At 59.4% G+C, this 101271-nt stretch carries 100 protein-coding genes, 3 tRNA genes and 1 pseudogene; 55 read left to right on the forward strand and 49 right to left on the reverse strand.

The window, feature by feature from the left end; translation table 11 throughout:
• Positions 1-343: 343 nt before the first annotated feature.
• Positions 344-577 (forward strand): annotated as a pseudogene (locus HMPREF3155_RS10940) (succinate--CoA ligase subunit alpha); the annotation flags it as partial.
• A gap of 81 nt (positions 578-658) precedes the next feature.
• Complete coding sequence (locus tag HMPREF3155_RS10945; protein ID WP_061925562.1) at positions 659-1144, forward strand: MarR family winged helix-turn-helix transcriptional regulator; 486 nt, start codon at positions 659-661, stop codon at positions 1142-1144.
• A gap of 6 nt (positions 1145-1150) precedes the next feature.
• Here the strand turns inward: HMPREF3155_RS10945 and HMPREF3155_RS10950 are convergent, their stop codons facing one another.
• Positions 1151-1699 (reverse strand): DNA-3-methyladenine glycosylase, encoded by a 549-nt coding sequence (locus HMPREF3155_RS10950; protein WP_070433319.1) that lies wholly within the window; start codon positions 1697-1699, stop codon positions 1151-1153.
• The gene (locus tag HMPREF3155_RS10955) at positions 1699-2547 is read right to left on the reverse strand and encodes a polysaccharide deacetylase family protein (protein WP_070433320.1); all 849 of its coding nucleotides are present in this window, start codon (positions 2545-2547) and stop codon (positions 1699-1701) included. Before HMPREF3155_RS10955 ends, HMPREF3155_RS10950 begins: the two co-directional genes overlap by 1 nt.
• A 176-nt stretch (positions 2548-2723) precedes the next feature.
• Between HMPREF3155_RS10955 and HMPREF3155_RS10960 the strand changes: the two genes are divergently transcribed.
• Positions 2724-2796 (forward strand) — tRNA-Ala (locus HMPREF3155_RS10960).
• A gap of 183 nt (positions 2797-2979) precedes the next feature.
• On the opposite strand, the gene HMPREF3155_RS10965 is transcribed toward HMPREF3155_RS10960, so the two are convergent.
• From HMPREF3155_RS10965 to HMPREF3155_RS10985, 5 genes are all read right to left on the reverse strand, one after another.
• The gene (locus tag HMPREF3155_RS10965) at positions 2980-4761 is read right to left on the reverse strand and encodes an ABC transporter ATP-binding protein (RefSeq protein ID WP_070433321.1); all 1782 of its coding nucleotides are present in this window, start codon (positions 4759-4761) and stop codon (positions 2980-2982) included.
• On the reverse strand, positions 4758-6332 hold the full coding sequence (locus tag HMPREF3155_RS10970) for an ABC transporter transmembrane domain-containing protein (RefSeq protein ID WP_070433322.1): 1575 nt from the start codon (positions 6330-6332) through the stop codon (positions 4758-4760). The genes HMPREF3155_RS10965 and HMPREF3155_RS10970 overlap by 4 nt, the downstream gene beginning before the upstream one ends.
• A gap of 91 nt (positions 6333-6423) precedes the next feature.
• Positions 6424-6627, reverse strand: a complete 204-nt coding sequence (locus HMPREF3155_RS10975) for a hypothetical protein (RefSeq protein ID WP_062036471.1) — start codon at positions 6625-6627, stop codon at positions 6424-6426.
• Between the two features lie 116 nt (positions 6628-6743).
• Complete coding sequence (locus HMPREF3155_RS10980; protein WP_070433323.1) at positions 6744-7553, reverse strand: hypothetical protein; 810 nt, start codon at positions 7551-7553, stop codon at positions 6744-6746.
• A gap of 99 nt (positions 7554-7652) precedes the next feature.
• Entirely contained in the window at positions 7653-8528 is an 876-nt protein-coding gene (locus HMPREF3155_RS10985) for a GDSL-type esterase/lipase family protein (RefSeq protein ID WP_168162318.1), read from the reverse strand.
• Between the two features lie 310 nt (positions 8529-8838).
• On the opposite strand from HMPREF3155_RS10985, the gene HMPREF3155_RS10990 reads away from it, so the two are divergent.
• Positions 8839-9762: a methylenetetrahydrofolate reductase gene (locus HMPREF3155_RS10990; RefSeq protein ID WP_070433324.1), complete on the forward strand. Its 924-nt coding sequence runs from the start codon at positions 8839-8841 to the stop codon at positions 9760-9762.
• Entirely contained in the window at positions 9759-12032 is a 2274-nt protein-coding gene (gene metE / locus HMPREF3155_RS10995) for a 5-methyltetrahydropteroyltriglutamate--homocysteine S-methyltransferase (protein ID WP_070433325.1), read from the forward strand. The genes HMPREF3155_RS10990 and metE overlap by 4 nt, the downstream gene beginning before the upstream one ends.
• Here metE and HMPREF3155_RS11000 read toward each other — a convergent pair.
• Positions 12012-12650, reverse strand: coding sequence for an HAD family hydrolase (locus tag HMPREF3155_RS11000; protein WP_061925731.1), 639 nt, complete (start codon positions 12648-12650; stop codon positions 12012-12014). The two genes, metE and HMPREF3155_RS11000, sit on opposite strands and share 21 nt — an antisense overlap.
• 77 nt (positions 12651-12727) lie before the next feature.
• Here HMPREF3155_RS11000 and HMPREF3155_RS11005 point away from each other — a divergent pair, with 77 nt between their 5' ends.
• The 5 genes from HMPREF3155_RS11005 (at position 12728) to HMPREF3155_RS11025 (ending at position 17002) form a co-directional block, all read left to right on the forward strand.
• Entirely contained in the window at positions 12728-13249 is a 522-nt protein-coding gene (locus HMPREF3155_RS11005; RefSeq protein WP_061925588.1) for a peptidylprolyl isomerase, read from the forward strand.
• A gap of 13 nt (positions 13250-13262) precedes the next feature.
• A complete protein-coding gene (locus HMPREF3155_RS11010; protein WP_246817731.1) occupies positions 13263-13979 on the forward strand; it encodes a rhomboid family intramembrane serine protease in 717 nt (238 codons plus the stop codon).
• A gap of 519 nt (positions 13980-14498) precedes the next feature.
• Positions 14499-15785, forward strand: a complete 1287-nt coding sequence (locus HMPREF3155_RS11015; protein WP_070433326.1) for a hypothetical protein — start codon at positions 14499-14501, stop codon at positions 15783-15785.
• A gap of 57 nt (positions 15786-15842) precedes the next feature.
• Entirely contained in the window at positions 15843-16412 is a 570-nt protein-coding gene (locus HMPREF3155_RS11020) for a hypothetical protein (protein ID WP_070433327.1), read from the forward strand.
• Positions 16413-16423: 11 nt separating this feature from the next.
• Complete coding sequence (locus HMPREF3155_RS11025; RefSeq protein ID WP_061925596.1) at positions 16424-17002, forward strand: hypothetical protein; 579 nt, start codon at positions 16424-16426, stop codon at positions 17000-17002.
• A 21-nt stretch (positions 17003-17023) separates the two neighbouring features.
• On the opposite strand, the gene HMPREF3155_RS11030 is transcribed toward HMPREF3155_RS11025, so the two are convergent.
• The 11 genes from HMPREF3155_RS11030 to HMPREF3155_RS11080 all read right to left on the reverse strand — a co-directional run bounded on the left by HMPREF3155_RS11030 (position 17024) and on the right by HMPREF3155_RS11080 (position 28239).
• Positions 17024-17674 (reverse strand): response regulator, encoded by a 651-nt coding sequence (locus HMPREF3155_RS11030; RefSeq protein ID WP_061925599.1) that lies wholly within the window; start codon positions 17672-17674, stop codon positions 17024-17026.
• Positions 17675-17680: 6 nt separating this feature from the next.
• Positions 17681-17917 (reverse strand): hypothetical protein, encoded by a 237-nt coding sequence (locus HMPREF3155_RS11035; protein ID WP_061925602.1) that lies wholly within the window; start codon positions 17915-17917, stop codon positions 17681-17683.
• Positions 17918-17979: 62 nt separating this feature from the next.
• Positions 17980-19068 carry a sensor histidine kinase gene (locus HMPREF3155_RS11040; protein ID WP_061925605.1) on the reverse strand — a complete coding sequence of 363 codons (1089 nt, stop codon included), beginning with the start codon at positions 19066-19068 and terminating at the stop codon, positions 17980-17982.
• A 16-nt stretch (positions 19069-19084) separates the two neighbouring features.
• Entirely contained in the window at positions 19085-19357 is a 273-nt protein-coding gene (gene crgA / locus HMPREF3155_RS11045) for a cell division protein CrgA (protein WP_061925608.1), read from the reverse strand.
• 70 nt (positions 19358-19427) lie between these two features.
• On the reverse strand, positions 19428-21368 hold the full coding sequence (gene pknB, locus HMPREF3155_RS11050) for a Stk1 family PASTA domain-containing Ser/Thr kinase (RefSeq protein ID WP_070433328.1): 1941 nt from the start codon (positions 21366-21368) through the stop codon (positions 19428-19430).
• Positions 21369-21371: 3 nt separating this feature from the next.
• On the reverse strand, positions 21372-22805 hold the full coding sequence (locus HMPREF3155_RS11055; RefSeq protein WP_070433329.1) for a serine/threonine-protein kinase: 1434 nt from the start codon (positions 22803-22805) through the stop codon (positions 21372-21374).
• A gap of 2 nt (positions 22806-22807) precedes the next feature.
• The gene (locus HMPREF3155_RS11060; protein ID WP_070433330.1) at positions 22808-24235 is read right to left on the reverse strand and encodes a penicillin-binding transpeptidase domain-containing protein; all 1428 of its coding nucleotides are present in this window, start codon (positions 24233-24235) and stop codon (positions 22808-22810) included.
• A complete protein-coding gene (locus HMPREF3155_RS11065; RefSeq protein ID WP_070433331.1) occupies positions 24232-25584 on the reverse strand; it encodes an FtsW/RodA/SpoVE family cell cycle protein in 1353 nt (450 codons plus the stop codon). The genes HMPREF3155_RS11060 and HMPREF3155_RS11065 overlap by 4 nt, the downstream gene beginning before the upstream one ends.
• Entirely contained in the window at positions 25585-26928 is a 1344-nt protein-coding gene (locus tag HMPREF3155_RS11070; RefSeq protein ID WP_070433332.1) for a PP2C family protein-serine/threonine phosphatase, read from the reverse strand. It abuts the gene before it with no gap.
• Positions 26925-27377, reverse strand: a complete 453-nt coding sequence (locus tag HMPREF3155_RS11075) for an FHA domain-containing protein FhaB/FipA (RefSeq protein WP_062036441.1) — start codon at positions 27375-27377, stop codon at positions 26925-26927. The genes HMPREF3155_RS11070 and HMPREF3155_RS11075 overlap by 4 nt, the downstream gene beginning before the upstream one ends.
• A 28-nt stretch (positions 27378-27405) precedes the next feature.
• Positions 27406-28239, reverse strand: a complete 834-nt coding sequence (locus tag HMPREF3155_RS11080; RefSeq protein ID WP_062036439.1) for a DUF3662 and FHA domain-containing protein — start codon at positions 28237-28239, stop codon at positions 27406-27408.
• 189 nt (positions 28240-28428) lie between these two features.
• Here HMPREF3155_RS11080 and HMPREF3155_RS11085 point away from each other — a divergent pair.
• Positions 28429-28513, forward strand: a tRNA-Leu gene (locus HMPREF3155_RS11085).
• A gap of 432 nt (positions 28514-28945) precedes the next feature.
• Here the strand turns inward: HMPREF3155_RS11085 and bioD are convergent.
• On the reverse strand, positions 28946-29593 hold the full coding sequence (bioD, locus tag HMPREF3155_RS11095) for a dethiobiotin synthase (protein ID WP_070433334.1): 648 nt from the start codon (positions 29591-29593) through the stop codon (positions 28946-28948).
• Positions 29590-30831: an adenosylmethionine--8-amino-7-oxononanoate transaminase gene (locus HMPREF3155_RS11100; protein WP_070433335.1), complete on the reverse strand. Its 1242-nt coding sequence runs from the start codon at positions 30829-30831 to the stop codon at positions 29590-29592. The genes bioD and HMPREF3155_RS11100 overlap by 4 nt, the downstream gene beginning before the upstream one ends.
• Before the next feature lie 139 nt (positions 30832-30970).
• Between HMPREF3155_RS11100 and HMPREF3155_RS11105 the strand changes: the two genes are divergently transcribed.
• Complete coding sequence (locus tag HMPREF3155_RS11105) at positions 30971-31666, forward strand: hypothetical protein (RefSeq protein ID WP_141748301.1); 696 nt, start codon at positions 30971-30973, stop codon at positions 31664-31666.
• Here the strand turns inward: HMPREF3155_RS11105 and HMPREF3155_RS11110 are convergent.
• Positions 31635-32846 carry an FtsX-like permease family protein gene (locus HMPREF3155_RS11110; protein WP_070433337.1) on the reverse strand — a complete coding sequence of 404 codons (1212 nt, stop codon included), beginning with the start codon at positions 32844-32846 and terminating at the stop codon, positions 31635-31637. The genes HMPREF3155_RS11105 and HMPREF3155_RS11110 overlap by 32 nt on opposite strands.
• On the reverse strand, positions 32830-33426 hold the full coding sequence (locus HMPREF3155_RS11115) for an ATP-binding cassette domain-containing protein (protein WP_062036358.1): 597 nt from the start codon (positions 33424-33426) through the stop codon (positions 32830-32832). Before HMPREF3155_RS11115 ends, HMPREF3155_RS11110 begins: the two co-directional genes overlap by 17 nt.
• Before the next feature lie 111 nt (positions 33427-33537).
• Here HMPREF3155_RS11115 and HMPREF3155_RS11120 point away from each other — a divergent pair, with 111 nt between their 5' ends.
• From HMPREF3155_RS11120 to HMPREF3155_RS11135, 4 genes are all read left to right on the forward strand, one after another.
• Positions 33538-34572, forward strand: a complete 1035-nt coding sequence (locus tag HMPREF3155_RS11120) for a sensor histidine kinase (protein ID WP_070420213.1) — start codon at positions 33538-33540, stop codon at positions 34570-34572.
• Complete coding sequence (locus HMPREF3155_RS11125; protein WP_005530578.1) at positions 34569-35210, forward strand: response regulator transcription factor; 642 nt, start codon at positions 34569-34571, stop codon at positions 35208-35210. Before HMPREF3155_RS11120 ends, HMPREF3155_RS11125 begins: the two co-directional genes overlap by 4 nt.
• Positions 35207-36613: a DUF5129 domain-containing protein gene (locus HMPREF3155_RS11130; RefSeq protein ID WP_168162319.1), complete on the forward strand. Its 1407-nt coding sequence runs from the start codon at positions 35207-35209 to the stop codon at positions 36611-36613. Before HMPREF3155_RS11125 ends, HMPREF3155_RS11130 begins: the two co-directional genes overlap by 4 nt.
• Before the next feature lie 81 nt (positions 36614-36694).
• Positions 36695-37525 (forward strand): alpha/beta hydrolase, encoded by an 831-nt coding sequence (locus HMPREF3155_RS11135; protein ID WP_061925679.1) that lies wholly within the window; start codon positions 36695-36697, stop codon positions 37523-37525.
• A 97-nt stretch (positions 37526-37622) separates the two neighbouring features.
• Here the strand turns inward: HMPREF3155_RS11135 and HMPREF3155_RS11140 are convergent, their stop codons facing one another.
• Both HMPREF3155_RS11140 and HMPREF3155_RS11145 read right to left on the reverse strand, forming a co-directional pair.
• Complete coding sequence (locus HMPREF3155_RS11140; protein WP_148138242.1) at positions 37623-38117, reverse strand: hypothetical protein; 495 nt, start codon at positions 38115-38117, stop codon at positions 37623-37625.
• A gap of 97 nt (positions 38118-38214) precedes the next feature.
• Positions 38215-38610 (reverse strand): NUDIX hydrolase, encoded by a 396-nt coding sequence (locus HMPREF3155_RS11145; protein WP_049151471.1) that lies wholly within the window; start codon positions 38608-38610, stop codon positions 38215-38217.
• 93 nt (positions 38611-38703) lie between these two features.
• Here HMPREF3155_RS11145 and HMPREF3155_RS11150 point away from each other — a divergent pair, with 93 nt between their 5' ends.
• The 3 genes from HMPREF3155_RS11150 to HMPREF3155_RS11160 are packed head-to-tail and all read left to right on the forward strand — an operon-like array spanning position 38704 to position 40603.
• On the forward strand, positions 38704-39555 hold the full coding sequence (locus tag HMPREF3155_RS11150; RefSeq protein WP_049062478.1) for an ABC transporter ATP-binding protein: 852 nt from the start codon (positions 38704-38706) through the stop codon (positions 39553-39555).
• Complete coding sequence (locus tag HMPREF3155_RS11155) at positions 39555-40376, forward strand: ABC transporter permease (RefSeq protein WP_062036348.1); 822 nt, start codon at positions 39555-39557, stop codon at positions 40374-40376. The genes HMPREF3155_RS11150 and HMPREF3155_RS11155 overlap by 1 nt, the downstream gene beginning before the upstream one ends.
• A 2-nt stretch (positions 40377-40378) precedes the next feature.
• Entirely contained in the window at positions 40379-40603 is a 225-nt protein-coding gene (locus tag HMPREF3155_RS11160; protein ID WP_049062476.1) for a helix-turn-helix transcriptional regulator, read from the forward strand.
• Here the strand turns inward: HMPREF3155_RS11160 and HMPREF3155_RS11165 are convergent.
• From HMPREF3155_RS11165 to HMPREF3155_RS11175, 4 genes are all read right to left on the reverse strand, one after another.
• The gene (locus tag HMPREF3155_RS11165; RefSeq protein ID WP_049062475.1) at positions 40600-41256 is read right to left on the reverse strand and encodes a YdgH/BhsA/McbA family protein; all 657 of its coding nucleotides are present in this window, start codon (positions 41254-41256) and stop codon (positions 40600-40602) included. The two genes, HMPREF3155_RS11160 and HMPREF3155_RS11165, sit on opposite strands and share 4 nt — an antisense overlap.
• A gap of 56 nt (positions 41257-41312) precedes the next feature.
• Positions 41313-41738, reverse strand: coding sequence for a hypothetical protein (locus tag HMPREF3155_RS12925; RefSeq protein ID WP_148138243.1), 426 nt, complete (start codon positions 41736-41738; stop codon positions 41313-41315).
• Positions 41739-41877: 139 nt separating this feature from the next.
• Positions 41878-43020, reverse strand: coding sequence for an HNH endonuclease signature motif containing protein (locus HMPREF3155_RS11170; RefSeq protein ID WP_070433340.1), 1143 nt, complete (start codon positions 43018-43020; stop codon positions 41878-41880).
• Between the two features lie 107 nt (positions 43021-43127).
• Positions 43128-44435 carry a M20/M25/M40 family metallo-hydrolase gene (locus HMPREF3155_RS11175; RefSeq protein WP_062036344.1) on the reverse strand — a complete coding sequence of 436 codons (1308 nt, stop codon included), beginning with the start codon at positions 44433-44435 and terminating at the stop codon, positions 43128-43130.
• A 77-nt stretch (positions 44436-44512) separates the two neighbouring features.
• Here HMPREF3155_RS11175 and bioB point away from each other — a divergent pair, with 77 nt between their 5' ends.
• The 3 genes from bioB to HMPREF3155_RS11190 are packed head-to-tail and all read left to right on the forward strand — an operon-like array spanning position 44513 to position 46688.
• A complete protein-coding gene (gene bioB, locus HMPREF3155_RS11180; protein ID WP_070433341.1) occupies positions 44513-45493 on the forward strand; it encodes a biotin synthase BioB in 981 nt (326 codons plus the stop codon).
• A complete protein-coding gene (locus HMPREF3155_RS11185; protein ID WP_061919918.1) occupies positions 45493-45735 on the forward strand; it encodes a biotin synthase auxiliary protein BsaP in 243 nt (80 codons plus the stop codon). The genes bioB and HMPREF3155_RS11185 overlap by 1 nt, the downstream gene beginning before the upstream one ends.
• A 29-nt stretch (positions 45736-45764) precedes the next feature.
• Positions 45765-46688 carry a Sir2 family NAD-dependent protein deacetylase gene (locus tag HMPREF3155_RS11190; protein WP_070433342.1) on the forward strand — a complete coding sequence of 308 codons (924 nt, stop codon included), beginning with the start codon at positions 45765-45767 and terminating at the stop codon, positions 46686-46688.
• Here HMPREF3155_RS11190 and HMPREF3155_RS12930 read toward each other — a convergent pair.
• Positions 46588-47139 carry a hypothetical protein gene (locus HMPREF3155_RS12930; protein WP_141740995.1) on the reverse strand — a complete coding sequence of 184 codons (552 nt, stop codon included), beginning with the start codon at positions 47137-47139 and terminating at the stop codon, positions 46588-46590. The genes HMPREF3155_RS11190 and HMPREF3155_RS12930 overlap by 101 nt on opposite strands.
• 91 nt (positions 47140-47230) lie before the next feature.
• Between HMPREF3155_RS12930 and HMPREF3155_RS11195 the strand changes: the two genes are divergently transcribed.
• The 5 genes from HMPREF3155_RS11195 to HMPREF3155_RS11215 are packed head-to-tail and all read left to right on the forward strand — an operon-like array spanning position 47231 to position 52247.
• Entirely contained in the window at positions 47231-49018 is a 1788-nt protein-coding gene (locus HMPREF3155_RS11195; protein ID WP_070433343.1) for an HtaA domain-containing protein, read from the forward strand.
• Positions 49019-49047: 29 nt separating this feature from the next.
• Positions 49048-50100 carry a heme/hemin ABC transporter substrate-binding protein gene (locus HMPREF3155_RS11200; RefSeq protein WP_070433344.1) on the forward strand — a complete coding sequence of 351 codons (1053 nt, stop codon included), beginning with the start codon at positions 49048-49050 and terminating at the stop codon, positions 50098-50100.
• Positions 50084-51148, forward strand: a complete 1065-nt coding sequence (locus tag HMPREF3155_RS11205) for a FecCD family ABC transporter permease (RefSeq protein WP_070433345.1) — start codon at positions 50084-50086, stop codon at positions 51146-51148. The genes HMPREF3155_RS11200 and HMPREF3155_RS11205 overlap by 17 nt, the downstream gene beginning before the upstream one ends.
• Positions 51145-51954 (forward strand): heme ABC transporter ATP-binding protein, encoded by an 810-nt coding sequence (locus HMPREF3155_RS11210; RefSeq protein WP_070433346.1) that lies wholly within the window; start codon positions 51145-51147, stop codon positions 51952-51954. Before HMPREF3155_RS11205 ends, HMPREF3155_RS11210 begins: the two co-directional genes overlap by 4 nt.
• A gap of 44 nt (positions 51955-51998) precedes the next feature.
• Entirely contained in the window at positions 51999-52247 is a 249-nt protein-coding gene (locus HMPREF3155_RS11215) for a hypothetical protein (RefSeq protein WP_070433347.1), read from the forward strand.
• Here the strand turns inward: HMPREF3155_RS11215 and HMPREF3155_RS11220 are convergent.
• Entirely contained in the window at positions 52244-53221 is a 978-nt protein-coding gene (locus HMPREF3155_RS11220; protein ID WP_083281313.1) for an esterase/lipase family protein, read from the reverse strand. The two genes, HMPREF3155_RS11215 and HMPREF3155_RS11220, sit on opposite strands and share 4 nt — an antisense overlap.
• A gap of 319 nt (positions 53222-53540) precedes the next feature.
• Between HMPREF3155_RS11220 and amn the strand changes: the two genes are divergently transcribed.
• From amn to HMPREF3155_RS11250, 6 genes are all read left to right on the forward strand, one after another.
• Complete coding sequence (gene amn, locus HMPREF3155_RS11225; RefSeq protein WP_070433348.1) at positions 53541-54944, forward strand: AMP nucleosidase; 1404 nt, start codon at positions 53541-53543, stop codon at positions 54942-54944.
• A 43-nt stretch (positions 54945-54987) separates the two neighbouring features.
• Positions 54988-55503: a phosphoribosyltransferase gene (locus tag HMPREF3155_RS11230; protein ID WP_061919934.1), complete on the forward strand. Its 516-nt coding sequence runs from the start codon at positions 54988-54990 to the stop codon at positions 55501-55503.
• Between the two features lie 95 nt (positions 55504-55598).
• A complete protein-coding gene (locus HMPREF3155_RS11235; RefSeq protein WP_061919935.1) occupies positions 55599-56999 on the forward strand; it encodes a SulP family inorganic anion transporter in 1401 nt (466 codons plus the stop codon).
• A 102-nt stretch (positions 57000-57101) separates the two neighbouring features.
• Positions 57102-57749 carry a biliverdin-producing heme oxygenase gene (locus HMPREF3155_RS11240; RefSeq protein WP_061919937.1) on the forward strand — a complete coding sequence of 216 codons (648 nt, stop codon included), beginning with the start codon at positions 57102-57104 and terminating at the stop codon, positions 57747-57749.
• A 103-nt stretch (positions 57750-57852) separates the two neighbouring features.
• The gene (locus tag HMPREF3155_RS11245) at positions 57853-58671 is read left to right on the forward strand and encodes an HtaA domain-containing protein (RefSeq protein ID WP_070433349.1); all 819 of its coding nucleotides are present in this window, start codon (positions 57853-57855) and stop codon (positions 58669-58671) included.
• 248 nt (positions 58672-58919) lie between these two features.
• On the forward strand, positions 58920-59405 hold the full coding sequence (locus HMPREF3155_RS11250) for a ferritin (RefSeq protein WP_070433350.1): 486 nt from the start codon (positions 58920-58922) through the stop codon (positions 59403-59405).
• Here HMPREF3155_RS11250 and HMPREF3155_RS11255 read toward each other — a convergent pair.
• Complete coding sequence (locus HMPREF3155_RS11255; RefSeq protein ID WP_061919943.1) at positions 59402-60463, reverse strand: ROK family protein; 1062 nt, start codon at positions 60461-60463, stop codon at positions 59402-59404. The two genes, HMPREF3155_RS11250 and HMPREF3155_RS11255, sit on opposite strands and share 4 nt — an antisense overlap.
• 96 nt (positions 60464-60559) lie before the next feature.
• Between HMPREF3155_RS11255 and HMPREF3155_RS11260 the strand changes: the two genes are divergently transcribed.
• Positions 60560-61129 (forward strand): LOG family protein, encoded by a 570-nt coding sequence (locus tag HMPREF3155_RS11260; RefSeq protein WP_062039239.1) that lies wholly within the window; start codon positions 60560-60562, stop codon positions 61127-61129.
• A 69-nt stretch (positions 61130-61198) separates the two neighbouring features.
• Positions 61199-62866: a DUF885 domain-containing protein gene (locus tag HMPREF3155_RS11265; RefSeq protein WP_070433351.1), complete on the forward strand. Its 1668-nt coding sequence runs from the start codon at positions 61199-61201 to the stop codon at positions 62864-62866.
• Here the strand turns inward: HMPREF3155_RS11265 and HMPREF3155_RS11270 are convergent.
• Positions 62863-63951 (reverse strand): AbrB family transcriptional regulator, encoded by a 1089-nt coding sequence (locus HMPREF3155_RS11270; RefSeq protein WP_070433352.1) that lies wholly within the window; start codon positions 63949-63951, stop codon positions 62863-62865. The genes HMPREF3155_RS11265 and HMPREF3155_RS11270 overlap by 4 nt on opposite strands.
• Before the next feature lie 99 nt (positions 63952-64050).
• On the opposite strand from HMPREF3155_RS11270, the gene HMPREF3155_RS11275 reads away from it, so the two are divergent.
• Positions 64051-64833 carry a TSUP family transporter gene (locus tag HMPREF3155_RS11275; RefSeq protein ID WP_083281314.1) on the forward strand — a complete coding sequence of 261 codons (783 nt, stop codon included), beginning with the start codon at positions 64051-64053 and terminating at the stop codon, positions 64831-64833.
• Here HMPREF3155_RS11275 and HMPREF3155_RS11280 read toward each other — a convergent pair whose 3' ends face one another.
• Positions 64834-67101: an ATP-dependent RNA helicase gene (locus HMPREF3155_RS11280; protein ID WP_070433353.1), complete on the reverse strand. Its 2268-nt coding sequence runs from the start codon at positions 67099-67101 to the stop codon at positions 64834-64836.
• Positions 67102-67767, reverse strand: a complete 666-nt coding sequence (locus HMPREF3155_RS11285) for a sugar O-acetyltransferase (RefSeq protein WP_070433354.1) — start codon at positions 67765-67767, stop codon at positions 67102-67104.
• 52 nt (positions 67768-67819) lie between these two features.
• Here HMPREF3155_RS11285 and HMPREF3155_RS11290 point away from each other — a divergent pair, with 52 nt between their 5' ends.
• Positions 67820-68509: an alpha-ketoglutarate-dependent dioxygenase AlkB family protein gene (locus HMPREF3155_RS11290; RefSeq protein WP_070433355.1), complete on the forward strand. Its 690-nt coding sequence runs from the start codon at positions 67820-67822 to the stop codon at positions 68507-68509.
• A gap of 38 nt (positions 68510-68547) precedes the next feature.
• Complete coding sequence (locus HMPREF3155_RS11295; RefSeq protein ID WP_070433356.1) at positions 68548-69093, forward strand: NADPH-dependent FMN reductase; 546 nt, start codon at positions 68548-68550, stop codon at positions 69091-69093.
• Between the two features lie 84 nt (positions 69094-69177).
• Here HMPREF3155_RS11295 and HMPREF3155_RS11300 read toward each other — a convergent pair whose 3' ends face one another.
• Positions 69178-70755, reverse strand: coding sequence for an aldehyde dehydrogenase family protein (locus tag HMPREF3155_RS11300; RefSeq protein WP_070433357.1), 1578 nt, complete (start codon positions 70753-70755; stop codon positions 69178-69180).
• A gap of 45 nt (positions 70756-70800) precedes the next feature.
• Positions 70801-73050 (reverse strand): choline BCCT transporter BetT, encoded by a 2250-nt coding sequence (gene betT / locus HMPREF3155_RS11305; RefSeq protein WP_061919957.1) that lies wholly within the window; start codon positions 73048-73050, stop codon positions 70801-70803.
• Positions 73051-73383: 333 nt separating this feature from the next.
• Here betT and betA point away from each other — a divergent pair, with 333 nt between their 5' ends.
• The 8 genes from betA to HMPREF3155_RS11345 all read left to right on the forward strand — a co-directional run bounded on the left by betA (position 73384) and on the right by HMPREF3155_RS11345 (position 78924).
• Positions 73384-75159, forward strand: a complete 1776-nt coding sequence (betA, locus tag HMPREF3155_RS11310; RefSeq protein WP_061919960.1) for a choline dehydrogenase — start codon at positions 73384-73386, stop codon at positions 75157-75159.
• A 21-nt stretch (positions 75160-75180) separates the two neighbouring features.
• Positions 75181-75891, forward strand: a complete 711-nt coding sequence (locus HMPREF3155_RS11315) for a LysE family translocator (protein WP_070433358.1) — start codon at positions 75181-75183, stop codon at positions 75889-75891.
• A 25-nt stretch (positions 75892-75916) separates the two neighbouring features.
• Positions 75917-76270, forward strand: a complete 354-nt coding sequence (locus HMPREF3155_RS11320) for a DUF2218 domain-containing protein (protein ID WP_070433359.1) — start codon at positions 75917-75919, stop codon at positions 76268-76270.
• 10 nt (positions 76271-76280) lie between these two features.
• Entirely contained in the window at positions 76281-76607 is a 327-nt protein-coding gene (locus HMPREF3155_RS11325; RefSeq protein WP_062036309.1) for a YbjQ family protein, read from the forward strand.
• A gap of 100 nt (positions 76608-76707) precedes the next feature.
• Positions 76708-77535, forward strand: a complete 828-nt coding sequence (locus HMPREF3155_RS11330; protein ID WP_083281316.1) for a CE1 family esterase — start codon at positions 76708-76710, stop codon at positions 77533-77535.
• Positions 77536-77545: 10 nt separating this feature from the next.
• The gene (locus HMPREF3155_RS11335) at positions 77546-77833 is read left to right on the forward strand and encodes an RNA-binding S4 domain-containing protein (RefSeq protein ID WP_061919972.1); all 288 of its coding nucleotides are present in this window, start codon (positions 77546-77548) and stop codon (positions 77831-77833) included.
• On the forward strand, positions 77833-78627 hold the full coding sequence (locus HMPREF3155_RS11340; protein WP_070433361.1) for a VOC family protein: 795 nt from the start codon (positions 77833-77835) through the stop codon (positions 78625-78627). Before HMPREF3155_RS11335 ends, HMPREF3155_RS11340 begins: the two co-directional genes overlap by 1 nt.
• Positions 78628-78924 carry an MGMT family protein gene (locus HMPREF3155_RS11345; protein WP_070433362.1) on the forward strand — a complete coding sequence of 99 codons (297 nt, stop codon included), beginning with the start codon at positions 78628-78630 and terminating at the stop codon, positions 78922-78924.
• On the opposite strand, the gene HMPREF3155_RS11350 is transcribed toward HMPREF3155_RS11345, so the two are convergent.
• Positions 78848-79777, reverse strand: a complete 930-nt coding sequence (locus HMPREF3155_RS11350; RefSeq protein ID WP_061919976.1) for a PrsW family intramembrane metalloprotease — start codon at positions 79775-79777, stop codon at positions 78848-78850. The genes HMPREF3155_RS11345 and HMPREF3155_RS11350 overlap by 77 nt on opposite strands.
• Positions 79774-80349, reverse strand: a complete 576-nt coding sequence (locus tag HMPREF3155_RS11355; RefSeq protein WP_070433363.1) for a hypothetical protein — start codon at positions 80347-80349, stop codon at positions 79774-79776. The genes HMPREF3155_RS11350 and HMPREF3155_RS11355 overlap by 4 nt, the downstream gene beginning before the upstream one ends.
• 42 nt (positions 80350-80391) lie before the next feature.
• Here HMPREF3155_RS11355 and HMPREF3155_RS11360 point away from each other — a divergent pair, with 42 nt between their 5' ends.
• A complete protein-coding gene (locus HMPREF3155_RS11360; protein WP_070433364.1) occupies positions 80392-82329 on the forward strand; it encodes a M13 family metallopeptidase in 1938 nt (645 codons plus the stop codon).
• Here the strand turns inward: HMPREF3155_RS11360 and HMPREF3155_RS11365 are convergent.
• Positions 82316-82822 (reverse strand): CG0192 family protein, encoded by a 507-nt coding sequence (locus HMPREF3155_RS11365; RefSeq protein ID WP_141744821.1) that lies wholly within the window; start codon positions 82820-82822, stop codon positions 82316-82318. The two genes, HMPREF3155_RS11360 and HMPREF3155_RS11365, sit on opposite strands and share 14 nt — an antisense overlap.
• A gap of 30 nt (positions 82823-82852) precedes the next feature.
• On the opposite strand from HMPREF3155_RS11365, the gene HMPREF3155_RS11370 reads away from it, so the two are divergent.
• Positions 82853-83686: an alpha/beta hydrolase gene (locus HMPREF3155_RS11370; RefSeq protein ID WP_070433366.1), complete on the forward strand. Its 834-nt coding sequence runs from the start codon at positions 82853-82855 to the stop codon at positions 83684-83686.
• A 248-nt stretch (positions 83687-83934) separates the two neighbouring features.
• Positions 83935-85224, forward strand: coding sequence for a PepSY-associated TM helix domain-containing protein (locus HMPREF3155_RS11375; RefSeq protein WP_246817732.1), 1290 nt, complete (start codon positions 83935-83937; stop codon positions 85222-85224).
• 115 nt (positions 85225-85339) lie between these two features.
• On the opposite strand, the gene HMPREF3155_RS11380 is transcribed toward HMPREF3155_RS11375, so the two are convergent.
• The 5 genes from HMPREF3155_RS11380 to HMPREF3155_RS11400 form a co-directional block, all read right to left on the reverse strand.
• Positions 85340-88705, reverse strand: a complete 3366-nt coding sequence (locus HMPREF3155_RS11380; protein ID WP_210385667.1) for an arabinosyltransferase domain-containing protein — start codon at positions 88703-88705, stop codon at positions 85340-85342.
• Positions 88706-88735: 30 nt separating this feature from the next.
• Complete coding sequence (locus tag HMPREF3155_RS11385) at positions 88736-90706, reverse strand: galactan 5-O-arabinofuranosyltransferase (RefSeq protein WP_070433368.1); 1971 nt, start codon at positions 90704-90706, stop codon at positions 88736-88738.
• Positions 90707-90743: 37 nt separating this feature from the next.
• Positions 90744-91502 carry a decaprenylphospho-beta-D-erythro-pentofuranosid-2-ulose 2-reductase gene (locus HMPREF3155_RS11390; RefSeq protein WP_061919989.1) on the reverse strand — a complete coding sequence of 253 codons (759 nt, stop codon included), beginning with the start codon at positions 91500-91502 and terminating at the stop codon, positions 90744-90746.
• Between the two features lie 48 nt (positions 91503-91550).
• Positions 91551-92966, reverse strand: a complete 1416-nt coding sequence (locus HMPREF3155_RS11395; protein WP_061919991.1) for a decaprenylphosphoryl-beta-D-ribose oxidase — start codon at positions 92964-92966, stop codon at positions 91551-91553.
• Positions 92967-93110: 144 nt separating this feature from the next.
• Entirely contained in the window at positions 93111-93389 is a 279-nt protein-coding gene (locus HMPREF3155_RS11400) for a hypothetical protein (protein ID WP_061919993.1), read from the reverse strand.
• A gap of 34 nt (positions 93390-93423) precedes the next feature.
• Here HMPREF3155_RS11400 and HMPREF3155_RS11405 point away from each other — a divergent pair, with 34 nt between their 5' ends.
• The 4 genes from HMPREF3155_RS11405 to HMPREF3155_RS11420 all read left to right on the forward strand — a co-directional run bounded on the left by HMPREF3155_RS11405 (position 93424) and on the right by HMPREF3155_RS11420 (position 95759).
• Positions 93424-93888: a hypothetical protein gene (locus tag HMPREF3155_RS11405; protein ID WP_061919995.1), complete on the forward strand. Its 465-nt coding sequence runs from the start codon at positions 93424-93426 to the stop codon at positions 93886-93888.
• 55 nt (positions 93889-93943) lie between these two features.
• Positions 93944-94837 carry a plasmid pRiA4b ORF-3 family protein gene (locus tag HMPREF3155_RS11410; protein ID WP_070433369.1) on the forward strand — a complete coding sequence of 298 codons (894 nt, stop codon included), beginning with the start codon at positions 93944-93946 and terminating at the stop codon, positions 94835-94837.
• A gap of 71 nt (positions 94838-94908) precedes the next feature.
• Complete coding sequence (locus HMPREF3155_RS11415) at positions 94909-95298, forward strand: GtrA family protein (RefSeq protein ID WP_061920154.1); 390 nt, start codon at positions 94909-94911, stop codon at positions 95296-95298.
• Positions 95298-95759: a GtrA family protein gene (locus HMPREF3155_RS11420; protein ID WP_061920000.1), complete on the forward strand. Its 462-nt coding sequence runs from the start codon at positions 95298-95300 to the stop codon at positions 95757-95759. The genes HMPREF3155_RS11415 and HMPREF3155_RS11420 overlap by 1 nt, the downstream gene beginning before the upstream one ends.
• Here the strand turns inward: HMPREF3155_RS11420 and HMPREF3155_RS11425 are convergent, their stop codons facing one another.
• The 3 genes from HMPREF3155_RS11425 to HMPREF3155_RS11435 all read right to left on the reverse strand — a co-directional run bounded on the left by HMPREF3155_RS11425 (position 95760) and on the right by HMPREF3155_RS11435 (position 98508).
• Positions 95760-96665, reverse strand: coding sequence for a galactofuranosyltransferase GlfT1 (locus HMPREF3155_RS11425; protein ID WP_061920002.1), 906 nt, complete (start codon positions 96663-96665; stop codon positions 95760-95762).
• 168 nt (positions 96666-96833) lie between these two features.
• On the reverse strand, positions 96834-97628 hold the full coding sequence (locus HMPREF3155_RS11430; protein ID WP_061920004.1) for a galactan export ABC transporter ATP-binding subunit Wzt/RfbE: 795 nt from the start codon (positions 97626-97628) through the stop codon (positions 96834-96836).
• Between the two features lie 28 nt (positions 97629-97656).
• Positions 97657-98508, reverse strand: coding sequence for a galactan export ABC transporter permease subunit Wzm/RfbD (locus HMPREF3155_RS11435; RefSeq protein WP_062039227.1), 852 nt, complete (start codon positions 98506-98508; stop codon positions 97657-97659).
• Between the two features lie 240 nt (positions 98509-98748).
• On the opposite strand from HMPREF3155_RS11435, the gene HMPREF3155_RS11440 reads away from it, so the two are divergent.
• A complete protein-coding gene (locus tag HMPREF3155_RS11440) occupies positions 98749-100005 on the forward strand; it encodes an aminotransferase class V-fold PLP-dependent enzyme (protein ID WP_062042737.1) in 1257 nt (418 codons plus the stop codon).
• A gap of 24 nt (positions 100006-100029) precedes the next feature.
• Here the strand turns inward: HMPREF3155_RS11440 and HMPREF3155_RS11445 are convergent, their stop codons facing one another.
• On the reverse strand, positions 100030-100989 hold the full coding sequence (locus HMPREF3155_RS11445; RefSeq protein ID WP_070433370.1) for an NAD(P)H-quinone oxidoreductase: 960 nt from the start codon (positions 100987-100989) through the stop codon (positions 100030-100032).
• Between the two features lie 82 nt (positions 100990-101071).
• On the opposite strand from HMPREF3155_RS11445, the gene HMPREF3155_RS11450 reads away from it, so the two are divergent.
• Positions 101072-101156 (forward strand) — tRNA-Ser (locus tag HMPREF3155_RS11450).
• Positions 101157-101271 lie beyond the last annotated feature (115 nt).

Consider the following 101271-nt stretch of genomic DNA (forward strand, 5'->3'; position numbering starts at 1 on the left):
TACCAGCGCGCCCAAAAGCTCGCAGCATCCTAAAAGGAGGACATCGCACTGAAAGCGAAAGTTGCCCAGCACGCGCATGATACACACGCGTACTGGGCGTTTTTATCGGCCGGTGGACTCGTGTGCGTTAGCCGCGCGTGACGGTGGGCTTTCAAGGTAGTCCCCAGTTGGTGGTGTGGGCAGCGTTAAACGGCTCGGCCTGGTCGAGGATCTGGCGTCTAATCTTGGCCGCTTCGTGTCCGAAAAGTCCAGTCCGGGCGTATTTTTGCAGCGTGGTCTCGCGCAAGATACGTGTGCTGGCGGTAAAAACTGCGCGGGTGGCAGTACTTAAGTTTCTTTCTACGAGGCCATCATCATGATCGGCGAGATCGGCGGCGACGCCGAAGAACATGCCGCACGCTACATCAAGGAGTACGTGACCAAACCGGTGGTGGCCAACATTGCTGGTTTTACCGCGCCGGAGGGCAAAACCATGGGGCACGCAGGAGCGATTGTCTCTGGAGGATCCGGAACCGCAGAGGGCAAGAAGGCTGCGTTAGAGGAGGCCGGCGTGAAGGTCGGCAAGACTCCGAGCTAGGCGGCGCAGCTTCTCCGGGAAGCGCTGAAATCTGCCTAGCAGATGCTTAACAAATAAAGCTTCATTGCTAGAATTAATTTCATGACCGAGAAGGATAAGAAGTGGCTCGATGAGGAGGAACTCGCTTCCTTTGTATCCCTCATGGGAGTCACCATCCGCTTAACCAACATTCTGGATGCCCAGCTGCGTGACGACGCCGGCTTGAGCTTCTTCGAGTACACCGTTCTGTCTCGTCTTTCTGAGTCGGAGAATCGTGAGATGCGCATGCGCGACCTTGCGTACACGGCGAACGGCTCGCTCTCACGGCTTAGCCAGGTGGTCACGCGCTTGGAGAAGCAAGGTTGGGTTACGCGCCGTCCAGATCCGAATGATGGCCGCACCACGCTGGCGCAGCTTACCGACGCCGGCTGGGACAAGGTTGTCGCCACCGCGCCAGGGCACGCCGCCCAGGCGCGTCGTTCCGTGATGGACAACCTCACTCGCACGCAGGTGCGCCAGCTCAACCAGATCAACGATCGCATCCTCGCGGCCATCGAGAGCGATGAACGCTACGGCGGGCGTTACTAGGTCTCATTAGCTTGGCGGCAGGCCTCTGCGCGCCGAGACGGTCTTGTCGAAAGGAATCCAAAAGCGCAGTGGTGCGTCTTTGTTCTTACTGATACCAATGCGAGGGCCTCGAACCCATTCCGGTTCGGAGGCCCTTTCCTTGATCGTGGGGATAGTGTCGTTGTCTGTGAGGTCGAGTCCTAACGCCTTACCGAGGTTCCCCGGCCCACGGGCGAGGTTATGGAAGTCGGTGGTGCCGCGGCGTCGGAAAGCGAGCTCGGTACCTTCGATGACCTCGCCGCCGCGTAGCAGGCAACCCTGGCCCGTGCCCTCCGGGGCGCACACGATGTTGCCGTTGCGGTGGATGCCATAGGAGGCATAGACGTAAAGGCGCCCGGGCGGGCCGAACATCGTGGCGTTGCGCGGGGTCGGGCCGTTGTACGTGTGCGCGGCGGGGTCCTCGGCGCCAAGGTAGGCCTCGACTTCCGTCAGGCGGATGCTGACGCCATTGAAGGTGAGCGTGGCACCCAAAAGCTGAGGCGCCACCACGTCTGCGGGAGCCGAGAAATCAATCATTAGCCCCGAGAGTAGTACTGCTTCCCCGGCTGTGGGGTGGGGATAAGAGTATCGAGGCTAACCGGCTCGAGCCCCTTGGCGCGCAGGCCGTCGATGACGCAGTTGGCAGCATTAACCGTGGTGGCGTGGATGTCATGCATGAGGATGATGCCGCCCGGCTGCGCGCCGCTGACTGCAGCGCTGCATACGTGCTCGGAGTTGCGGTCCTTCCAGTCCAGCGTGTCCACGGACCACATGGCCTCGGCTTGGCCGTTGGTTTTGGCCGCGGCGTCGACAGTGCCGTTGGTGGCGCCGTACGGTGGGCGCAGCCAACGAGGGCTCTGGCCGGTTGCCGCCTTGATGGCGCCGGCACCTGCCTTGATTTCCCCGTCGACGTCGCCGGCGGCGAGCTTGTTTAGCTCGCGGTGCGTGTTGGTGTGGTTGCCGATGGTATGCCCCTCTGCCTGCATGCGGCGCAGCAGCTCTGGGTGGGCTGTGGCGTTAGGGGCAAGCACCATGAAGCTGGCGTGTGCGTGTTTTTCGCGCAAGGTGTCGAGCAGTTGGTTGGTGAGGGTGCTGGGGCCGTCGTCGTAGGTGATGGCGACGCAGTTGGAGCAGTCAGACTTTTGCGTCGGTGCAGGTGCTGGACTCGGGGTGCGCTTTTGTGGTGCCGGCCTCGATGAACCGAGCTCTGGTGGCAAGGAGTTTAGGAAGTCATTGTTGAGCTTCTCGGCTTCTTGCTGGAGGTTCGGCAGTTGCATCTGCGGCAAGTTGGGGACCGGGAAGCGCGCTGCTGGCGCTGCGTGGGCTGAAACTGGAAGTGCGGCGGTTAGTAAGAGTGCAGCGGTAGCGGCAGCGAGGCGGCGCATGCAAAAGCCTTTCTAACGAGGGTATTTCTGTTCCTTGATTATGGTCGCTGCCGTTTCTAAAAGCCCTAGTGACACGCAACCAGAGTGAAAATAGTTAACTGTTGTGACCGGTGGGGCTAGCGGCTGAGCCGGCGATTTTCTTTCTGCGATACCCCTGGGGTAGCATTAAACGCACTGGGGCATTAGCTCAATTGGTAGAGCATCTGCTTTGCAAGCAGAAGGTCAGGAGTTCGATTCTCCTATGCTCCACAGCCCAGAAACCCGGCACCATTCGGTGCCGGGTTTCGTCGTTCCTGCGTTGTCCTCGGCCCGCCGTTTTCGAGACTCGCTTCTGCATCCCCCACAAAGGGAGCCAAGCAAAGGGGACCACCTCTCGAAGAGAGGAGAAGTGAAGGAGAGAAGGGGAGGGAGTTTAGTCGGGCCAAGTTTGGCTTAGTGGCCGTGCTCCCATTGCGCATAGGCCTTGGCGTAGCGCCCACCGCGCGCCATGAGTGAGGCGTGATCGCCGTCTTCGACGATTTCTCCTTGCTCCATCACGATGATGCGGTCCGCCTCACGAGCCTGGTCCAAGCGGTGCGCCACCACTAGGCAGGTACGCCCGCGGGTGACGGCCCGGGCGGCTTCCTCAAGCACGGCGGCGTGTTCAGAGCCGGCCTCTGAGGTGGCCTCATCCATGATGAGCACCGGCGGCTGCCGCAGCACCATGCGCGCCAGCGAGATCTGCTGGGCGGCTTCGGCGCCCATCTCCTCGTTGCCGGCGCCGATGCGGGTATCGAGGCCGTCGGGAAGCCAGCGCGAGTCTTCCGTCAATCCCACCTCGTGTAGGGCTGCCCATAGTTCCGCATCGCTAGCATGTGGCCGGGCGAGCAGAAGATCCTCGCGCAGGGTGCCGGAAAAGAGGTGGACCTCCTGGGTAATCAGCGCGACATGCTCGGTCACCCAGGTATTGGGCACCGTTGCTGTGTCGACGTCGTCAAGGCGGATGCTGCCCGCAGTGGGGTACTGCAGCCCGGCCACCAGTGCGGCCAAGGTGGACTTGCCTGCGCCTGAGGTGCCCACCAGCGCGGTCGTGGTGCCGGCCGCCAGCGTGAGGCTAATGCCGTCTAAGACCTTGGCGCCACCGGGGTAGGAGTAGCTCACGCCGTCGATATGCACCGCGGGGGCTTGCTCAAGCGGCGCTACTTCCTTGGTCGGCACGTCAGCGCCCAGCAGAGCCAGCGCCACAGCGCGGCCCAAGGAAGTTGCCGAATGCTGAATTTCCCCAGCGAAGAACAAGATGTTGAAAACGTGCATCTCTAGGCGCATGATCAGCAAGACCGCGGCCGTGGCCTGGCCTTGTGTGAGCCATCCCCACGCCACCATCGGAACCGACATCGAAAGTGAACCCAGCAGGAGCACTCCGAAAGCGATGCTGCCTTGGCCAATGATGCGGTTGATAAGCGGCACTTTGTCGCCCCAAGCCTGCACGGTGTGCCAAGAGTAGTCCTCCATGCGGCGCGTGGCCCAGCCGTCGAGGCGGAAAATCCGGAGGGTCTCCAAGGCGCGAATGGTATCGAGCAATACGTTGTTGCGGCGGGCCTCCACGGTGGAGACGGCGTTGGCCACGGCGGGGATATCGCGAATCGTTCCCTTGATAAACGGATACATCACAGCGACTGCGAGCATGCACAGCAAAAGGTAAGCCGGGTGGATGAAAGCCATGGTCAGGAAAGTAAGCGGCAGGATGAAGATGGTGACGGCGAGGCGTTCGCCCATCATGGCCACCGCCGTGACCACGGTGTCGATGTCCTTAGACAAGCGCGTGATCACGTTGCCGGTTCCCAGCTCCATCACGCGCGGCACGGGCGCGCGCAGCACCGAGTCGAGAGCTGCGGTACGCAGATCCACAGCCAGTCGGCGCGTGCGGGCGTTGATGAGATAGCCGCCGAGCGCCCGGCCGCTGACCTCAACGAGGAGGCAGGCTGCGATGATCCATAGTGCAGCAATCATCGCATTGCGCCCAGAGCCAATCACAGGGACTTCGCCGCCCTGGATGATATCAACGAGGCGGCCGAGTACCTGCGAGCCCAGGTTCATCATCAGGATGGTCAGAGTGAAGATGCCGAATACCAGCGCCAGCTTCGCCTTCGACGGCGCGGAAGGCAGCGTGCGAAGGAACTGCCAGGACTCACGGGCGGAGGCAGGAGCTAGGGCATCTGCTGCGGGTTTACTCATAGTTCTAGCACCTCCTTCGCGTTAGCCGCCCACGTCGACGCGCCGCTGATTACGACGGTGATCTGGTCCTTGCGCAAGCGCGCCACGCGCTCAGCTACCGTCGCGAGTGTTAGCGAATCCAAGCCCGTGGTGGGGTTGTCAAGCACCAAGATTTCTGGGTCCGCGGCAAGCGCGCGGGCAAGCGCAACGCGTTGGCGTTGACCGCCCGACAGGTTCAGTCCAGCCTCCCCAATGGGGGCATCCGGCAAGGTGCCAGAGTCATCAAAACCGCCGAGACGAGCGACGATGTCCTCGCAGGCCGCGGCCTCAAGCGCCGTGCGAACCTGCGATGCCGGGATGTTGCCGAGCGGATTGATGTTATCGGCCAGCGTCCCCTCCAGCACAGAAATCCGGTGCGGCGGGCACAGGGCGCCGTGAGCAGAAAGGCGGGATATGGTGGCGTCGACAAGCGCGCGCCCTTTGGTGGTCTCCGGTACCCAGACCTGCAGGCCAGGGCTTAAGGAAAGTGCATTGCCGTGCTTTGCGACGTCGCCTTTATCCAGATCCTCCAGCAACTCACCGATGCGCTCCACCGAGGCCTGAGCTCGCGCCCACGCCTCGGTGAGATGGCCCAGTGCGATCCCAAGGACGTTGAGCGCCGGTGGGGCGAGCATCGTGATACTCATCATCCCACCTGGGGAAATATTGCCCAGGTACATCTGCCATGAGGTCCATGCGAGCAGACCGATGGTAAATGCGGTGGGTACCATCTGACGCAACCAGTTCAGGCAAGCGCTAAGACGCAGCTCGCGCAGCATGTCGTCGAGGGCGGTGTGTGCAGCGGTGCCAAAGCGTTGCTTGGCCACCTCGTTAGCGCCTAGACCTTTAATAACGCGGGAGCCCTGTGCATAGTCCGTTGCGAGCGAAAGCGCCGTGTTTTCCTTTTGGCGGCGGGCTGCCGCCACGCTCGTCAACGGTTTTGCGGTGGCCCAAGATACCGCCGCGGTGACGACGGCACCTATCAAAAGCACGATGGAAACCACGGACGAGATCGGCGCTAGGCTGAAAATCGCACCCAGCAGATAGCCCACCATGGTCAGCGGAAAGTTGAGCACCTGCTTGAGCTGGCCGACGTAATGGGAATCCTCGTCCATCGTGTTGAGCAGGCGGCCCGGGTTAAGTCCGGAGGTAGAAGCGCTGAGCAGCTTCTCCAGCAGCCCGAGCCGCAGCGTATGCGTGGTGCGGGCCTGGCTGAGATCGGTGAAGGCATCCGCGGTGGCCTCGGCGAGATAGACGATGAAAAGCAGCAGTGCGGTCAACGCCACTGGAATGGCGAGCGTGCGCCAGGAAGGGTCGCTGAATGCGTATTGCGTGGCTTGGCCAATGACCACGGAGACAAGCGCGCCCAATGGCGCGTTGATGGTGGCGGAGATGAGAATGCCGGCCACGCCCACCGGCTGCGCAAAGAGCAGGCGCCGGGTTGCGCTGCGGGGTTTAGACCAATTGGTGGTTTCGGTGAGAGAGGTCTCCCCGGCGGGTGGCTGGCTTGGCAGGTACCAAGACCAGGTTTTCATGCGAGGATAGACAGTCATAGCTGCTTATCCTATAAGAAAAGGCTGCCTTCCTTTGCTCGGATTATCCGGAAAGAAAGGCAGCCTTAGCAGGTTTTATGCTCTGCAGGTTTTATGCAAGGTGGTAATTCGATACGTCGTATCCAGAGAACTCGCGGTCGATACCGTTGTCATCAACAGAACGGAAGATAGTGCCGTTCTCAATTGCAAAGCGGAGATTGTCAACACGATGTGAAGGATCCCCGCTGACGGAGCCGGCTGGGAAGTAGTAGGTCGCTCCGCTCTTGAGCTTGACAATGAGAGACTCGAAGCTCATTTACTCTCCTTGAGATAGGTTCGAAATACTCAAGAATTCAATCAGCTCTAGGTCTCTTAATCAAAGAATTGAGATCAAGACAACTTGAGTGCTACCCCCTTGCTCGGGGGATATTACTACTCCTGCTCGTCAGTCTGCAGGCGGTGCTTGCCCTCATCCTCGCGGTCATCAGTGATGCGGGAGGTATCGGCCTCAGCGGCCGCAGCTTCTTCCTTGTGCTTTGCCAGCTGCTCATCGATGGAGCCCAGCAGCTCCTCATCGCGCTCGACGACACCCTCTTCAGCGAGGTCGGAATCCTTCTTGAGGTCCTGCTCGGAGGTGGAGGTGTAGACCAAGGTGGAGCCCTCAGCCGCTGCGTCTGCGCCGCCACCGAAGTCCTCAACGCGAGGTGGAACCTCGGAAGGAGCTTCCTTGCGGATCTTGAAGAAGTAGTAAGCGCCGCCGGCAACTGCGGAGACAAGAGTCAGGATAAGGGCGAATGGCCAGAACTTGGAGCCCTTGTCTTCCTTGCGGAAGTTGACCTTCTTTGCCTTTTTCAGCTTCTTTGCGCTCTGCTTCTGCGCCTTGTTTGCGGCCTTACGTGCAGCCTTGGATTGCTTCTTTGCCTGCTTCTTGGTCTTCTTCTGCGCCTTCTTGGCATCCTTGCGAGCCTCTTCGAAGCGTTCAGATGCCTGCTTGCCAGCTTCCTGGCCGCGCTCCTTGAGCTCGGCGATGGTGCGCTCGAGACGCTCGTGGGCAGCCTGGGTTACAGCACCGGCGTTGCGGCGTGCCTCTGGGAAGAGATCCTTGCTGCGGCTTTCCGCACGTGCGGCGGCGCCTTCAAGGGCGGCATAAGCTTCGAGTTCTTTTTCCTCGCGGTAATCCTTGAAACGGCTCCACAGATTGTTCGCTAGACCGATGGAGGCGGAAATTGCGGTGGGGTTCATCCCAGATGCTCCTTAAATTAGTTTATGGTGCGCTTCACCCCAGCGTAGTGACGGCGCGAGGGCCCCGCCACTATAGCGTTTAATCCTTATGTGGATTTCCTAGCGTGCGAGGACGCGATCCGAAAGGATGCGCGCCACGCCAACGTTGCCGGAGTGGGTCAGGTGGTTGAAGAAGTTATGCGGCTCCGCAAACTCGTAGACGCCTCCCATCCAGCGCATGCCGGTCGGCGCACACATATTGTGGTCGATGGTGGCCGAACGTAGGTCAAAGTAGTTCACATGGTTTTCCTGGGCGGCCTGGAACATCGCGTGGTTAACGTTGTCTTCGATGGTGCGTACGCTGCCCAGCGCGGAGAGGTTAGCGCCTAGGCCTGGGTTCTCCTTGATGCGGATTGGGCAAATGGAGCCGTTTGCCGCAGAAAAGGCTGGATAGCCCACCAGGGTGATCTTGGCGTTCGGGGCGGCAGCGCGGATGCGGTTTATCTGATTGCGCATCGCGTTCTTATAAGCCGTGCGGTTCGGGTCAACGATGAAGTTCGTGTTGACGACGTCATTGAAACCGAACTGGATCAGCACGTTGCGCGTGCCCGGGTTGAGGGTGTGGGTATCAACCGCGTGGCCTACCTGCTGGACAAAGTCCGAGCGCGGCGTGGAGCCAGCAGCGGTAGCGCCGGAGCAAGCGTAGTTGATGACGCGCTGGCCCGAGGCGCGGCCGAGCTCGCGGCCAACGTTGGATGCGCCCTGCGGGCAGCCCTGTGGGCTCGGAGCGCCTGGGTCGCTGCCGATCTTCATGGCGCTAGACAGCTCGGCAATGGGGGAGCCGATTTGATCGAAGGTGGGGTTGGCAAAAATGGAGTCGCCGAAGAGGATCGTCTCAGATTGCTGAGCTGATGCGGCTGCCGTTCCAAGAGCTGCGGTGGTTACTACTGCAGCGCAGACAGCAGAGAGCTTGGTCAAAATCTTATGTTTTTTCAAGAGAGAGCCTCGATGTCGTTTGCGTTTGGAGCTGGTCGCAACTTGTTTAAGAGAGGTGGTACAGACAAGTCTGCCATTGGGAATTGGCCTTGATTCTACTGCTTTTTTCAGGCCGGTTACCCCCGCCGCCACGCCTTTTGGATAGACAGCTTGGTTCATTTTGGGCGATTTTTATTCGCGCAAATAAGCGTTAACCCCGCAGGCAGAACCGTTTTAAAGATAGTATCTAAAATTTAGCCCTCCTTTCTTAATAGACCGCTTGGTACATTTCATCTCAACGAAGTCGAAGTGACCAGCGAAGGAGGTGGGCATGACTCCGCGACTCTCGGCCTCTGCGCCTTTAGACCAAATCAATGAATGGACGGCTCGGGTGCGTCAGCGCACCGCGCTTTCCTTCGAAGTGATTCCGCCGCGCAACGACGCCGATGCGAGCAAGACATCTGAACTGCTTGCAGTGTTGCAGAGCTATCACCCTGATTACATCGCAGTAACCAGCTCGCAGCGCTCCGGATGGTTGCGTGGCACGGCCGCATTCATTGAGCAGATTGCGCGCACTACCTCGATGCGTCCCCTGGCGCATCTTGCTTGCACCGCCGGTGGCCCAGGGGAACTTAGCGAGTGGGTCGACGTACTCGTCGATTCCGGTGTCCGCGGATTCCTCGCACTGCGCGGGGATCTTCCGGAAGACGGCATGCCCGCGGGCTACCTGCAGCATGCTGATGAGCTAATCCGGCTCATTCGGCGTCGGGAAGCAGCGCAAGCGGCACGTTTCGCCGCAGGCAACCTGGCCGTCGGCGTGGCGTGCTATCCCAATGGTCATGCGGAATCAGCCAATGCTGATGAGGACATCGATGTCCTGCTGGCCAAACAGCGCCTGGGCGCGAATTTCGCCATAACGCAGCTCTTCTTCGACCCGGAAGACTACGCGCGCTTTTATCAACGCGCCCGGCTCGCCGGCGTGCGTATCCCGCTTATCCCCGGAATCATGCCGATGACCAGCGTGGCCCGCCTTGAGCGAATGGCGGGGCTGTCCGGGCTCGACGTCCCGCCAAAAGTGCGGGCAGCGCTCGCGGCAGCGAAAACCCCAGAAGAAGAACAAGAAATCGGTATGGAGCTCACGGCCGAACTCGCGCGCGGCGTTCTGCGCGCAGGCGCGGAGGGCCTCCATATATATACGCATAACAACCCAGCCATCACCCAAGACCTACTGAGCAGAATCGGAGTAAATCGATGAACGCACCATTTCCTCACACAACCATCGAAGGCTATCCGCGCGTCGGCGCGAACCGCGAGCTAAAGCGCGCACTCGAGGCCTTCTGGGCCGACAAGATCAATGAGGAGACCTTTGAATCGGCCACGCACTCGCTGCGCCTTGATACCTATGCCCGCTTACATGACCTCGGCCTGCGCGAGGATTATGCAATCCCGGCGGACGTGGCCTATTACGACCACGTCCTCGAAACCGCGCTGACGGTGGGCGCAGTCGAGGGCGAAACCCTTGCCGATGAGTTTCGTCTTGCGCGCGGAAATGCACAGGCAGCACCACTGGAGATGACCAAGTGGTTCGACACCAACTATCATTACATCGTCCCAGAAATTGCTGACGAGCAGGAGTTTCAGGCGCGTCCGCAGCGCGTGCTGAAGCTGGTAGAGGAAGCCCGGCAAGCAGGCCACAAGGTGCGCCCAGTGCTGGTGGGTCCTGTGACGCTGCTTGCGCTGTCCAAGCCGGCGGAAGGTTCCCACACCCAGCCTCTCGAGCACCTGGGCAAGCTGGTGGATTCCTATATCGAGGTGCTTGGGTACCTGCATGCGGCGGGCGTGGAGTGGATTCAGCTCAACGAGCCTGCGCTGGTGGCTGATCTGCAGGCAGCAGATGACGCTACGCTTGCCGACGCCCTTATTCAGGCCTACGAACGCATCCTCGGCACTGCGAAGCGCCCACAGATCTACCTGACCACGCCTTATGGCGCAGCTCGCAGGGGATTGGACGCGATTGCGAAGCTACGCCCAGAAGCAGTCCAGGTGGACTTGAGCGTGGGAACCCTGGCGCTGGAACCAGATTATTTGGAGCGCGTAGCGCAGTTGCCGGTGCACGTGAGCGCGGGCCTTGTTGATGGCCGCAATGTGTGGGCGGCGAACCTGCGCGATCTGCGTGCCAAGCTGGAGCAGCTTCCGGGCGCCTCGGTTACTACCTCGGTATCTTTGCAGCACGTTCCGCATACCGTCGTTGCCGAAACCACATTGCCAGTTGACGTCGCGACGTGGTTCTCCTTCGCTGATGAAAAGGTACGCGAGGTCGTGGCCCTTTTCGCCGGCCCGCTTGATGCCCCAGAGGCTTATGCCCAGGCTGATCGCGCGGTGCGTACCCGGGCGGAATCGGCGCGCACGCATAACCGGGACGTCGCCAAGCGCACGGCAGGGCTGCCGGAAGGGCAGGTCCAGCGTCAGCCGCTGTTTGCCGAGCGCATCGAGGAGCAGAAGTCCCTGGGCCTGCCGCAGCTTCCGACCACCACGATCGGTTCCTTCCCACAGACCCAGGAGATTCGTGCCGCGCGCGCCGCGCACCGCAAGGGCGAGCTTTCCGACGCCGATTATGAAAAGGCGTTGCGCAAGGAGGTCGCGCAGGTCATCGACCTGCAAGAACGTCTAGGGCTGGACGTACTCGTGCACGGCGAGCCGGAGCGCAATGACATGGTGCAGTACTTCGCGGAGCTGCTCGATGGCTTCGTGGTCACTGAAAATGGCTGGGTGCAGTCTTATGGCTCGCGCTGTACTCGTCCGCCAATCGTTGTCGGTGACATCTCCCGCCCGCAGCCGATGACGGTGGAGTGGGCCAAGTACGCGCAGTCGCTATCTGCAAAGCACGTCAAGGGAATGCTCACCGGTCCAGTAACCATCCTCGCGTGGTCCTTTACCCGCGATGACGTGCATCAATCAGTCTCCGCGGATCAGCTGGGTGTGGCGCTGGCTGACGAGGTGCATGACCTCGAAGACGCCGGCATCAGCATCATCCAGATCGACGAGCCCGCACTGCGGGAGCTGCTGCCGCTGCGTCAAGAAGAACGCCAGGCTTACCTTGATTGGGCAGTGCGTGCTTTCCGTTTGGTTGCCCTCGAGGCGCAACCGACCACTCAGATTCATACGCACCTGTGCTACTCCGAGTTCGGGCAGATCATCGATGCGGTGGCAGGCCTCGATGCCGATGTCACCTCCATCGAGGCGGCGCGCTCACGCATGGAGCTGCTGCAAGACATCGATGAGAAGTTCCACTCGGAGATTGGCCCAGGCATCTATGACATCCACTCGCCGCGCATCCCATCCGTGGCGGAGATGGCCGAGCTCATCCGTGCAGCATTACGCCATGTGCCGGCTGAGCGGCTGTGGATTAACCCAGACTGTGGTCTTAAGACCCGCGGCTACGCCGAGACGGAAGCGGCTTTGCGCAATCTCGTCTTGGCACGCGAGGAAGTGCTGGCCTCCGCGCTAGAACCCCAATTGGTCTAGGCCAGAAATATCGCCCGAGCCGTCGCGACGCAGGTGCACCGCTTGCAGCCCGGCGGCGCGGGCGCCCTCGACGTCGTTAGCCAGCGAGTCACCCACCATCAGCGTTTCTGCGGGAGTAGAACCCACCACCTGGCAGCCAGCCAGGTAGGCGGTGGCCTGCGGTTTAGGGATTCCCAGATCCACCGTGGCGATGAGACGCACCTCTGGCAGATCTAACTTGCCGGCCCGCAGCTTTGCCTCCTGCATCTCGCGGGCGCCGTTGGTGAGGACGCCAACGCGAAGACCTGCTTGCAGGGCTCGCTGCAGGGCGGGCAGGGCGTCGGCAAAAGCGCGCCAATTGCGCTGGTATGCGGCAAGATAACCCGAATAGGCCTGCAATGCGTCGTGCTCCGAAAGGTCTTTTTCTAGAAACTCGCGGCAACGGGCGATGCGCTGGCCATGATGGGTGACCTCGCCGCGCTCATAGGCGGCGAACCACTTGCGCTCGATGGCGGCAAAGCGTTCATGTTGGCCAGTGGGAAGCCCTAGCTCGCGGCACCATTCGTCGAGACCCTCGCGCATAGCCGAGGTATGGTCCATCAAAGTGTCATCGAGGTCGAAGAGCACAGCGCGAATCATAGGCTCAAGCATAGTGATCGCTTAGGGCGTTATGTCATTTGCGGCGCGCGAGCAAGAAATTCCATACAATAGTCGGCATGACTCAGAAGACCGCAACTGCAACGATGCACACCAATCACGGTGATATCGTTATCGACCTGTTCGGTAACCATGCACCGGTAACCGTGGAGAACTTCATCGGCCTGGCAAAGGGCGAGAAGGACTACTCCACCCAGAACGCAAAGGGCGAGCAGTCCGGACCGTTCTACGATGGCGCAATTTTCCACCGCATCATTGATAACTTCATGATCCAGGGTGGCGACCCAACCGGCACCGGCCGTGGCGGCCCTGGCTACCAGTTCCAGGATGAGTTCCACCCAGAGCTGCAGTTCGACCGTCCATTCCTGCTGGCTATGGCAAATGCTGGCCCAGGCACCAACGGCTCCCAGTTCTTCATCACTGTGGCTGCGACCCCGCACCTGAACAACCACCACACCATCTTTGGTGAGGTCACCGACCCGGCATCCCAGGAAGTCGTGTCCAAGATCGCCAAGGTTGATACGGACCGCATGGACCGCCCACGTGAGGACGTCATCATCGAGTCCATCGAGATCGCCTAAGAGCTCTTAACAATTGAGCCCACCACCACTTATTAAAAGTGGCGGTGGGCTCATTGAAGTTTTTGGGGAAAATATGGAAAAGACATTGCGCAACTACCTAAAACAAGCGCCGGTCACCGCAACAGTCATCGCCTTTTGCGCCTTGACGTGGGCGGCTACCGCCATCCAGTCGCATTCGCTTACTGCGTCCTACTACGGCTCTTCGCTGGCCTATGACTGGACGTTGTGGGGCCCGGACTTTGAGGCTGCACCGTTGACGGCGATAAGTGCCGGGTTTATGCATATCGATCTCGGACACCTAGCGGTGAACATGTTTCTGCTTTTGCTCGTAGGACGCGAAATCGAGCAGGCCCTAGGTGGGGCGTTGTATGCCTGTGTATATCTGCTCTCTTTGCTGGGCGCCTCAGCGGCCGTGCTAGGGATGGATTACCAAACACCGACGGTGGGGGCCTCGGGAGCTATCTATGCACTGCTGGCATTGCTGGTAGGGCTCTACAACTCTCGCGGTATGGATCTGCGGGCACCCATTGTTCTTGTAGTGGCCAACGTGGCTTATACGTTTTTGATGTCCGGTGTATCCCTATGGGGTCATTTGGGTGGTTTGTTCACAGGCGTGATTCTCGCATTTTTTGTTTTTAACAGCCGTCGGGGAGTGCGATGGACCGGAGTTTTCACGGTTTTCTTGGCTTTAAGTTTCTTTTTAGGCCTTCAAGCTGGGTTTTGGGGATAACTCCGGCGAGTTATTCACCAAAACGCTTGTGCGAAAGAATTCCACAGTAGTTATCCACAATGTGGATAACTACATTTTTGTAATTTCTCGAACGCATGGCCGGAGTTTTGCCTGATCACGCAGGCAAGAAGACTTACATCCTTGCAATTTAACCCCTGTGGAAGTGCGTGAAAACTGTTATCCACAGGCTGTGGAAGAAACCTGGGGAATTTGATTTTCACAGAGTTATCCCCAGCCTGTGGATAACTTTCTTCCCATCTTGTTGGCAACTCGGGAACGGGGGGGCAGAAGCGGGTGTGTACGAAAGGACAATTTTGGCTGCGCGCGGAGTCAAAAATAGCTGGGAAAATTCTGGAAAATGCAAGCTCAAGTGGCGATTATCCGAAAGTATCTGAGGTATTGAAGGATGCGATGGTGGCCTACTAGCGTCATGTGAGTAGTTCACAGCGCGTGGAGGGAGAGACCGCGCCGCTGTGAACCTCAAACTTCAAAAAATAGTGAATAAAAGGAAACGTAGCGATGCGCATTCCCCGCCTCCGTCTCAGCTACTACGTAGCAGCCGCCGCACTGTCTGCGGCAAGCCTCGTTGCCCCTGCTGCGGCACACGCAGAGATCCCCGCCATGCCACAGGGCTATCCGATTGAGAATCTCTACAAGGAGTGCAGCCCAGCAGAAGCTACTGCAGCGGGTTATCCGGATTGGCACTTTGGTGAAACTGGCCGCCGTTACCTTTCGGATGGCACCATCCAGTTCACCAACACCACCAAGCAGACGGTTCCGTACACCGCCACCGTCGAATCCGGTACTAATCACGAGATCGAAGCAAACTCTGCCGCCAAGTGGCCTTCCAACTGGAACACCACCGCAAAGGCAGACATCGGTCTGACTCTGTCCAACGGCTGGATAGAGGGGGAAACCATCGGGCCGATCAAGCTTGCGCCTGGCGATTCCTTCCGCGTGGAATACGGCACCGTGGAAAAAGACTTCATTTCCATGTTTGTGGACTGCAAGGATGGCATCTACACCAATATCCAGGGTGCAAATGTCATCCGTGGTACCGCACCGGCCGAGCGTTATGCCTGGGCAACCGTAATCCACGCCGACGGCACCGTTGATGACCAAGCGCTTGAGATTCCTTCCCGCGCGCCGGGTGCGAACAGCAAGGTTGTTGACGGTGGCTACAATGCCGTCTCCGGCCCAAGCCTGGAGAAGATTGCCGATGAAAAGCAGGACCATGTGGTCAACCCTGCGACCGATCTGCAGCGCGAGAATTGGCCGAGCGAAGGTGAAGAGTGCACCGCTGGCGATATGCAGTGGTACCCGAACACCATTGAGGGCGTAGCTCCTACTTTCCGAAAGCCGGGCTTTTCCCAGGACTTCATGAACTGGACTGAGGCTGACTACACCTATCGTGGCATCACCGACCACCTGGTGGGCGCGCAGTACAACGGCCAGATGAACTGGCTGGGCAATAAAGGCCGCTTGCCGGAGGGCTGGCTCGGCTCCATCGGTGCCGCACAGCGTGCCTACATGCCGGTGGGTACCGCGCTGGCGCCGCTCGACCTTAAGCCAGGTGAGCGCGCACGCATCGAATACGGCACCACCATGATGCGCGTGAACTACAGCGAGCTGCACTGTGGCCGCGACGGAAAGTACAGCCTCGTTCACGACTTCAAGCAGGCCTCTGCGCCGGCAGGTTTCTGGGCAGAAGCCACCGTCACCGGCAAGGATGGCTCGACCCGCAAGGTTGACGTCACCCCAGATGAGTGGCGTGACCTACCAGTTGCGACCCAGACCGCCTATTAACACTATCGACACCGCCTACCAACCCCACTTTCTTTCTCACTAAATAGGAGTAACACCATGCGCTTTAACCGCACTCTCGCACTGGCAGCATCCGCAATTGCTGCAACTTCCATCGCCGCTGCACCAGCAATGGCACTGCCTGCCGTTAACCACGGCGCTGCTAACCCGACCACCATCGGTGAAAAGTGCGTCAACCCAGGCGATACCGGCCAGACCGTTGAGATTGTCCGCACCTACTTTGATGGTTCCGCAGGCACCTGGACCGTCTCCAACTACAACGCTGAGCCGCTGCCACTGACCCGTTCCATCAAGGAGACCAAGACCAAGACCTGGAACGTTTCCGTAGGCGTTGACTTCGACATCTTGAAGCTGGTCAACATCAAGTTCAACGCTGGTTACACCGATTCCCAGACCTACGAGGTGGGCGAGACCGTCGGTCCGTACAACGTTGCACCTGGTAAGACCGCCGTCATGCGCGCGGGCTGGGTTGTCTCCGACTTTGAAGGCGAGAAGACCGTGTGCGGCCAGGACGGAACCTGGCAGGGCACCGGCGAGACCTTCACCGCGTCGCTGCCAGCAGAGCGCCACGTTGAGGTTTCTACTCGCGACAACATGAAGTTCAACTAAGGGAGGCAACTGTGCGCAAGTTTGCACGCATCGCCGCAGCATTGCTGGTGGCAGTAAGTGCGGCCACTCCGGCTGCGCAGGCTGTCGACGGCGCGGCTTCCTACCGCCTGCCGCAGCGCTGGAATGATGACTACAAGCCGGGCACGCACTGTGCAACACCGGGCGCACAGGGCACCTATGTCACGGCGGAGCGCATGTGGTTTAAGCAGACTGATGCCGCCAGCGTGGCTAATCGCAACGACTACACTGTTCCAGTCAGCCACACCGTGACTGATAAGCGTACGCAGACCACTGAGGTCAGCGTTTCAGTGAAGCCAATCGGCGACATTGAAAAGTACATGTCGAACACGTTTGGCTTTAACTTCGTCCACCAGATCCATTGGAGCCTCGGTCAAAAGATTGGCCCCTACGATTTGGAAGCCAATCAGCAAGGCAAGCTCGTGTGGGGCTTTATGATGCTCGACGCGGATTCGCAGGATGTACGTTGTTCTGAGGATCAGCAGTGGGTAGAAAAGGGTGCGCCGTACTTTGTCAGCGTACCGTACTCGCGCTATTCGGAGCTACGCATTGACGACGCCCCGGTGTATTAAGCCGTGTTCTAGCCTCAGTGCCTAGCTACCTGCCCCGCCTAAAATCTTGGTTACAAGATTTAGGCGGGTGCTTGCGTTAAAGGTGATGATGAGGCTGGAGACGTGCTTTTTCACCGAAGATTCTGAGATCTCCAGCGCTGCTGCGATCTCGGAATTCGAATTGCCCTGTAGCAGCAGTTTGAGCACATTGATCTCGTTGGTGCTGAGGTGATGCGTCTCGATGGCGGTGGCGACCGGATCCTTACGGGGCGCATCCCCGATGTATCCCACCAGGCGGTGCATCGCTACGGGTGCAACGACGGTGCCGCCGTGGATGGCCTCCCGGACAGCATCGATGATGGATTGCGGTCGCTGATTTTTCAGAATGTAACCAGCGCCGCCCTCTTGCAGAATCTTGAGCATGGTGTCATCGGAGTCAAAGGATGTCACCGCCAAGAAAACTGGCGGGTAGGGCCTTTCCTTGATTTTGCGCAGCAAAGTGATGCCGTCCATCGTGGGCATATGAATATCTGCCAAGACGATGTCGGCATCAACGTTGTCCAGCATCGAGAGGCATTCTGCGCCATTAGCTGCCTCAGCTACCACCTCGATGTCATCGGTGGTTTCGAAATAAAGCCGCAGTGACGAGCGGACCAGCGGGTCATCATCAACGAGAAAGACTCTTATGGACATCGAGGCTTAGTGGCGGTATTTTGCGCACCACCAGCGCTGCGGGCTGGTGGAGCAACGCAAAGCGTTTGCAAAGTCTTCCGCCTGAGAGGTGTAGTAGGTAAATCCGCCGGTGTAGGCGGTCTCAGTCTGAGTAGCAGACTCAGCGGCACTGGAAGAACCGAAGGAAGAAGCAGCGCTAGCAAATGGGGTGCTGGTAAGGCACAGTACGGCGCCGGCAGCGGCTGCAGCAGAACGAAAACGCATGTGGATACTCCTATTGGGGAGAGAAATAAAGACGATAGGCCTTAGCCTACTACAAGGTAAGTTTATCTGCGCACCATGTTGGAAATTGGGATATAAAGCGCACTTACCCACTTACCATTGTGGGGGCCGCTGCTGAAAGTGCCGTTTGCTGCAGCAACTCTTTTTTCGATTTCTGAAAGACCCAGTCTAGTCGTCATATGTTGATCTGCCTGGGCTTCAGCGATGAGTGAATGGACTTCTATATCGAGACCGCGGTAATTGCGTCGTAGTCGGATGGTGATTTCGGAACCTGCTTCGGCATATTTGATCAAGTTGGCGCTAAGTTCTGAAAAGACCAAATGCAGATCGTTGGGCAAAGCCATGGAACGCGCCAATTTCCCGAGCTTTCCTTTCACAGTGCATTCGAAACCATGGCTTCTCAGGAAGCTCTGCATCTCTTCCAGTTCTTCTGCGATGGTCGAGCGTGCTTTCTTTAACGTTGGAAGGTCCTCGTTTTTCATAAGGCGCAGCAGATCGCGGACCTCACCCATTGCCTTGCGTGCGTCATCCGCGATGGCTGTGGAGTTCTCAGCCACCTTCGGGTTGGTTTCTAGAAGGCCGAGTGTTTCTGAGCGCATGACCACCGAGGTTAACGTCGTTGCCACGGAATCATGCAGCGTGGTCATCAGCGCGTGTCGGTATTCCTGGTTCCTCTGCTCAGCGGCGAGCCTGCGTTGGCGCGCCTTTTTTAGCCAAACGCCGAAAATGATACCCAGCAAATTGATCGCGGACACCAGAACAAAGCTAAAGAGGTCGAGCGAGGTGCAGATGCCCTGTGCAGGATCGATAATGGAAAGAAGTACCAGCACCAGTCCTGGGATAACGGCGTGAGTCCATGGACGTCGGTAGGAAATTAGCCCAACGATGACTGCGCTCCATGCGACCAATAAGAACGAGCGCCATTCAGTATGCCATGTGCAAATACCAAAAAGCGCGCTATAAGCCGCAGCCGCCCACAGCGGGTGGTTCATACCGAGCGGGGTAAGTGCCACACCAAGGACGGCGAGCAACAGCGCACCGGGGGAGAGGAATAGTGGATCGATGGCCACGGTCAGCATCACGGCGATGATGAAGCCGACGCCGGCGAAGCTATAGAACCTCGTAGAGCTCATGGCAGGGTGATGAAGTTTAGCGCCAGCCCATCGTCATGAGCAGGCCGATGATGGCTAGGCCGAAACCGATGCCGTAATTCCATGGGCCCAGTTCCTGCATGAATGGGATGGACTCGCCGGCCAAGTAGTTGACCACGAGCCACAGCAGGCCGATGATCATCAGGCCCAGCATGATGGCGATGTACCACTTTGGCGTGCCCTCGGAATTGATCTTGACCGGAGTGCGGTTGGCCGCAGAGCTAGAGGACTGCGGAACGCCCGAGCTCTGGGTGATCTTTGACTTTGGCATTGCTAAACCTTCAACTTTTCTTTAGGCATTCTTTTTAACGGTTACTTTAGCAGGCGAAATTCGCTTGCTACTAGCGCGGGAGCAGCTCCGTGGTGGTGAACTCCCAGACGCGGAGCTCCACGGTTGCGTTCTTGCGAATAGTATCGCCCGCATTCACAGAAGCCCAGCCCACGCGGCCGTTATCCACCAGCGCACCGGTAGGAACAACGGGGCCGGTGCGCACGCTACCCTGCCAGCCGGCAGAGCGCAGTGCGGACTCAGCCTCAGAAGGCGTCTTGTGCAACAGGTTCGGTGCCGTGATGAGCATGCCATTGGAGACCTCAATCGTGACGGTCTCACCCTTGGCCAGCTTGCCGCCCTGGCTGCTGACGGATAGAACGCGGTCTGCCGGTTCCTGGGAGTCCACGACGTTGACGTTGACCTCAAAGCCCACCGACTCCAGCATGCTGACAGCGCGGTCTTGTGGCATACCGGTTACGTCAGGGACCTTCGCCTCCTCCTTGCCCTTGGACACGGTGACCTTGACCTTTGAGCCCTTAGACAGCTGCGAGCCGCCGGCGGGATTCTGAGAAATGATCTGGCCGGCAGGAGCATCGTCGTTTTTCTCTTCGACCTGCTCGTTGAGGGAAAGCCCGGCGTCGCTAAGCGCCTTGCCCGCCTCTTCCAAGGTCATACCGGAGAGATCCGGCACATCGGTGATCTCGTCACCGGAGGAAACAGTCAACGTAATCGAGGAACCCTTCTGCAGCTCCGAACCCGGCGCAGGGTTCACGCGGATTGCCTGGCCACGCTTAATATCCGGGTTAGCTTCTTCGTTGACGGTAACCAGCAGGCCCATCTTCTCGAGTTCGGCGACGACCTCGTTGCGTGGGCGCTTTTCTACCTCGGGAACAACGACCATATTGGCGCGGGCGGTCGCCTCCTCTTGCTGCTGAGCAGCACGATCTTCCTCGCGCGAGGCATTCCAGAAGTCCCAAGCAAAGTAGCCCATGATGGCAACCAACAGGCCCGCCAAGAAAAGCGCGAGCCACTTCAAGCCATTGCCGCCCTCTTCTTCCTCTTCCGGGCGAGTGGATTGCACAGGAGCGCGATGTGCACCCACAACGGGAGAGACCATCGAAGTCGCTTGCTCTTCCTCGCTAACGTGGCCGCGCGCAGCTTCAGTGAGCTGGCCATTGGCCATGCGCTGCAGGTCTTCGCTCATCTCCCAGGCGGATTGGTACCGATCCGCCGGGTGCTTGGCCATGGCAGTCAGAATGACCGCATCGATGTTGAGGCGCTGGGTATTAGTCAGGTGCGTCGTGTCGATGTACTGCGAAGGCGGAATCGGCTCTTCTTGAACGTGCTGGTACGCCACCGCGAACGGAGTCTCGCCCTCGAAAGGGGTGCGGCCGGTGACGGCCTCGTACATCACGCAGCCCAATGCGTAGACATCGGAGCGTGCATCCGCTGGGTTTCCACGGGCCTGCTCCGGGGATAGGTACTGAGCAGTACCTATGACCGCAGAGGTCTGTGTCATGGCGGAGGTTGAATCATCGAGCGCACGCGCGATGCCGAAGTCCATCACCTTCACCTGGCCGGTGTTGGTGAGCATGATGTTGGCGGGCTTGATGTCGCGGTGAATGATGCCGGCCTCGTGGGAAGCCTGCAGTGCATTTGCCACGGGTGCCAGCAGCTGCGCTGCTTCCTGAGCTGGAAGTGGGCCGTCTTCACGAACGATATCGCGCAGGGTACGGCCGTTGACCAGCTCCATCACGATGTAGGGGATCGCCATGCCATCGACGGTCTTTTCACCGGTATCGAAAACAGAGACGATGTTGGGATGGTTCAGTTTGCCGGAGTTTTGAGCCTCGCGGCGGAAGCGCTCACGGAAATTAATGTCACGCGCCATTTCGGGGCGCAGCATCTTGACAGCAACCGCGCGCCCCAGAACCGTGTCTTCGGCGTCATAAACCTCAGACATGCCGCCGGATCCGATGACCTGGCGAAGGTGGTAGCGGTCATTGACCATGTTCTAGGCACCATCCTGGGGTAGTAGATTTTCTAGGGGGTTATCAGGCAGCGAGTCTACTGCGGTTGGAGACGTTGGTGTTTCATTGACTTCGGTCTCCTGCTGGACAGTAGTAGGGATTTCCTGCTGCGTGGGGGTATGAACCGGCCGGGTCGGGGTGTTTTTCTCCTGCGTAGGTGTCTCCTCCTCAACCGAGTGCGTGGTGGTGACAGTGACCTGCTCAGGGGTATCTTCCGTGGTTTCTTCGGGGGTAACGACCTCGGTTGTTACGGGATCGCGGTACTCCGTAACCACGATGGATTCCGGCGGAGTGGTGGGCTCCGTGGACTCACCTGCGCCTTTGAAGAAGTTTGCCGCGAAGAATCCCAATGCCGCCAAGGCGGCCAATGCGGCAGCAATAAGAAGGCCTACACCAAATCCAGAGCTCTTCTTTTTCTCCTTCGGCACGGGGCGTGGGGTGTCCTTGACCGGGGCGCGTTCCGGGGTGGCGGTTTTGGGGTTGGCCACGCTGGCGAGCATCTCCGTGGACGCGGAGGGGGAAGGCTCGGCCGCCATTGGTGCCAATGCCCCCGACTTAGGCTGTGGCGGGCGTTGGCCGTTGCGCACTGCGGCGACGGCGTTGGTGAACTCGTTGCCGTCCGCAAAACGGGTGGTGGGATCCTTGCGCAGAGAAATCCCGATGAGCTCACGAGCGGGGGCGCTAATCGACGTCGAGAGTGGCTCTGGCGCCTGGCTGATGTGCGCGAGCGCGACGGACACCGAGGAATCGCCGCTAAACGGGCGCTTGCCGGCGAGCATCTCGTAGCCCACGACGCCCAAGGAGTAGACATCGGAAGCCGGCGTGACATCGAGACCCTGTGCCTGCTCTGGGGAGACATACTGCGCAGTGCCGACCACCATGCCGGTGCGCGTGAGTGGAACCGCAGCTGCTGCCTTGGCAATGCCAAAGTCGGTGATCTTGACCTGCCCGTTCTGGGTGATCATGAGGTTGCCGGGCTTGATATCGCGGTGCACCAAACCCATGCGGTGGATCACGGCAAGGCCATGTGCTGCCTGCTCCATGACATCGAGCGCGAGGGTCTCCGGCAGGGCGCCCTCGCGGGCTAGAAGGTCAGCGAGCGACTCGCCGCGGACGTACTCGAGCGCCATGAAGCAGAAGGTGCGGCCGTTGTCCTCGAGCTCGCGGTAGTCATAAGTGGCCACCACGTTTTCAGAGTTGATGGATTCCGCTGACTGAGCCTCGTTGCGGAAGCGGCTGAGGAATTCGGTGTTATCAGAAAACTCAGGGCGCAGTACCTTGATTGCTACCTCGCGGTCACCGCGGACGTCGTCAGCCAGCCACACCGTGGACATGCCGCCGTGGCCGATGATCCACTGCAGCTGGTAGTCATCACCGATGAGGGCTTGGAGATGCTCTTTATTATCTGAGTTGCTCACTTTTACTGTCCTTCATATGCGCGCAGGATGGCGCGTCCAATAGGGGCAGAAACTTGGCCGCCGGTGGCGGACTCGCCAAGGTTGCCGCCATCCTTGACCACGACGGCGACGGCAATGTCGCGGTCTGGATCGAACGCGACGTACCACACGTGCGGGGCAAGGCCATCGCCGTGCTCTGCGGTGCCGGTCTTGGAAGCAAAGGAGTTGCCGTCATAGCCGAAGGTCGAGTGCTCCGAGCCGTACATCAATTCCTTGATCGTGTTCGCAACATCCTCCGTTACTGCTTGCTCGGCTTGGCGAGGTTTGGTTGCGCGGATCTCATTCATCTGTGCATCGGTGATGCGGTTGATGAGGTAAGGCTCCATGCGCTTGCCCTTGTTGGCAACGGTGCCAGCCATAATGGCCGCCTGCAGTGCAGACATGGTCACGTCTCGCTGACCGATAGCGGACTGGGCAACCTGGGCGCCGTCGGCAAGCTCGCCCAAATTGCCGGCAGCACTGTTGACCCCGAGATCATATTGTTCGCCCACGCCGAAAGCCTCCGCGTACTTGCGCAGCTCATCAGCACCGATGGATTCAGACATCTCCACGAAGGCGGTGTTGCAAGAAAGCGCGAAGGCAGTCTGCAAGGTAACGGACTGGGAGCCGCCACACATCTGGTTTCCATAGTTGGTCAGCTCCGTCACGGAGTCCGGCAGCACGATGGAATTAGCACCCGTCAGCGAGGACCCGGGATTAAAGCCATTGTTGAGGCCGGCGGCCGTGGTGATGATCTTGAAGATGGAACCAGGAGGCAGGGTTTCCTGCGTGGCGTGGTTGAGCAGCGGGGTGCCCTCCTGCTCCTGCAGCGCGCTCCAGGTCTCGTCGGCGTTTTCTCCTAGCAGGTCATTCGTGTTGTAGCTCGGGGAGGAGGCCATGGCCAGGATCTTGCCGGAGGAAGGCTGGATGGCCACCGCCGCACCGTTGTAACCCGGGCCAACCAGCTGATCATAGGCCGCCTGCTGCAGCGCAGGATCGATGGTGACCTCGACGTTGGCGCCTACCTTTTCCTTGTCGGAAATGGTGTCGAGCCAGTTCTGGGTGAGGAGGGAATCGTCGGTGCCGTTGAGGATCTCATTCTGGGAAGCCTCCAACTGGGAAGCACCGAACTGGGTGGAAAGGTAGCCGGTGATGTTGGAAAAGGCCGGCGAGTCGGTGGGGTAGGAACGCGAGTACTTGCCCTCGGAATCCTCGGTGGACTTAGCCAGCACCGTATCGCCGGTGAAGATCTGGCCACGCGGGGTGGTCTGCATGGCGTAGAAACCGCGCATGTTCTTCGGGTTATGTGCGTACTTGTCATCTGAAAATGCCTGCACCACGGTGAGGTTTACGAGCAACACTGCGGTCAAGAGGATGGCAAAGAGAGAGACGAGGCGGATCGACTTATTCATCGGGTTGCCTCCTGTACGGCGGGGAACATGGAAGTATCGGTAGGCGCATTGCTGCTGGTCTCACGCGCTGGGCGACGAGCCGCGTTAGAGATGCGCAGCAGGATCGCCAGCAGCATGTAGTTAGCCATCAGCGAGGAACCGCCAGCCGACATAAATGGGGTGGTCAGGCCGGTCATCGGCAGCATGGCGGAAATACCGCCAGTGACCACGAAGACCTGGACTGCCAGGGTCAGCGACAAACCGGATGCAACCAGCTTGCCGTAGGAATCACGGGACTTCAGCGCGGTATTGAAACCGCGAGAAGCCAGCATGCCAAACATGACCAGCACGGCGGCTAGGCCAATGAGGCCGAACTCCTCACCGATGCCGGCGAGGATGAAGTCGGAGTGCGCCACTGGGACGATCTCTGGGTGGCCTTGGCCCAAGCCCGTTCCGGAGATGCCGCCGGAGGACATGCCGAACAGTGCCTGGGAAAGCTGGTAACCGCCGCTGTCGTAGTTGCCCAGCGGGTCCAGGAAGTTGGAAAAGCGCGTTTGGATCTTCGAAGAGATCTGGTAGATGCCAAAACCACCAACGCCTACCAAGAGCAAGCCAATGAGCAGCCAGCTGACACGGCCAGTTGCCATAAACAGCATGCCGAGGACGGTGCTGAACAGCAGCAGCGCCGGGCCGAAGTCATTGGAGATGCCCATGATCACGATGGCGATTCCCCAAATCACCAGAATCGGCGCGAGGTCACGCAGACGCGGCAGGGAAAGACCCAAGAAGCGGTAACCGGCAACGGTGAACAGTGAGCGCTTTTGGGTAAGCAACATGGCGAAGAACAAGATGAGCATGATCTTCGAGAACTCGCCAGGCTGGATAGAAAATGGGCCCAGCCACAGCCAAATACGCGCCTCGACTCCCGGCGGCTGCGGCCACACCAGCGGCAGCGCCAGCAGGATGAGGCCGGCTGCGCCCAGGATGTAGGAGTAGCGGGTAAGGGAGCGGTGATCCCGCAATACAACCAGCACCAGCACGAAGAGGATAAGGCCGACGATCGTCCACATCACTTGCCGCCGGGCCAGGACACCATCATTGACGAGGTCGAGGCGCGCCAGCATGACCAGGCCGGTGCCATTGAGCAGGGACACAATCGGCAGCATGAGCTGATCCGAATGCGGCGCCAGGAAGCACAGCACCAGGTGGGCGACGGTAAAGACGCCGATGAATCCACCGATGAGGTAGAGGACGTCCATGGTCAAAATGTTGCCCTGGGAAAGTTCCAGGCTGACGGTGGTGATGGCAAAGACCACGGCCGCCAGAATCAGCAGCCCGAGCTCAGTGCCGCGGGAAAAGATCTTCTTCACTTAGCTCACCTCCCGGCACGTGATTCCTGGTTTAGCGGTTTTCTTCTCTAGCTTCTCGTCCGTCTTCTTGCTCGGCGTGCTGATGCACGGCTTGAGTGCCTTGGAGGACAGGCTCGAAAGCTGGGTTTGTACCTCGGCATAGGAACCCGAAGGCAGGTTATCTACGGCCGCGCGCTCGGAATCTGGCAGGTCAGTGACCTTGAACGGGGCGAAATCCCCCTCACACGGAGTGGACCCGAGACGCAGCGTATTTGCTTTATCGACGCAGGCATTTTGGTACTTGTGGTGCAAAGAACGCCCAAAGACTGAGAAATCTACGCCTTGCTCGATGCTGAGTGCCCCTTCTTCGTCGGTGGCGACGTAGAAGTTGTTAGAAATCTCGTTCTTGGTCCAGAATCCGCCGCCGATGACGAGCGCGAGCACCACTACGAGGGCGCCGATTACCTTCCAACCAACTTTCTTTTTTGGACTGTGAGGTTCCTCGGTGTCGTCTTCCTCTTCTTGGGGCGCAGGCGACGCCTCTCGTGGCCTTGTTAGCGCAGCCGCACGGCTGGCGGAGGAATCCGGGTGCGTCGGCTCAGGCACGACGCCTGCGATGGCGCCGACCTTGACCGGCGAGCTATCGCCCTTGCCCTCGACTACCTCGGCCAAGACGATGGTGACGTTGTCTGGGCCACCAGAACGCAGGGCGAGATCGCGGAGGGTAACCGCGGCGTCGTCAAGCGTGCCTTGCGAAAGTGCCAGTTCGATGGTGGCTGCCGTAACCGGATCCGAAAGACCATCGGAGCACAGCAGCAGGCGGTCTCCGACCTTGGCATCCAACATAAACAAGGTGGGATCCACCGGGCGACCAGTGTAGGCCTTGAGAATCAGCGACTTCTGCGGATGGGAGGAAACGTCCTCGGGGTCGAGGCGACCCTCATCCACCAGAGACTGCACATACGTGTCATCGCGCGTTACCTGGGTCAGCTTGCCGTCGCGCAGGCGATAGCCGCGGGAGTCACCTACGTGGCATACGCCGAACTCGGTGCCGTTGAACATCATCGCGGTAAGCGTGGTGCCCATGCCCTCGGTCTCTGGATGCTGCTCGACGTGTGCGGAAATGGACGCGTTTGCATCCTCTGCCGCGGCGCCCAGCAGCGCGAGCATGTCATTGTCTTCGGGGTCTTGGTCGAGGTGCTCCAAGTGCTCAACCATGAGCTGGGAGGCCACCTCGCCGGCGGCGTGGCCGCCCATTCCGTCTGCCAATAACAAAAGATGGGGACCAGCGTGGGCGCTGTCCTCGTTGTTTTGGCGTACTAGACCGCGATCTGTGATCGCGGTGAATTTAAGGCTTAAAGTCATGCCATCAACCTCACGGTCGTGCGGCCAAGTTTGATGTCGGTGCCAACGCCAACTCGCTCCGGCTGATCGATGCGAACGCCACCCACGAAGGTGCCGTTGCGGGATTCCAGGTCTTCCACAAACCACTCGCTGCCGCGGCGGAATAGGCGCGCGTGATGACCGGAAGAAAAGTCATCGCCGGTGACAAAGTCACAGTCCTGCGCACGGCCCATGGTGCACTCTTCGAGCGTGCCGAGCTGCATGTGGGAGCCACGCAGGGGCCCGTCCACGATGTTAATCTGCTTGGGCGCTTCGCGACGCCGCGGAGTGGCCTTCGCCTGCGCCGAAGGCTGGTAGACGCCGGCAGCCTTATTGGCGTCCCGGCGCATTGCGTTCAAGGCCACCAGGATGAAAAGCCACAACAGTGCCAGAAGGCCGATGCGAAGAGCTAGCAAAACGACTGAATCCATGGTGACCTCCTTACTTTCTCGGCGGGGTTTAGTAGTTGTGGTTGTTCTCGGTGCCGGTGATACGGACCTCGATGTGGGAGTGTCCCATGGTAATGACGTCTCCGTCGGCCAGCAGCCAGTTTTCAATTGGCGTCTCGTTGACAGTGGTGCCGTTGGTGGATTGCAAATCTACCAAGACGGCATCCTGTCCGTTCCACGTAATCTCCGCGTGCTGGCGGGAAACGCCAGTGTCGGGCAGGCGAAGGTCAGCGTCGTTGCTGCGACCGATGATGTTGGAACCTTCCCGCACGTGGTACACGCGGGAGGAACCATCCTGCAGCATCAAGTTCACTGCGGGGCCCTGCGAGTGTGGCTGCTCTGGATTTTGATCCGGTGCCATAAAGGTGGTGGTTGCTGCCTCGTCTGCATTAAACGGGTTACTCATGTGGTCCTCCTGACCATCGTCTTCGTGGAAGATTGCGTCGAATCCGGTTTCCTCGGCGGGTTCGTGATCAATAAACGAAGACACTCGAAGCTGTCCTGTACGTAATCCTGATTCCTCCGCAATGCGTACGATGACCGGGCCGGCGAATGACCAGCCGTGGTTTCTAACAAAGCGGGTGAGTTGGTCGGCGAAATCTGCGGGCAGATCTGGGTCACGGGAGAGGTTTTCCAAGTCCTTGGAAGATACGCCTACTGTCATGACGTTGGGGCTGTAGAGGTTCTCGTCATCACCGCGTGCGAGATTGTCCTGCGCCTCCTGTTTGAGGAGCTCTTCAATCTCCGCGGGAACGACCTTGCCTCCGAAGACAAAGGCCATGCCATTGTCCAAGCCTCGTTGCATGGCGGAATCCAGCTTCGCGAGCTTTTCAAAAATTGCCACGTGCTGTCCTCCTTTTCTATGACAGGCTAATTATAGGGTGCCTACCCCTTCTAAACGTAGCCGCGCCGCCTAAAGTTCCGATGCTTTTAGGGGGCTTTTCCCCAGAAAACTTCGTGTTTGCCTGCGGATTTGTAGATTCTTAGCTCCTGCATGCTAATGTTAGTTGGTCGCCAAGACACTTAATACCCAGCCCGGGTGGCGGAATTGGCAGACGCGCTGGCTTCAGGTGCCAGTGTCCTTATAGGACGTGCGGGTTCAAGTCCCGCCCCGGGCACGCTGTGAAGTCTCGAGACATCGTTCCTTTTGGATGGTTTCTCGAGACTTTTCGTTTTACCTTTTAGAAAGTGCTTCCAAGGCCCCGCAGATGATTGTTGGAAGGGATAGCGAATGCTGTACATGGTTCCGGGTGCGTTGGCCGGAGGGCTAGTTTATGCAATTCTCCTAGGGCTCAGCTGGGCCATCAGCGTCATTTCTGCGCGGAGATATCGGCTTGGTGCGCATGGTCGATTCATTGTTTATTGTCTCATTGCTGTGGGGTTCATGATCTTTTTGGTTGTGGCCGGAGGCGGAGGCAACTGGGCCACCCATATGCAGGCGAGTGGTTACATTTTGGCTGGCTGCATCTTGAGTGCCATAGACAGCAAGATTGTTCCAGGGGATGAGGAGGCCGAGTCATGAAAGACCCGTTCCGGTTGCGTGGGCCGATCTAGAGACCACCTAAGAGATCCCACTGCGCTGCTTGGGCGCAGAATTCCTCCTTGCTTAACGAGCCTGCGCCGGCAGGAATACAGCCGAGCAGTGGCACGCCGGTGACCTTGGGAAGCTCCGCGATATTGAGGAGAGTGGCGAGGTCCGGCTCTTGTGGCAGCATGCCGCCAATCAGCCCTTTGACGTGAATGCCGCGGGCGCGGGCAGCTTCCACGGTGAGCTCAGCGGCGTTGAGGCTTCCCAACATCAAGCTGGTGACTATGAAAAGTTCGGCGCCGAGGTCACGGGCGACGTCGGCAAGCGTGAAGCTATCTGCGAGCCTAACCAGCAGGCCGCCCGCGCCCTCCACGAGTACGACGTCTGCATCGATGCTGCGAATCCACGCCAGCACCTCCTCTTTTTCGGCCTGCGGTAATCCCGCGCGCCGGGCAGAAAGGTTCGGCGCTAGAGGCTCCGGATAGTGCTTGAATTGCCGGGATTCCACGCCGGTAAGGCGTGTGATCGTGGCGCAATCGCTCGTATCTCCTGTTTGCAGCGGTTTCGCCACCACCACATGCTTGCCCGCCGCCTGGTACTGCGCGGCCAGGGCCGCCGTGGCAATGGTCTTTCCCACATCCGTATTGGTTCCGGTGATGCAATAGATCATGCGACCTCCCCGGCGGCAACGACGGCGCGGCAAATACGCGCTACTTCCTCATCGGTACAGATATATGGCGGCATCGTGTAGATGAGCCTGCCGAATGGGCGCAGCCATACGCCTTCTTCAAGGGCCGCCGCGGTGGTCGCTTCCATGTCCACGTCATGGTCCATTTCCAGTACACCGATGGCGCCGCGCACGCGGGTGATGCCGGGGGCGTCGCTAAGCCCTGCGCGTAAACCTTGCTCAATGCGTGCGACGTCCGCGCGCCAGGTGCCTTCTGCAATCATGGCGGTGGACTCGGCCGCCACCGCGCAGGACAGGGGATTGGCCATGAACGTCGGCCCATGCATCAATGCGCGTGGCTGCATCGTCTCCGCCACTTTTTGCGTGGCCAGGGTTGCTGCCAACGAGACAAACCCGCCCGTTAGCGCCTTGCCCACGCACATGATGTCGGGCGTGATTCCTGCCGCCTGCGTCATGAAGAGCTCACCTGCGCGACCAAACCCGGTGGCGATTTCATCCGCGATGAGCAAGACTCCGTGCTTATCGCATAGCTCCCGCACGCCTGCGACCAGCTCTAGGTCGTGGAAGCGCATCCCGCCCGCGCCCTGCACGCCGGGTTCGATGATGACCGCGGCGACTTCTTCGGTGATAAAGGACTCGAACTTATCCAAGTATTCCGCCCGCTGCTTAGCCGAGGCGCCTTCCGTGGGCGGAGCTGGGGCAAAGATCTGCTCGGCAAGGATGCCCTTCCACATAGTGTGCATGCCGCCTTCCGGATCGCACACGCTCATCGCGGCGAAGGTATCGCCGTGATAGCCCGAGCGCCAGGTCAAAAGCTTGGTGCGGCCGGGCGGCGAGCACTGCAGCGCCATCTTTACTGCCACTTCCACCGCGACGGATCCGGAATCGGAGTAGAAGACCTGCGCGTACTGGTGGTTGGTCAACTCCATGAGGTTTGCGGTAAGCCGCGCCGCCGGTTCGTGAGTGAGCCCGCCGAACATGACGTGGCTGAACCTATCGATCTGATCCTTCGCCGCCGCCACCAGCCGCGGGTGCGAATGGCCGTGGCATGCCGCCCACCAGGAGCTCATGCCGTCGATGACGCGTTGGCCATTCGCGAGTTCTAAATAGGCACCATCGGTGCGCAGTACCTGCAAGGCTGGCGCGCCGGGCGCGGCATAGGGATGCCAGATGTGGGTGGAGTCGATCGCAGCGACTTGAACACTGTTCAAAAAAGGCATGGAATTATCTCTACCACAGCAATAATCTCTTTTATGACTGTAATTGAACAACGTTCAAGGCTGGGTGTAGCTCCTGCGCTGTTCTTTCTTTCCTTGGTTATCGGAACTTCTCTAGCAGGCAGTCAAGTATCTTGAAATCATGAGGAAATTTGTTGCCGTTTCGAGTGCTGTAGCTGTAGTTGCGTTGAGCGTTGCTGGTTGTTCATCGGAATCCGAAAGCGATTCTCCGAAGCCGGTCTTCCGTGAGACTGCCGAACAACAAACCGAGTCCACTGAGAAAACTGAGTCCACAGAACAGACCCAGCAGCAAGCAGACCCGCAGCCGGTAGTAACCGAAACGGTAACTGCGGAAAATAAAGAAAATGAAGAGGAAGAGTGCGCGGACGGCGGCTCTGATTTGCAGAAGCGATTCGCCAACGGCGCAAAGGGCGTCCTCAACACGGATAAAGATAATTTTAAGTTCCACTACACGGTCAGTGACGGCGCCTATGATCCGTGCGCGGAGCTTAGCTACGCCGTACTGGATGGCGCCTTCGGTGATGAAAACGGTCCTGCCGGAACGGGTGCATCAATCGCAGACGGAATCCTCATTTGGTCCGAGGGTGAATTGGTCGGCGGCCACGGTATTACCGCTTCTTCCGTGGAAGAGGCTTCCGTGGTGGGAGACGATGAAATCGAGCTCACCGTGGGCAATCGCGGCCGTTCTACCGCAGAGGGAATTACCGAAACCGCACGCGTGCGCCTAGAGGTTGAAGATGATCAATTGGTCCCAGTTGGCGGAGACATTGAGCAGTACAAGTCCTTTACGGACGGACGTGCGCAGCTGTATCCCTAAAGTTTGTGGCCAACCCGCATTTGAAGCCGGAAAGACCCATAAACATCACGCAAGCTTGCACAAGTAACGCCTGCCACCAGAAGCCGGTGAGCGCGTATTCTCCTGTCATCCCGTGGTTCATGAGCAAGACGATGAAGAGCGTGAGCGCGGACAGTAATCCCGTCGTGGTTGCTGTCAGCGCGAAGGCTTCACCGATTTGTACCCGGAAAATGCTGTTCCTGGCAGCACCCGCCAAAGTTAGCGCCCCTGCGTCGTGAGCGATCCGCTTGCGCATTAACAGCGAAGTAGTAAACGCCGCCATCACGCTCGGCGCGATCGTCGGCCCGAGTACCACTACGAACACCTGCCACGGCGACATCGTAAACTCCTCCTCCATGCTCAACATGGCGCGGAGACCTGAGCCCACGGCGATGATGAGGCCGCCGAACAAGATCCACGGCATGATATGTGGTGCGGTGAAGTTGCTGCGTACGCGCACGTTCGCGCCAGCGATGCCGAGAGGTCGGGTCCACTGCATAAGCAGTGGCAACATCCATGGAACCAGGAATGCGAACAAGGGGATAAGGCCCAAACACGCGGACATTGCATCTATCGGATCTTCGATTAAGGTGCAGGCAAACAAGATCCCGGCACCAAGGATTAAAGCGAGCGCACACTTGGCAGCTGTCCACCGTGGCATCCCCGAACGGTAGATACGCCGCAATGACAAGAATCCACCCAGTACTGCGGCAAGTACGCACACCGCACTAGCAAGCACAACATCGCCCATCGTCACGGAGATACCGTCCACTCGAATGTTGTCGCGGTGGAAAGCATCGAGTGCGAAGTCCGTGAGAAATGTAGCGCAAAAGGCGCCAGGAACCGCACCGCACGTAGAGACCGCCGCAGTCTGACCCAGCACGAGTACAAAGATGAGCCAATTGGGCATGCCCACCATGCGCCAGCTGCGGTAGATGTGGATGTGCTCGTCGATGATGAGCTTCATCTGCGAGAAAATGACGAGAATATTGGAGCAGATAGCCAGCCCGAGGATGGTTCCGCCCAGAGAAGTTGTGTCATCACCGGTTGCGTTAATGAGCGCTACGGCGAGCGAGAATCCCATTCCGGAGATAAAACACGTCAGCGCCACCGCCAGCCAGGAAGGCCAATTGCTGTGTAGATCCTTAAGCCATACGGACATGGTGTTCCTCCAGCTTGTAGATGCGATCGGCCTTCGCGGCGGCCGCGTGCGAGTGGGTGACCATTACCACCGTGCTGGGTACGCGGACGAGATGATCCATGACCACGTCCGCCGTGTCGTCGTCCAACGCACCGGTGGGCTCGTCGGCGAAGATGAAGGGGGCGTCGGCAAGCAATGCTCGCGCCACCGCGACGCGTTGCTGCTGTCCGCCCGAAAGCTGTGCCGGTAAGCGCTTTTCCAGCCCGCCGATGCCCAAGCTCTCAAAGGTCTGGTGCAGCTTCGCCGGGCCGCATTTGCGGCCAGAGAACTTCGCCGTAAGTTCCGCGTTCTGCTGGGCGTTAAGCGATTCCAGGAGGTTATAGTCTTGGAACACGAAAGCGCGGTGCTTGCGCCCCGGTGCATTGACCTTGCCGGTTGTAGGTTTGTCGAGGCCAGAAAGCAGGCCGAGGAGCGTTGACTTGCCGCTGCCGGAAGGGCCCATGATGGCCACGAACTCGCCCGGTTCAATGCGCAGCGAGAGATGGTCTAGCACCAGATTCTTGCCGTATTTCTTCGTGAGATTTTTTGCGATGAGTGTCATGCTTTCGATTTCACGTTGAAAGGCGCAGTATTCCGATGGGGGAGACTCCCAGAAATTTAGGGGAGCTAGCTCCACTGCGTGTGTCCGAAGTGCGGATTAGGGTTGTACTCTATGGCAACTTTCAAATCCGTGGCGTGGAATCTAGTGCTAGCGCTGCTGTGTATTCCCGCTGCTGTGGTTTCCGTTGTCATGCTGCCGTGGATTCCGCTCGTTGCGTCCCTCATGGCCGTCATTACCCGCGGCGGCGCACGGTGGTTGGGCGTGAAGATTCGCTACCGCACCCCACATCGCTGGTTTGATTGGCAGCAGTTCTATCACCTTCTGATTCAGCTTTTGCTCTCGATTTTGAGCATGGCGTTGTGGCTGTTCGTGGGGGTTATGACGGTGGTATTCTTCATCGCTCCTTTCTTCACGGATAGGTTCAACATCGGTAGCCTCGTCATTGAAAATCGAGCCCTGGCTATCGTGGTGAGCTGGACGTTTGGCTGCCTGTGCTTGCTGGTCCTTATCTTTGGCGCGAAGTTTTTAACCTTTCTTTCCGTGAGCACCACCCGCCTGGCGTTGGAGAGCGATGCGCGAGCCACGCTTATCGACGCCTTCTCCGGCGAGCGCCGCCGCATCGAACGGGAGCTACACGACGGCCCGCAGCAGTACCTCACCGCGCTCAAGCTCAACCTAGCCGCGGCGAAAAGGGGAGACACCGCGGCTCTCGACGCCGCCGACCACAACGCCAGCCTTGCTCTCTCTGCCTTGCGCGACACGGTCCGTGGCATCGCACCGCAGGTCCTCTTCGATAATGGCCTGATTGCGGCTCTCGAAGAACTCCTCGTCCATTCTGGGCTGGAGACCACCCTCGAATGCAAAGGCGAAGAACGCTCCCTTGATGAAACCAGCGCCTTGTTGGCATATCACTGCGTGGCAGAGGGACTAACCAACGCCGTAAAGCACGGTGAGGCCACCGCAGCAACTGTGAAGCTGGACTACCGAGAAGGGATAAAGATTTCCATCACCGATAACGGGCACGGGTTAACCGCAGGCGAGGGAACCGGCATCGCCGGCCTGGAAGAGCGCGCCATAGCCCTGGGCGGAAGCGTGAAACTAGAAGACACTGATCAGGGCGCACGGTTAAGGATGAAACTGCCATGAAAATTTTGCTTGCTGAAGACTCCGCCCTGCTGCGTGCGGCAATCGAACAACTCCTGCGTTCCTTGGACCATGAGGTCACCACGGTCGAAGATGCTGATCAATTGCGTGCTGCGGCAGAAGGATTCGACATCATTGTCACCGACGTCAGGATGCCGCCGCTTTTGCAGGACGACGGCCTGCGAGCAGTCAATGAGATTCGCAAACGTACGCCCGAGCAGCCCGTCGTGGTGTTGAGCCAATACGTCGCCGCCAGCTACCTGGACGGACTCATCGAACACGGCGGATTCGGCTATCTTCTCAAGGAAAGAATCGCCGATGTGGATGAGTTCATCCATGCACTGGATACGGTCTCTGCAGGTGGCACCGTGGTAGATCCGGAAGTCGTGAGCACTTTGCTCTCCTCCCGGAAGATGGGCGTCGATAAGCTCACGCCCCGAGAACGCGAGGTACTAGCCTTGATGGCACAAGGCGCCAGCAATCGCGAGATCGAAGGCAAGCTCGTGCTCACTGCCGGTGCAGTAAGCAAACACGTGGCGAATGTTTTCATGAAGCTCGGGTTCAGCCCCGAAGACGAAAACCGCCGCGTCAAGGCAGTCCTGGCATGGCTGCGCACCAAGCGAGAATGGAGATTGGAATGAAAAAGATTCTGGCGGCATCTGCAGCAGCAGCGCTTTTGGTTGGCGGCGGCACTGCTTTCGGTGTTGCCACGCTTGCGGCATCTCCGGAGCAAGCAGATTATTCCGTCGAGAGGTCCGCAGACGTCAAGGTCGAGATCATGGATCCCGAAGATGTCTTAAACCCCGATGACGAAGCACGCATGCGTCGTGACGTTGAGCGAATCCACTTCGCAGCTCCGGTCAAGCAGCTGAACTACCTTGTCTTCAAAAAGAACAAGGACGAGGTAGAAGATTCCGTCGAAGAGTATCTACGCGATAATCACCCAGACCTCATTGGCGATGACCATTTCACCGATGGCCAGCTCTTCGTTGGCGTGGGCCTCGATCCACGTCAGGCTTTCATCTTCGCGGGCAACGATGTGGGGAAGGACCTGTCCCTGGAACTAGAAGATGGTCATTTGGAAGACGCAATCGAAGAGATCAAACCGGGCGTGAAGGCAGGAAATATCCCGGCAGGTCTTTTCGCTGGCGCTGACTATGCTGCCGATGCAGACAAGGTCAGTGAGGAGCTTTATTCCGATGCTAAGGCTAACCGCGGTCTCGGTATTGGCTTTGGTGGTTTCGGCGCGGGTGCGGCTGCCGGAGGAATCGTTGCTGCGGTGGGTGCTACGCGGCGTCGGAAAGCGCAGCGTATTGCGACCGCCCGTGAGGATTGGAAATACGTTTCACGGGCTTATGGGGATATCGCTCAACGCTTGAATGCCATCGACGTGCGTGCGCACTCTTTGCAATCAGCGCTTGTCGACGCCCGGATGCGCGAGGAATGGGAGCAACTGCGCGACGAGTTCCTCAACCTCGACGATACAGTTAGCTCTTTTGCCAGCCTGAACGAGCAGTCCTCCGACGAGGAATTCGACCAAGCGGTGAGTGGAATCGAGGAAGCGAAATCCATCTGTGGCCGCGTAGATACCGCAGAACACAACATCGACCGTCTGTATGCCATCGAGCATGCTGACGTTAACGCGCGCCGCAAAGAACTCTATGAGCTACGCAAGGACCTGATTGAGGCGCGCACGGAATCCACGGGCGGGGTCGCGGAAGAAGCATCCCGACTGATTGCCGTTTCCGAGGAGATCGATGCGGCCGCGCCTGAATTTATGGATCGTTACCTCGAGCTAGTGGAGCGCGCAGCCACGCTCTTTGGGCAGATCCAAACGCAGTTACAAAAGGAAAACGAAGCGGATGAATTGGCGGCGCGCCCGCGTATTGACGAGTCTTCCTTCTATCCGGGAGTGGGTTATCACGGATTCGTACCTTTTATGGCGATCAGCTCATGGAACAGCGCTTCCGTAGCTTCTTCACCCAACGTGAGCAGCAACTTTAGCTCGGGGTTCTCCGGCGCTGGTGGTGCCTCGAGTTTCTGACACTTTGAGTATTGTCCGAACGTACACACCCGGCTACCCTATCTTGAATAAAATCCGTGAGCAGGGTCTATTCTGTGGGGCATGCGTCGAATTACCACCTTCCTCACGGCTTCTTTTCTAGCCGCTACCGTGTCCATCGCACCTGCTCAAGCTGCCACTTTTGAGACCTCAGTGCCAGAGAGCTATGGCATCAACGATCCGAGCTGCGTTTCTGATGTTGAGCCAGTGGTTCTCATTCATGGCACCAGCGATAATTCCTCGGCCTGGACGGATCTGATTCCGCGGCTGCAGGAGCAAAACATGTGCGTGTGGGCATTCGACTACGGCGCGGACGATGTCACGTTGCAGAATGCAATCCCGGCCATGAAGGCGATTGGGGATCTTGATGCTTCTGCTCGCGAGATTGCAGAGCAAATCGAGTATGTTCGGTCCGCTACTGGCTCTGACAAGGTCAACCTCGTGGGCCATTCCCAGGGCGGGCTGCACACCAAGACTTTCACGCAGCTCTACGGTTCCCCAGAGGAGGTCTCCCGTGTTGTCGCAATCGGTGGCAACTATCACGGCACTACGCTGAGCGGTATGGGACCTGCGTTGAGTGATATTGCCAAGGTTATGCCGAAGCTGGCTGCCTTCTTGGGCACTACGGCCGGCATTCAGCAGCTGCAGGGCTCGGACTTTATTGAGAAAATGAACAAACTGCCCGATACCGCGCCGGGGGTTAAGTACACCTCGATCTATAGCCCGGCGGATACCACCGTCACGCCGAACGAAACCTCGAAGCTTACTGCGGTACCAGGCGCCGACGTTGAAAACGTCAGCTTGGGCGACGTCTGTGAGGCCCCAGCAGCGCATCCAGATCTGCCGCACGATTCTTGCGCGCTCGATCAGGTTATGTGGGGTCTTACCCGCTAATGATTCATGGGGCACTCGCTTGTCGACGTCGTGGCAAACAAGTGCGCTACCTGCCGCGAGTGGTTCGCCTGCACGCGGACGAGTACTTTCTGCCCTTCTAGAAGGAAGAAAGCTGCGAAACCTGGGACTGTGCCTGGGAGAAGAGATCCTGGATGATCTTGTTGATGTCCGGAATGCGGAAGACCTGCGGGCCAACCGGCACATCAACCGTAGGCTGACCCGGAACCACACCAACCGAAATTACGTTTGCTGGGGCAGGTGCTGGTTTTGGAGCTGGAGCTGGGGCTGGTTTTGGAGCCGGAGCGCCACCATTTAGACCACAACGCGCGATCGCCTCATCCGCGCGCGCGATGGCATCGCGGATTTCGCCACCACGCGGGTGGAAATTAGCAGCGGCGAGCGCCTGGGACTTCTTGGAGTTGTAGTCGGAAGCGTTGGTGTAATAGCGGCTTGCCTGATCGCAGGAGATCTGGCCCGCAGGAACCTTCGCGAGGTAGTCATCCACCATGTCGGCGGAGGCGGCTGGGGTGGCAAGGGAAACGGTGATTGCGGTGGCTGCAGTCAACAGTGCGGACTTACGTACTTTGCTCATGCAGGCCATTGTGCCATGAAAGTGCAGTAAGTGGAAGGTTTACTCGGCCAAGGACAGCATCTTCAACATATCGCTCTGTGCTGCTCATGACCGCAATCTAACAATGCTTCTCGCGTAGTGCAGGGGTTTTCAGAAGCGGTGCGAGTTCAACGTGAGGTTCGGCCAAATCTACCCATGCGTACTCGGCAATCTCCGCTGCAATGTTTGGGATGACAGGGGATGGATAGCTGAAGACATCTGCAATGACCTCATGATTTTCCTCGTTGGCGGCGGCTGCGCGGAAGGTGCCGCGTGGGCTAAGTAGGGCACCATCAAGCGTGACGCCAATTTCCTCTCCTACCTCGCGCACTGCAGCTTGGAGGGGCGTTTCGTCGGGGTCTGGTTTACCACCCGGAAACTGAAACGCGGTGGTGTTTTTCTTTCGCACGCAAAGGACATGGCCTTCTGAGTTGTGGAAAATGACAGCGCTTACGTGAATTTCTTGTGTTGGCATGGAGACGAGCTTATCAGGACATGAAGTAACCCCCTTCCAATATGTAGTACATGTGCTATCTTCTTTAGTGAGAATTGAACCGAAGGGAGTGTAATGACTCGAGTAATTGAAATCGACGGCCTGGCTTTCTCCTATGGTGCGAAGAAAGTTCTGGGCGGAGTGGACTTGCATGTTGACCCCGGCGAGGTGGTGTGCTTGCTTGGCCCAAACGGTGTGGGAAAGACCACGCTGCTGGAAAACATTGTGGGCACGTTGACTCCAACTACCGGCAGGGTTCGTGTTTTCGGGCAGGACCCTCGCAGGGTAAAGGCCGGGTTCTGGTCTCGTGTGGGTTTGGTTCAGCAGAATTGGTCCGACCACCCCAAGTGGCGCGTTAAAGACCAGTTGGCATGGGTTGCGGGCATCCATGAAACCCACTCACCGGCAGCAATGGGGGTTGAGCAGGCGCTTGAGTTGGTGTCTTTAGGGGATAAGGAAAATCAGAAGATTTCGAGCCTGTCCGGTGGCGAGCGGCGTCGCCTAGATTTTGCGGCAGCGCTCATCGGTGGGCCTGAGTTGTTACTCCTAGATGAGCCGACGACGGGGCTCGATCCGGTCTCGAAGACACAAATGCACGACGTGATTATGGACCACGTGGATCGTTCCACCACGGTCCTTATGACCACCCATGACCTTGCAGAAGCTGAAAAGCTCGCCAGCAGAATCATCATCTTGGGTGAGGGAAAAGTCCTAGCAAACGGCAGCCCTATGCAGCTGCGCTCAGCACATTTGGGAACTGCGGAGGTCTCGTGGGTTGCAGATGGGGTGCGCAACGTTCATGCCACGGAAACGCCAGAGAAATTTCTGCAGAGCCTTCCTCTTAGTTCCATCTCTGAATTAACCGTGACGCGTCCGACGCTAGAGGATGCCTACCTTTCCATCGTGAAAAAGAATGGGGAACAGTAATGAAAATCTTCAAAGCAGCCCTCCGCCAGGCGGCAAGTGACATTCGGCCGCAGCTTGTAGGCGTCGGAGCGTTCATGGTGTTCGCGCCCGTTCTGTTTATCGTGGTGATGGTTCGCCAAAGCTCGCAGGAGATGATTGAGCAAACTTCGACTTCGTCGGTAATTCTCGCTGGTTTGGTCGGCAGCTTTTCGACGTTCGTGATAATGCAGATTGCTGCCGAGTTCTATAGCGACAGATTAGGCGGCGCCTTAGTGCGCGCGCGAATGTTGCCTAATGGCTCGTGGGTGTGGGCAATCGGCAAGACAATCTCTTGTGTAAGCGTCGTATTCATCATGCAGGCAGTACTGCTCTTTGCCGCACTTTTTATCTTGCCGAACCTAGAAATTTCATGGGGTCGTATTGTTCCCATGCTGGGCATCGCTTTGCTCTCGAATCTAGCCGCAGCACCTTTGGGGCTGGTGCTCGGTGCGTTCATGCGTGGGACATATTCACAGCTTGTCGGTTATGCCATCGTCATAGCGCTGTTTTCTACCAGCGGCAGCTTTATCTCCTTGGCTGACGTTCCTCGCTGGATACAGATTCCGCAGCTCATCCTGCCCTTCTACTGGTCCGGACACCTATCGCGGTGGATCTCGGATAATCCTGCGCAGTGGGAGTACGGCGGAGAATTCACCCCTGTGCTAGCTGTGGGGGTTCTTCTTACTTGGATCATCGTTGGATTTATAGTTGTTATTGCCTTGCTACGCTATAGCTTCCGCAAGGAGACTTTTGGCTCCCTCGCCAATATCCAATCCAAGACTCGGGCCCAAATCGGAATTTAGAAATGACTGAAGACATAGTTCACAACCGCATCGCTGTGATGCGTACTGACCGGCGAATCAGCCGGCGTGAACTCGCCGAGGCCCTAGGCATTCACTATCAGACGATTGGGTACCTAGAGCGCGGCGAGTCTGCACCGTCGTTGCATCTTGCTTTGCGTATTGCGCAGTATTTTGGAGTGTCGGTGGAATCCGTTTTTTCCTTGGATGAATTCCCGCCGTTGTCTTAGCGGTTTGCCACCTTATTCACTTGCTTTTCCATGAGCTGGCGGAGTGCTTGCTCATCGTGCGAGCTGACGCTGACGACGGCGCCGTCGACAAGCGCGTGCGCCACGAATTCGCTCTCGCCAGGTTCACCGACTAGCGGGTTCCCAGCGTTCTCGATGGTTACCTTTGCGGCCTGCAGGTTCTCGGCGCCTTCTATCTGCAAATCGAGCGGTGTGGTGGAGTAATCGCTGACGATTCCGCTGACGTCATTGGAAAAGGAAGCACATTCAGCGAGGTCAGCGGGGAAGGGGAGCGTCTCTGGGTTCGTGCTGAGAGAGACCGTGGCATTGATATCCCCAGCGCTGAAATCGGCGGCGGAGAATGTATCCGGATTCTTGTAGATCTTGGCGATGAAATCCATCGCTGAGGTGGCAAGCGGTGCGCATTGCTCGGGGGTCGTGGTCTTTTCGGAGTCGCTGGAGACGAGGTCCTCGGTGAGAGCTTGGTCTTCGGTGCTCATTAGCTCGTTGATGTTTGAGTATTCGTATCCTTCTGGCGCATCTTCTGCGGAGAGAATGTGATCGTGGGCGGAAACTGGCGGCTTTGGTGCTGCGGGTTCTTGCTGGGAGCAACCAGAAAGAAGTGCGGCGATAAGAATGAAAGAGATCTTTTTCATGCAAAAATTATAAATGGAATTTTTGTTTTAAGTAGAGATCCAGATATTCACTGAAATCAAGGCAACAAGCACGATGATTCCGCCAATGAGGTTTGTTCGCAGCGGTTCTTGTTCAACCTCGCTCCACCGGCCGCGGAAGATGAAACCCATCGGGGCGAAGGTGAGCACGCCGAAGTCGGAAATGCCGACGAGGATTTTTCGCCGATACTCAGCGATACGTTACTGACAGCAACATAAAGTAGCTGCAGAGCACACATCGCTGCGGTGCCAATGAGCCACGGCCAGAATGCCATTGCCCACTGGGCTTTGCGGTCATCCCCGGCGAAGCGCTTGATGTACGGCGCAAAGTGCCAAGCGGTGGCGAACATGCCTGCCACACCCACCGCGCACATGACTAATTGCACCCATGCGGGCCAACCGAGTGCATCCACAACCGTTGCTGTGTCACCAGCGCCAGCGGGCGTGATGACGAAATAACACACGCCTTCCATGATGGAAGCAAAGCTGAACCAGATCCACACCAGGCGTCTCGGTTGTAGCAGCGAGCAGATGATACCGCTGAGCAGGCTAAAGATAGGCCCCGCGGCAGCAATCAAAGCGGTGTGCGGGTCATGGTTGTAACTAGCTCTTTATCTCCTCCTTTAAAGCAACGGCCTGCTCATGGGCCTGGCGACGCCTACTTGCGATGGCCTGCGCGAAAGTTTGCGCCCAGTTTTTCTCAGCGATGGGCCCGGTGGGCTCGGTGGCTTTCCACGTCCCATCTTCGAAGAGCCAGAAGATATCCCCGGTGTATGGGTCCATGATGTAGAAGGCTGTGCCATCCGTCTTGATGTTGTGGTGGTGTTGGCACAGGCAAGCAAGATTTGCGGGGGTTGTTGGGCCACCGTCGGCGAAGTTGATGCGGTGGTCCGTCTGGCATTTATAGGCCGGATGGTTGCAGCCCGGGTAGCGGCAGGTGCCGTCGCGGCCTTCGACGTATTTTCGAATGTTCGCCGGAGTGGTGTAGCTCTTGCTCTCGGCGTATGGGTCGACCTCGTGGACCTCCGAAGGGGAAACGGGAGTACGGGACCAACCATGGCCTTGGATGAAGGTTGGCGCGCCGGGGATGTCAGTTGCTTGGTAGGTGTGCAGGATAACCTTTGGCTGGGCCTCGCCGAGGATGAGGCGCGTCATGGCCTGAGCGAGTGGAATCTGCTCGGCCTCGGCGAAGGTGCGTACCGCCTGGTCGACGCTCGCGATGGTTTCTGGATCTGCTTCCAGCGTTACGGAGAATGGGTCGGTGCTGTATCGACCACGGCGGCGCGTATCTTGCAGGGCAATCGTGTCATCTTCGGCGCTAATGAGCTCATTGAGTTTGCGCTTGATATTTGCTTGCGTGGGCGGGACTTGGTTCGCACGCTTTGGAGTGAGGTACTTGGTGATGCCTGCGTCGATGCGGGCGAGGGCGTCGGCAAGCGGTTCCCCAAGCTTGTCTAAGGACTCGTTGATGGCGATAAGCCGATCTAAATCTAGGTGGAGGTAGCGCTCTTGGAGAGCATGTAGTTCTGGCATGGATTCGAGGCGATCTAAAGCCATGAAAATTTTGGATATGCGCGTAGGGCTAACGCCGGTGGCAGAAAACATTCTCTGCACCGCGAGCTCAATTTCGTTATCGAATTCCGGCAGATGCTCGCGCCAGAAGCGCAGCTCTGCATGCCGGATTTGTGCGGCGGCTTGGGCTATTTCGTCTTCGGGGTTGGTGTGAGAGTGGTAGGGCACTTTCATAGCAAGAGGTTCCTCACCGTTAAAGTGTTTCGAACTAACTTACGAATAACACTTTAAAACATGCCCCGGACACGGCTTGACGACGCCGACTTTTCCCAGGTAGTGACCTACTTTTCGGAAGAAAGGAACCGCGTTACAAGTGAGTCATAAGCGCGCACTGTAAGCTCCAAATCCTCGAGATAAAGGTGCTCGTCGTGGCTGTGTAGCTGGGAGTTGGCGCTCGCCATATCGCGGGCTTCGGCATGCATGGCAAAGCCATAGGCGTTGCCGCCCATACGGCGCGCGAAACGCAGATCGGAACCACCCGTGGCATGGACTGGAACCACATCTTTATCGGGGAAGAACTCTTTGGAGGTTGCCTCAATCGCGTGCCAGAGCTTCGTATCGGTGGAAGATTGCGTGGCGTCTTCCGTAATCAGGTGCTCGATTTCTACCTCGTCAGCAAGATCTCCTAGTGCCTCGCGCAGAAAGTCATCGAGCTCATCCTGGGTCTGGCCTGGGAAGGGGCGGATATCCATCTCCAGGTAGGCGTGGGAAGGCAGCACGTTGATTGCGCCGCCAGCACGTAGGACGGTCTCGGCGATGGTGGTGTGGCTAAACGCGTGAGCGTAGGCGGCAAGATCGCCGAACTTCGAGTAATCGCCGGTACCTGCAATTAGTGCCGCCTCTGTTTCTGGATCGAACTTGAAGGTCTTGACGAATCCCTCCCAGATCTCATTCGAAGCAACGGGCGGTTCAGCAGCGGCGATGCGGCGTGCGACCTCGCCGATCTTCAAAATTGCAAAGTCCTTGCCATAGGGCGTGGATCCGTGGCCGGCGTCGCCATGCACGTGGATGCGGCGCTGGCCGGCGCCCTTTTCGCCCACATTAAAGCCCACCGCGTCGGGTAGGTGGCTGCCGCCGGTCTCGGACAGGCAGTTCTTCCACGAAAACGCATCCGGGTGCTGCTCCGACATGAACTTCACGCCGAGCCCGCCGCGGGCTTCTTCGTCGGCCATGCCTACGAATGCAAGGGTGCCGCCCGGGTTGCCCTCCTGGGCAATCTTGCGGGTGACCGCCGCCATGGAGGCGGTAATAAAGAGCATGTCGACGGCGCCGCGGCCGTAGAGCTTGCCGTCTTCAATGAGGGCGTCGAAAGGCGGCTTGGTCCACTTCGGCTCGTCAACGGGAACCACATCCGTGTGTCCCATGAGGGTAAGCGGCTCTTTTTCTGGATCGCCTGGGACGGTGACAACGATGCTTACGCGCGAGGGGTGGGATTCATAACGCGCGATGGAGACGTCGGTGCCCGCGAAGAACTTCTCCAAGGTGTCGGCGTTGCGCACCTCGTTGCCGGAGTCCGGCGTGAGGTCATTGACGCAGGCATTGCGGATGAGTTCTTGCAGTAGTTCCAGGGTGTCGTCGTAAAGCGTCATGCGTTTAAGGGTAGTCGCCGGGTGAAATTTCGGTTCTTTTAACAAAAATTGAACGACGTTCAAGTACGCTGCTCTCCATGAGCATTATCGATATCGCCCGTGATAAAGCCCTAGGCCAGGGAATTGGTCTCAGCCAAGAAGAATTGCTGGAAGTGCTGCAGGTTCCGGATGAGCAGCTCGAGGAAATCGCAGACATTGCGCACCAGACCCGCCTGAAGTGGTGTGGCCCGGATGTTTCCGTGGAGGGAATCATCTCGATTAAGACCGGCGGTTGCCCGGAGGATTGTCATTTCTGCTCACAGTCCGGTCTTTTTGAATCCCCGGTGCGTGCGGCCCGCCTGAACATTCCGGAGTTGGTGGAGGCCGCCAAGAAGACCGCCAAGACTGGTGCGACGGAGTTTTGCATCGTTGCCGCTGTAAAGTCGCCGGATGAGAACTTGCTTTCCCAGGTCGCGGAGGCAATCCCAGCGATTTTGGATGAAGTCGATATCGAGATTTCTTGTTCCCTTGGCACGCTGACCCGCGAACAGGCGCAGCGCCTGAAGGACATGGGTGCCCAGCGCTATAACCACAACTTGGAGACCTCCCGTTCCTTTTTCCCCAACGTGGTGACTACGCATACCTGGGATGAACGCAAGGAGACCCTGGAGAACGTGCGCGCGGTGGGCATGGAAGTATGCTCCGGCGGCATCATCGGTATGGGCGAGTCCCTGGAGGATCGCGCCGAGTTCGCGTACCAGCTTGCGCAGCTAAACCCATGCGAGGTTCCGATGAACTTCCTCGACCCGCGCCCCGGCACCCCATTCGCGGATTACCCGCTGGTTCCGCTGGGTGAAGCGCTGCGCGCCGTTGCCGCTTTCCGCTTGGCGATGCCGGCTGTGACCTTGCGCTTTGCAGGCGGCCGCGAGCTTTCGCTTGGCGACGACGGCACGGAGAAGGGTCTGCTCGGCGGCATCAACGCGATCATTGCGGGCAACTACCTGACCACGCTTGGCCGTCAGATTGAAAAGGACGTCGACATGCTGGGCCGCATCGATCTTCCGATCAAGGCTCTGTAATGGATGAGTTGGCTGCTGCCGTATTGGCAGGGGAGGAGCCAATCTTCCATCCGAATACCGGCGAGCCGTTTAAAGACGCGCACCTGCATCCAGCGGCGGCCGCCGGCTTGGACGTGCCGCGTTTTTGCCAGATCTGTGGCCGCCGCATGGTGGCGCAGGTCCGACCCGATGGATGGAGCACGAAGTGTTCGCGCCACGGAGAGTTGGATTCGGATTGGCTCTACGTGGAGACGCTTCCCTAGCTTGGCCCGAGTTGTCCTAAATTGGAGGCATGGATCCCGCCGTTGAATTAGCCCACAAGCCCGCGTTGCGTTCTATTGAGCGCGTCGTCACGGAGACCGCGGAACCGACGCAGCCAGGGCTTGCGCTTAGCGACGTCGCCAAGCAACTGCGTGCAGGTGGCGTCATGGTGCTCACGGGGGCGGGGGTGTCCACGGAGTCGGGCGTGCCGGATTGTCGCGGCCCGAAAGGTTCGTTGAGCGGGCATCGACCCATGACTTACCAGGAGTTTCGGTACGATCCCGCGGCCTCGCACCGCTACTGGGCGCGTGCCTTTGTGGGCTGGCGCGTGATGGATGCTGCGCGCCCGAATCGCACGCACTACGCCTTGGTGGAGCTCGAGCGCGCCGGGCTGCTCAGTGGGCTTGTCACGCAGAACGTCGATGGCCTCCACAAGGAGGCGGGGCAGAAAAATGTCGTTGCCTTGCACGGTGACATGAAGCACGTGGTTTGCCTGAACTGCGGGAACGTGGAAGAGCGCGAGCTTTTCGACGTCCGCGCGGAGACCCTCAACCCGGGCTTTTTAGCGCGCTGGGGGGTCAGCGAGGACCAGGTCAACCCGGACGGTGACGTGGCGCTTTCGCAGGAGGCCGTCGATGAGTTTGTGATGCCGCCCTGCGTTGTGTGCGGCTCACTGCTCCTCAAGCCGGACGTGGTCTACTTTGGGGAACCGGTTCCGGCCGCGAAGAAGGATGCGGCCTATGAGATTCTGGCTGGATCGCGCTCCCTGCTGGTGGTGGGCTCCTCGCTGGCCGTGATGAGCGGTTTCCGTTTTGTGCTCGACGCCAAGAAAGCGGGTAAGCGGGTATCCGTGATTAACGGTGGTCCGGGGCGTGGGGATAATCGTGTGGATACGCTGTGGCGGACGCAGGTTGGTCCGGCTTTTGACGAGCTGCTCGACGAGCTGTCCATATAGGGTTCAGTCCCGGCATAAACCAAATGATGAGTGCCGCAACGAGTGCACTGAGTACACCTACGTGAAGTAAGTACTTGACCGGCGTGAACCACCACGCCGCCAGCGTGCCCGCGATGATCAACAACCACAGGGAGGGGATGACGTAGCCGGATGCCACGGTGGTGTTTTCATACCAATTGAGGTTGGGGAAGCGCCCGCGTGCTTCCGCGCGGATGCGGCGCTGCGGTTTGTGCGTTTGAGCCACGGCGCAGAAAAGGACAAATGCGAGCCCAGCGGCCCCAACGATGAGGTTCCCGGTTGCTCCGCCGAATACGAGAGTGGCTACGGCCACGGCGATGGCGATGCGTTCGCCTACCGTGAGCGGTAGGCCGACTGCTGGATCTACATCGGGGTAAATGTTGCGGAAAGCGTCCACGGAGGGGGTGTTTTCTGTGGTCAAAGAGGGGTACACGGTTGACGCCTGCCTTTTAAGTTAGGTAAGTATAACATGCATTAAGTAAGCCTAGCCTATCTAAATCTCTTCGTTAAGGTGACTCACTCTCATGAAAAGAACCCTTCTTGCATGCCTTGCCTCCGCGTTCTTGGTTGCAGGTCCGGCCGCTGCGCTGACACCCCAAACAGCCCATGCGGCAGAAAACTGCACCTGGAACTGGGGAATTAAGCAATCATTCCGCAACTACATCAAAGGCAACATTGCACATGGTTCGTGGGGCGCAAATGGCATTGGTTTCACAGGTGATGAACGCGGTCAGGGTGCGTTTACCTTCACGCCGACAAAGGCCAGTGTGGAAGGGGACTCGGTGGTGATCCCCTTCAACGGAAACCTCAGTTTCAAGGGGCACAACGGCGTCCTTGACATGAACTTGTCCGACTTCCAAGTCCACGCCTCGGGAAACCGCGCAGAGATCTCGGTGGACTACGTCTCTTACGAGCTCGATAGATCCGCCATGGCCCGAGGCCAGGAAATCCGGGGTGACAATGAAGTCATTGCGATTATTGACCTGCAGAATCCGGTCAAACCCGAGAGCGGCTCGGTCAACCTCACCGGCTCCACCACTTTGACGCAGGGCGGAAATCGCCTCTTCACCGGCTTCTACGAGCCCGGCGAAGCCTTGGATCCTTCCTCGGGAACCGTGGGCCTTGATGGTAGTTGCGCGGCAGGCAAAGGCACCGGCGATGTTCCAACGTCGATCACTGGTAAATTTACCGGCTTCAACAAAGAGGCCATGGCAATCCTGTCCGAGACTAACGACACCATGAATGGCATCACCACGTTCATGGGTAACACCGAGAAATTCTTGAGCCAGCTCAAGTCCTTTTATGGCGATTCCGCTGGTAATTCCGGTGGTACTGCGGCAGGCGGCTCCAACGGGGCATCGCACAGCGCAGCGCAAAAAGGTGGTGACACCAAGAGTACGGGTGCGTCTACAGCTTCCGGAAACGGAAGCCAGTCCGCAGGAACCAAGGCCGAAACGGGAACGCAGGCTGCAGGAGCTGCGGCTGCAGGAAGCGCTGGCAACGGGGACGAGAAGTGCGAGGCCACTGGCGTTACCCAAGCTAGCGCTGCATGGGGTGTAAAGAAGTCCTTCCAGTCCTACATCACTGGCTCGATTGCGCAGGGCCGCTGGGACCTTAACGCAGTGGGTTACGAAAATGAGCGCTTCACCTTTAACGGCAACTCCGGCGCTGTAAACGGGAACGCAGGCAGCATTCAGTACTCCGGCTCGATGCACTTTAGCGGTCACCACGGCAAACTCGATCTTAATATCTCCAATCTCGCGGTCACCTTCAACGGCAACTCCGGGCAGCTGATTGGTGACGTCAGCTCTTCCAACATGGAAGGCGAAAAGAAGGACTTTGGCCGAACCGTAATCGGTGATCTCAGCTTCAGCTCCCTCGACGTGGGAGAAAACTCCCTACAAGGTGAGGCGAGCGTGGCCCTGAGCGAGACCGGCTCCGAGGCTTTTGCTGGCTTCTATGAGCCAGGCACACAGCTGGATCCGCTCTCCATCAGTGCAGACCTAGGAGGCAGCGCAGATTGCGCTGCCGTCACAGGCGGTGGCTCTGGCGCCGCGGGCACCTCCGGCGGATCTAAATCCGGATCTACTGGTGCTGGCGCGGCAGGCAAGAACGCAGACGCAGCATCGCTGACAGGCGGCGAGTCGCAGGGCTACCAGGACGGATCTGGCAACTTCAAGATCAAGTCTGCCGCAGCGCAGGACAAGGGCTTTGAGTGGGGCGACTCCCGCACCTACCTGCTGCTGCTCATCGCCGGACTCGTGATCGCGGGCGGCTCTACCAGCCGCTTGGTCATGCAGAACCCGGTTTAACCAGCTTAAAAAGAGAAAAGACCTAAAACATGAAAAAGTTCTCCTCTATTTTTCTGACGCTGGTGTGCGCGCTGACTCTCGGCGCGTGTGGCGTCCAAGGCGGGTATGAGGACCTAACGAGTGAACTGCCCGCAGCAGATAGCGTGAGCGACCCTCGTTCCTTTACCGGACTAAGTAACGTCAGCGACTTCAAAGACATCGAACCAGTGGCGGATTCCGTGGAACCGCAGCTGCCAGTAGAACTCACGGACGCTGACGGCAACGATGTGACCGTCAATGACGTCTCGCGCATCTTGGCTCTCGACATCTATGGCACCTACACCAAATCGCTGACTGGCTTAGGCCTAGCGGACAACATCGTCGGTCGCACTGTTTCCTCAACCGAACCCAACCTGCAGGATCTGCCGGTGGTTACCGAAGGCGGACACAATATCAATGTTGAGGCTGTTCTCTCGCTCGAGCCCACGCTGGTGATTGTCGATCACTCCATCGGGCCGCGCGACGCAATCGATCAGATTCGCGCCGCTGGCGTGACCACTGTGGTCATGGAACCGCAGCGCACCATCGATTCGGTTGGCGAGGACATTGCGAAGCTTGGCGGGGTCGTCGGCCTGCCCGAAGAAGCAAAGGAGCTGGGGGAGAGGTCAATTAAGGAAATCGATGAGGCGAAGGCCGCCATCGCCGAGCTGGTGCCAGACGAGCCCATGCGCATGGCATTCCTCTACGCGCGTGGCAACGGTGGTGTCTTCTTCATCATGGGAGAGGGCACGGGCGCCCGCGACCTCATCGAGGGAGTCGGTGGCGTGGATCTCGGAACCGAAAACCATCTGTCCTACGCCGAACCAGCAAACGCCGAGGCCTTGGCCAAGATCGACCCCGAGGTGATCATCATGATGACCAACGGCTTGGAGTCGACCGGCGGAATCGACGGCCTCATGCAGCGCCCAGGTGTCGCACAGACCACTGCCGGAAAGAAGCAGAGAATCGTCACCATCCCGGATGGGCAATCCTTGGCTTTCGGGCCGATGACGGGGCAGACGCTCATCAAATTGGCGAAGGCAGTTTATGCTCCAGACGCTTAATACAACGCTGAACGCACAGCCTGACGTTTTTGAGAAGCGCCAGCGCAAAAGAACGTGGGTCTTCATCGTCCTGGCGGTGCTGCTGTGTGCCGCTGCGCTGGTCTCCATCGTGTTGGGCCAGTACTACGTGCCTGTGCAGGATCTGTTTCCAATCCTTGCCGGCGGTCCGCACCAAGAGGCCTTGTCCGCCAATGTGGTGTGGGAGATTCGCCTTCCACGAATCGCACTGGGCTTTTTGGTCGGGGCGTCGCTTGGCGTGGCTGGCACCTTGATGCAGGCCGTCTTTGCCAACCCCTTGGCAGAGCCCTCCATCATCGGCGTGACCTCCGGCGCTGGCGTGGGCGCCGCCGTGGTCATCGTCTTCAACGTCTCCTTGCTGGGCACCTTCATCGTGCCTGCCGCAGCTTTCCTCACGGCACTTGCCGTTACCGCGTTGATCTATCAACTCGCTCGCCATGGCGGACGCGTGGCCGTTGTCAACCTGATCCTGACCGGCATCGCTATTAACGCAGTGTGCAATGCGGTCATCTCCTTCATGGTTTATCTGGCGCCCACCGCCAACCGGGAGCAGATCATTTTCTGGCAAATGGGATCCCTTAACGGCACGCAGTGGAAGCACGTCTGGGTGGTGCTGCCAGTGGCTGCATTAGGAGCGTTCGTGGCTTTCCGCTTGGGTGAGCAGCTCGACGCCTTAGCCTTGGGCGAACGCGCGGCGGGGCATATCGGCATCAACGTCCAAAGGTTGCGTATCGCCGCGATCGTTGCTTCTGCGGTGCTGACCGCGGGCGCAGTGTCCTTTGCTGGCCTCATCGGTTTCGTGGGACTCATCGTGCCGCACCTGTTGCGCACCATCGTGGGGCCTGCGAACAAAATCTTGTTACCAGCCTCGGCTCTTGCTGGCGCGGTACTCATCGGGTTTGCCGACGTTGCTGCACGTACGCTGATTCCCTTTGCGGACTTGCCCATCGGAATCTTCACCGCGCTAGTGGGTGGCCCCTGTTTCTTTGTGTTGTTGCGGCGGATGATGCGAAAGGGGATGCACTCATGATTTCGGTGCGGGGACTTACTGTTGAAATTGGGCACCGCAAGCTTGTCGACGCCGTTTCTTTCGACGCACAACCTGGCGAGGTTACGGGTCTCATCGGGCCGAATGGCGCCGGCAAATCGACGGTATTGGCCGCGGTCGCGGGAGACCTTGAATACTCCGGAAGCGTACAGCTGGCTGGGCTTGACCCCACGGGGCTTTCCCCAAACGAACTGGCCCGTCTGCGGGCAGTGATGCTGCAGGATGTTGGAGTGTCCTTCGAGTTCTTAGTGCGCGACGTGGTTGCGATGGGCCGAAGTCCGTGGGCGGGCACTTCATCTGAGGCTGAGGATGAAGAGATCGTCGCCGCGGCCTTAGCTGCTGCCGACGTCGCGCATCTGGCCGGCCGTGACGTCGTTACGCTGTCGGGCGGTGAGCGGGCACGGGTTGCTTTGGCCCGTGTGCTCGCGCAGCAAACCCCGGTTATCTTGCTCGATGAACCCACCGCTGCCCTGGATATCCACCATCAGGAGCAGGTACTTTCCTTGGCCCAAGCACTGGCTAAGCAAGGCGGAATTGTAGTCCTTGTGGTGCTGCATGACCTCAACGCTGCTGCCGCGTATTGCGATCACATCGTGTGCATGGCGGACGGGAAGGTGGTGGCCCACGGAACCGTGCCGGAGGTCTACGCCGATGCGGTCTTGTCCGAGGTTTATGGATGGGACATCACGGTAGCTGAGATCGATGGCCGGCTGTGCGTGTTGCCGCAGCGCTGTCCGCCCACGGGCATCGACTCACTTATCTCCACATACAAATTGTCCAGCATTTAAATCGACCAATACTCAAATCTCAACACTTTGTCTAAGGAAAAATCATGCGAAAACTAGCCCTTGTTGTCGCGCTCTCCAGCTCCCTTCTCTTGGCACCGCAGGCGAGCGCCGAGCAAACATGCGACCCCACCCAAACCTGTGCGGAACCAGCACCGCAACAGACCTCCAGCTTCGCTGAAGCATGGAATTACATCTTGGGCTTGACCGCGCTCGGTGGAATGTTTGCCATCATCGGTCATGCGATCATGAAATCGGGGCTACTTCCCGCAATGCCAGCGCTGCCGAGCATCTAGTTAATGAGCTCAAGGAGCGTGCGTACGATGGCGTGCACACGCTTGTCCAGTGGCATGTCCTCGTGCATGACGACGGCGCGTTTGTCGAAGTCCTGAACGTAGATGTTGCGCACGGTGCCGTCCTTGACCTTGCTGCCGTCTAGGAAGCACGTCTCGGGAGGAACCACCACGGCGTCGTTCTTCGTGGCGATGCACGTGTAGGTCACGCCGGGCTCGAGGTCGCCGTCGACGTTTGTATCGAGGAGGATCTTACTTCCGACGATTTGCTGCATGCCGGCTGGTCCGAACCAACCATCAATGATGGAGCGCATCACCGCTTCTTGGCGTCCGCTGCGCACAAGTCGGCTGACGATTCCGCCCTGCGTCGTGCCGTGGTTGGGGGAGCTTAGGCAGATGAGATGGCGGACCTTTTCGGCGCCGCCATCGATGCGCATCCAGTAACGGGCTAACAGCCCACCCTGAGAGTGACCGACGAGGATAGCTTTTTCTACGCCGGTAACGTTGAGGACTGCATCAATGTAGGAGCCCAGTTGTTGAGAAGACTCAGGGATGGGCTGGGTTGCTCGGTTGCCGTAGTCAGGGGCAAAAACTGCCCATCCGTCCTCGCGGAGTTGGGTGCCGAGCAGCTGCCAGATGCCTTTAGTGTCGCAGGTGCCGTGAATGAGGATTACTGGCCAGGGCCGCTCCGGCGTTGGGCGGGCGGACCAATCGTCCTCGAAGATGCCGCGGGGTTTGATGCGTGCGCCGAAGGGGAGGGTGGCTGCGGTGTCCGCTTCTAGGATCTTTTCTCCGGGCGTGGAGTCGGGGCGTGCGTGGAGGCGCGAGGCGATTTCTTGGGAGACGTCCTCGCGCAACGAGATTGCGGTTGCAGGGGTTGCGATTCCATAGCGCGGTGAGTCTTCACTGGGGCGCCAAAACTTCCCGAGTTGCTCGAAGATTGAGTTTCGCAATTCAACGATCGGATCTGGTGCCATGCGTCAAAATTGTACCCTTCATCCATTTATGCACTTCATGGGCAGTTTTATGAAGTAGTTTAAAAAGTTTGGAAAACGCTTGACCATCATCCAAAAGTTTTATAAACTAAGGCTTGCCTAATCACGGGCGGTTACTTGGGAAGATGCGCTCCACTTCTTTACCAGGTGCCGAAGATTAGTCATGGGGAGAGGGCCCGCCAGTGCGCAGCTGGTGGGCCCTCGTTAATTCAATAGCCTTGGGGCAGTCTAGCGGTCCCTCGACGGTTTCCCGGCACCGTTGAAGCTGCCGAAATGGTGTACCCGAATTACACTCGCTGGCATGACTGACCTGCAGCATGCCCACTTTGTTGAAGAGGCAGTATGCCGTCTCATCGAGCTCTATGACAGCTCGTGCTCCGTCGCGCGTAAATCCCTCGCGACGGGGGATTTCGATCGTTATAGGCACGTGGTCTATCCCAAAATCACTGTGCACGTGCGCGAATGGCAGCCCATCGACCGTTCCGAACCCTTTGGATATGTGGACCAAGCTGGCCGCTTTTCTGCCGTCATTTCCAAACCTCAGCTCCTGCGTGATTACCTCACGGAGCAGCTATCAAGGCTGACGGAGAACTATCCCTGTGACATTTACGTAGGCCAGTCGAATGAGCTCATTCCACCGGAGTACATCCGTGACGCCGGCTCAGTGCCCGAGAACCGCGGTGAGATACCGCGCCCCACTCTGGACGAGGTCAACGATGCCATCATCGACGGCGAGTGGAAGGCCTTCCACGGTAAGGAAAAACCGCTCTTCCACTTTGGCCCGCAGCGCTTCGACATCGCGTGCGCGCGCATCGAGCACTACACCGGCATCGAGGTCGACACGGTGCAGAAGTACATCCTGTTCACCAACTATGCCATGCACACCACGGAGTTTGTGAAGTTTGGCCTGCGCGAGCTCACCAAAGAGGATTCCCGCTACACGGCGCTGGTGTTGCCTACTGGGGAGACGATCCACTCGAATGACGCCGTGCTTCTCGACGTCGACGAGCTCACCCTAACCTCCCGCTATCAGATGCCACGCTTTGACCTCATCACGGCCAGCGGGGACGGAATCACGATGATCAACATTGGCGTTGGTCCATCCAACGCCAAGACAATCACGGACTGCCTTGCTGTCCTGCGCCCCGAGGCGTGGATCATGATCGGGCACTGCGCTGGACTGGACGGCCGCATGCGTATCGGCGACCTTATCCTGGGTAATGCCTATCAGCGCGAGGACCACATTCTCGACCGCAAGGTGGGCGCGGGGAATCCGATTCCCGCTATACCTGAAGTGCAGCGCATGCTGGAGGCCTCCGTGCGGGAGGTCTACGGTGACGATAATCCTTTGATGCGTACCGGCACGGTGCTCTCGACCGACGACCGCAACTGGGAATGGCGCACCTCCCGCGACCTGTGGGAGTGGCTACAGCACTCCACCGCTGTGGCGGTGGATATGGAGTCCTGCACGCTGGCGGCAAACGGTTACCGCTACCGCGTTCCTTATGGCACGCTTCTGTCCGTCTCCGATTTGCCTTTGCATGCCGTCCCCAAGCTGCCCGCACAAGCGCAGGCCTTTTACTCGAACTCTAAGGAAGCGCACGTGATGTGCGCGGTGCGCGCAGTGGAGCAGCTAGCAGGAAATCCCTCCCGTTTGCACACAAGAAAGCTCAGAAGAACTTTGGGCGAGGTTCCTTTCCGATAGACTATACGAAAAGATTCGTCGGTCGAAGGAGCAGGCAAGCCGCATGAGCGTCCCAGAATGGTTTAACTCAGAACGCGAGAACCTCACGTGGGAAACATTCGGCGAGGCAAGCCGAGCGCTCTCCCAACAAGTCATTGATTCTGGGTGGTTCCCTGATCTCATCGTGGGCGTGGCCCGTGGCGGCCTCATCCCAGCAGGCGCCATCGGCTATGCAATCGGCGTCAAAGAAATGGGCGCAATCAACGTGGAGTTCTACACCGACATCGGTGCGACCTTGCCCGAGCCAGTTCTGCTTAACCCGCAGCTGGATATCGAATCCTTGCAGGGCAAGAAGGTTCTGGTGGTCGATGACGTGGCCGATTCTGGAAAGACCCTCGATCTCGTGGTCAACCTGCTGGCGGAAACGGCCGCTGAGGTGAAGTCAGCCGTTATTTACACCAAGCCCACGACCATCTTTGAGCCGGATTTCTCGTGGAAAAAGACAGATGCCTGGATCAATTTTGCGTGGTCGGTTCTGCCTGTTATCACTGTTGACGGTTCTTTTAGGGAAGGGGCCTAGGGGCCGCTAGAGTATGTGCGGTGTCTCAACAACCCGCACCTACTTCTGTTCTCGGCAGTTTTAAATACGCATTTTCTTCGCCAGCGCGCTTTCGTATGGAGGTCTTCGGCGGCCTCGCGGTAGCGCTGGCGCTGATTCCTGAGGTTCTCAGTTTTTCCATCTTGGCGGGGCTCGATCCGCGCGTGGGTTTGTTTGCCTCGGTGATCATGGCAATCTCCATCGCGTTCACCGGCGGACGCCCCGCGATGGTTTCTGCGGCGGCGGGCGCGGTGGCCTTGGTTATTGCGCCGTTGTCGCACAGTCACGGCCTTGACTATGTGGTGGCCACCATCATGCTGGCCGGCATCTTGCAGATCATCTTGGCGATGCTGGGCGTCGCCAAGCTTATGCGTTTCATCCCGCGCTCGGTGATGACCGGATTCGTCAACGCTTTGGGCATCATGATGTTTACCGCGCAGCTGCCGCATCTTAAGCATGTGCCGTGGATGGTATACGTGCTGGTGGCAATGGGGCTGGTGATCATGCTGGTGCTGCCGCGGCTGACCACGGTGATCCCTGCGCCTTTGGTGACCATCCTGGTGGTCACGGTGTTGGCTATTGCTTTCGGGTGGAAGGTCCCGGACGTGGCCGACCAAGGTGAGCTGCCTACGAGCCTGCCGGGATTGTTTATTCCGAACGTGCCGCTGAATCTGGAGACGCTCGAGCTCATCGCTCCTTACGTGGTTGGCGTGGCTCTGGTGGGACTGATGGAATCGCTGCTGACGGCGAAGCTCGTCGACGACATTACGGACACGCACTCCGATAAGACGCGCGAGTCCTTAGGCCAAGGCGTGGGAAACATCTTGTCCGCACTGATTGGTGGAATGGGTGTGTGCGCGATGATTGGCCAGACCATGATCAATGTGAAGGGCGCGCAGGCACGCACGCGCTTGTCGACGGTCCTCGCCGGCGTCTTCCTGCTCATCCTCGTCGTGGTCTTGGGGGAGACCGTCGGCCGCATTCCTATGGCGGCGTTGGTAGCGGTGATGATTATTGTCGCTGGTACGACCGTGGATTGGCATTCGATTAACCCGCGCACGCTGCGGCTTATGCCGCTTTCGGAAACAGTGGTCATGTTGGTAACCGTGGTGGGCACCTTGCTTACCCACAACTTGGCAGTGGGTGTGGTCGCCGGTGTGCTGGCGGCGTCGGTGGCTTTTGCTCGCCGCGTGGCGCATTTCGTGTCGGTGGACTTGGAGGGAAACACCTACTTTGTGCGTGGGCAGCTTTTCTTCGCGTCCTCGAACGATCTGGTTTATGCCTTCGACTACACGTTGCCGGAAGAGCACGTGGTTATTGACCTAAATGGCGCCGAAATTTGGGATGCCTCCACGGTGGCGACGCTGGATTCGGTGCAGGAAAAGTATGCCGACCGCGGGGTCGAGGTGGAATTCCGGGGCTTGGATGGTGCGAGCTTGCAGCGCTTGGAGCGTCTGAGCGGCAAGTTAGACAGGTAGTTCTTTTGGTTGATTTTCTCCTTAAATATTGATTTTTAGGTAACCCTAACTTTAAGTTGGTTTCGTTAAGTTAGGTAAGCATTACTTTTCTAAGGAGAATTTATGACCATTGCGCTAGATCGACCGTTATCGCTGGCTTTGCGCGAGGAGACTGCGCGTGCCCACGAGGCGGCGGAGGGATCGAGCTTTATGCAGCGGCTCATGGCGGGAGAGCTAGATGCCAAAGCTGTCGCCGATCTGACCGGTCAGCTGTGGTTTGTGTATGAGACATTGGAGCGAACAGTGCGTGCTGTGGCGGAAACGGCCACCGCGGGCGCTGTGGCCGATCCGCGTTTGGAGCGCCGCGATGCTCTCGAGGTCGATCTGACTCAGCAGCTGGGAGGGGATTGGCGTGATAAGGTTCGCATCTTGCCGGCTACCGCGGCTTATGTGGCCCGCCTTGAGCAGTTGGCTACACCTGAGCATGCAGTTGAGGTTGTGGCGCATCACTATGTGCGCTACCTCGGTGACATTTCCGGCGGCCAGGTTATTGCGGCGCGGTTGGGTGCACTGTATGGGATTGATCCGGATGCGCTTAACTTCTACGACTTCACCGCGATCGGGAAGATTCCTCCTTACCGCAATGGTTACCGACAGCGTATTGATGAGATGCGATTGGCAGAAGCAGAGCGGGCGGCGCTTATCTCTGAGGCCCAGGCGGCCTTTGCGTTTAATTCGGGCATCTTTGCTGAGTTAGATCGGCGACACTAAAACAGGTCTTGACTTTAAGCTTAGCCTTGCCTAACCTCTGTTAGGTATAGCAAAGCTCAGTTTGCATACTCTCATCTACACTCTTTCTGATTCGGAGAACTAAATGAAGCCAATCTCTGTACTCACCGCCACCACTCTCGTGGCCGGTGCTCTCGCGGTACCTACTGCTACCGCTGCCCAAATTCCTGCCCTCGCTTCCGGTGAGCTCAACTGGCCCATCAAGGAGTCCTTCATTTCCTACGTACAAAAGCCTTTTGCGAAAGGTAAGATTGAGGCCACTGATGGTGCCGTCCTCGCTGGCAAAACTTTCAAGCTTCCAGTGAATGCTTCCGCATCCAAGGTTGACGCAAAGGGTAACGGAACCATCGACACTAATGGCTCGCTGCACTTCCAAGCGCACCCGGGCCTGGGCCCAAATGGCAGCTTTGGTCTCGATATGACGTTCAGCGACATCAAGGTAGTGGTTTCCGGCACTGATGCCACCATCACGGCGGACGTGAAGGCCACCGGCACCAAGGGGCCAAGCAGCAAGGAGGCACTTGAGACCAACCTGGATGACGCAAAAATCTCCACTTTTAAGTTGAGCGAGGCAATTGTTCCGGCAGCAGAGAAGACCTACACCACCAAAGGTGCACAGACGTCCATCACCCAGGTTGGCAGCGACGTGATGCTGGGCACCTACAAGCCAGGACCGCTAGAGGACGGAAACACTGACCTCACTGTCACCTATGGCAAGGCGGCTGCTGAGCCAGAAGTGAAGCCAGAGCCGAAGCCAGAGTCGAAACCAGATCCAAAGCCTGACGCGGGTTCTTCCGCGGGTGCAATCGGCGGCATTGTAGCCGCGATTGTTGCGATTCTGGCTGCAGTCGGTGCTGCCTTCTCTGGTGCGATTCCGGGCCTGAAACTGCCGAAGCTGTTCTAGGCAAGGGCGGCGTCGTCAAGCGTGGCTTGGTTGTGTCGCGGTTGTCCTAAGGGGGAATGCAGTGGTGGATATCCTGAGCAAAGTTAGGAGATCCAACCCAAAAAGTTGCCTTGACCGGCATGTTTGCTAAAGCAAACCTTCCTAGCGCGACGGAAATAAATCTGTATTGTTGGTGTTGCACTTAATGAATCGCCCCGGTTTGATAGGCAATTGTACTTTCCGGGGTGTCTTAGAGAAAGGTTCCTGACATGGACGAGAAGCTGCAAACCCTCCTGAACAATCAGGTCAACAACGAGCACGGCGCTGCTCTTATTTACACCCAGCTGGCATACGAGATGGATAACCTCTCCTTCCCAGGTATGCGCGACTGGTTCTACGCGCAGGCAGAAGAGGAGCGCGCGCACGCGCAGAAGTTCGCGCAGCACCTGCTGGACCGCGGCTACCGCGTTGAGCTTTCTGACATCTCAGTTCCTTCCATCAAGGCAGCTACCCCGCTGGATGCTTTCGAGGCGGCTTTCGCGCACGAGCAGAAGGTCTCTGAGCAGATTCGCGAGATCGCGCGCACCGCTGATGCGGCCGGCGATCTGGATTCCCGCTCCATGATCAACTGGTTCCTGGAGGAGCAGATCGAGGAGGAGTCCACCGTCAGCGAGATCGTCGACCAGATCAAGCTCGTGGGCAACGATGGCTCTGGCCTCCTGCGCATCGACGCAGAGCTTTCCTCCCGCGGCTAAGCCTTTAGCTCGAGCGGCACGCGCAGCAGGGGATCGAGCGCAATTGCGCGGGTAATCGCCCCCACGATCTCCTGATGCGAGGGGATGAGACGTAGCTGGGCGGACTTTCCGGCTTTTTCTCGTACGACTGCCGCGAAACGTTTCGGCGCTGCAGGGTCATCAAGGAATGCTCCACCGGCGAGCACAACGGTGGTGGGCTCATGCTCCTTGATGAGCTGTGCCGCGACAAGGCCTAGATGGCGAGCGCGTTCATCGAGGATCTCGCGGTGCGCGGAGGTATCGACGCTGTCTAGCTTTTTCTGTACGGCGGCGGTAGTTAAGGTTTCCTCTGGGTGGGGCACCTCTGCGATGGAAGGCAGGGGGATGATCTGGGAGACTTCGTCGCCGGTGGAAAGCGCGGCGCCGATCGAGTCATCCGCAAAAAGCACTAGAACCGGATCGGTATTTCCAAGTTCCGCGGCTTGGGTTTCGGAGCCCAAGATTGCGGGCACGGCGGAGGAAACCACAACGGGCACGCTGAACTGATAGCGCAGGCGCTCTGCGATGTCGACGTCGACCCAGCCCAGGTTTGCGGCGGTGACGCGGCCCGCGGCGTCGACAGTGCCGGAGGTGGTAATGCCCACGGAGACCAGTTTGCGGTCGAGGCCTGCGCTTAGGCGATGGACGCCGGCCATGATGTGCTCGATGAAGTCCTCCTCGCTCAGCTGCGCGACGGGGGTAGGTACGTCATCTTCGCGGATGGTGCGCCCGAGCGTGTCGTAGAAGCCGATGTGGGTCTGCGAGGTACCCACGGCAATTCCGGCCAGGATCCAGTCATTTTCGGCAACTTCGAGCGGAACCGTGGGGCGCCCGCGGCCTCGGGAACGGGTGAGATCGTTTCTTTCCTGGATGAGGCCCGCCTGGAGCAGTGCTGCGGTGGCGCGGGTGATGGTGGGCTGGGAAAGTCCTGTTGCCTCGACGAGCTCACTGCGCGTGATGATGGGGTTTAAACGCACGAGGTGAAGGCACTTAGCCGCTGGGGTGCGCGGGCGAGTGAACACGGGGCCAGGTTTGAGCATAATTAGAAGTATAGATTTTCTAGACCGTATTGTCTAGCAGGTATTCGCAAGATTAGACAACATTGTCTAAGGACTTCTTTCTATAGTGTGGTGTCCATGGATTCAATTGCGGTTTATTGCGGCTCGGCCACCGGTAACTCGGAAGCATATATCGAAGCAGCCCGTCAGCTGGGCGGGCAGCTGGCAGATCGTGGAATCAACTTGGTTTACGGCGGCGGCAACGTGGGGCTCATGGGCGTGGTAGCGGATGCATGTCTGGCAGGAGGCGGAACGGTCACCGGCGTGATCCCCGAACAGCTGGTGGACCTAGAGCTTTCACATCCTGGCCTGACCTCACTTGAAGTGGTGGAGACCATGGCGCAGCGCAAGACCCGCATGGAGGACTTGGCAGATGGCTACGTGTGTCTGCCGGGCGGCGTGGGCACCCTCGAAGAGCTCGCGGAGGTGCTGACCATGCAGCAACTAGGCCACGTCGACGGCCCCGTTGGCTTGGTGGACGTCGCCGGATTCTGGCGTCCTTTCGTGGACATGTACGCGGGCATGTCAGAGGCGGGCTTCGTGCAGCGCCGCTTTGTGGATGCGATCGTGCTTGAGCCAACGCCAGCGCAGGTTCTGGATGCCTTTGCGGGTTGGACTAATCCCGGGATGAAGTGGGATAACAAGTAGCTAACAAGCTGACAACGTTTGGCGCCTAGGTTGGCCCTAGGCTCCAGGTAAAGGATAGACTTCACCCTCATGAGTTCAGAGCCAAACCAGAGCCGCCATCCTTCCCTCTTGGACGCGGCCTGCGATAACTTTGTGCACGATCTTGCGGAGCTAAGCCCTACCGAAGCAACGGCGTGGGGCATCCCGGGATTCGAAGGCGAGCTGCAGGATTTCTCGCCGGAGTACTACGCGGCTATTGCTGACCGCACCCGTGACATGGTCGCTGACGTCGATGCTCTGGATGACACCACTGACGAGTCCGATGATGAAGATGACTTCGACGATGTGGATTACGTGACCGCAGCCGTCTTGCGCGATCGCCTTTGCCTAGAGCTGGACTTGCACCACCACGGCGAGGATATGCGCAGCCTCAACAACATCGCCTCCCCGGTGCAGACCATTCGCGATACTTTGCTGCTGATGCCGCAGGATACCCCTGAGCAGCTTGATGCCATTCGCTCGCGCCTGTCCAAGGTCGGTGGCGCACTAAGCGGATACAAGGATTCCTTGCAGGAGTCGGCGGCACATGGCCTGATTCCGCCGCATCGCCAGATCAACGAAGTCTTCGTCCAGTGTGAGCGGCTTGCCGACGCCGGTTCCATGCTGGAGAGCCTTGGCGTCGAGGGTACTGAGGTCGAGGCGGCAAAGAGCGCTTTTGGGCAGTTCGCTGATTGGCTCTCCAATGAACTACAGCCGCAGGCTTCCACCGAGGATGCGGTGGGCCGCGACCGCTATGAGCGGTTTTCCAAGCTTTTCGTCGGCGATACCGTCGATCTTGATGAGGCCTACGAGTGGGGCCTGGAGCGTGTCCAAGAAATCCGCGCTGAGCAAGAAAAGATCGCGCACGAGTTGTATGGCTCTGAGTGCACCGTGAAGGCCGCGATGCGCAACCTCAACCAAGAGGAGCGCTACGTGCTGGAGGGCACCGATGCGCTCGTGGAATGGATGCAGGGCACGGCGGAGAAAGTCATCAAGGATTTGGATGGCACCGAGTTCGACATTCCGGAGCAGATCCGCGATATCGAATGCTGCATCGATCCTGCCGGTACAGGCGGCATCTTTTATACCCCGCCTTCAGATGATTTCTCGCGTCCCGGCCGCATGTGGTGGTCAGTTCCGGCTGGCCAGGAGCGTTTCCACACCTGGCAAGAGCTGACCACGGTTCACCACGAGGGCGTGCCGGGCCATCATCTGCAGCTGGGTTCTGCGCTGGTCCAAGATGATCTCAACCTGTGGCGCCGTGCGGTGACCTGGAACTCGGGCCACGGCGAAGGCTGGGCGCTTTACGCTGAGGCGCTCATGGCGGAGCTGGGTTATATGGAGGATCCGGGATTCCGCATGGGGCTTCTCGACGCCCAGCGTTTCCGCGCCGCCCGCGTTGTGGTGGACATCGGATTGCACTTGGGCAAGAAGCTGCCGGACTGCAGCAACTCTGGCAAGTGGGATAAGGCCCACGTGAAGACCTTCATGCGCGAAAACACCGCGATGGATGACGCGAACCTCAACTTTGAGGTCAACCGCTACCTGGGCTGGCCGGGGCAGGCGCCTTCCTATGCCTTGGGCGAGCGCCTATGGCAGCAGACCAGGCAGGAGGCCGTGGAGCAGGGAATGAGCGTACGGGACTTCCACTCCGAGGCCTTGGCGCTCGGCTCTGTCCCCATGTCCGTGCTGCGCGAGGCTGTACTGGAGACTGACTAAGGGCGCAGACGCTTTGCCAAGCGTAGGAGTTGTGGCAAATAACCAGCGACGACGAGGACCGCTATGAGGCGGGTGAGCTGGACTGCGATGACCGCGGGGCCGGCCCCGCCCTCGGCCGAGAGTGCGAGTACGGTCTCCAGCGCGCCGGGGCTGGTGGCCAGGTAGGCCTCGAAGTAGGAAATGTGTAGCCACATGGTCAGCGGCCAGGCGGTGGCCGCGCAGATGCCGATAATGACCACGATGAACAAAATTGTGGCAGGCAGCTGCTTGGCAAAGGCCTTGAGCGCCGGCAGCGAAAGCCCGCCGCCGCAGACCCAGCCGATGGACAAAAACGCCATCACCTTAAAGGCGTAGAGTGGCTCGAGCGTGTGGCCCTCCGGCAACACGAAAGAGGCTAGCACTGTCAGCAGCAAGGGACCGAGCACCGCGGCTGCGGGGAGGTGGAGGAACCTGCCTACCTTTTCGCCGATGAAGGCAATGGCGATCACTAGGGCAACTATCCACCAGGTGGTTTCGCCGTCGACCGAAAGATCCGCTCCCTTGCCGGCGGGCGTGTCCAATAGGGCGACCACGGCCGGTAGCGATACCGAGACTACTAAGAGGCGCAGGTATTGGGTGAGGGCGACGTAGCGGAAGTCGGCACCGAGTTCGTCGGCAAGCGCGGGCATGAGCGAAGCACCACCCGGCAGCATAGATAAAATACCGGTTTCGGAAGAGACATCCTGTGGCCGTGCGCGGTGTAAGAGTTGGCCGCCGATAACTCCCACCATCAGAGTGACAAGGGAGATCGTCAGGGCGGCAGGCAGGAAGCCAAGCAATTGGCCCACCGGAACCACGGTCAGCGGGATGGCAGCCATGATGCCAATAAAGCCGCGCGACAGGCTATAAAAACTCCGGTTTACGTGCAGATCTTCCCCGGTAAAAAGCGCCATGGCGCCGGAGGAAAGGATCGCTGCCAAAATCCAGGCCGCAGGTACGTGCCACATGCTAAAGAGCCAGCCCAGTACGACTGATGCTGGAATAACAATGGCCCACCGTGCCACGGTACGGGCACTAAGCCGGGTGCCTTCCTGTTGTGCGGCCATGCGAGCCTCCCGGTTCTGCTGCGGAAAAGTATAATGCCTGCTTTTCTCCACTACGGGGAGGGCAGTAGGCGGGTTATCACCTTACATCATTCAAGATTTATGATCGGGGGCGTGGAAATCGATGTGGTGCAGTGGATAATTCTCTTCTTTGGTACTGCGGCCGCGGGATGGGTCGATGCGGTCATCGGCGGTGGCGGATTGATCTTGATCCCGATGCTGCTGGCGGTCCTGCCGGGCCTTGCTCCGGCCGCTGCTTTGGGCACTAGCAAGCTCGCCGCGGTGACCGGCACCGGATCCGCTGCCGTGACCCTCGCTCGCAAGGTGAAGCTGGACAAGGCAGAAATGGCGCGCTTCATCCTCATCGCGCTGGTCTGCTCCGGATTGGGGGCCAGCGTGGCCTCGAGCCTCGATAAAGACATCATGCGCCCCATCATCATCGTGCTCATGGTGGCCGTGGGCATCTTCGTTGCCTTCAAGCCAGATTTTGGCAACAGCGACTCGGCCGGTATCCGTGGCGGGTGGCGGACCGTCGTGGTCTTGGTGCTCTCCGGCATCATTTCCTTTTATGATGGCATCTTCGGTCCGGGTACCGGAATGTTTTTGATCATGGCGTTTACCTCTATTTTTGCGCAGAATTTTTTGACCTCTGCGGCCATGGCCAAGGTAGTCAATACAGCTACCAACCTCGGTGCGCTTATCGTATTTATTATTGGCGGGCACGTGTGGTGGACGCTTGGCATCGTGCTCGGTGTAGCCAATATCGCCGGCGCACTCCTCGGCGCTCGTACCGTACTTGGTGGCGGCGCCAAATTCATCCGCTACGCGTTACTTACCTTGGTCGTGGTCATGAGCTGCTACCTGGGCTGGCAGCAATGGGGCTAACTACATTCGGTTTTTGGTGCGCGCGGTAGCAACCGCGTTCCACGGGTCCTCCGGCCACGGGTGTTTGGGGTAGCGCCCGCGCACATCGGCGCGCACGCCAGCATAGGGGCCGGACCAGAAGCTGGCGAGATCATCGGTCACCGCGAGTGGCCGCCCGGCGGGGGAGAGCAGGTGGAATTGCACGCGGTGGCCGCAGTATTCGGGAGATGCGGCCAGGCCGAAGCATTCTTGTAGCTTGATGTGAACCACGGGGCGATCGCCGGACCAGTCGATTCGTGCGTCCCGGCCGGAGGGGACTGGGAGGCGTTCAGGGGCGAGCTCGTCCAGGTGGGTGGCTTCTGGCCAGGGCAGAAGGCGTTGCAGCGCGGGGTACATGTCGAGCTTGGCGGCGGGGGTTCCTTCCGCGATGCGGTGGAGTTCGGATCCGAGCCACTCGGCGGGATCCGCCTGCTCCACGTCTGGCCACGGCTCGCCAAAGTGGGCGTGCAGGTGGCGCAGGCGGTCTTTTAAACTTTGGGCCTTCTCGCTGAAGGTAAAGAGGCCTAGGCCTTCTTCACGGATGCCGGCGGCAAGTGCCCCCTCGGCTGCGGGGCCGGTGACTTTGACAGGGGTTTCAGAAAGCGTGATGGCGCCCGCGGCCTTGACTTTGACGCCGCGCACACGGCCATCGCGCAGGAAGGCGCGGGTTTCTTCGGTGACGCCGATGGCCGCCAGAGCTGCGGTTTCCTCGATGCGGGCGGCCGAGCGGATGATGGCATTGCCCGCATTAGACAGGGAAACCTCCGCGATGGCGAGCCACGGGGAACCGGTGAGGCCCGAGCTATCGAGCAGGCGCGCGCGGGTGCCGCTAGCCAGCAGGTAGTCCTCGCCCATGCGCTTGGCCACCTGCTCGGGAAAGGCGGTGGCGACGACCTCCCCGGGATCGGCGGGGCCGAGATCGTCTACGAGACGTGCAAGCCGCTTGACCTCTTTTTGAGGTGGGCGGTGACGGGTGAGATCGGGGGTTAAGGGGGCGTCGGCAAGCGAGGCGATAACGGGCGCGGCCTGGCTGCCGTGGCGGAGCAAGGAGGCGCCGAGGCGCGGATCGGTGGGCAGGAGGGCAAGCTCCTGTGTGGCACCAATGCGCTTGAGCGTTGCCTGCGCGGATGCGAGGGCCTGGGCTGGGGGCGGATCGAGCAGCGGGAAATCGGGGCCCGCGCCCCAGCAGTCCAAAAACAGCGCGGCCTGGGTTAGGTCCGCGGAGAGGATCTCCGGAGTAGTGTGTGGGGAAAAGTGCTGATAATCGTCCTGCGAATAGCAGCGAATCACGGTGCCTGGTGCCTCACGGCCAGCACGACCAGCGCGCTGGTCGGCACTCGACTTTGAGGTAGACACCGTCACTAGCCCGGACATGCCGCGTTGGGTGTCGCGCCGGGGAACGCGGGAAAGCCCGGCATCTACCACCACGCGCACGCCCGGCACGGTAAGCGAGGACTCCGCGATAGAGGTAGCTACGACGATGCGCTGTTCATCGGTATATAGCGCGGCGTCTTGCTCCGCGGTGGTCTGCTTGCCGTGCAGCGGGAACACATTATGGCCCTGCAGCGCTTCACAGACGAGGTTTACTTCGCGCACGCCTGGCACAAAGACCAGCGTTGATTCCTGCTGACAGGCTGCCTGCTTGGCGACGTCCCCGTAAAACTCCCTCGTTCCCGCCGCCCTGCCCGGCAGGGGCGCGTAATGGATATCAAGCGGATGGGTCACCGCCTCGGTCACGTGCACGGGTGCGTCCATAAGTTGGGAAAAGCGCTGTGCATCCACGGTGGCGGACATGGCGATGACGCGAAAGTCCTCACGCAATTCGGTCAGCTCCAGGCACATGCCTAGCACCAAATCCGTATCGAGCTGGCGCTCGTGGACCTCATCGATGGCAACGGCGGACACGCCCTCGAGCTCCGGATCCTTAAGCAGGCGGCGCAGCAGCACGCCCGGCGTGACGAACTCGACCTCGCTGCCCTTGCGGGACTCGCCTCGGATGGCGAAGCCGACCTTGTCCGGGGTGCCGCTAAGCGTGCTTAATCGCTGCGCGGCCGCTCGCACGGCCACACGACGTGGGGCGGTGACAATGACTTTGCCACCTCCTGCCGCATGATTGGCTAGCGCCGGTGGCACGAGTGTGGTCTTACCCGTGCCGGGCGGGGCCTGGATGACGACGTTTCCGGTTTCCGGCAGCGAATCGATGGTCTCGGCGACGGGCAGACCATCGCCGATGCGAGCGAGATCAAACATTTACTTGGCGGCTCCAAAACCTTCGACAGGACCGTTGAGATCCTGGCGTTCCCAGACCTCTTCATTGTCTTCCAGCTCGCGCACCACGCGGCCGGGTGATCCCAGGACCAGCGAATTATCCGGGATATCGGTGGTAATAAGTGTGCCTGCGCCGATGACACAGTTCTTTCCGATGGTGATGCCTGGCAGCACAGTGACGTTGGCACCGAGCCAGGTGTTGTCACCGATGGTGATGGGCTTGGCTATCTCCCACCCACCAGCGCGCATCTCATGATCGTTTACCGGATGCCCCACCGTAATCAGGGAGCAATTGGGGCCCACCATGACGCCATCACCGAGCATCACCTGGGCCTGGGCCAAAATGGTAGCGCCAAAGTTAATGAAGACGCGCTCGCCGCATACTAGATTGCAGCCGTACTCCAGATTCAACGGCACATGCAGGCCTGGCACCGCGGAATCTTCCGGCAGTATCTCGTGCAAAATGCCTTCGGCACGCTCCTGGTCCGTATTGTGCAGCTCGTTGAGCTGCTTTACCAAGCGAAAAGTGCGCTGGTGCTCTTTCTTCGCCTCCGGCATGCTCGGCAAGAACCACTCCCCACCGGTCATTCGCTCCCATGAGCCGTAGCGTTCCAAGTCCTGCCGCTCCTGTGCATCCATGGTGGTCATTGTAGAGGGTGAGTGGATCGATTTATTGGGGTGCTCGGATTAGGGTGAGGTCATGCTTTTTGATTCGCTGCCGCGGCCGAGCGTGCGTGTGGCTCCGGGGGTGGGGCATGTGCCGGGATGGGTGGGCGTCGATAAGCAGAAAGCCTTGGTAGAGGAGATGCGCGGCATTGCGCGCGAGTATGCGGCGACACCGATGGCGATGGTGCGCCCGCGGTTGAAATCCGGCGGGCAAATGAGCGTTTTTCAGCTGCATTTGGGCAGGTATTGGCATTATCCCAGCTATCGGTATGTAGATAATATGGACGGCACGCGGGTTCCGCCGGTTCCGGAAAGCCTGCGGCGGATTGCTCCGGGGGCATTGCGCGCCGCGGCCGAGGTGGCACCCGAGCTGGAGCCATGGGTCGAGACTTTCGTGCCGGAGATGGCGCTGGTGAATTACTATCCACCGGGATCGGCCATGGGCATGCACGTGGATGCCTTTGAGGAATCACCTGCGCCGGTGATTTCGCTTTCCATTGGGGATGAGGCACTTTTCCGTATGGGGCATACCGAGGCGCGCACGCGGCCGTGGGACGATATCACGCTGTGTAGTGGTGATTTGGTGGTCTTTGGCGGACCGAAGCGCTACGCCTACCACGGGGTGGTGCGCGTCAATGACGGCACGCTGCCGGAGGGCTGTGGGCTTAGAGAGGGACGTATCAACATCACCATCAGACAAGTATCTGCACGGTCTGTAATCTAGAGATGTTACATAAAGCTTGAAGAAAAGAAGGTTTTCTCATGTCTCGTATTGGCATCATCATCGGCAGCATCCGCGATAAGGCCGTCGGCAAGGTAGTAGGCGAGTGGCTCAACGACGTGGCCCAAGGACGCCAGAATGGCGTGGATTACACGTTGCTGGATCTCAAAGAATTCGATATTCCGGTTCTGACCACCGAAGTTGTACCGGCTGCCGCTAATAAGCAGTACGAGGACGAGAAGGTCCAGGCATGGTCTGATGCAGTGGACGCCTGCGATGGCTTCATCTTCATCACGCCAGAGTACAACCGCTCCGTGCCAGGCCCGTTCAAGAATGCCTTTGACTGCTTGGCCGCAGAGTGGGCGGGCAAGCCCGTTGCCTTCGTTGGCTACGGCCCATCCGGTGCCGTTCGCGCGATCGAGGCATGGCGCCCTATCGTGGTGAACTTCTCCATGCCACAGCTGCGCAACCAGATCGAGTTCTTCCTCGCCACCGACTGGGCGGAGGGCGAATTCCGTCCGGTCGATTTCAAGGTGGAGCGCACCACTTCCTTGCTGGCTGAGCTGGAAGACGCCGTTTCCGCATAATCAGTGCCCGTTGGCCGCATATAAAAAGCCAGCCCCCGCGCTCTTTCCGAGCAGCGGGGGCTGACTTTTATGTGGCCGGCTTAGTTACTGCAGGCCAAACTGATCCCAAGCGGCAGGGGAGAGGTTCTGGTACACGTGCTTGTGCTCCTGGTACTCGGCAAGGCCGGTCGGGCCGAGCTCGCGGCCGTTGCCGGACTGCTTGTAGCCGCCCCACTCGGCCTGCGGCAGGTATGGGTGGAAGTCATTGATCCAGATGGTGCCGTGGCGCATAGCGCGTGCCATGCGCTCAGCCTTGCCGGCGTCGCTAGTAAATACGGCGCCTGCCAGGCCGTACTCGGTGTCGTTCGCGGTAGCGATGGCTTCTTCTTCAGTGGTGAAGGTCTCCACGGTGACAACCGGGCCGAAGGCCTCGTCGTGGACGCATTCCATGTCCTTGGTGGCGCCATCGATGATGGTCGGCAGGTAGTACATGCCCTTGCCCAGGTCCGTGTTGCCGGTGCCGTGCTGGCCATTGGTGTCCTCACTGGTAGCGGCACGGCCGCCGGTGAGAATCTTTGCGCCCTGCTCACGGGCCTTGTCCACGTAGGCGGCAACCTTCTCGCGGTGCTGCTCAGAAATCAGTGGGCCGGTCTCCGCCTTATCGTCGGTCGGACCGCCGATCTTGATGTTGTTGGTGCGCGCCACCAGTGCCTCGATGAACTTATCGTGCAGGGATTCTTCCACGATGATGCGGGAACCCGCGGAGCAGACCTGGCCGGAGTGGAAGAAAGCGCCGTTGAGGGCGTTATCTACAGCGACGTCGAAGTCCGCATCGGCGAAGATGACGTTCGGGTTCTTGCCACCGAGCTCCAGCGCGGTGCGCTTGACGGTCTCCGCAGCGTTCTTTGCGATGATCTTGCCGGTGACAAGGCCGCCGGTGAAGGAGACCATGTCCACGTCCGGGTGCTGGGAGAGCGGGTTGCCGCAGTTAGCGCCAGCGCCGGTGATGAGGTTGCCTACGCCGTCCGGCAGACCGCACTCCTTGAGGGCGGCCATGAGCAGCATCGCGGTGTGTGGGGTAAGCTCCGCCTGCTTGAGGACGAAGGTATTACCGGCGGCCAGGGCCGGGCCGACCTTCCAGGAGACCTGCAGAAGCGGGTAGTTCCACGGGGTAATCAGTCCGCAGACGCCAACGGGCTCGGCGTCGATGCGCGATCGCAGGTTGGGATCCTGCGGGTCGACTACGCGGCCGGCCTGGTGCTGGGCCAGGGTGCCGAAGTACTCAAAGGCGTTGGCGATGTCATCCATATCGCCCAAGGACTCCTCATAGCGCTTGCCGGTATCAGCGGACTCGGCGGAAGCGAAAAGTTCCTTGTGCTCGCGGATGAAATCGGCCACGCGGATGACCAGCTTGCCGCGCTCGGCGGCCGGGGTATTAGCCCACTCGCCGCTATCAAAGCTTTCACGGGCAACCTTGATGGCGCGCTCGGTGTCCTCGTTGGATGCCTCGGAAACTTCGCCCACCGTGGAGCCGTCTGCCGGGCAAATGATGGTGCGGGTGTCGCCGCTTTGGGCGGCTTCCCACTTACCGTTGATGAACAGGGACTTCGGGGCGCCATCAGCATGTACGCCCTTTAGCAGCTCGGTCTGGGTGGGGTCGAACAAAGTGTTCTGGGTGCTCAAGTGAAAAGCAACCTTTCTCTCATAGAGGTAGTTGTAGTGGCCAGCTTAGCTATCTTCGCGCCAGGTGCGCTCAGGCTCGGCGCCATCAGAGACATCGGAGTCACCCGGCTGGGTCTGCTGCATGTAGAGGAAGGCCAGGTGGCGCTCGTAGAGGTCCAGCACGTTATTGATGATTTGGTTCTCGGAATAGCCGTAGACGTCATAGCCCAGCGAACCGGTCATATCGTAGACCTCGAGGCGGTAGTACTCGTCGCCTTCGCCTGCGCTGAAATCGGGGCGCTCGGCCGCTACCGGGAAAAGCTGGTAGCGGAACATGCGCTCATTGTGCAGCTTTACTTCTAGGTCGAGTTGGGGCAGTTCGACGTCGGGAAGCTCACTGGTGAGCAAGATGGCGTCGTAGCCGCGGGTACGCATGTGCGTTGCCACCTGCTGGAGGGCGTAGGTAGCGGTTTCGCGCAGGTAGGTATCCATCTCCTGCTTGGAAGGGAAGGTATTGGCCCGGTCGAGGCGGTTCTTCCAGAGGTCGGCATTGGCCGGTTCGCGCTCGGTACGGGAGGAAATCACTCCGTGCATAGCGGTGGTGCGGGCCTCGCGCTGCACGTTTTCTAGGCGCAGGGACTTCCACAGGGAGAACATAATGAGGTAGACCACGAAGGCGAAAGGCAGGCCCATGACCACGGTGGCGGACTGGACTGTGGTGATGCCATCGATCTGCAAAAGCGCCAGGGTTAGTGCGCCCACGGTGACGGACCAGAAGATGCGCATCCACTTCGGGCCGTCCTGGCGGCTATCCGTAATCTTCGAGGTGAAGTTGGACATCACCAGCGCACCAGAGTCGGCTGAGGTGATGTAGAGCAGCAGACCGATGAACGTGGTCAAGAAGATGACGATGGATGCGCCGGGGAACTCGGCCAGCATGTCGTAGAAGCCTTGCTCCGGTGTATTGATTGCGGCTTCGGCAAAGTCGGGGTATTCGCCGGAACGAACCATGTCCAAAGCGGTGTTGCCGAAGAAGGACATCCACATCAGGATGAACAGGAAGGGGAAGGTCAGCACGCCGAAGATGAACTGCCGCAGGGTGCGGCCGCGGGAAATACGGGCGAGGAACAGGCCGACGAAGGTAGCCCAGGCAATCCACCATGCCCAGAAGAAGAGGGTCCAGGACTGCATCCAAGTATCTACGTTGGCTTGGTCTTCGGCGAAGGCGAAGGTCTCCATGGTCCAAGATGGGAACTTCGAGACGTAGTCACCGATATTGGTCACGATGGCATCGAAGAGGTAGGCGGTCTTGCCAAAGACCACGACGTAGACCATCAGCGCGATGGCCAAATAGACGTTCAGCTCGGAGAGGAAGCGAATGCCCTTATCCACACCGGATACAGCCGACAGTGTGGCAATGGCCACCGCAATAATGATGAGAGCGGACTGCAGGCCAAGGCCCTGCTCGATGCCGAAGATGAGGTGGAAGCCGTAGGACAGCTGCACCACACCGATGCCCAGGGAGGCGGTCACACCGAAGACGGTGCCCAGCATGGCAGCGATATCGACTGCATCACCAACTGGGCCGTGTACGCGCTTGCCGATGAGCGGATACAGCGCAGAGCGGATAGCCAGTGGCATGTTGAGGCGGTAGGCGAAGTAACCGAAGGCCATGCCCATCAGCGCATAAAGCGCCCAACCGGTGATGCCGTAGTGGAACATCGCCCACACCACGGCCTCCTTGGCGGCCTCCATGTTTTCGCCTTCCCCGACCGGTGGGGTGACGTACATGGTCACGGGTTCTGCGACGGCGAAGAACATGAGGTCCACGCCGATGCCGGCGGCAAAGAGCATGGAAGCCCAGGAGAAGGTGTTGAATTTCGGCCGCGAGTGGTCCGGGCCGAGGCGGATATTGCCGGCATTGGAAAAGGCAATATAGAGCACGAAGACCACGGCGATGGTGGCGGTGAGGACATAGAACCAGCCGAGGTTGTGGCCGATCCAGCCGGTGACGCTGGCGAGGGTTTCCGCCGCGGAATCGCGGCCGAGCCCGGCATAGAGCGCCATGGCAATAATGAGGACGCCGGAGATGATAAATACCGGCCAGTTTGTCTTGGGAGCAGGGACCTGATCCGCGCCTACGGCATCGCCGGTTTCAGCCTTGTAGCTGCCGACGAGGGCACGAACTTGGTAGCGTGGGCTGCGCTTCTTGGGCTCTCCAGAGGGGGTTGCGAGAGAGGTGTTTTTACCCCCTTCTTGGGGGGCTTTACTTGAAGTGTGAGACTCCTCAGGATCGTGAGGGTCAAAGTTAGCCATCTACTTCTCCTAATGTTGGTTGGTTTGGGCCGAATCTTTCGCACGGGTGCCTCAAAATGCTCACAAGATCGCAGGGAGAGAAAGGTGAGTGAAATGAATCATATTCGGGCAACCTATGTGTAAAGACTTCGGATTTCATCTCCAGAGACATCCATCCGGACAAGGTAAATATACATTAAGATGGGCAAACTTCTAGAGGGATGTGTACTCTGGAGGTGGTGCCCGCACATGAGGCGATGTGAATAAATACAGACTTTTGTATAAATTACAATATTTTCACTTCCGGTGGGACAAACTTGACGTGTGAAATATTTCACAGAAAGAAGGGGATTTATGGGTTTTATGGACAAGCTGACCAAGAAGCGTTCCGCTAAAAAGGTCACCGATGAAGTAAGCGACGTAGTCGTCGTTGGCGGTGGCTCCGCAGGCTCCGTCATCGCCGAACGCCTGACCGAAGACAAGAACACTCGTGTGCTGGTCCTTGAGGCCGGACGCAACGATTCCCTCTGGGATCTCTTCGTCCACATGCCTTCCGCATTCTCTTTCCCGATTGGTGCAAAGAACTACGACTGGATGTACGAATCCGAGCCGGAGCCAGAGATGAACGGCCGCCGCATCTACCACGCACGCGGCAAGCTGCTCGGTGGCTCTTCCTCCGTCAACGGCATGATTTACCAGCGTGGTAACCCGATGGACTACGAGAAGTGGGCCAAGAACCCGGGCATGGAAAACTGGGACTTCGCGCACTGCCTGCCATACTTCAACCGCATGGAAACCGCCGCCGCGGCAGAAGATAACGATCCGCGCCGCGGCCACGACGGCCCGCTCTACCTCTCCCGCGGCCCGGCAACCAGCGAGCTCTTCCAGGCGCTGTTCAAGTCCGTGCAGCAGGCCGGCTACCACCTGACCAACGACGTTAACGGTTACCGCCAGGAAGGCTTTGCTCCTTTCGACCGCAACATCAAGCACGGCAAGCGCTGGTCCGCCGCGCGTGCATACCTGCACCCGAACCTAGACCGCGAGAACCTCGAGGTTCGTACCCGCGCGTTTACCACCAAGGTCCTCTTCGAAGGTCAGAAGGCCATCGGCGTGGAATACGAGTGGAAGGGCGGCGTCCACCGCGTATTCGCTGATAAGATCGTCCTTTCCGCTGGCGCCATCAACACCCCGCAGCTGCTGCAGGTCTCCGGTGTCGGTGACGAGGAGTTGCTGCGCAAGCATGGAATCGACGTCGTCAAGCACCTGCCGGGCGTCGGCGAGAACCTGCAGGACCACCTCGAGGTCTACATCCAGTACGAGACCACCAAGTCCACCGCTTCTTCCCAGCCTTACCTGGACAAGTGGCGCTGGCCATTCATGGGCCTGCAGTGGATTCTCACCAAGAAGGGCCCGGTTGCAACCTCCCACTTCGAGGGCGGCGGATTCGTTCGTTCCAACGAGAACGAGGAATACCCGAACCTGATGTTCCACTTCCTGCCGATGGCAGTGCGCTACGACGGCCAGAAGGCCGACGTCAAGCACGGCTTCCAGTGGCACGTTGGCCCGATGTTCTCCGATACCAAGGGCCATGTCCGCATCAAGAGCGCCGATATCCACGAAAAGCCGGAGATTCTCTTCAACTACCTGAAGACCGACCAGGATCGCCGCGAGTGGGTCGAGGCAGTGCGCGTTGCGCGTTCTCTGCTGGACACCGAAGCCATGGCTGAGGTGGGCGCCCGCGAGTTCAGCCCAGGCCCTGACGTGCAGACCGACGAGGAGATCCTCGAATGGGTACGCAACGACGGTGAGACCGCACTGCACCCGTCGTGCACCACCAAGATGGGTTCCAAGGATGACCCAATGGCGGTTGTGGACCCAGAAACCATGCAGGTCTGGGGCATTGAGGGTCTCTACATCGCTGATGCTGGCGTCTTCCCGTCCGTGACCAACGGCAACATCTACTCGCCAACGATGATGGTGGGCGAGAAGGCCGCCGATCTGATTGCCGGAAAGAAGCCTTTGGCACCGCTTAACGACGTAACCTGGTACAAGGCCGGCGAGGACATGCCGCTGTACGCCCCGGGCGAGGCAGTGCGCGATCACAAGCAGGCCGTGAAGGGTGCTTACTAGAAGAGCCAAGAGAAGGGTCGGATGACTTTAGCTGCATTAGCTTCGCTGCTAGGAGTGTGGGTGGCGATGATCGTCGCTCCCGGCCCTGATGTAGTGCAGGTCATCCGCGTCGCCCCGCGCTCCACGCGTGCCGGAATCATGTGCGCGCTGGGCATCTGCACCGGCATCGTCGTCTGGCTCACCGCCTCCCTGGCAGGGCTATCTGCTCTTATCGCCGCTCGCCCCAGTCTGCTCGGTTTGCTGCAGCTGGTGGGCGGGGGCTTCCTTCTCTGGATGGCCTATGGCTCTATCCGCTCGGGCCTGACGCAACGGCGCTCTGCCCTTAACTCTGCCCGCAGTACTTCACAGGACTCAGCGGAAAGCGCGGGAAGCTTCGATGAGGAGCACATCGAGCAGGCAGTGAGCACTGGCGACGTCGAGGACATCACCGCTGGCCGCGCCTACAAGCTGGGCATGCTCACCAACCTTTCCAACCCGAAGGCGCTTGTCTTCTTTGGTGCCGTCTTTGCCCAGTTCATTCGCCCTGACATGGGGCTTGAATGGACCGTGTTCATCGCCATCATCCTGACTGTGGTCTCCGTGGCGTGGTTTTCTACCTTCGCGCTCATCGTCCGCGCGGCGGCGCGTTTCCTCACGAAGTATTCGGCCCATCTCGATATCGGCTCGGGACTCATCTTCGGCGCCTTGGGCTGCGTGATGATTTATGAGGGAATCCTCACGCTAGTTAGGTAATCCTAAATCGCGTACAGTGACCGACATGAGCAATTCCACCGCACGCGTTTCAACCGATCGCCCGACACGCTATGGCAAGCAGCTGGCATCGCATTTCTCTGCCAAGATTGACGCCCACTGGGATCCAGAAACCGAAACCGGCCGCTGCGTCTTCGAGCGCGAAAACACCCGCGGTACCCTCGACCTTTCTGTTGAGCCCAACATCCTCCTCCTCAACATCGAAGCAGACCCAGAAAGCATCGAGTCCGTCGAGCACGTTGTGGCCCGCCACCTCGTGGGCTTTGGCAAGAAAGACGACTTGAAGGTCGAGTTCACCCGCGCCGACGGCACACCGGGCGTGCACTTCGGCGTCGCTGATCTTCCCCCAGAACGCAGGTAGTCTAGGGCTCATGATTTTCACCACTACCAACAACGTTGATGGTCACGAAATCACCGAGTACATTCGCGTCATTGCGGGTGAGACGGTGACCGGTATTAACTTCCTCAAGGACTTAGGCGCCTCCTTCCGCAGCTTCACTGGCGGCCGCTCCGCTGGCTATGAGGAAGAGGCAGTCAAGGCCCGCGAGGCTGCCCTTAACGAGCTGTGGAACCGCGGCCAGGAGCTGGGCGCCGACGCCGTCGTGGGCATTAGCTTTGATTACTCGCCTATGGGCCAGGCCAACGACATGCTGATGGTCACCGCCACCGGCACAGCAGTAAAGCTGCGCGCTCTCTAGATAGGTGCGCAAGTATCTTTTAATAGCGCTGTGCCTAGGCTTGAGCGCGTGCTCGCACGTCGATGAGCCGGGGCACGGCCCTTATGATTATCCTACGGACATGGCAACGGCCTCGGAAAAGGCCGAGCTTCCTTCCCAGGGCGCAACGCAGACCGGCCACTATCGCACCATCGAGCTGCCCAGCGGCAGAAGCTTCATCGCGCACGTACCCGATAACTATGACGCAGCGCAGCCCGCGCCGGTGGTCATGGTCTTTCATGGATATAACAGCGATCCCGCGACCATCTTCCAGGGCACTGAGCTCTATGAGGCCAACGCCATCACGCTTTTTCCGGCGGGTATTGGGGAGGCTTGGGCGCCTGCACCTTATGCGCAGACTTCCTTGGGGGAAGACTTCGCTTTGGTCGATGACACCTTGGCCTGGGTTAAACAGAATTACAACACCGATGGCCGCGTCTTTGCCGCAGGCTTTTCCAATGGCGGCGGTTTCGTGCGCGCCCTAGCCTGCAACCGGCAGTTGGACGGCGCCGCCACGGTTTCCGCGGCGAACTACGATGCCGTGGATGAAAACTGTGAAGGAAAGCCCACCCCTTATTTTGCGGTGCACGGCACTGCCGACGTCGTTATTAATTACGGAGGCGGCACCGCCCACGGTGGCCACTACCGCGGTGTGGAGGAGACCATGGCGGAAATCGCCGAGGACAATGCCTGCGATCCTTTCCCCGCCGAGCACCGGGAAGACGCAGTCACCCGCTTTACGTGGGGATCGTGCGCTATTCCTACCGTGAGTTACAAGATTAAGGGCGGCACGCACACCTGGAACGGTGGCGTAACGGATCGCAGCGGGCTTGTCCCGCACGATTGGGCAACCAACTCCATTTTGGACTTCTTCAAGGTTGAGTATCCCGGCAAGGTGCCTTCTCGGTAAGCTATGCCGCATGTTAGAAGTCTCAATCAAGGGCGATTCCATTAAGCTCGGCCAGTTCATCAAGCTGGCCTCCCTCGTGGGTACCGGCGGTGAAGCAAAGGAGCTCATCGCGCAAGGCGAGGTCCAGGTCAATGGGGAAGTGGTGACCCAGCGCGGCGCCACCTTGTACCCAGGGGATGAGGTCAGTATCGATGGCACTTCTGCGCGCGTGGCCGCCGCAGATGACGACGATGATGACTACTTTGACGAAGCCACCGCAGACGATGACTTTGATCCGGAGAAGTGGAGGAACATGTAATGCCCGCTTTCGAAGCAGAAGTAGGCATGCCCTACTGGATCGACCTGACCACCTCCGAGCCACGCAAGTCCGTGAACTTCTACGAGCAGGTGCTGGGCTGGGAAGTAGATTCCGGTAACGAGTACCGCGTGGGCCGCGTGCAGGGCCTGCCGATTGCCGGCTTCATTCCGCAGCCAGAGCAGGCTTCCATGCCGGATACGTGGGTGACCTACTTTTTAAGCAAGGACATCGACGGCGATTGTGCGCGTGCGGAGCAGCTTGGCGGCCGGGTGTTGGCGCCGGCAACGCAGGTGGAGCTGGGCCATATGGCGCTGCTTGTCGACGTCGCAGGTGGCATGTTTGGCCTCATTCAACCGGCGGGCGCGGACCAGTTCGTGGCCGGCGGCGAACCGGGCACGCCGGTCTGGCACGAACTGACTGCCACTACCAGCTACCAGCAGGCCTTGGACTTCTACGGCGAGCTGTTTAACTGGGAGGTCCGTGGCGGCGATGCTTATGCCACAGCGGAGGAAGATGGCGCGCCTTTCGCCGGCTTCTGGAACGCCGAAGGCCAGTTCCCGCCGCAGGTGCCAAGCTTCTGGCAGACCTACCTCGGCGTGCGTGATCTCGAGGCGGCTGCTGCCAAGGCAGTAGAGCTTGGCGGTGAGGTAATCCGCGAGCCGTGGGATTCGCCTTTCGGGCGCCTGTGCCTGCTGGCTGATTCCACCGGCGCTACGGTCACTCTGGCCGAGGTCGAGGACGCGCCGGAGGAAGAGCCGCGCGAGTCAGATGACGTGCTCAACCTCGACTTTTAGATGAAAAACAGGGTAGAGGAAGTAGCGGAGGTCGTTCGGCGCATTCCGGCCGGCAACGTCTCTACCTACGGGGAAGTGGGCAAGGTAGCGGGCGTGGGTGCTCGCTACGTCGGCTGGGTCATGAAGAAAGCCGAGTCCGTGCCGTGGTGGCGCGTGGTGCGCGCCGACGGCACCTCGCACGCGCCTGAGCGCTCAATCCCACGCTGGGAAGCCGAAGGAATTACTCATAAAGACGGCCGCGTGAACATGCGCCGCCATGGATTAGATGCCCGCGACTTGGAAGGGCTGATCGATTGAGAGCTTGGTTCTTCCTCTTGCTGGCTGCGGTGCCAGCATGCATCACGCTGTATGTGGTGTCCTCCCGCGCGAACTTGTTGCCGCGATAGACCAGGTAGATGTTCAGTGGGTAGAGCACCAGCCCCACCAGCACGTATTGAACCGGCATCAGCGTGGTGTTCTCCGGCAGGTAGTTCCAGCAAAAGTGCAGGCCAAAGGCTAGCAAAAGGAAGCCAAAGATGGAGCCCAGGCGCCACCACACTGTCTTGTTCGCGCTGAACAGCGCCCAGCCTATTCCCCAACCCGCCAGCGCGGTGAACAAGATGTGTAGCGCCGGACCCGCGATGAGGCGCACGCCCCACATCTGAAACATTCCGGTCCAGTCAGAAAGCGGGTGCATCGTGCCGCCGACGACGCTGTACAACACGTTCTCGAGGGTCTCAAAGCCTAAGCCCACGGTGGCGCCCACGACCCAGCCGTGCCACGGCCGGTTGAGCTGACGGAATGACAAAAGAATGAAGAAGACTCCGGTGGCCTTGGAAATCTCCTCTGGGTAGGCACCCGCCCACGACATCGTGGCGGCCTGCCACCCGAAGGATGACGCCAGCGTCATCAGCGGAGTAGAGGAGAGCAAAGCCATGCCCACCGCGGTGCCGCCACCCCACAGGAGCGCCGCCCAGACCCATCCGCGCGCCGGGAACATGGGGCTTAGGCGAAGCAAAAAGAGGACGAGGGCCACGTAGGCGCCGCCGATGAGCACGCTGGGTACCACCAAAGCAGGAGTAATCAGCAGGTAGCTGATTAGGTTAGCCATGATGCTCACCATGCCCAGAGCCAGTAGTACCCACAGCGAGTTGCGGAAGAGTTTGCTCATGATGCCACTACTCCCGTCTCCGCTTTCACCGGCAGCTCGCGGTGCCCAAAGGCCTGCCAGATGAGTTCCGCGGCGTGGGTGAAATCGCCGCCGGTGAGCACCACGATGTAGTCAAAGTCGGTAAAGTCGCCCTCTTCGTCGCGGGAGAGGACGATTGCGTCGGCGGGGGCGTCGTAAAGCGCGAGTGCATCGCCCTCCCTGTGGATCTTTGCCGTGGAAACTTCGCCGTAAGCATAGCCGCGGACGGCGCGATGCATCGCCACCTCTTCGTCGACACCGTCGAGGCCCTCAGTGCTGACCACCTGCACGAGCGTCGCACCGCAGTCCCAGGCTTGGTTCGCCATGGTCTCCGAATTAGGCGTGCAACGCAGACCCGGGACCTCAATGGTCCAGGTTTCATCCTCGCTGAAACCTGTTGTCGCAGAATCAAGCACCACCTCCTCGGTCTTCGGCTCGGGCGGGGTCACCGTTGCTGCGATAAGCGTGGGGATGACGAGCACTACCAGCACGAAGCTAACGACCGCGAGAAAATATCCGCGGAGTTGTGATGGTGGGAACCGATAAGTTGGCATAGTCCACACCTTAACCGGATTGATTCGCCTAGAGTGGCTGGCATGAAAGATCTCTACCAATTTGTCAACGGACCTTGGCTACAATCCCACGTCATCCCCGATGATCGTGGCGTTGATGGCACCTTCCACAACCTGCGTGACGAGGCGGAAGAGCTCGTGCACGAGATTGCTAAAAATGACACTGGGCGCCCAGGAGCGCTCTACGCATCGCACCTTGATACCGAGGGCGTTAATGGTGCAGGCATGGCGCCAATCGACGCCGACCTCGACCACCTCACCGCAGCCGACCCTCAAGAGCTGGCGCAGCGCCTCGGCGAACTCGAGCGCGAGGGAGTCGGCGCCCCGGTGACCTTCTGGGTGGAAAAGGATTCCGGCTCCGAGGAAGCCGTGGCCTACGTCATCCAGTCTGGCCTGGGCCTGCCGGACGAGGCTTATTACCGCGAGGAAGCGCATGCGGAGACGCTGGCTGCATATGAAAAGCACGTGGCGCAGATGCTGGGCTTCCTGGATCCTGCCCGCCTGTTCGGCTTGGGCGCCGACGTTGCCGCCACGCGCATCGTGGGTTTGGAAAAGGAGCTGGCTGCCGGTCATTGGGATGTCGTTTCCACGCGCGATGCCGTTAAGACTTATAACCCGATGCCTTTCGAGGAGCTGCCGGAGTTGGCACGCGCCATCCTTTCAGGTGGCGGCCTGGAAGCACAGCGTGTTGTGAATATGATGCCTTCCTACCTCGAGCACTTCGAGACGCTTTTCACCGCGGACCGCATGGCAGATTGGCAGCTGTGGGCCACCTGGCACATCCTGCTTTCCCGCGCGCCGTACCTGCCGGAGGAAGTCGGCGCGAAGAACTTCGAGTTCTACGGCACCCGCCTTTCAGGTGCTACCACTCAGCGTGACCGCTGGAAGCGTGCCGTGGGCCTAGCGGAGTCCCTGGTGGGCCAGGAGATTGGCAAGGTCTTTGTGGACCAGCACTTCCCGCCGGCATCTAAAGCGGAGATGGACACCCTGGTTGATTACTTAACCGCAGCTTACCGCGAGCGCATCTCCCAGCTCGAGTGGATGACGCCCGCTACCCGCGGGCGTGCCTTGGAGAAGCTTGCCCAGTTCAAGGCCAAGATTGGCTACCCGGATAAGTGGCGCGACTACTCCGATCTTTCCTTCAGTGCGTCGGGCAAGGACCTGATTGCGAACGTGCGCGCTGGCAACGCGTGGGCACACGACTTCGAGCTGCGCAAAATTGGCAAGCCGGCGGACCGTGACGAATGGTTCTCCACTCCGCAGACGGTCAACGCTTTCTACAACCCGGTGGTCAATGACATCACCTTCCCGGCCGCCATCCTGCGCGCGCCGTTCTTCGTGCCTTCTGCTGAAGGCGGCGACGTTGCAGAGAACTTCGGCGCAATCGGCGCGGTCATCGGCCACGAGATCGGCCACGGTTTCGATGACCAGGGCTCGCAGTACGATGGCCAGGGCAACCTGAACTCCTGGTGGACCGAAGAGGACCGCACGGCATTTGAAAAGCTCACCGCGAAGTTGGTGGAGCAGTTCAACGGCCGCGTGCCTTCCGTTCTGGAAGGCACTGATTCCGCGGGCGTCAATGGCAGCTTCACCCTGGGTGAGAACATCGGTGACCTGGGCGGACTGGGCATCGCAGTGGTGGCTTACAAGAACTACTGCGCGGACAACGGCCTCGACGTCGCCGGCCAGGTGGCCCCTTTCGAGGTAGAGGACGCATCTCCTGCGCTTTACGACGCCGAGTACAACGGCCTGCAGCGCCTCTTCCTGTCCTGGGCGCGTGTTTGGCGCACCGCAATCCGCCCGGAGATGGCCACCCAGTACTTGGCCATCGATCCGCACTCCCCGGCGGAGTTCCGTTGCAACCTCATCGCGGCGAATGTGGCGGAGTTCTACGAGGCCTTCGAGGTAGAGAAGGATTCTCCGTTCTACCTGGCCGAGGAAGACCGCGTCACAATCTGGTAAGACGCGCCGCGAGGTAGTCGGTTCCGGTCTCGGAGTCGACTACTCGTAGTTGCCCAGCCTCCGGTGGGGTGACGGTAAGGGTGGGCAAGAACTCGATTTCGCCAGGTAGTCCGCCGGTGCCATAGGCGTGGAAGCGCTGTGGGCCGGTGGAGTATGCGGCGGAGGTTTCCTCGTTTTGTACAAGATGGACCCATTGCGTGATGGCGACTGGGTCGTCTTTGGCGCGGGCTACCGAGCGCTTTCCGAGCACGGAGTGGTCCATGGCGCACAGTGGTTTGTCGGTGGCATTGTCGGCGGCGCGGTAGGTGACGGGGAATTGGACGATGTTGCCGGCGTAATCGTGGCCGAGGAGGACCTCGATGCCAACTTCGTCATCAGGATCTACTGCGCGGTAGCTTCCAATGATCTCGTCGATGTGGGCGTACTTAGCTGCGATTTCGGCTTTAGTGGGGGATAGTTCGGCGGTGGGGTGGAGTTTGGCTACCTTCGTCATGGCAGCCATGGTAGCGGTAACCTCGAATGCATGACTTCGATTGAGCAGTGGCAGATTGGTGGCCAGGACCGCCAGTTGAGCGAGGAAGAGCAGCTGGAACAGCTCTATTCCTACATGCAGGTCCACTACCCACTGCCGGATTTCCGTCCGCCGTGGGCTGGCGGCGGCTCGCCGGATGCTGACCGCTACTGCGCGCTTTTGCCGGATCGCATCACGCAGGCTTCCATGATGGTCTTGGGCACGGCGGTTGACCACGCGCTGCCGGGCACCAAGTTCACTGATGGAATCACGCAGCGTGACCATGAGGTTGGCGCCATCTTCGAGCCCACTGCGCCGAATGGCAAGTGGGCAGTTTCCCTCCACTCCGGCGGCTGGTGGCGCGGTGACGGCAACGCGCTGGAGATGCAGTGGCGCCCCGAAGTCGCCGCCGCAGCACAGTTGTCCGGCACCACCATCATCGACGTAGATTACCCGCTAGCGCCTGAGCACACCGTGGCGGACATGGTGGAATCCGTCAACAAGGCCATCGCTTATGCCTGCGAACAAGGTGCGGCTTCCGTGACCGTGTGGGGCTACTCCTCGGGCGGCGCCTTGGCTGCACTCGTACCTGCCGATGCGCTCATCCTTACTTTCCCTGACTTCGCTGCGCTTTCCAATCTCCCCGAGGAGCTGCGCGCCGGCTACGAGCTGCCAAACGAGTACCCGCGCACACTCGTCCAGACTGCGGTGCAAGACGAAATCGCCGAGCGAGTCACCATCCCTGCCGCCGAGACCGCCGATTACGTCTCCACTCACCGCATCTCAACTCCGGCAGTGGCCCGCCAGCGCATCATGGACACCGCGGACTTCCTGCGCTCCGTCTAAGCCGCCTGGTTTTAGCGTTTAGCGGTTTGGTCCCATTGGTTGGATCCCCTTGGGGGTAAAGCTACCCAATGGGGCATCCCGCACGGCTTCGCTACTCGTAAAGGGACCATTAGAGGGGGACCCAACCAGGGAAACCAAACCGAATTGAGGGCAACCTGACCACTGCCGGCAAAAGTTCCCGCGATTCGAAAGGATCACAAGAAAACTTTATCGGGAACTATTGCTAATAGCGTCGCGACTATTCACCCATGAGTATTTCCAATCATGGTGCGATGTCGCGCTTACACAAGACAGCCGGTGTTCTCATAGCGCCGTTCCTCATCGTTGCAGCGCTGAGCGGGTTCTTCTACGCCTTGGCCCCCAGCATCGAGTCGGTGGTGTACAAGAATGAGATCGCGGCGTCAGGAAGCGGTGAAGCACACAGCCTCGACGAGCAGATCGCAGCAGCCCAGAAGGTCTATCCGGATCTCGCAGTAAGCAAGGTGCAGGCCTTCGACGACAGCGAGAAGAACACCCGCGTGCTCTTCGCGGATGACGCACTGAAATCCTCCAGCTACGCCCACGCAGTGTTCGTGGACCCCGCCACGCTCGAAATCAAGGGTGACCTCGTGCAGTATGGCTCCTCTCGCGCATTGCCGTTGCGCAGCTGGCTCTCCGAGGGGCACCGCCGCCTCTGGCTTGGCGACGCCGGCCGCATCTACTCCGAGCTCGCCGCCTCATGGCTGGGCGCACTGGCGATCATGGGCATCTACCTGTGGTTCAAGCGGCGTCGGAAAGCGGGCAAGATGCTCACCCTGCACTCCAAGATCGGCGCGTGGCTGTTGCCCGGCTTCGTGTTCCTCACCATCACTGGCCTGACCTGGTCCTTGGTTGCTGGTGAAAACATCTCTACCCTGCGCGAGAAGATGGACTGGATGCAGCCCAAGCCCGCAGCAACTGCCGCCGCGGACCCGCATGCCGAGCATCACCATATGGACATGACGGGGGACATGAACGTGATGGGCGGCGCAGACGCGTTGGCGGCCGCGCGTTCGGCAGGGTTGACCGGCATCCTCGACATGACGCCGCCTTCCGCGGAGACGCCAGCGTGGACCGTCACTGAGGCACGCCAAGACTACAAGCTGAGCTACGATGCAATCGCTGTCGACCCGCACACTGGCGAAGTGGTGGACCGCGTGGACTTTAAGGACTGGCCGCTCATGGCCAAGGCGGTCCCATGGCTCATCCAGCTGCATATGGGCACCTTGTTCGGAATCTACAACCAGGTTGCGCTCGCGCTTCTCGCGCTAGGCCTGTTGGCGGTCAGCGTCATGGGCCTGTGGATGTGGTTTAGTCGCCCGAAGCGCTCGCTCCAGCACCTGAAGCTCTCGCCAGCGCTGGTCGTGGGCGCGGTGCTGTATTCCATCATCGCTCCGCTCTTCGGCGCATCCCTGGTGCTGTTCTTCCTTGTGGATTGGGCAGTGCAGCGCGCTAAGAAGGCGAAACAGACCGAGCCACGCGAAACCCAAGAAGGGGAAAGCATCAAGCAACCTGTCTAGGACGATTGCCATAAAGTAACGAGAGGGAGGACCACCTGGTCCTCCCTCTCTCGTACTCGCTGGGTCCTACTTCTCGCTGGGTGCTTTTTCACGCTGGGTGCGATAGCACCCAGCGTTATTTCTCCTCAGAGCCCTCCGGGCGAATCTTCATCTCAGATTCCTTCCAGAGTCCGGAGCGCGAAACGATCTCATGATCGATGTTCGCCTCGGCAGGTGCCTCGCCCTTGGAGTTGGTGCGCAGCTCGTACTTTTCGATTGCGCCCCAGTCTCGAGCCCAATCATTGTTGAGGTAGCTCGGGATCTCGTAGGAGTAGTTGACTGCCTCAGCCGTGGCCATCGCGCCACCGCCCGAGAAGGACTGGAAGTCAGTCAAGGACGTCTGCGCCGCTGCATCCGGCAGGATGCGGTATTCCGGAATCTCCGTCACGCCCGCATAGTGGTCGAAAGTGCGCTGGCATGGGAACTGCAGAGCCACAGACCAGTCCATCAGCGCCGGGGTCTGTGAATCGAACTGCGAGTTGATGGTCGCAAGCTCCGGCACGCGCGGCGGAGTGAAGGCGAGCCATTCGTCCTCGTCAGTGGAATCATCCACGGCCACCAGGCGGACCACGTTGGCCTCAGCTGGCAGCTTGTCCAACGGGATGCGTAGGTTGCGCCACTTCGGGGTAGCGCCGACGTCGGAAAGCTCTGCTTCGCCCTTGTTGGTGGCCTTGCCGTCCTTGTAGGTGGCGTACTCCAGCTTGAGCTCCATGCCGTCCTGCTCGATGCCGTTGACATCGTGGTGGTAGATGTTGCCCGCCGCAGAAACAGCCAGAATCGGGGCGTTTTCCTTGGCCTCAGGCAGGTTGTACCACTGGGTCGTTACGGTAGAGGTAGAACGCTGCTTTTCATCGTAGGAGCCCAAAACCGGTACCTTGTTGTAATCCAGGTTGAAAGGCAAGTGACGGGTCGAGCCGTTTACGCCCTTGGTCCCACGCACGCCGCCGCTTTGCTCATTGGCAGACTTTTCGCTGCTTTCCTCCGACTGCGCGGCATCGGCAGAGTCAGCATTTTCTGCCTTCTCGGTTGAGGTATTCGCAATTGCGCCAACCGACGCCGAGTTCAGATTCTCCGGCTCGATGGATTCCGGGATGTTATCGGGGCCAAAGCCGAAGGAATCTTCGCTTGGGTCCTCCAGCGAGTCCTTGAGCTCGCCTTCAACCGGGCTGAGGAAGGAGTCGTTGGTGTTGGTCTCTACCATCGTGGCGTCGGCAAGCGAGCACTGGTTGCCCTTCAGCGAGGCCAAGTTGCCCTTGCCCACGGAGTAGGAATTCTGCTGCGAAGCATAAGCCTTAGCGAAGGATGCACACGAGAAGGCCACAATCAGCGCGCAGGCCAAAGCCAGCGGCGCGGACATGATGCCTGCCCAGCGCGAAACTTTGGCGGCGGCCTGTGCCTTGAACTCCTCGAGGCGGCCTTCCTCTTCTGCTTGGGCCTTGCGGTAACTGTGGAACATCGCCTGGACGACGCCGACGGCAAGGACCACCAAGCCAATAAACAGCAGCACGGTGTTGGCCTCAATGGCCTTGAGCTGAACCGTGCGATCCCACCACGGGATGCCGAAGGAGGAGACGTACCACCAGGCATTCCAGCCAGCCATGGAGATAGCCAGCAGGAAGATGACCGATGCGAGGGCGAAGGTGCGCGCGCGTGGCGAGCGCATCGCGATCTGGGAGAGGACAACCGCGCCCAATGCCGCAATCACGCCCGCGACGCCGGCGTAGATACCGAAGTGGTGGGTCCACTTGGTTGGGGTGAACATCAAGAAGAAGGTGCTAAGCCCAATGATGAGCAGCAGGCGCTGGGTTGGGCCGACCGCTGCGCCGACGATGCGGCGATCCTTGATGAAGGCATAGATGATCAGCGCCAAGCAGAAGATCATGGTGAACATGGCGAAGCGGCGGGTCATCGAGCCGTCCACGGACTGCTGGAAGAGCGTGGTGTAGCGCACGTACTCCGAGTACCACGGCAGCGAAGGGCCGACCTCAGAGCGCACGCGGGTGGACTCCATGACCGAAGCCAGCGTCTGATCACCAAAGGCTGCGACCATGATGGCGGTGCCGGAAGCGAGGAAAGGTGCAATCATGGCGAGCCAGCCCACGTGCGGGGCGCGCTCGGCCATGAAGGCAAATAGCTTCGGCAGTGATACCAAGAACACGCCGACGGCGAAGAGTCCGGTAGGACCAGCGCCCAGCGTCAAGGTTGCGGCGATGGTGCCCACGGCTGCTGGCAGCAGGCGGCGGGCGGCAATAGAGCGTTCGAAGGAAGCCCAGGTCACCATGACACCGAGAGCCACGATCGGCTCTGGGCGGATGCCGTTGTTATATGGCAGCCAGAATGCCAAGAACATAAAGGCGGCGGTCCAGTGCGCCACGCGGCGGCCATTAACTAGGTCACCAAAGCGCGGCAGAATCTCGCGCGAGAGAATGAACCAGACGATGAATGCGGAGATGAGCGCAGGCAGACGCACGAACATTGACGTACTGGAAATCTCCGACAAGAAGGCCACGAGGTCGTAGTACGGGGAGCCGAACGGGGCCTCGGGAACGCCGTACCAGCGGTAGTAGTTCGCCATATAGGAGGCGTGACCGGAAACGCGGCCCATCGTCAGGATGAAGCCGTCATCCGAGGTATTTGCGCCGAAGATATGCCAGAAGACGAGGACGGCAGCAACCACGCCGTCGAGCGGGCGGATCTGCTTCCAGGTGGCAGGCATAAAGCCCAGCTTGCGCCCGTCTAGACGGTCAATGCGCCACAGGCAGATAAGGCTCAGGATGGTCATGGCTACGCCCAGCCACATCGCAATCTTCTTTAGCAAAGAAGGCGAGGAGGTAAAGCGCGAATTGATATCGACGTGGACGTTTAGCCCTTCGTCGACAAGCTTTGCGGCATCCTTATCTTCTAGCTCGGTGTAGACGCCGGTGACCTGCGGACGAACGTCGTCCTTCGTGGTCTCGGAATGCTTATCCACGCTGACCGTGGTGCCGGAGCCGGAGGAGTCGATCTTGAGCACGGCGTCGTCAGGCAGTGCGGCTACTTCCTTGGGGGTAAGGGCAAGCAGCACCTCGTCCAAGGAGACGACGGAAAGGCCTTGGTCGCTCACGCGGACGAACATGCCGCGGTTGGAGGCCTTGGTGGATTCCGGCGGGATGGTGCCGTAGAGCAGGTCCTGATCATTATGGAGCTGGTCTGCGGCGCTCAGCGGGATCTCGGCCTTGATGTCCTCCGGCGCCACCGAAATCAGCGGGGCGTTTATGGACTGCAGCGAATTATTCTGCGGCCAATCAAAAGAGGACTGGGTTTGGTTCACCGGAAGTAGCGGGGTCGCTACAAAACAAATGAAGCCAATCAGGCCGGCAATAATGGCGGTTAGCCGCAGCGAACGCGGGGCGTCCGCTATGGCTAAGCGGGTATTTTCGGTACTAGGAAGGCTAACTGACACGGCGATCAGTTTACGGCACGGCCCCTAGAGTTAGTGAGAACGCACCGCCACCACGAATGGGCCAACCTGCTTGGTATCCCAGCCTTCCTCGAAGACATCTGGGTTGAAGAAGACCGCACGGTAACGCACGTTGGGCTGATTGGGATAGATATCCTCAGCCAGGTGGATCTTGAAGCCATCGCCCGGCTCTTCGAGGCTGCCGCGGAAGATGACAACATCGGGACCATTCCACTTCGCGGAATCGATCGCCTTCTGGAACTCGGCCGGCGTTTGCTCCCAGGAGTCCTTGCCCCAGGCTTCGATCTGCGCGTTGCGGGCGCTGAACTCACCCAGTGGGTTGGCGTAGTGGCTGGTAAAGGCGTTGAAACCCCAGTATGGGTGATAAGCCATAAACAGCTTCTCGTCCGTCATGACCGTGGTCGCATTCGGCGCGTAGCCGTGCGAGTCGATGAACTCACGGATCTTCAGGTAGTCCTGAGAGGAATCACTGGCAAAGCGGTCGGCGCGCTCGCCGTTGCCGTCGGTATCGGTATAAGCGTGGTCGAGGGCATCCTCGTTGGCTTCCGGGATGTGCTGCGCGTAGTAGATTCCGCCGAATACCAAGAAGATGGCGAACACCGCGGTGATGCGCTTGTTGGTGGTCTCACTAAAGCGCGCCGGGTACAACGTGGGAATGCCCAGCAGGCGGATTTCTGCCAGACAAAGAACGCCGGCGGTGGCGAAAAGCAGCACGATGATGCTCTCCAGGCGGAAGCCCAGCAGGGTGGAGCCGGCCAGGGTGACCACCATGGACATCACGACCCAGAGGTAGGTACCCAAGGTGGCGATGACGAGGGCGCGTACTGCGGCGTCTTCCAGGCGCATGGCCATGTAGATAAGGCCGATGAGGCAGAGCGCGCCGATGATGCTGAAGGAGAGGAAAGGCACCGGAATTTGGGTTCCTTCCTCCGGCAGGTAATGCTGAGCGGCGGACTCCAGTGGCGCCTCTGCGCGGAAGGTGGCGAGCAGATAAGGCGTCCAGGCAATGGCGGCGATGGCCAGCGAGCCGACGCCGATGACCACCAGGTGCATGAGGGGGCGCAGGGAGCGCTCGTAGATTGCGGTGGCGATAGCAACCAACGAGACCACGGTCAGTGCGATGGCGCCGGTGAACAAGGTGTAGAAGCAGGCGGAGAAACCCAGGTACAGGGCCACGCCCAAGGTAGAAAGCCAGGAGCCGTTGAAGGCGCGGGCAGCCAGCACAGCTACTGCCGGAACGCCCATGGCGATGACCGCGGAATAAGGCTCCTCAGCGTTGACCGTGAGCGTGACGGCGGTGGTCACGAGCGCGATTGCGGTGGCAACTGGAAGCGAGCCCACCAAGCGCTGCCAGAGCGGAACGAGCAGGCAGCCACACATCGAGATAGAAATCAGCGCCCACGGCTGGAAGACCTCCCAACCAGGCATGTGCAAAAGGTGGGCCACGCGGCCGCCGAGCCAGAACCAGCCCATGGGATAGAAGGTGGGAAGGCCCTCGTAGTTCATGTCGGCGTAGCCCATCTGATCCGTGGTGCGGGTCAGGAACTGGGTGCGGAAGACCTGGTCCACCTGCACTCCGTCCAGCCACAGCTTGGAGGCGGAAAGCGGCAGACCGATGGCAGAAAGCACTAGCAAGGCAGGCGAGAGATAGCACGCCGCGTAGGTCAGCCACGTGCGCCACTTAGGCCGTGTGAAAGCAGGACGGTGGGTGTCATAAATCCACTTCACGCAGAGCACGCCGACCAGCAAGAGGGTCAAAACAATGCCGACCGTGCACAGTGCACGGGTGACCATGGAGGTACTAAAAGCTGGCAGGGAGACCGTCTTGAAGGCATAAAAACCGAGGAGAGCGACGACCGCCCCGCCAAGGGCAGCCGCCGCTATGCCCAGCAGAGCCGACTTAGTTGAAAGCTCGTCGGCGTTGTAATCCGTGGCACGGGTGTGTTCAGTGTGCATGGAGTGCATGGTTGCTGGGCTAGTCATGCACACTAGTTTCCCACATTCGGGAGGATTGCTGGAATTAGAAAGGCAGCTTTCGGAAGATGGATTGTGGGATGAACTTGAAGGCCAAGGAGACGTACTCGAACAGTGGGTGCACGTAGATGGACTGCGTGCCGTTCAAAATTGCCTTGACGGTGGCCTTGGCAACATCGTCAACGTTGACGGTCAGCGGTGCCTCGCCAGCGTTTGCGGACATCTTGGTGCGCACCTGGCCCGGACGAACCACGAGGACGTTGGCGCCGGAGCCGCGCAGTGCCTCACCCAGGTTGATGAAGAAGCCATCCACGCCGGCCTTGGAAGCGCCGTAGACAAAGTTGGAGCGGCGCACGCGCATACCCGCCACGGAGGACATGGCGACGATGGTGCCGTGGCCCTGCTCCTTGAACTTCTGGCCCAACAGCACGCCCAGGGAGACCGGGGCGGTGAAGTTGGTCTGTGCGGAAGCGACGGCCTTGGCCTGGTCCTGCCAGAGTTCTTCCTGGTCACCCAGGGTGCCGAAGGCGACGATGGCAACGTCGACGTCGCCGCGGTTCCATGCCTGCTTGACGACGTCCGGGTGGGCCTCGAAGTCAGTTGCGTCAAAGTCGATGACCTCGACGTCAGCACCGCGGGAGGTCAAAGCGGCGGTGGCATCGGCGATGCGCGGGGACTGTGCGCGGGCAGCGAGGGTGACCTTGGCCGGGCCACGCTCCAAGAATTCCTCGACGATGCCGAGGCCGATTTCGGAGGTGCCGCCAAGGAGAAGGATGTGTTGTGCTTGGCCTACTGCATTGAGCATGTGGGTTATTCCTTAAAAGATCTTCTGCGTTGTGTTCGGTGCGGACGTTTAGCGCAGCTCGAGGCGGCGGGACATATCGGATGCGAAGACGCCGGTTGGGTCGATGGCGTTGCGGGTGGCAAGCCAGCCCTCCATGCCCGGGTACATCTTGTGGAAGTTCTCCGCAGAGGTACGGGATTCCTTGGCCAGGTAGAGGCGGCCGCCGAATTCCATGACGCGCTTGTCCAGATCATCAAGGAAGGCGCCGAGGCCTGGCTTGATTGGGAAGTCCACGCAGACGTTCCAGCCCGGCATTGGGTAGGACAGTGGTGCCTTGTTGCCTGGGCCGAAGAGCTTGAACACGTTCAGTGCGGAGTAGTGGCCGGACTTTTGCATGTCACGGATGATCTCCTTGAAAGGCTCAACCGCCTCGGTCGGTACCACGAACTGGTACTGCAGGAAGCCGTTGGAACCGTAGCCGCGGTTCCACTCGCCGATGAGATCTAGCGGCTGGTAGAACTGCGTCAGGTTCTTGATCTTGTTACGAGCCGGCGCGCCCATGAGGTAGTAAGCCTCGCCGATGGCCATCAGGGAGAGCTTGTTCATGGTGAAGTTCGGGAAGATATCCGGCACCGTCATCAGCTGTGGAGCGTTGAACTTCAGCGGATCCTTCGCCAGCTTTGGTGCGAGCTCTTCGAGCTGCGCCAGGGTGGCCAGGCTGCCGCGGGAGATGGTGGAGCGGCCGAGCTTTGGCTCTGGGGAGATGACGTCGAACCAAGCAGAGGAGTAGGTGTAGTTGTGCTCGGAGCCATCCGAGTGGAAGGCTACGGTCTCATCCAGGTTCTCGGTGCGGTCAGTGTCCGCGATGAAGTAGGCGGTCTCGGTCTTGGTCATGCGGATCTGCGCGCGCAGGATGATGCCGGTCAGGCCCATGCCGCCGACGGTGGCCCAGAAGAGCTCTCCGTCTGGATCATCCTTGGAACCGTTAGGTTCCAAGTGGAGTACGCGGCCGTCTGCCACGAGCAGCTCCATGGAGGTGACGTGGTTGCCAAAGGAACCGGCGGAGTGGTGGTTCTTGCCGTGGATATCCGGGCCGATTGCGCCGCCGATGGTGACCTGGCGGGTGCCTGGCAGAACCGGGACCCACAGGCCGTATGGCAGGGCGGCCTTCATCAGCTGATCCAGGGTTACGCCACCGTCTACGTCGACGATTGCGGTTTCCGGATCGATGGAGTGGATCTTGTTCAGCGGCTGCATGTCGATGACCAGGCCGCCGCCGTTTTGGGCAGGGTCACCGTAGGAACGGCCCATGCCGCGGGCGATGACGCCGCGGCGCAGGTGTGCTGGTTTGTCGGAGTTATCTTCTGCAACCTGGGCGACGGCCTTCTTGATGACCTCGACGTCTTCGGTGGACAGTACGTGGGCAGTCGTCGGCGCGGTGCGGCCCCAGCCGTGCAGGGACTTTTCGGTGGTATGTAGTTCCATCTCTTACTCTTTACTCGACGTGATATGTCGTTCCTAGCCTACTCACCAACACGGACACGTGACGTGTGTGACGTTAGTGATATTTGGAACATGTTCGGGCATCGGCCGTGCCCGAATGTGTTGATTTGGCCTTCTAAAACAGATCTAATACAGATCCATGAGCTCGCGGATTTCTGCTGGGAGCTGCTCCTGGGAGGTAATCTCCGGGCCCTTGTAGGAACGCAGAATCTCATAGACCCGACGGCGCGAAGTGGAATCGAGGATAGGCAGCTCCTCAGCCATCAGGCGCGTCATAAACCCATCGAGCGGGAGATTGGTGTGCTCGGTGGCCAGGAAGTGGCCGTTGTACTTGTCGTCTTCAGCGCGTTCGTCTTGGGCTGCGCGCTGGGCAGGGGTTAGGTGCTCTTTCTTTGAGGAGTACATGCGCTTTAGCTTAGTGCCGCATAAAGTAATCCCCATGACTGAGCAAGACTCCGCACAAGAAACCGAGCGCGTCGACCGCTACGCACTCGATGACACCCTGTCTGGCCGCATAACGCAATCGCTGGCTTTGGGCCTTATGACCTCCTATCCAGATTGGATCAAGAATAAGAAGGCACTCGTCGCCGCTTATATCGGCTCGTTTCTGGGCTTCGGCGCGCTGGTTGCGGTGACCAATGCACAGCGCGAGCAGGAAGAACAGCAGCCGGTGCAGGCACAAGAACAAGAGATGGACGTGAAGGCCTGGGCAGCATTTGTTGCCGTGGTACTGGTTCTCATCGCCGGTGGTTTCATCAACGTCAAGGTTGCGCAGGCCATGGTCAAGCCCCTGCGCAAGCGCGGTGTGCAGAAGCCATGGACCACTCTGGGGGCCATCGGCGCGGGCCTGCTTTTTGTGGTGAGCGAGCTGGAAGCACGCGACATCGCCAAGCGCGCGGCGTAGCCTCACGCGCTTACCTCCACAACTTTGACCCGCAACTTTGCGTATGGTGGGGCCCATGAGCCTCGGGGTCACAGATTTGAGTACGGCACGCGCCAAGCGTGACAACTCTATCGTGACCCTGCGCCGCGAGCCCCTCACCGTCATCTGCCAGGTTTCCAACGTGAGCGCGGACGTCGAAGTCCACCGCCAAATCGGGTTTTCTGACGCCCTTACCTTTGAGCAACTCCACCACGTGCTCGAAGTCTGCTTCGGGCTTCCCGATGAAGATTCGCCGTGGCACTTCTTTGAACACCATGAAGCCCGCGGGGCCCGCATCGATCCCAAGCATCAAGTCTCCGAGTTTTTGTGGCGTGAGGGCGTGCAGCTGGACTATGCCTGGGGGTTGTGGGACTTTAGCCTGGTTGTGGTTGACATTTACCCGCGCGATTCCGGTACCCCTGAATCATTGTGTGTAGGCGGATCGGGCGCCTTCACGCAGCCTTTCGATCTTACTGCCATCAATGCGCAATTAACTGGCCAAGAGACCATCGATGAAGTGCTCAACATCGTGACCCCGCCGGTGCGTGCGCTCATCCAGCGCAGCAAGCTTTTTGATTTCGTGCCGCTGCTGCAGGCGCTCGATTTAGAGCGCAGTGATTCAAACGCGCCTTTATCAGTCCTAGATTCTTTGCCGCGGGAAGTTACCGCAGAAGGCCAGGACTCGTTTTGGTCCATGGTCTTAGCGCTGACCTGCATGGGCGGGCGGGAGCTTAGCAATTCCGTGGCAGAGTCCACGATGGATGCCTTGGGTTGGGTCTCTGATGAAGGCAAGCTGCTCTTAACAGGCGAAGAAATACGCGAGTTGTGTAGCGCTTCGCTTTCTGTGCTTGCAAGCGTGGGCGCCTATGGGGATGAGGCACTAGCACCGGTGGATCGTCTTGACATTTACCGTGCCCTACTGCGCAGGTAGGCTTTTTAGCCGTGACTGATAAAAATCCTTCTGACGCGGCGCCCCGCGACGTCGAGGTGCGCCGCACCTCGCTGGCGACGCAGCTTTTCCGTTTCGTATTCGTGGGCGTGTTCACAGCGGCAATTGACTACGGGCTTACTTTGTTGCTGACCCATTTTGGCCTGCACCGTTCTGCGGCAAAGGCAATCGGTTGGGTCTTTGGCACCATCGCTGCGTACGTTGCCAATGCGCGTTGGACTTTCGGCGCGCAGGTCTCCGGCCGTACTGCGGGTGCCGTGGCGGCGTTGTATGCCTCGACCTTTGCGGTACAGAACTTTCTGTACTGGGTGCTCAACGAGCCGCTGATTTCTATGGGCTTTGAGGGAGCAGTCAAAGACACCATCGCGTTTGTCATCGCGCAGGGTGTGGCTACAGTAACCAACTTTGCCATTCAGCGCATCTTCATCTTTAAGGGAGATTAATGGTGACCAGCGCAGAGAAACTCTCACGCTCGAATTCCCTGCAGGCGCAGGGAACCAAGTTTGTTATTACGGGCGTAATCTCTGCGATCGTTGATGCTGGCCTAACGTGGCTTCTGCAGCTGGGCTTGGGGCTGCTTGATAAAGATGGCGCCCGCACCGTTGGCTTTATCTTTGGCACGCTCGTGGCGTACTTGCTCAATCGCCGTTGGACGTTCAACGCCAAAGCCTCCAAACGCCGCCTTGTGGCAGTGGCGGCGACGTACGCCCTGACTTATTTGGTCAACATGGTGATCTACCGCCGGGCTTTTAACTTCTTTGACGAGGACCTGGCTTGGTCATCCACGTTGGCGCTGGTCGCGGCGTATGTCCTTGCGCAGGGCACGGCCACCATCATCAACTTCTTCGTGCAGCGCTGGGTGATCTTCCGCCGCACCCGGAAATCCTTCGTGGTGGAGGATTAGTTAGGGGCGGCGGAAGTCTTCCTTGCGGCCCTGGTTATGCAGGCGAAGCCACTCTATAAAGCCTTGTGGATCGCGTTTTTGGACGAGGAAGAACCAACCAAAGCGCGCGAATTCTTGGGGCAGGAGCTTGCGCATGCCGCGCTGCCAGAGCAGATAGCCGCGGTTGCGGTAGGTAAAGAACCTCTTGAACTCGCCGTCTGGGTACTGGGTGTGCATCTTGCCGCCAAGAATCGGCTTGAACTCGTCGGAGCCATCCGGGTGTAGGTAGCTGGTGGTCAGCGCGGTGCCGAACTTGAGGCCCGAGCCTGCTAGGCGGCGGTGGTATTCCACCTCGTCGCCACGGATGAAGAGGCGATAATCTGGTACACCGATTATCTGCATGGCTTCCGCCGAAATCAGCGCGCCGTTGAAAAGCGATGCAATGCCTGGCAGGAAGTCTCCCTCGAGCTCGCTCATGTAGCGGCGCCACACGAGGCCCTGGCGCAGCGGGAAGGCCAGACGGGCTGGTTCGTTGATGTTGCACACGGCAGGGGAGACCTCGTGCAAGCCGTTGGCTTCCGCCACGCGGTAGAGCTCTGCGAGCACGTTTTTATCGGCGGGGCGGCCGTCGTCGTCGGCGCACCACACGGCGTCGGCGCCCAACGAAAGAGCCGTGAGGAAGCCAAGGGCGAAGCCGCCCGCGCCGCCCAGGTTTGTCTGGGAAGGAACGTAGACGGCGCGGTCACCGGCAATCTCATTGACCAATTCCTCGACTGCGGTCTCGGCCCCATTGTCCACCACGATGATCCACTGCACAGGGTGGGTTTGGTGCGCTACCTGCTCCAATGAGGCGCGAAGCAGTTCCACGCGCTGGTGGGTGACGATTACGGCGGCCGTCGAACCGGCGGCGTTCAAGGTGGCAGTCATGAGCTCTATTCTGCCACCCGTGGCGCCGGGGATAGGCTTTGGACATGGAATTAGAACAGATGTGGCCGCCGTTTGCTGTGCGGATTGATGCCAGTGGCTTTACGACGACACCGGCTACACCATCGAAGTAGAAGGCGTAACCGGTGAGTTAAAGAAGATGCTTGGGGCTTAGTCGTCTTCGTTGTCGAAGCGGCGGCGCAAGTCCTTGACGTATTCGCCTACCTCGGGGCCTTCGTATTGGCCCACGACTTCAGAGACCTCGCCGGCAGAGCGGACGGTGCCGTGGTCAATCCACAGCGCAGTGTTGCACAGCTGGGCCAGGAAGTCATTGGAGTGGGAAGCAAAGACGAGGATGCCGGAGCGCTTAACCAGCTCCTGCAGGCGCACGCGGGCCTTGGCCATGAAGGCGGCGTCGACTGCGCCGATGCCCTCATCGAGCAGCAGGATTTCCGGCTCGATGGAGGTAACCACGCCGAGCGCCAAGCGTACGCGCATACCGGTGGAGTAGGTGCGCAGCGGCATGGCGAGGTAGTCACCCAGTTCAGAGAACTCGGCGATCTCATCCATCTTGTTTTTCATCTGCTTGATGGTCTGGCCCAAGAATAGGCCGCGGATGATGATGTTGTCGTAGCCGGAGACCTCTGGGTCCATGCCCACGCCCAAGTCGAAGACGGGGGCGACGCGGCCGCGAACGTCGGCAGTGCCGCGCGTGGGCTCGTAGATGCCAGAAAGCAGACGCAGCAGCGTGGACTTGCCGGCGCCGTTGTGGCCCACGAGACCTACGCGGTCACCTTCACGGAGGTGAAGGTTGATGTCTTTGAGGGCCTCAACCACGACGGTTTTGTCGGAGTTTTGGCCAATCGCACCGCCGGCTGAGGAAAGTACGGCCTTCTTTAAGGAGCGGGACTTGGCATCAAAGATGGGAAAGTCCACGCAAGCGTTATAAGTATCGATAGAAACCATTGTTGAAGATCCTTTCGTGCAGCTTGCGCTATACCCAGTAGCTCACGCGGAAACGCCATTGGCGCATGGCTAGGCCGGCGACGAGGAGGCCCACGACGGTACACGCGATGACGATAAGCCAGTGGTAGCCCGCGACGGGCTCACCGATCATGGGGGCACGCACGATCTCCATGTAGTGATACAGCGGGTTGATCTCTGCGATGCGAGCGCGGTTGCCCACGGCACCGCCTTGCTCCTTCAAAGTGTTGGTCATCCAGACAATCGGCGTGACGTAGAACAGCAGCTGCGTGAGTGCCTCGAGCAGTGGCGCAATGTCGCGATAGCGGGTTGCCACGATGCCGAAGAACATTGCTACCCACACGCCGTTGACCAGTAGGAGGCCAAGTGCCGGGATGAAGAGGAAGAACTCCCAACCCAGGTGACGCGGGAAGATAAGGATGAGCAGCAACCAGATGATGAGGTTGTGGCCCAAGAATAGCGTCTGGCGCCACACCAGGCGGTAGACGTGCACCGATAGGGGAGCCGGGAGCTGTTTGATGAGGCCCTCGTTGTCAATGAAGACGGTGGAGCCTTCCTTGATTGCGCCCGAGATGAAGTTCCACATGATAAGGCCCACGGTGACGTGAGGCAGGAACTCCGCGACTGGAATCTGGAAGAGCATGGAGTACAAAAGACCCAGTGCTGCTGCCATCACACCGGTGGCGATGGTGATCCAGAAAGGTCCTAGAACCGAGCGGCGGTAGCGTTGCTTGATGTCCTGAATGCCCAGCATGAACCACAATTCGCGCTGTTTGGCGCCTTGGATAAGATCGGCAAAAGCCGACTTCATGGTCATGGACTGGGAGGCCGGTACCGCGCTTTCCTCCGGGGTGGAGGTCATGCGGGCGATGTCGGCGCGCAGTTGGTTGTTATCTTGCACGTCAAAACACCCTAGCGCGCGTGCTGGACAAACGGGTATCTACACGCCGTCTGTACTGGGGGAATGGCTGTAACCTGCAAAAATTCCTTTTTAGGAAACCAAACCCAAAGCCGTATAGAGTAGGGAGTCGACTGCCCCACAGCGGCCCCTACAAACGTTGCGTTTGGGTACCAATGAAAGGCGTAGAGGAAGGTTTTATACATGCCATTAGGCTTGCCAGCACGGTATGACGTCGCCAGTGTGCGAGGTCTTTACACTGGCCTATCGGACGGGTGGACCTACCTCAACGCGAATGCTGCGCCGCAGATCTCTGAACGAGTAGCGGCCGGCGTGGCTCGCTCGTTCCGTATGTCCCCAGCAGTGGCCCCGCAGGAAGATGCCACGGGAGCGCATTCCGCGAATAGCGCGCCGGGCCGGTTGGAGGGCTCTGCGCATTACGACGCCGCGCGCATGGCGATTGCGGATCTTGTTGGCTCGAAGGCCAGCCGCGTGGTCTTAGGCCCTTCGCTGCCAGCTTTGTACCAGACCTTGGCGCGCAGCCTGCGCCCGATGTTGCGTCATAATTCTTCGGTGGTTCTGTCCAAGTTGGATCCACCGGCGCTGTACTCCGCGTTGTCGGAGCTTGATGCGGAAGTGCGTTGGGCACAGCCGGATTTGGGCACGGGTGAGCTGCCGGCTTTCCAGTACGCCGAGCTTGTCGACGGCTCGACACGCCTGGTCTCCTTCTCCGCAGCGCATGAGCTTTTGGGCACGGTAACGCCCACGACGGAGATTATTGAGAAGATTCGTTCGCGCTCGCGCGCGTGGACGCTTGTCGACGTCTCCGCGCTCGCGCCTTATCGTCCCCTGGACTTTGATGAACTCGGCGCGGACATCATCGGCATTGATATCGGAATGCTCGGCGGCCCGCAGTTAGCGGCCCTAGTATTCCGTGATGAGGCGATGTTCCGCCGCGTCGATGCGCATAGCCCGGTGAAGGCTTCTAATTCTGCGGAAAAACTAGAGACCCCAGTATCTACCGGCCTGGCCGGTGGCGTTGGCCCTCTAGTTGATCACTTGGCAGCGTTGGCTGGCGGTGAAGCTGGTTCGCGCCGCGTGCGCGTGCACAAGTCAATGGAGGCGTTGAATGAGTACTTGGGCGATCTGACCAATGACATGTACGCCTACTTGGAGACCTTGCCGGCCGTCCATATCTTGGGCGTGACGGGTGAGGCCGCCGCCGGCGCTTCAAAGGACCGCCTGCCGCGGCTTACCTTCGCGGTGCAGAACGTACCGGCAGAGACGGTGCACCGCCGCCTCATCGATAACGGCCTGGTCACGACGTTGGCGCTGCGCACTCCGCTTCTTACGGAGATGGGCGCCGACGAAATCGGCGGCGCCGTTACCGTGGCCTTGGGCCCGTTCAACACCCGCCACGATATTGAACACCTCACGCGCGTGGTGGCGTCTTTGGCCTAAGCCAGTAGCTTAGACCCAAGACGTTTAAGACACCGTCAGCACCAACTTGCCGGTGACGGCGCCGGAGTTTAGTGCTTCGTGCGCAGCGGCGGCCTCGGCCAGCGGGTAAGTGCCGTGGAGATGGTGCTTTACCGTGCCATCTTCCAGCCATGGCCACACGTTGGCGACGGTGTCTGCCACGATTGCGGCTTTGTCCTCAATGCTGCGGGAGCGCAGCGTCGTGCCCTGCAAGGTGAGGCGCTTTGCTAGGACGATGCCCATGTTGAGCTCTTCCTTCGTGCCGCCTTGCAAGCCGATGGTGACCATGTGGCCGTCGGTAGCCAGCGCCTTCAGGTTCTGTTTGAGGTACTTCGCGCCGATGATGTCCAAGATGACGTCGCATTGGTTCTTCAACTCTTCTGTGAAGTCTTGTTCCTTGTAATTAATAAGGATGTCTGCGCCATAGTGCTTGCAGGTCTCCAGCTTCTCCGCGGAGCCGGCCGTCACCGCAACAGTAGCGCCCAGCGCCTTGGCCACCTGGATGGCGAACAAGCCGATGCCGCCCGCACCACCATGAATGAGAATGGTTTGCCCAGCGTGCAGGTTCGCTTCCATGGCGAGGTTGGACCATACGGTGCAGGCCACCTCGATGACTGAGGCGGTATCGGTAAGCGAAAAGCCCTTCGGAATGGGCAGCAGCTGGCCCGCTGGTACCGCGACATATTCGGCGTAACCACCGCCGGCAAGCAGCGCGCCAACCTGGGTGCCTTCTTTCCACTCGGTGCCATTTGCATCCACGATTTCACCGGCCACCTCTAGGCCGATGGTCTCGGAAGCGCCTGCTGGTGGCGGATAGTGTCCGCGCGCTTGCAAGAGGTCAGCGCGGTTCACACCCGCAGCATGGACCTTTACTAGAACTTCTCCGGGGTGGAGCAGCGGCTTTTCGACGGCGCCTAGCTCCAGCGCGCCGGGATCTTTAGGGTCGGTCTGCACGATAGCTTTCATGCCCACCCAGCTTAACGAAAACTCCGAGGCCGAATATGATCTGCATCGCTAGGTTTAGTAGGCTTAGTGGGTCGCAAGACAAGGAGACGTGGCAGAGCGGCCGAATGCACTGGTCTTGAAAACCAGCGTGGGTCAAACCACCGCGGGTTCAAATCCCGCCGTCTCCGCCGTGTGAAGTCTCGAGACATCGTTCCTTTGGATGGTGTCTCGAGATTTTTGTTTCCTTCAAGATCCCTTCGCACCGCCATGCGTGGTTTCATGTACCGATATATGTAAATAGCG

This window comes from Corynebacterium sp. HMSC06D04, assembly GCF_001807315.1.
GTDB classification, from domain to species: domain Bacteria; phylum Actinomycetota; class Actinomycetes; order Mycobacteriales; family Mycobacteriaceae; genus Corynebacterium; species Corynebacterium simulans.

Excerpts from the sequence above, each read along its gene's own strand:
- HMPREF3155_RS10945 (WP_061925562.1), top strand. The coding sequence starts at position 659 with ATGACCGAGAAGGATAAGAAGTGGCTCGATGAGGAGGAACTCGCTTCC.
- HMPREF3155_RS10950 (WP_070433319.1), bottom strand. The coding sequence starts at position 1,699 with ATGATTGATTTCTCGGCTCCCGCAGACGTGGTGGCGCCTCAGCTTTTG.
- HMPREF3155_RS10955 (WP_070433320.1), bottom strand. The coding sequence starts at position 2,547 with ATGCGCCGCCTCGCTGCCGCTACCGCTGCACTCTTACTAACCGCCGCA.
- HMPREF3155_RS10965 (WP_070433321.1), bottom strand. The coding sequence starts at position 4,761 with ATGAGTAAACCCGCAGCAGATGCCCTAGCTCCTGCCTCCGCCCGTGAG.
- HMPREF3155_RS10970 (WP_070433322.1), bottom strand. The coding sequence starts at position 6,332 with ATGACTGTCTATCCTCGCATGAAAACCTGGTCTTGGTACCTGCCAAGC.
- HMPREF3155_RS10975 (WP_062036471.1), bottom strand. The coding sequence starts at position 6,627 with ATGAGCTTCGAGTCTCTCATTGTCAAGCTCAAGAGCGGAGCGACCTAC.
- HMPREF3155_RS10980 (WP_070433323.1), bottom strand. The coding sequence starts at position 7,553 with ATGAACCCCACCGCAATTTCCGCCTCCATCGGTCTAGCGAACAATCTG.
- HMPREF3155_RS10990 (WP_070433324.1), top strand. The coding sequence starts at position 8,839 with ATGACTCCGCGACTCTCGGCCTCTGCGCCTTTAGACCAAATCAATGAA.
- metE (WP_070433325.1), top strand. The coding sequence starts at position 9,759 with ATGAACGCACCATTTCCTCACACAACCATCGAAGGCTATCCGCGCGTC.
- HMPREF3155_RS11000 (WP_061925731.1), bottom strand. The coding sequence starts at position 12,650 with ATGATTCGCGCTGTGCTCTTCGACCTCGATGACACTTTGATGGACCAT.
- HMPREF3155_RS11005 (WP_061925588.1), top strand. The coding sequence starts at position 12,728 with ATGACTCAGAAGACCGCAACTGCAACGATGCACACCAATCACGGTGAT.
- HMPREF3155_RS11015 (WP_070433326.1), top strand. The coding sequence starts at position 14,499 with ATGCGCATTCCCCGCCTCCGTCTCAGCTACTACGTAGCAGCCGCCGCA.
- HMPREF3155_RS11020 (WP_070433327.1), top strand. The coding sequence starts at position 15,843 with ATGCGCTTTAACCGCACTCTCGCACTGGCAGCATCCGCAATTGCTGCA.
- HMPREF3155_RS11030 (WP_061925599.1), bottom strand. The coding sequence starts at position 17,674 with ATGTCCATAAGAGTCTTTCTCGTTGATGATGACCCGCTGGTCCGCTCG.
- HMPREF3155_RS11035 (WP_061925602.1), bottom strand. The coding sequence starts at position 17,917 with ATGCGTTTTCGTTCTGCTGCAGCCGCTGCCGGCGCCGTACTGTGCCTT.
- HMPREF3155_RS11040 (WP_061925605.1), bottom strand. The coding sequence starts at position 19,068 with ATGAGCTCTACGAGGTTCTATAGCTTCGCCGGCGTCGGCTTCATCATC.
- crgA (WP_061925608.1), bottom strand. The coding sequence starts at position 19,357 with ATGCCAAAGTCAAAGATCACCCAGAGCTCGGGCGTTCCGCAGTCCTCT.
- pknB (WP_070433328.1), bottom strand. The coding sequence starts at position 21,368 with ATGGTCAATGACCGCTACCACCTTCGCCAGGTCATCGGATCCGGCGGC.
- HMPREF3155_RS11060 (WP_070433330.1), bottom strand. The coding sequence starts at position 24,235 with ATGAATAAGTCGATCCGCCTCGTCTCTCTCTTTGCCATCCTCTTGACC.
- HMPREF3155_RS11070 (WP_070433332.1), bottom strand. The coding sequence starts at position 26,928 with ATGACTTTAAGCCTTAAATTCACCGCGATCACAGATCGCGGTCTAGTA.
- HMPREF3155_RS11075 (WP_062036441.1), bottom strand. The coding sequence starts at position 27,377 with ATGGATTCAGTCGTTTTGCTAGCTCTTCGCATCGGCCTTCTGGCACTG.
- bioD (WP_070433334.1), bottom strand. The coding sequence starts at position 29,593 with ATGATCTATTGCATCACCGGAACCAATACGGATGTGGGAAAGACCATT.
- HMPREF3155_RS11100 (WP_070433335.1), bottom strand. The coding sequence starts at position 30,831 with ATGCCTTTTTTGAACAGTGTTCAAGTCGCTGCGATCGACTCCACCCAC.
- HMPREF3155_RS11105 (WP_141748301.1), top strand. The coding sequence starts at position 30,971 with ATGAGGAAATTTGTTGCCGTTTCGAGTGCTGTAGCTGTAGTTGCGTTG.
- HMPREF3155_RS11110 (WP_070433337.1), bottom strand. The coding sequence starts at position 32,846 with ATGTCCGTATGGCTTAAGGATCTACACAGCAATTGGCCTTCCTGGCTG.
- HMPREF3155_RS11115 (WP_062036358.1), bottom strand. The coding sequence starts at position 33,426 with ATGACACTCATCGCAAAAAATCTCACGAAGAAATACGGCAAGAATCTG.
- HMPREF3155_RS11120 (WP_070420213.1), top strand. The coding sequence starts at position 33,538 with ATGGCAACTTTCAAATCCGTGGCGTGGAATCTAGTGCTAGCGCTGCTG.
- HMPREF3155_RS11125 (WP_005530578.1), top strand. The coding sequence starts at position 34,569 with ATGAAAATTTTGCTTGCTGAAGACTCCGCCCTGCTGCGTGCGGCAATC.
- HMPREF3155_RS11130 (WP_168162319.1), top strand. The coding sequence starts at position 35,207 with ATGAAAAAGATTCTGGCGGCATCTGCAGCAGCAGCGCTTTTGGTTGGC.
- HMPREF3155_RS11135 (WP_061925679.1), top strand. The coding sequence starts at position 36,695 with ATGCGTCGAATTACCACCTTCCTCACGGCTTCTTTTCTAGCCGCTACC.
- HMPREF3155_RS11140 (WP_148138242.1), bottom strand. The coding sequence starts at position 38,117 with ATGAGCAAAGTACGTAAGTCCGCACTGTTGACTGCAGCCACCGCAATC.
- HMPREF3155_RS11145 (WP_049151471.1), bottom strand. The coding sequence starts at position 38,610 with ATGCCAACACAAGAAATTCACGTAAGCGCTGTCATTTTCCACAACTCA.
- HMPREF3155_RS11150 (WP_049062478.1), top strand. The coding sequence starts at position 38,704 with ATGACTCGAGTAATTGAAATCGACGGCCTGGCTTTCTCCTATGGTGCG.
- HMPREF3155_RS11155 (WP_062036348.1), top strand. The coding sequence starts at position 39,555 with ATGAAAATCTTCAAAGCAGCCCTCCGCCAGGCGGCAAGTGACATTCGG.
- HMPREF3155_RS11160 (WP_049062476.1), top strand. The coding sequence starts at position 40,379 with ATGACTGAAGACATAGTTCACAACCGCATCGCTGTGATGCGTACTGAC.
- HMPREF3155_RS11165 (WP_049062475.1), bottom strand. The coding sequence starts at position 41,256 with ATGAAAAAGATCTCTTTCATTCTTATCGCCGCACTTCTTTCTGGTTGC.
- HMPREF3155_RS11170 (WP_070433340.1), bottom strand. The coding sequence starts at position 43,020 with ATGAAAGTGCCCTACCACTCTCACACCAACCCCGAAGACGAAATAGCC.
- HMPREF3155_RS11175 (WP_062036344.1), bottom strand. The coding sequence starts at position 44,435 with ATGACGCTTTACGACGACACCCTGGAACTACTGCAAGAACTCATCCGC.
- bioB (WP_070433341.1), top strand. The coding sequence starts at position 44,513 with ATGAGCATTATCGATATCGCCCGTGATAAAGCCCTAGGCCAGGGAATT.
- HMPREF3155_RS11185 (WP_061919918.1), top strand. The coding sequence starts at position 45,493 with ATGGATGAGTTGGCTGCTGCCGTATTGGCAGGGGAGGAGCCAATCTTC.
- HMPREF3155_RS11190 (WP_070433342.1), top strand. The coding sequence starts at position 45,765 with ATGGATCCCGCCGTTGAATTAGCCCACAAGCCCGCGTTGCGTTCTATT.
- HMPREF3155_RS11195 (WP_070433343.1), top strand. The coding sequence starts at position 47,231 with ATGAAAAGAACCCTTCTTGCATGCCTTGCCTCCGCGTTCTTGGTTGCA.
- HMPREF3155_RS11200 (WP_070433344.1), top strand. The coding sequence starts at position 49,048 with ATGAAAAAGTTCTCCTCTATTTTTCTGACGCTGGTGTGCGCGCTGACT.
- HMPREF3155_RS11205 (WP_070433345.1), top strand. The coding sequence starts at position 50,084 with ATGCTCCAGACGCTTAATACAACGCTGAACGCACAGCCTGACGTTTTT.
- HMPREF3155_RS11210 (WP_070433346.1), top strand. The coding sequence starts at position 51,145 with ATGATTTCGGTGCGGGGACTTACTGTTGAAATTGGGCACCGCAAGCTT.
- HMPREF3155_RS11215 (WP_070433347.1), top strand. The coding sequence starts at position 51,999 with ATGCGAAAACTAGCCCTTGTTGTCGCGCTCTCCAGCTCCCTTCTCTTG.
- HMPREF3155_RS11220 (WP_083281313.1), bottom strand. The coding sequence starts at position 53,221 with ATGGCACCAGATCCGATCGTTGAATTGCGAAACTCAATCTTCGAGCAA.
- amn (WP_070433348.1), top strand. The coding sequence starts at position 53,541 with ATGACTGACCTGCAGCATGCCCACTTTGTTGAAGAGGCAGTATGCCGT.
- HMPREF3155_RS11230 (WP_061919934.1), top strand. The coding sequence starts at position 54,988 with ATGAGCGTCCCAGAATGGTTTAACTCAGAACGCGAGAACCTCACGTGG.
- HMPREF3155_RS11235 (WP_061919935.1), top strand. The coding sequence starts at position 55,599 with ATGGAGGTCTTCGGCGGCCTCGCGGTAGCGCTGGCGCTGATTCCTGAG.
- HMPREF3155_RS11240 (WP_061919937.1), top strand. The coding sequence starts at position 57,102 with ATGACCATTGCGCTAGATCGACCGTTATCGCTGGCTTTGCGCGAGGAG.
- HMPREF3155_RS11245 (WP_070433349.1), top strand. The coding sequence starts at position 57,853 with ATGAAGCCAATCTCTGTACTCACCGCCACCACTCTCGTGGCCGGTGCT.
- HMPREF3155_RS11250 (WP_070433350.1), top strand. The coding sequence starts at position 58,920 with ATGGACGAGAAGCTGCAAACCCTCCTGAACAATCAGGTCAACAACGAG.
- HMPREF3155_RS11255 (WP_061919943.1), bottom strand. The coding sequence starts at position 60,463 with ATGCTCAAACCTGGCCCCGTGTTCACTCGCCCGCGCACCCCAGCGGCT.
- HMPREF3155_RS11260 (WP_062039239.1), top strand. The coding sequence starts at position 60,560 with ATGGATTCAATTGCGGTTTATTGCGGCTCGGCCACCGGTAACTCGGAA.
- HMPREF3155_RS11265 (WP_070433351.1), top strand. The coding sequence starts at position 61,199 with ATGAGTTCAGAGCCAAACCAGAGCCGCCATCCTTCCCTCTTGGACGCG.
- HMPREF3155_RS11270 (WP_070433352.1), bottom strand. The coding sequence starts at position 63,951 with ATGGCCGCACAACAGGAAGGCACCCGGCTTAGTGCCCGTACCGTGGCA.
- HMPREF3155_RS11275 (WP_083281314.1), top strand. The coding sequence starts at position 64,051 with ATGATCGGGGGCGTGGAAATCGATGTGGTGCAGTGGATAATTCTCTTC.
- HMPREF3155_RS11280 (WP_070433353.1), bottom strand. The coding sequence starts at position 67,101 with ATGTTTGATCTCGCTCGCATCGGCGATGGTCTGCCCGTCGCCGAGACC.
- HMPREF3155_RS11285 (WP_070433354.1), bottom strand. The coding sequence starts at position 67,767 with ATGACCACCATGGATGCACAGGAGCGGCAGGACTTGGAACGCTACGGC.
- HMPREF3155_RS11290 (WP_070433355.1), top strand. The coding sequence starts at position 67,820 with ATGCTTTTTGATTCGCTGCCGCGGCCGAGCGTGCGTGTGGCTCCGGGG.
- HMPREF3155_RS11295 (WP_070433356.1), top strand. The coding sequence starts at position 68,548 with ATGTCTCGTATTGGCATCATCATCGGCAGCATCCGCGATAAGGCCGTC.
- betT (WP_061919957.1), bottom strand. The coding sequence starts at position 73,050 with ATGGCTAACTTTGACCCTCACGATCCTGAGGAGTCTCACACTTCAAGT.
- betA (WP_061919960.1), top strand. The coding sequence starts at position 73,384 with ATGGGTTTTATGGACAAGCTGACCAAGAAGCGTTCCGCTAAAAAGGTC.
- HMPREF3155_RS11315 (WP_070433358.1), top strand. The coding sequence starts at position 75,181 with ATGACTTTAGCTGCATTAGCTTCGCTGCTAGGAGTGTGGGTGGCGATG.
- HMPREF3155_RS11320 (WP_070433359.1), top strand. The coding sequence starts at position 75,917 with ATGAGCAATTCCACCGCACGCGTTTCAACCGATCGCCCGACACGCTAT.
- HMPREF3155_RS11325 (WP_062036309.1), top strand. The coding sequence starts at position 76,281 with ATGATTTTCACCACTACCAACAACGTTGATGGTCACGAAATCACCGAG.
- HMPREF3155_RS11330 (WP_083281316.1), top strand. The coding sequence starts at position 76,708 with ATGGCAACGGCCTCGGAAAAGGCCGAGCTTCCTTCCCAGGGCGCAACG.
- HMPREF3155_RS11335 (WP_061919972.1), top strand. The coding sequence starts at position 77,546 with ATGTTAGAAGTCTCAATCAAGGGCGATTCCATTAAGCTCGGCCAGTTC.
- HMPREF3155_RS11340 (WP_070433361.1), top strand. The coding sequence starts at position 77,833 with ATGCCCGCTTTCGAAGCAGAAGTAGGCATGCCCTACTGGATCGACCTG.
- HMPREF3155_RS11345 (WP_070433362.1), top strand. The coding sequence starts at position 78,628 with ATGAAAAACAGGGTAGAGGAAGTAGCGGAGGTCGTTCGGCGCATTCCG.
- HMPREF3155_RS11350 (WP_061919976.1), bottom strand. The coding sequence starts at position 79,777 with ATGAGCAAACTCTTCCGCAACTCGCTGTGGGTACTACTGGCTCTGGGC.
- HMPREF3155_RS11355 (WP_070433363.1), bottom strand. The coding sequence starts at position 80,349 with ATGCCAACTTATCGGTTCCCACCATCACAACTCCGCGGATATTTTCTC.
- HMPREF3155_RS11360 (WP_070433364.1), top strand. The coding sequence starts at position 80,392 with ATGAAAGATCTCTACCAATTTGTCAACGGACCTTGGCTACAATCCCAC.
- HMPREF3155_RS11365 (WP_141744821.1), bottom strand. The coding sequence starts at position 82,822 with ATGACGAAGGTAGCCAAACTCCACCCCACCGCCGAACTATCCCCCACT.
- HMPREF3155_RS11370 (WP_070433366.1), top strand. The coding sequence starts at position 82,853 with ATGACTTCGATTGAGCAGTGGCAGATTGGTGGCCAGGACCGCCAGTTG.
- HMPREF3155_RS11375 (WP_246817732.1), top strand. The coding sequence starts at position 83,935 with ATGAGTATTTCCAATCATGGTGCGATGTCGCGCTTACACAAGACAGCC.
- HMPREF3155_RS11385 (WP_070433368.1), bottom strand. The coding sequence starts at position 90,706 with ATGACTAGCCCAGCAACCATGCACTCCATGCACACTGAACACACCCGT.
- HMPREF3155_RS11390 (WP_061919989.1), bottom strand. The coding sequence starts at position 91,502 with ATGCTCAATGCAGTAGGCCAAGCACAACACATCCTTCTCCTTGGCGGC.
- HMPREF3155_RS11395 (WP_061919991.1), bottom strand. The coding sequence starts at position 92,966 with ATGGAACTACATACCACCGAAAAGTCCCTGCACGGCTGGGGCCGCACC.
- HMPREF3155_RS11400 (WP_061919993.1), bottom strand. The coding sequence starts at position 93,389 with ATGTACTCCTCAAAGAAAGAGCACCTAACCCCTGCCCAGCGCGCAGCC.
- HMPREF3155_RS11405 (WP_061919995.1), top strand. The coding sequence starts at position 93,424 with ATGACTGAGCAAGACTCCGCACAAGAAACCGAGCGCGTCGACCGCTAC.
- HMPREF3155_RS11410 (WP_070433369.1), top strand. The coding sequence starts at position 93,944 with ATGAGCCTCGGGGTCACAGATTTGAGTACGGCACGCGCCAAGCGTGAC.
- HMPREF3155_RS11420 (WP_061920000.1), top strand. The coding sequence starts at position 95,298 with ATGGTGACCAGCGCAGAGAAACTCTCACGCTCGAATTCCCTGCAGGCG.
- HMPREF3155_RS11425 (WP_061920002.1), bottom strand. The coding sequence starts at position 96,665 with ATGACTGCCACCTTGAACGCCGCCGGTTCGACGGCCGCCGTAATCGTC.
- HMPREF3155_RS11430 (WP_061920004.1), bottom strand. The coding sequence starts at position 97,628 with ATGGTTTCTATCGATACTTATAACGCTTGCGTGGACTTTCCCATCTTT.
- HMPREF3155_RS11435 (WP_062039227.1), bottom strand. The coding sequence starts at position 98,508 with ATGACCTCCACCCCGGAGGAAAGCGCGGTACCGGCCTCCCAGTCCATG.
- HMPREF3155_RS11440 (WP_062042737.1), top strand. The coding sequence starts at position 98,749 with ATGCCATTAGGCTTGCCAGCACGGTATGACGTCGCCAGTGTGCGAGGT.
- HMPREF3155_RS11445 (WP_070433370.1), bottom strand. The coding sequence starts at position 100,989 with ATGAAAGCTATCGTGCAGACCGACCCTAAAGATCCCGGCGCGCTGGAG.